This is a genomic window from Providencia sp. PROV188 (assembly GCF_027595165.1).
Lineage (GTDB): Bacteria > Pseudomonadota > Gammaproteobacteria > Enterobacterales > Enterobacteriaceae > Providencia > Providencia lanzhouensis.
This window is the reverse complement of sequence record NZ_CP097291.1, coordinates 3344947-3460289: the sequence shown is the minus strand read 5'-3', so window position 1 is coordinate 3460289 and position 115343 is coordinate 3344947. Positions and strand designations below refer to the sequence as shown.

Here is a 115343-nt window from a genome sequence, read left to right as displayed (position 1 = left end):
ATCGGCAGTACCCTGATACCAATCTTCGGCATCCTGTTTCTGTTGAGCAGGGAAAATTTCAATAAATTCATTGGTTTTCCCGTTTAGAAATGACCAACTGTGCTGAATATGTTGGATTAAGTGATGGGAATAGTATTGGGTCAGTATCCCGACGCGATAAATACCTGAATTAATGCAGTTAGATAAAGTGAAATCGATAATTCGAAATTTCCCGCCAAAGTGGAGTGAAGGTTTTGGCTGCTTCTGAGTCAGGGCTTTGAGACGAGAACCTTTACCACCTGCCAAAATAAGCGCAACTGTATTGCTCGGAAGTTCTTTGGATAATAGCTGCCTCGAAATGGGATTTGGGTAGGTGTAAAAAGGCATTTTTTCTGACATATCAATTCCTTAATGAGCATTTGGCGAAAAATGGTGGCGCTGCATGACCACGAAAGTTTTTGGAGGAATAGAACCAATTAAGTGGCAAGAAAAAGGTGGGACAGGGTGCCAATCCCCCTCGGGAAGCGTGAGCGAATGGGCTTGCTCAGTGAAATTAATCAGTAATAGCCATTGACCAGAAAGTAACACTTGGATGGGGCATGATTGATGCCACTGTTCAAGGGTTATGGAAGAGCCTTGGGCATTTAGCCACTCAACGGTTTTATGGGGGGGCAGTGAATGCCACCATTGCCCCGACGTCAGTGCAGGGATTTGTTGGCGCAAAGCGGTAAGTTGTGCCGTAAATTCCATAAGAGCACTATCCGCTTCCAGCCAGTTAAGCCAGCTTATCGGGTTATCTTGGCAATAAGCGTTATTATTTCCTTGTTGGCTATGCCCTAGCTCATCCCCTGCGCGCAGCATCGGTGTGCCTAATGAGAGTAAAAGTAAGCTTAGTAAATGGCGCTGACTCTGTTGGCGTTCCGATATTATTTTTTCAGGGGCGTTTAACCCTTCGAAACCATGATTATGGCTGTTGTTACCGTCGCTACCATCTTGGTTATTTTCACCGTTGGCATGGTTATGTTTGTGATTAAAACTGACCAAATCTCTCAGCGTAAAGCCATCGTGTGCGGTGATGTGGTTAATTGAAACAAAACAAGGGGAATGACTCGGTGAAAAGCGGGTTTGTGAAAAGTCATCCCGCGAACCGGCTAAGCGGCTTGCCAAGGTACCGATAGGAATATCACGATATAAAACAGCACGGCGGCAATCATTGCGAAATTGGTCATTCCATTCGGCAAAAGGCGGTGGAAATAGCCCTAATTGGTAACCGTTGTTGGCGAGATCCCAAGGCTCAGCGATCAGCTTTCGTTGCCCAAGAATCGAGTCTTGGGTGATAGCTTTAAGCAGTGGAGTCTGAGAATTAAATTTCGGCGTTCTTCCTAATATTGTGGCTAAATCAAAGCGAAAGCCATCAACATGGCATTCAATCGCCCAAAAATGCAGGCAGTCGAGCACCCATTGGCTTACTGCTGAGTGAGACAATTTCAGCGTATTGCCGCAGCCTGTCCAATCCGCATATTCGCCATTGTCGTTTAACCAATAATAGGTGGGGTTATCTAATCCCCGAAACGATAAGCAAGGTCCTGAGCAGTCTAATTCGGCAGTGTGGTTAAACACAATATCAAGGATAACCTCAATGCCGGCACGATGTAAGGCTTTGACCATATTGCGAAATTCACTCAACGGCGTAGAGCCTGCTTGCCCAGACCAATATTGAGGCTCAATCGCAAACGGTGCCAGCGTGTTATAGCCCCAATAATTAGTGAGATTTTTAGCCTGCAATCGCGGCTCATCCAGATGAAATTGCACAGGGAGCAACTCCAGTGCCGTCACGCCAAGTCGCGTTAAATGCTGGGTTATGCAAGGGTGTGCGATAGCAGCATAGCTTCCCCGTAAAGCGGGTGGAATTTCAGGATGTTGCTTGGTAAGTCCGCGAACATGAGCTTCATAAATCACGGTTTTTGACCATGGAGTATGAAGAGGGGTATCTCCTTGCCAGTCATAAGGTTCATGGCTGACGACCGAATAAGGATGCTGTTTACCAGTGAGTTCGCGGCTGTAAGGGTCAATCAGTAAGTGAGTTTCATCAAAATATAATCCTGCTTTTGGTTCCCATTTCCCTCTAGCTCGATAACCATAATGTAGACCCGCTTTTGCGCCCATTAAATAACCATGCCAAATATGGTTATCTCCCCGATAAAGCGGGTAACGAATTTCAGCACCGAGTGAGTCCAGCACGCACAGGTCAATGTGTTCGGCACGCTCGCTGTAAATAGCAAAATTGACGCCGTGTTCGTCCATGTGGCTACCAAGTGGGTGAGCATGACCTTGCCGAAAATTAAAATGTGTCATTCGGTCGCTCCCGTTTCAAATACAGGGTAGCCAAAGGGGGAAGCGTAATATTTAGGGAGTGATTTTTACCGTGAGCCGCTATTTGCTGGGTGGATATTGCGCTCTGATTACCCACATTACTGCCGCGATAATAGTGAGAATCGGTATTGATGATTTCTTGATAGCAGCCCGATTGGTGAACGCCAATGCGGTAGTTTTCGCGGGGAACAGGGGTGAAGTTGGATACCACTAGAATTTCATGGTTATGGGTATCTCGACGCACAAAGGCGAATACTGAGTTTTGGTGATCATCAACCACCAACCATTCAAAGCCTTGTGGGGAATAATCGAGTTGGTACAGCGGGGGCTGCTGCTGATAACAATGATTTAAATCGCGTACAAGGCGCTGTACACCCGTGTGCCAGCCATCATATTCAGGATTCAGTAAATGCCAATCTAGCTCTGTGTCGTGATCCCATTCTCGCCCTTGGGCGAATTCTCCCCCCATAAACAATAATTTTTTACCGGGATGTCCCCACATGAATCCATAGTAAGCCCGTAAATTGGCGAATTTTTGCCATGTATCGCCGGACATTTTACTCAGAAGTGACCCTTTGCCATGCACCACCTCATCATGAGAAAGGGGTAAAACGAAGTGCTCGCTGTGGGCGTAAAACATGCCGAAGGTCATTTGTTGGTGATGATATTGGCGGTAAATCGGGTCAAGGGACATATAGCGCAGAGTGTCGTGCATCCAGCCTAAATCCCATTTGAAATCAAAACCTAAACCGTGATTTTCAACAGAGCCTGTGACATTGGGAAAGGCGGTTGATTCTTCGGCTATCATTAACGCATGGGGACAATTCTGTTGAACAATTTGGTTGGTATAACGCAGAAAATCGAGGGCTTCTAGGTTCTCTTTGCCTCCCCATTTGTTGGGTACCCATTCCCCTTCTTCGCGGCTGTAATCGCGGTAAATCATTGAGCTGACCGCATCGACACGTAACCCATCGATACCAAAGCGTTCTAGCCAATATAGGGCATTACCTGCCAAAAAGTTTGCCACTTCATAGCGGCTGTAGTTATAAATCAAGGTATGCCAGTTTTGATGGATGCCTTCGCGCGGATCCGCATATTCATACAGTGCGGTACCATCAAATTGGATTAACCCATATTCATCATTAGGAAAATGGGCGGGTACCCAATCTAGGATCACTTTGAGGTGATACTGGTGGGCGGTTTGAATCAAGTAGAGAAAATCCTCAACGCCACCAAAACGGTAGGTTGGGGAATAGAGCCCAATAGGTTGGTAGCCCCAAGAACCATCAAACGGGTGTTCGCTGATAGGGAGCAATTCCAGATGGGTAAACCCCATTTCTGCCACATAAGGAATAAGCTGTTCAGCCAGTTGTCGGTAGCTGAGCCAGCCATTATTGTGTGGATGACGGCGCCAAGAGCCTAAATGCACTTCGTAGATTGAGATTGGCGCAGAAAGTGGCGAATTTGCGTTGGCAGAGGGGGGCGGAGTTTGGTTGTCTGGCAAGGCCGTTATCACTGATTCCACATGAGGAAATAGCACGCTTTTGAGTGCGTAAGGGTCAGCTTTGACCCGCATATAACCTCGGCTATCTTGTAATTCATATTTATACGCTTGCCCGATTTTTGCCTCAGGAATAAACCGCTCCCAAATGCCCACTTCATGGCGTAATGTCATTGGGTGAATGCGCCCATCCCATTGATTAAATTCACCGACGACAGAAACCTGTTGGGCATTGGGTGCCCATAAAGAAAAAGTCACCCCATCAACACCGTCGAAGTTGACGGGGTGGGCACCAAGACATTCGTAGGGACGTAGATGGGTGCCTTCTGCCAGTAGCCAACCATCTATGTCTCGAATGAGAGTGCCAAAGCCATCAGTGCGCTTTTTAATTGCTTGGGTTTCTGCGGAGGATATTTCAGCAGAACGACGCCCTGAAGTTATTTGAGAAATAACTTCGCGATTTTTATTTGGCAAATAAATAACCTCAAGAAAAGTGAAATGAGCAATTTAAACTTTACTTAAATTATTTAATTTGTATTTGATAGGCTTCACATATTTATCTTCAAAATCTATTAAATTCGTTATTTAACAATGTGTTAGTTTGTTTTTGAATAGTATTATTAAGTTATCAATTAATAATACTTAACGTAATTAAATGCGTAATGTAATCAATATCACCCGATTATTATTGATATCGAAATATCGGGTGATTATTTATCTTTAATTACGCTTATTTAGAGTGATTAATTGAGTTATTCACTTTTCTCTACTTCAAAAATTATTGATTGATAAGGATGTAGGGCAATTTGCTGCTTGTCGTTATGGATATTGTCGTCATGGGTATTTGCGATATTGCTTAAATGTATTTGGCGATAATGTTGGTTAATAGTTTGCGGTTTATCACTGAAATTACAGTAAATATCGATGGCGCGTGAACCTAATGTTCGCCGATAAGCAATAACAGGTTCAGGGGCGCTAATTTCTGAGAATTCGCCTTTAACCAAGATATCGCTAATTGGAGAATGGCGGCGCAGGGTAATCAATTGTTGGTAAAACGCGAAAAGTGAATCGGGTTGCTGCTGTTGGGTGGCGGCATTAACTTCTCGGTAGTTAGGATTAACTTTCAACCATGGCGTTCCTGTTGTAAATCCGCCATGGCGTTGGCTATTCCATTGAAATGGCGTTCGCGCATTGTCGCGGCTACGCTGGGTAAAATAGTTCATCATGGTGGTGTGAGAGTACCCGTGATTTTGACCCCATTGGTAGAGTTTAAAAAGATGCAAATCGTGATGTTCGTCGAGCGTCATTGGGCAGTTCGTCATGCCAATTTCTTGCCCTTGATAAATAAACGGCGTACCGCGCTGAGTCAATAAAAACATTGCCAACATTTTTTCGGCGACAGGGGAGATGGCGCCTTTCGGTAAGAATTTGTTCAGTGAGCGCGGTTGGTCATGATTTTCTAAATAAGGTGCGCTCCAACCCACTTGCTGGGTCGTGAGTTGGCTTTTTAGAAAAACAGGCTTCAAACGTTCGCCTGTGATTGGATCAATGGCGAACGGGGGCTGTTTGGTAATGTCGAGATCCGCAATACTGAAATCAAACACCATGGAAAATGTCCCATCTTCCCCGATATAGTCAGCAAGATCTTGCGGTGGAACATCGATTTCAGCCACCGTCATTGAGTTCGCAGGATGGAAGGTTTGGCTGGCGAGCTCTTTTAAAAATTCATGGATGCCTGGTTGGTTAACCACCCAAGGAACTAAAGACGCGGTGCCATCTTCCCGATCGGGAGGGAATTGGTAAGGCGAGAGGGCTTCAGGGGATTTTTTAATATTGCCGATAGCATCAATGCGGAATCCTGCAACGCCTTTGGCTATCCAACGATTGATCATTTGGATAATTTCTTGGCGTAATTGTGGGTTTTCCCAATTAAGATCCGGTTGCTCGGGTCCGAAAGAGTTGAAGTACCAGCGAGTGCTATCTGGAACCTGAGTCCACACCGGGCAATCAAAGTAGGTACGTAAATTGTTCGGTGGAGTGGGTTTATCCCATTCAATAAATTGGTAATAGTCAGCATAAGGGCTATTGGGATCAGCAAGGGCAGCTTCGAACCAAGGGTGCTGGTTTGAGCTGTGGTTAAGCACTAAGTCCAGTAGGATTTTAATACCACGCTGTGAAGCTTGGCTGATCAATATATCAAGATCGTCGTTGCTACCAAAAACTGGATCGACCCTGTCATAGTTGGCGATGTCATAGCCATTATCTTTCATCGGCGATTCAAAAATTGGACATAGCCAAATCACGTTTACACCCAAAGATTGAATGTAGTCTAGCTTGGCGGTAATACCAGCGAGATCGCCAATACCGTCGCCATTATGGTCATAGAAGCTTTTGGGGTAGATTTGGTATACCACCGCAGATTTCCACCAGGCTTGAGCCATCTATTTTCTCCTTAATCAAAATCAGATATCAGTAAGTTGCTTTAAATATAGGCAATGTGTGTTTTTGTGCGATGTATCATTATTTTGCGAAATGCAAATGCAAACTAATATCATTAGCGCTATGTTTCATGTAAGATAACCGCCATCTTCGGGTCATGAATGACGTGACTAACGATAATCACATTGAAAGGTGGAGGAATTTAGATGTTCGCAAAATCATTAGTTTCAGGGTTTGCCTTATTATCCGTTGTTGCGTTAGCGGGTTGTGATGACGCTAAGCAAACACAAACAGCAGCGCCAACGACCGAGCAGCCAGCAACAGAAAAAGCAGATGAAAAACAAACGATTGTCGTTGAACATGCTCAAGGCAAAACTGAAATTCCTAGCCATCCACAACGTGCGTTTGTGATGAACATGGAAACCTTAGACATCATCGATGCGCTGGGTATTCCGGTGATTGGTGTTCCACAAACTAACGCCCATTTTCCGCAGTTTTTAGAGAAATATAGCACCTCAGAATATGTTAATGGCGGGAGCTTATTTGAGCCGGCTTATGAAACTATTAGCAGTGCAAAACCGGATGTGATTTTAGGTGGTAGCCGTGCTCGCGATGCTTATGACAAATTAAGCGGTATCGCACCAACGATTTCTCTAGACATTGATAACAAACGTTTCATTGATAGCCTGATGGAGCGTACGGCGCTGTTAGGTTCTTTATTTGGTAAAGAAGAACAAGCGAATAAACTCGTTTCTGACTTCAAAAACAAAATTAATGATATTAAAGGCAAAACCCCTGATGCGGGCAAAGCGATGGTGATCTTAGTGAGCGGCGGTAAAATTTCTGCTTACGGTCCAGGTTCTCGTTTTGGCTTTATCTTCGATGTATTAGGTTTCGAACCTGCTTATGTCTTCACGGAAGATACTGGTCGTCACGGTAATATCGTAAACTCAGAGCTGTTATTAAAACTGAATCCAGACTGGTTATTTGTTATCGACCGTGATGGCGCGATTGGTGCGAAAGATGCACAACCTGCGGCAGACGTGTTAGACAATGCTTTGGTCAGAAAAACCTCTGCATGGGAAAAAGGCCAAGTGGCTTATTTAGATTCTTCAGCGGTTTATATCGCTGGTGGTATCCAAACTTATTCCCAATTAATGGATGATGTAAACAAAGCTTTAGAGAAGAAAAAAACGAATTAATCAATGAAAACGCTTTATCTCTCTTTTGGTATTCTCGCGTTATTGGTATTAGCGGTATTAAGCTTGTTTATTGGAGCGGGTGACGTGTCACCCGTTTCGCTTTTCACCGACCCCGAGATGCAAGATATCTTTTTCGTGAGCCGTATCCCTCGCACCGCCGCCCTGATCCTTGCAGGAAGCGCCATGAGCGTCGCGGGGCTGATTATGCAGCTACTCACCCAAAACCGTTTTATCGAACCTTCCCTTGCGGGTACCACGCAATCTGCCAGCCTTGGCTTACTGTTCGTGATGATCCTGTATCCAACGGCTTCTATCATGACCAAAATGGTGGTGGCGAGCGGATTTGCACTGCTAGGTACAGCGCTATTTATGCTGATTTTACGCCGGATCATTTTGAAGTCCGCTCTGATAGTGCCGTTAGTCGGTATCATGCTAGGGGCCGTAATCAGTGCGCTTACCATTTTTACCGCCTACTATTTCGACCTGCTTCAATCACTCGGTGCTTGGATGAGCGGCGATTTCTCTAGCATTTTACAAGGTCGCTATGAGCTACTTTGGCTGGTGGGCGGCTTAACACTGGCAGCCTGTTTAATTGCTGATAGCTTTACAGTGGCAGGGATGGGGCGTGAGTTTTCTGTTAACGTCGGCTTGAATTACCAGAAAGTGATGACCATAGGGTTATCTATCATCGCCTTAATCAGCGGTGTGGTGGTGGTCGTTGTCGGCGCACTGCCGTTCTTAGGATTGATTGTCCCGAATCTGATTAGCTTGATGATGGGGGACAATATTCGTAAAACTATCCCGTGGATCTGTTTAGCGGGCGGCGGCTTAGTGCTGCTGTGTGACATTATTGGTCGCTTAATTCGTTATCCGTTTGAAATTCCTGCGAGTGTCATTTTAGGTGTCGTAGGCGCGGTTATTTTCCTTTATCTCTTGTTAAAGCATCAGCGTTATGGAAAAAGTTAATTCATTAAGTTTGCCAGTGAAAAGAACGTTTACGCCAATCCAGCGCATCGGTTTGTTGGCTGCGCTGTCAGTGCTGTCTATAATTTTGTATATGACCATTAATTTGGGCAGTAATCTCGCGTACATTCTGCCTCATCGTGGTTATATCGTGCTGACGATGATCATTGTGGCATTTGGGTCTGGGGTATCGACGGTTCTGTTTCAAACTATCGCCAATAACAAAATTCTGACGCCATCCATTATGGGGTTAGAGGCATTGTTCATCCTGCTGCAAACTATCTTTGTGTTTTATACCGATAGTTTTCCCGTATCATGGTTGTTGAATATTGGTAAGTTTTTGCTGGAATCCTCCCTGCTGGTGATTTTCTCTGTATTGTTGTACCGCTGGCTGTTTATCTCCGTCAAAATGAATATCAACTTAGTGTTGATGGTGGGAATTATCCTCGGAACACTGTTTCGCAGTGTGGCGACTTTGCTGCAACGCTTGATGGATCCGAATGAGTTTTCCATTTTGCAAAGCCGGATGTTCGCGACTTTCACTAAAGGAACGCCGGAGCTGATTCTATTCACGTTGGTGATCACCGTGATTGTAGGCGTTTTGCTTTGGCGTATGCGCTACTGTTTCGACGTGCTAGCACTGGGACAAGCCAATGCGGTGAACTTAGGGATTAACTACCGTCAGCAAGTCACCGTAATCTTATTACTGATTTCTGTCCTAGTGGCAATTTCCACAGCGCTGGTGGGGCCGCTCACGTTCCTCGGCTTGATGGTAGCTAACTTGGCTTACTACATCGCAGGAAGCAGCCAGCATCGCTATTTATTGCCAGTTTCTTTCCTACTCGGTGTGATTGCATTAGTGGGCGGACAGTTGGTTCTTGAATATGGATTGAATAAAGCGGGTACCTTATCTGTGGTACTCGAGTTTGTCGGTGGAATATTCTTTATTTATATGGTGTTAAGAAGGTTTTAGTATGATTGAAATTCATCAGGTATCGAAAAGTTATCAAGATACTAAGGTCTTAGATAACGTTACAGCCAATATTAAAAATAGCGGTGTCACTTCAATCATCGGTCCAAATGGTGCAGGGAAATCAACGCTGTTGTCGATTATTGGCCGGCTATTATCGGCGGATCACGGTTATGTCAAAGTGAATAACTTGGATGTCTCGACTACACCAAGCGACCAGCTCGCAACCTGCTTATCGGTACTTCGCCAAGAAAACCAATTTGCTAGCCGTTTAACGGTGGAAGAGCTGGTTGGTTTCGGGCGCTATCCTTATACCAAAGGGCGCTTAACACTGGATGATAAACAGAAAATCGACGAGTCCTTGGCATTTTTGAACTTAACTGAGTTTCGCCATCGTTATCTTGATGAGCTTTCGGGCGGTCAGCGTCAGCGTGCGTATGTGGCGATGGTGTTATGCCAAGATACCGAATATGTGCTGTTGGATGAGCCACTGAATAACTTGGATATGAAGCACGCGGTGATCATGATGAAATTACTGCGCCGTGCGGCGGATGAGCTAGGCAAAACCATCATTCTGGTTATCCACGATATTAATTTTGCTTCTGTGTATTCAGACTATATTGTGGCGCTGCGAAATGGGCGTTTGTCTTATCATGGCGAGCCTCAAGAGATCATGAAATCCGAGATTTTAGAGGAAATTTTCGATACGCCGCTGGAAGTCAAAGAACTGGATGGACAACGGATCGCGCTGTATTACTGATTTTATCCGCTCCAATAGATGATATTGGAGCGGTGTGTTATTGCGGTGGGATAGTAATATCTTCGTCGCTGTCGAGCTCATCCAGTGGCTGAAGGATCTCAAGGCGTTTGATGCCATCAGCATTCACCACTAAACGCGCTAATTCATTGTAGGCTTTCTTATTCATGATGACGCGGCGGCATAGATAAATATGGTAAACCTTTTCACCGATAATTACGGGTTCATCATCATTAACCATCAACTCTTCATAGCTAATATCGAGATATTTCAAAAAGTCTGAAATATTAACCCGCGTAATATCCACAATAGACGATTGAGTCTGCATAAAGGCCGCAGAATTGCTGTGCAAGGTGACATCCTTGCGGTAATACAGAATATCTTCCACGCGCTGCACATTGACCAAATTCACCCAGTGGGATTTTTGGCGCATTTCATGAATATCAGGGGATAGGGTACTTTCTTTCAGAAAGCGGAATGACTCCTTACAAACCCCAACGGGCTCTTTTACTCCTTCCCGATAAATACGCAATTGACGATCAGGGATCCAGCGTTGAAATAACCGATATAGCTGTTCTCGCCCAATTTCTTTTAAGCGATCTTTAAAGATATAACCAATCACCATCGCTAAGAATAAATTAGCGCTGAGCGCACCGTATTTACCTTGCCACATAAAGGCAATAAATGTAGCGAAAACCATCGAAATTGCGGCTGCAATACCATAAATAGAGTGTAAAAGTAGCGGGAGACCTCGTTTGTGGCGGATCTCTAAGTAGAGGTAGCGGTTAATATATTTTTTCAGTAAATTGCGGCGGTAGGTGACCATTTCCGCGTCGTTTTCATCGTGTGGAAAGCTATCTGGTGCTAGCTTTTTCAAGTAACGCATTTCTTGATACCACAGATGGCGAATTTCATCGCGTAGAGGAAGTTGTTTGTCTTTTAATAAATCTTGTAAGTAAAACAAGGTGTAATGGGACATAAACTCATCGCAATAGGCGAAAGCGTTGGATTTAATGACCTTTTCAATTGGTGCTGCATAGGCGCTGAGTTCTCGATAGCGTTTGAGCCCATGCTCAATGTCTGCCAACACCCCCGTTATATACTCTTCAGTTTGCCGTTGTGAGTTTTGAGCGACCATCTTTAGGGTTAACCGCACGCTGCGCTTAAAGGTGAGTGCAAAGCGTTTTAGATGGTTTTCATATTCATCTAATGTTGGCGGTAATTCAGGATCTAACCGTTCCAACCAGCTTTTCAATTCATCGACTAACCCACCTACAGCGGGAATAGAAGAGAGCTGCACCGTAGGGGCTCGCAGCCGGATATAGTTTTTTAAGCTGCGCTGAAGATTTGAAGGGGTGTAGAGATCGGGGTTAACTTGCATCGATGCCGGAAGAAAAAAGAAGGTTTCAACTTGGTAGCGGATCTCTTTTGATTTTCGAGGGAAAAAGACTTGCTGTTTGATTTCAAACTGCTTTTTACCGTGGATTTTCAGAGATTCTTTAATCATGGTCTTCCTACCGGTGTTTCAGTGTATTCAAATATGGAGTGAATACGATGCAAGTATTTATCAAGGAAGAACAATAGTAATGTGGATGGCAATAAAAGAGAAGGGAGACAAAGAGAAGGAAAACAAAAACGGCCGCTAATGTTTACTTCCAAGCCAAAGCGGAAATAAATAGTCGGCCGTTTTAAGCATTCGTTGTCAGTTAAAAATTATTTTTTAGCTGCTGGGCGAACTGCGGTTACTTCAATTTCCACTCTCCAAGCTGGGTTAGCCAGTTTAGCGACTTGGAAGGTAGAACGAGCTGGCAGATTGGTCACTTTTTCAGTTTCATAGAACTTGTTGTAGCCAGCCATGAAGCCAGCGAAGTCCATAGTTCCTTTAGTTTCATCACCACCAACTAAGAAAACTTGCATTTTAACAACGTCATTCATAGTCAGACCCATTTCACCCAGAGTCGCTTGAATTTGTTTCAGAACGTTGATTGTTTGTACTTCAGTGTTACCGTAAGACTCTAAAACGCCTTCTGGAGCATCTTTAGAGATTTTAGAAGGAACTTTCCCGCTCAGGAAGATGAGGCTGTTGTTCGCGCTGATTTCTACTGATTCAGCGATTGGGAAACCTTTAACTGGAACACGTTTCACATCGTCTGCTGCGTTTGCAGTTGCTACACCTAAAACTAAAGGTAAGGAAAGCAGTAAAGTTTTGTAGCGCATAATAACTCCTTTATATATGAAAGTAGGAACCTATTAAGACCGTGAGGGGCTCGATAGGTTCCATCTAATTGTGTTTCGTTTTAATTAGTTAAAACGAGACAGTTTATAAGGCGTTGGATCGATAAATGTCTTCTCGTCCATTAACAATTCAGCAGTTAATCGACCCGCCGCCGGGCTTTCAGTCATACCCCAACCAGTCGCGGTATTGATAACCAGGCCTGGGTATTGTTCAACTTTAGAAATGATTGGAATCTCGTCATCAGTTGGAGAAACGGTGCCGCCCCAACGTTCAACAACTTTAGATTCTTTAAATACTGGGAATTCTTTTCTTAGACGCTCAAGAACGCCATCTAAGTGGTCGTTGTTTGGCGTGTTAGTTGCTGTACGGAACTCTTCGAATGGAGTCTTCTCGTCTAAGTTCCAAGAAGTTGCCATAGTGAATGAGTTGAACAGGTCTTTACCGATAGAGAATTCTAATGGTAATTCACCGCCGCCTAATACGTGCAGGAAGCGAGGTCCTAACAGGAAGCTGTCTTTCACGATAGAGCTGGTGAAGATACGTGGTGCAACCGCGTAAGTACCGTCTGCTTGTTCACGGAAGTGGATACCGTTTGGCAGGTGGACGTTACCTTTTGGTGCGCCTGGAACGCCAGTAATACGCTGTTGAGACAGGTAAACGTTCAGAGTAGGGACATCAACACCTAAGTTACCCATGAACAGACGTGACCAGATACCACCAGTCAGAACGACTTGAGAGGTTTTGATTGCACCTTTTTCAGTGACAACATCAGAAATTTTACCGCCTGCGGTTTCTAAGCCACGAACTGCGCAATTCAGGTAGATTGGAATACCAATTGATTTTGCGTAGTTAGCCATTGCTGGGGTAACAGTTTCCGGGTCAAGGCTACCAGAATCTTCTTCAAAACCACCAATTTTCCATGGAGATTGAGCACCAACCAGACGATTAGCCAGTTCTTGACCTTCGATCATACGGGTTCTCAGCGGGGTATCGAAACCTGGGTTTTCAGACGCAGATTTGATCCACGCTCTTGCAACTTCCAGATCTTCTTCGCTTGAAGGAACTTCAACACGACCTTGAACACGGTAGCTGGTATCAGCACCGATTTTTTCGTTCATGCCGAGCCATTGAATTTTTCCGTAGTGGTGTAATGGGAAAATAGCTGGGGAGGTTTTATAGCTGATGATCTGGCTGTATGCGCGACCAGATTGCTCGCCGCCAACAACGCCTTTTTCACAGATAACAACGTTTAAGCCGCGCTCTTTCAGGTTAATCGCAGTCATGATGCCTTGCAGACCAGCACCGATAACAACCGCATCAGCAGATGCTGGTAATTTACCTTCGGTACCCGCGACTGCAGGTACGCGTGATGGCGTAGATTCAAAACGACCTTCTCTGCGGATCATAGGGACAACAGCTGCGCCCCCAGCAATAACACCAGCAGCACCAACCCCTAATAATAGTTTTCTTCTCGAGATTTTCATCTATAACCTCAATAACAATCTTGTTTTTTATATAGTAAATAATTTCAAATTGAGATGATGATCTTATCATATATTTTGAAATTGTTAAGTATCGAAAGTATTTGTTAATAAAATTGAGTGAAAAGTTTGAGTGGGTTATTTGATCTGGTCAGTGTTGTTGGGGGTTTGTCGCAATTTGGATTATTTTATCAATAGCAGAAATAGACAATTTTAATTGTGAATGTCAGTAAAAGTGTACAGGTGTAAATATCTAAATTTCAGATAAGTTAAATATTTCAGTGCCCAAATTAAGGAAGTGCCAAATAATTAATATCAGTTGATTATGCTGAATTTAGATTAAGTTTGATTTCGTTTTTATCGTAAAAAATAAAAGTTAAGTTAAATTTTTTAGCTATTTTATAATCACCTGATGGATTTGCATACAATTAATTTACGTTTAGTTGCACCGTATATTTACTGATAGTGTTATAGATGATTCTTTTTTGTTCTATACGCATTTTTATTTATATCAGTATGAAAAATATGATTTTTTATTTTTACTGTGATTTTCTTGGCATAATAGGTTAATTATTTATTTGATAATTTTTTTTGCTTCCAATCCTTAATCTAAATAAATCCCACATCATTCTTGAGAGTATTCGGTTGTTAATTATCCATGTATAAATGTAATTATTAACACTACTAAGTGTAATGATTTTATTTATGCTGATTTTTTGCATTTTCATTTTTCATATAAAGAGCGAATGTATTTTTTTATTTTGATGATAATTTGCTCATATTAATTAGTTGGGAAAAATTTTATTTATTTTAGAATTTAACATTTGATTGGTTTTTAAGCTAAAAAATTTGGTTAATAAAATGTTAAAAAATAAATATTTAAAGTCTGGTTATTAGATAAATATATCTAAAATGAGAGGGATAATTGGTGAGGGGGATAGGTTATGCCTCCCTTTTAATGAACGTTAAGGGAGGCAATTATGGTTAGCAACTCAACGCATCTGCTACCGCTTTAAAGCGGACGAACTTATCCCGTAGCTGCTGATGAGCTATAAGGTTAGGTTGATACGCGGTGATTTTCGGTGTGCTTGATGCAATCGCGGTATCAAACCCTGAATAATATCCAGAGCCGACTGCGGCACACAGTGCGGCGGCTTGGCAGCCTGACTGCTGAACATCCACCACTTCAAGAGGCAAATTACTGGCATCACAGAACATTTGCATCCATAACGCCGAATTGGTTGGACCGCCAGTAAAGCGAATAGCCTGAGTGCAGTCATCAATGCCAACAATACGGTCTTGATGCAGCAAATGAGAAAACACAATTCCCTGATAAATGGCGTAGGCAATATCCCCTTCAGTATGATGGGAGCTTAACCCAAGTAGCCCGCCATGCAAGTTACTGTGGTAGTTAGAACCATATAACCAAGGGAAAAATAGAATATCGTTTTGCCGTGTGGCTCCTTCTGCAACGCAAGCATTGAGTACTTTGTAATCTTGCAAGCGTTGGTCGAAAAAGTGTCGTGTGAACCAAGCGAGGTTACTGGCTGAGGTTGGACTTCCTTCATGAACAAAATAGGTGCCTGGAATACAGTATTTTCCCCACACATAAGGGTAATCGGCAGGCATGATTTTATCAAAAACACGCGTGGAGATAGTCCAGGTTCCAGCGACGGCACTGAGCTTATCTTTCTGGCTGACACCTGATGACAGCGCGGCTCCCACCACATCGAAGAACCCACCAAATACTGGCGTTCCTTCTTTAAGACCACACTCTTTTGCGGCATGAGTCGTGACGCAGCCCGCTGACTGTGCGGAGTTAATCACGGGGGCGAGTTTGTCGTTAGCCTCTTCAATACCAAACAATTCACAGAGTTTAGGATCGTAACTGGAGGTTGTTGGGTTATAGAGTTGGCTGCCTGAAATATTGGTTTCTTCGCAAGTGAGCTGGTCAGTTAATCGATAACGAATATAGTCGTGAACCATTAAAACATAACGACCATCGCGATAGCTGTCTGGCTCATATTGTTTTAACCAATTTAGCAGGGCAACGGGGTGTGATGCCCAAAGTTGCTGCAAGCTTAGGGGATATGCTTGCTCTGCGGTGCCATTTTGGTGCCATTGATCGACAATCGCTTGTGCGCGGGAATCCGAAGAAACAATGCCGTTTCTGACGGGTTTTCCGTGTTTATCCAGTAAATATAGCCCTTTGCCGTGGGAGGAAAAGCTGACGCCTGCGATTTGTGATGCAGACAACTGGCTTTTGGCGATAGCTTCACGGATAACGCCGCAGGTGACTTGCCACAGGGTTTCCATATTACGCTCACTAAACCCAGCTTGTGGACTTTCAGTGGGAAAAGGGTGCTCAGCAACCACCAGTTCTTGCCCTTCAGGGCTGTAGATCCCAGCTTTGATCACGGTGCCTCCAAGGTCGACACCCATGAAAAATGTGCTCATTGTTAGCTCCTTAGTTTTCCCAGCCCGCTTGCTGCATTTTTTCTTCAATCCAATGGCGCGCTTTGATGATCTCAATCAGCGGTTCATCGGCTTTTTCCGTCCACATTTCAATTAAGAAGGTGCCACGATAATTGAGCTGCTTAAGCTGTTTGAACAGTGCCACAAAATCCACGCACCCTTCGCCGAATGGCACATCACGGAATTGACCTTTGCAACTGTCTGTTACGGCGTAGGTATCTTTCAGATGCAGAGCAACAATATTTTCAATGCCTTTGGTTAACTCGGCAGCCACATCACTACCCCAAGCGGTTAAGTTACCGACATCAGGATAGACTTGGAACCACGGTGAGCGAATTTTATCGGCAAGCGCTTGCCATTTCGTGATCGAATTCATAAATGGCGTATCCATGATTTCGACGGCGCACATCACCTGAGAAGCTGCGGCAATTTCAGCGACCCATTTCATGCCTTCTTCAAAGCGCGCAATGGTGCCTTCATCTTGCTCTTCGTAATACACATCGTAGCCAGCCAACTGAATGGTACGGATACCCAGATCTTGAGCCAATTTAATGGCTTTTGTCATTAATTCACGGGCTTTTTGACGGGTATCTGCATCATGGCTACCAAATGGAAAACGACGGTGACCCGATAGACACATCGTAGGGATGCGTACCTGGGTTTTTTGGATGGCAGCTACTAACTCTAAGCGTTGTTCCAAACTCCAATCTAGACGGGCTAAACGCTCGTCCGTTTCATCAACCGACATCTCGACAAAATCAAATCCTGCCGCTTTTGCGATAGCTAATTTTTCGCTCCAGCTACTGTGCTTTGGAAGGGCTTTTTCATAGATACCAATCGGATTTTTTCGTGAAATAGTCATCTTTATTCCCTGTAAGTTAATTTTGTACGGATGCTTTATTGAGGCGTTGATTGCGTGTCATTGCACGCTTAGCGCTCCATTTTTCTTTAAAGAATTTGAAGGCGAGAGCGAGGATCAACGTAATGCCCCAAACCGCGAGATTGAAGTGCAGGCTGACGCCCAACAGGCTAAGACCAGTTGCAATGACTTGCAGAACGAGCAATGCGCAGAAGACGCGGCTGACTTTACCGACGCCGCCAAATGGGTTTGTGCCTCCCAATACGATGGCTAAAATGGTCAGCAGTAAGTAAGAATCCCCGTATCCCATGCGGGCTGAGTTAAAGCGCGCCATCATGATCAGCCCTGCCAACACACACAGCAGGCTTGAAATGGTGTAAATCGCGATCATAACTCGGTCGGTACGCACGCCGCTAAACCACGTAGCATTGATGTTGCTGCCGCTCATATAGATATTTTTACCAAGGCGGGTGCGACCTAAAAACAGAGCCAAAATAATCGCGGTCACAATGAAAATAATCATGGCGATCGGCATACCGAAAACGGTGTCAGAGCCAATGGCGCGAACCACTGGCGGCATCCCACTGAGTGCGGCACCTTTGGTAAGGTAAACACCAATACCGCTGATAATAGTCATGGAACCAAGTGTGACCAAAATAGGATGAGCGCCAATATGGGAAATCATTAGCCCTGTTAAGCAGCCAATAATAACGGCGATAAAGGTGGCACCGATTAATGCAAAGACCAACCACATTAGCTGCGTGCCCGTTCCTGCATCAACAGGCAGGTAATTGATAAATACCCAAGCCATAAACAAGCCAGTCAAGTTAGCGGTGCTGATAATGGCGAGGTTTAACCCGCCACTCAACATCGGAACAAACATGGCGAAGGTCAGAAGACCCAGCTCTGGCAACTGAAAGGTAATACTTAAAAAGGTATTCTGGGTAAAAAAGTGCCCTGGCATGGCGATACTGAAAGCCGCAATAGCGACCAAAAAGATTGAAAGCAGTCCGATAACAGAGCCATCAATTTTAAAAAAATCTTGTTTTTTCATGGTGATATTCCTGTTAAACAAAGCCTACGTCCGTTTCTTTACGCTTTTTGTAGTGAGTAATGCAAATAGCGATAAGAATGACCATACCGATGACGATATTGACGAAGTAGTTAGACACCCCGATCAAGTTCAGACCGTTTTTCAAGATACCGATGAGGAAAACCCCCATAAGCGTACCGATAACGCTACCGCGACCGCCGGATAAACTCGCGCCACCTAATACCGCGGCTGCGAGAACATCAAGCTCGCCACCCACTAAGGCGCTAGGCACCACTTCACTCATGCGATAGGTTTGCAGCATGCCGCCGATAGCGGCCATCGCACCGAGATAACCGTAAGCAAACAGATAAATCACCCAGACGCGAATACCAATACGTGAAGCTGATTCTTGGCTGCCGCCTACCGCATACAGTTGGCGACCAATGTGGGTTTTGTTCATTAAGATCCACGTTAAAAACGCGATCCCTAACATCACGATCAATGGCAAACCAATTTGATAATATTCACCATCCACTTCAAAAGGCAGGATGGTGACAGGATCAACCCACCAATCCGGTAAGTCGTAGATACTGTGTCCGTTGGTTAGCCACATCAGCATGCCGAACAGCAAAGATTGCATACTAATAGTGATAATGATCGACACCACATTGAGGGAGTAAATCAAAATTGCGTTGATCAACCCAAAGGTGATCCCGATGACAATCGCAAGGGCGATACTGAGGGTTGGGCTTTCGAGTAATCCTTGCAGTAAGAAAGTGGCAATCACATATTGGACAACCGAGGCAACGGCGGCGAAAGAGATATCAATACCACCAGTGACGAGTACCACAAATAATCCCAGTGCAAAAATACCGGTGACCGCATAGCTTTCGCTTAAGTCGAGCAAGTTTTGAATAGTGAGAAATTGTGGGCTCATTAAGGTGAAAAACACCACCATGATGAGGATCACCCAGATTAGCCAGCCTTCAACAGACTGCGGACGAAGTTTTTGCCAATTAGCCATTGATGATTTCCTCCAATTGTTGCTCAGTCATGGAATCCGTCACAATTTCTTTGACGATAGATCCTTGCTTCATATGTAAAATGCGATCGCAGTTGTAGAAAGCTTCAGAGGCTTCATCGGTGATCAATAAAATGGCGATCCCAACACCAGAAAGTCGATGTATCAGCTTGTAAATGCTGTCTTTAGCACCGATATCGACCCCCACGGTAGGGGCATCAAGGATCAGCACTTTAGGGCGCGTCAGGATCCATTTGGCGAGCACCACTTTCTGCTGATTTCCCCCTGATAAGGTGGAGAGAGCATTGTTTGGGTCGGTCACTTTAATATCCAAATCCGCGATCCACTCTTGGACGATTTGCTGGCATTTTTGCTCATCAATCAGATGAAGAGGGGTTTTCAGGCGATCTAAAATCGAAATCACCATATTGTCGGCGATAGACTGCTGCAAAATTGCCCCCAGTGTCAGGCGGTCTTCAGACACGTAACCAATACCATGTTTGATAGCTTGGGCATTATTTTTGAAGATAATTGGCTTGTCTTCGACGATCATTTCGCCGCTGTCAGGGCGGGTTATCCCAAACAGAGAAAGGGCAAGCTCGGTACGACCAGAGCCTAATAATCCGCAAAGTCCCAGTACTTCACCGCGCTTTAATGACAGGGAAATATTCTGGTATTGCCCAGCACGGCTGAGGTTTTTCAGTTCTAAGACCGTGTGAGTTTCTTCTGCGTTATTGGGTGATTTGCGTTCATGAACAATATCAAGCCCTGTCATCAGCTCAGTGATTTTGCGCGTTGTCAGGTCTTCTGCTGGCCATGTTCCCATTTTTTGCCCATCACGAATAACGGTAATGCGGTCAGAAATTTCTTTTACTTCCTCTAACCGATGGCTGACAAAAACAACGGTGATACCTTTGTTTTTTAAGTAGTTCACGGTAGAAAGTAGCTGATTAACTTCGGTGCGAGTTAACGAGGCCGTTGGCTCATCCATGATCACTAAGCGTGCATCCGCAACCAGTGCGCGGCAAATGGCTACTTGCTGACGCTGGGCAATGGGGAGAAACTGCACTGGGGTATCAGGGTCAATGGTGAACTCAAGTTCTTTGAGAATTTGTAACGCTTTTTCCCTCACTTTCCCTTTTTGAAACCAACCAAAATAACCGTTTAAATTCAGTTCAAAGGCGATGTTTTCTGCCACGGTTAAGTTAGGAAATAAGGATAAGTCTTGGTAGATAACTTGAACGCCAAGCTCTCGCGCTTTGTCTGGGGTCAGGCGAGAGTATCGTTTGCCATCTATTTCAATTTCGCTACCTTCATCGGGAGCATAAACGCCGCTAATGGTTTTAATTAACGTACTTTTTCCGCAGCCATTGGTGCCCGCTAAACAATGAACTTCACCTTTGTTTAGCGTCAAGTCGATATTGCGTAATGCACGATGACCACCAAAGCTTTTGGAAAGATCCCGTAACGTAATCAGTGGGGAGTTTTTTTCGGCTGTCATAGTGGAGTCCTGGTGTTGACTGTGTCGTCAGATTCAGAGTGACAACAGACACCGCTATCAGACCTAAATAGGGTGCTGTTGTCACTTAAACTATGTGGAACAAAATAATACTGTTGTCGTATTTTTATTATGTAGCGCGAATTTACAGACCGACTTCAACCAGCTTTTTGGTGTTTTCAATATTCAGGTTAACTGGGTTGTCGCTGAGGATGGTGTTGCCACTCACTTTTATCTCACCCATATCACCGATGCTGACGCCAGTTTTGATCTCTTCGCCATTCATCATTGCCGTAGCGACTTGAACGAAAACTTGACCAGCCACTTTCGGGTTAGAGATATAGCCGCCGTCAATTGCGCCTTTTTCTAACAGTTTGATACCTTGACCCGGCGTGAATGTACCGAATACACAGGTTTCAGCGTTTTTACGGCGTTTGTCGATAGCGCGACCCGCACCGATAGGTCCTTGAGAACCAAATGACATGATACCTTTCAGATCTTTATGCTTAGACAGCAGGTCGTTTGCAGTACGCATAGAATCATCAACGGATTCTGCTACACCAAAGCGGTCATCGACCATTTGCATTTTTGGATAGTGTGCTTTTTGGTAAGCGATTGCCGCATCAGCCCATTCGTTGACTAAAGGTACCGTCAGGCTGCCCACGAACATGGCGTATTTACCTTCTTCACCCATACATGCTGCCATATCTTTCATATGGTTAGCGCCCATGCTTTGGGTATCCAGTAATTCGAAATCCCAATCCGCATTTTTTTGATCTGGGGATTCGTGAGTAATCACTTTGATGCCTGCTTCTTGGGCGCGCTTTAATACCGGCTCAAGGACTTTTGCATCGTTAGGAACGACGCCGATAACATCGACTTTCTTCGCGATTAAATCTTCAATTGCACGAACTTGTTCTGCAGGGTCAGCGGTGGTTGGACCCACTTGGAATGCATTAACGCCGAGTTTTTTACCTTCTTCAGTGATCCCTTGCTCCATGACGTTAAACCAAGGAATCCCCCCCACTTTCACCACAACACCCATGGTAAATGGCTTTTGTGCTTTCTGTGATTCAGCCATCGCCATGTTGGAAAACAGTGCGGCGCCCATTAAGCAAGGTAAAACTAATTTTTTCATATTCATCGTTATATTCCTCAGAGATGATGTGCATATACAGCCATGCTCATCAACATAGGGTTAATGTTTTGTTTAATCGGATAGATATAATTAATTTCTATTAATCGTTAATTTAATTAATAGGTTTCTTTGCTGCCTGGTGTAATTCGGTTATTTAAAATAAAAACAAATTGCTTAATTTACTCATTTAGTTACGCTGCGACTATCATCGATATAAATACTCTTTATTACACTGAATACTATTTATCACATTCAATAATGTTTAACTTCGGAAATACTTGTTTGAAGTTTTTATCATTAAGTTTATTGGTAATTAACACGTTAATATCATTTAAGGTACAAACTTGGCTAAAAGCATATTGGTCTAATTTATTATTATCCGCTAATAACACACAATTCTCAGAAACCTGAATCATAATATTTTTTAATTTGGCATTAACTTCACTGCCATCTCGAACGCCAGTTTCAATATTGAATCCTTGGCATGATAAAAATAACGTTTTAATTTGAAAGCTACGGATGATACTTTCAGAAATAGGACCATGAAAATCATCATGGCGTTCTGAATATTCTCCACCAATGCCAATGACGCGAACGCGATCTCGGCATGCTAATGCTTGAATGATTTTGACGGAGTTGGTGACCACCGTAATATCGATATCGGGTATTTGCCTAGCCAGAAACCAACATGTGCTGCTGTTATCCATCATGATGCAGTCACCCGGCTGAATAAACTTCAACGCTGCTTTGGCGATTTTCATTTTCGCATCTGGGTTTTCTTCCGTTCTCTTACGAAAGGATTCTGCACCATCGACCATTTGACTGAGTTTGACCGAAGAGGGCATTACATTCAGTACCGGGCTTTCATCTTGTTCAGTGGCAACCGCACCACCAAAACTACGAATTAAACGTTTTTCACGTTCTAGTACCGTTAAATCCCGGCGAATAGTTTCTTGAGATACGTGACAAAGTTGAGCTAAATCGCGCACTAACGCTGAGCCATGTTGAGAAACATGGGAGCAAATTAATCGGTGGCGTTCAGCTTGTAGCATCTCAAAACTCCTATTCAGCCCATGGCGTTTATTATTATCTATGACAAACACTCTTTCCGCGATAAACATTCTTTCCACGATAAACAGTGTGCCAGCGCTGAATTTTTTTTGTCGTGATTCGACTCATGTAATAACGGATAGAAACAAACAAAGCTATTTATAGAGTTATTGATCACATTTATATGAAACAAACATTTATATTTTCATTTTTATCGTTAATTAGATCACTAAATATGGCGGTATATAGACAGAAACTAGACGAAGCATTAATCAACTTTCACATATTCGGGCATTTTTATTAGGCGTATTTTTGTTTTAGTTAGACCGATTATGACCGAGTATGACTGATTTATGTTGTTTTGTTAATGATTTGTAAAGCGTCGGACTTTTTTATTCAGCTAAATCTGTTTACCTTAATAATAAGAACAACGTCTATTCATCGACAGTAAATAGAGAATAAAAGAGAACCTTGTCGTTGATATGACTCGCTATTTTCATATCGTATTCACGCCATCTTTTTACACCTAGGGAGGTAATCATGCTGGAAACATTAAAACAGCAAGTATTTGAGGCGAATCTTGAATTACCCAAACATAAGCTAGTGACGTTTACGTGGGGTAACGTAAGTGGAGTAGACCGCAAAGCCGGTTTGATGGTGATTAAGCCTTCCGGGGTGGATTATGAAACCATGAAAGCGGATGACATGGTGGTTGTTTCATTAACCACTGGTGAAGTCATCGAAGGAAAATATAAGCCTTCTTCTGACACTGATACCCATTTAGCGCTATATCAAGCTTTTCCCGAGATTGGTGGTATCGTTCATACCCATTCGCGCCATGCAACTATTTGGGCACAAGCTGGCCTACCACTAAGTGCATTAGGTACTACACATGCCGATTATTTTTATGGTGAAATACCTTGCACCCGTAAAATGACAGAAAGTGAGATAGCGGGTGAATATGAGAGAGAAACTGGGCATGTGATTATTGAAACATTTAAACAGCTCGGAATTTCTGCAAAGGATATTCCCGCGGTATTAGTCCATAGCCACGGTCCATTCGCTTGGGGCAAAGATGCTCATAATGCGGTACACAATGCAGTGGTATTGGAAGAGATTGCGTATATGAATTTATTTACGCGTCAATTGACACCTAAAATTGACGATATGCAGCAAGAATTACTGGATAAACATTATTTACGTAAACATGGAAAAAATGCGTATTACGGGCAAAAGTAGAGTTTATTTCTTTTTAAATACGTTATTTTAAGACTATTCATTTTATTGTTAATAAGTTGATAAATTTATTTTTCATTTAATTGAAAGGTTTTAACTCGCTCAGTGTCTATTGAATGCCATATACAATTATCCATAACAAATTACCTATAGCAAATTATCTATAACAACAGCCACGGACGTATTATCGTGGCTTTGCCATGCAAAAATATTTTTATCAGGGTATAGGGTTAAATTGTAAGTCGGTTTAAACTGGCGCGGTGTATTGGTGATACTGAGTGGAAAGGACATGTCTAATCGAGTACTTTTTCTATTTTTGACCTTTTTCGTTAATCTTTTTTCTGTTTCACATGCTGCGGATATAAAAAATAATAATTTAATTATCAGTGGTTCAAAAGCGATCAATCTTGATAATTGGGAGCTTGTGGATGTACCTCCCAAATTGATTCAGACAAAAGCGCCAGAAAACATCTTTGCTATTGTAGGCGGTCAAATGCGTGTTGTTGGAGAAATTAATCCAGACAATGGCTTTTACGCCTATAGTCCAAATGGTGACTATAATGCCCTACAGTTTGGTAATGATTTCGCCTATGTTAAAAGCACTCAGATATCCAAAAAGAAGCCTCGGAATATCCCTGAAGATGACCGTTTAAACGATCTTAAAAACCCAGTTTATGATTATTTGATTACAAGCCAAAAAACGCCGGTATTCAGTGCAACTGATGAAGATTCGCGGCAAATCGCCTCTTTATGGGAAAATCTTCGCTATCCCGTATTAGCTCGAATGATCAAAACGGATGAAGATGGGGACAAAACCTCATGGTTAACCATTCGCCTCGGGGATCGTCTGGGTTATGTTCGCTTAAATGATGTGGCGATTGATAAAGGCATTCCTATTTTTACTTATCACCATATTCTCGAGGACGGTGAAAATAAAAACTTTCGCCATACTTCGACGACAACCTCGGTTGATGCTTTTCGTGAGCAAATGAATTACCTCAAAGAGATGGGGTATCAAACATTATCGCTCGAAGATGTGGAAGGTTATTTAAATAAGAGTGCGAATTTACCCGGGCGTGCTGTGGTACTCACGTTTGATGACGGGCTTAAATCCGTTTATCGCTATGCATTGCCTATTTTAAGAGATAACCAGCAACAGGCGACGCTGTTTGTCATCTCTTCGCGTATCAAAACTCAGCCGCAAAAATGGGATCCGGATTCTCTGCAATTTATGAGTAAGCAAGAAATTAAAGAGAGCCAAGATGTTTTCAACATTCAATCCCATACGCACTTTTTACATCGCTTAGATAACCGTAATAACCCGATTATTTTTAGCCGTAAAGAGCACACGATCATGCTGGATTTTAAACGTTCAATGAAAGCATTGGCGAAATTCGAAAGAGATCAGCGCTATTTAGCTTACCCGTTCGGTGCCTATAACCAAACGGCGATTGATGCGGCAAAAGAAGCGGGCTTACATATTGCGGTGTCTACCATCCAAGGTAAGGTCAAGCTCGGTGATAACCCTTATGCACTAAAACGCCTGTATGCCTACAGCACTGACCCGATTAGCAAATTTGCTTTGATGGTAGGCAATAGCGAGCAGGATGTGGTGAATAAGAACGTTGTCGTTGATAAATAAGTTGAAAAGACCTTGGGTGCAGCACGTAAAAGGCCCAAGGTTTTATTCGTTTTGCGCTGAACATGTTGCCATTTCGGCTATTAACCATTGGCGGAAATATTGTGTTAATGGGTTGAGTTCAGCGTCTTTATGAATTAACCATGCCCATTTAGCGCCTGTTACGCGCTGCTCGGTGAGTGGAATTAATTGCCCTGAATTTAGAGCGTGTGCAGCGAGTAATTGACTGACTAATCCGATCCCCAATCCTTGGCTGACGGCATCTAATAACAGACTCGGATCTGAAAAGTTCACTCCTTTTTGTGATTGTCCAACTGATTCACCACCGCCAATAACCCAGTTACTCCAATCCATTTCTCGCTCGCCGTGTAGCGTTAAAGGCGATTTAGCACCGAGCAGGCTAGGGTGGCAAGCTGGGTAGAGACTATCCTGATATAACACTTCAAAAGTACATTCATTTTGTATGGCTAGGTCATCACGGATCGCGATATCAATCGTTTCCATTTCCATATTGGGTACGTCATAGGTGGTGAATAACCAGATATCAATGTCAGGGTGTCGTTGTTGAAACTGTCCAAGTCGAGGTAATAGCCAGTGACGAGCAAATGCAGGCGTTGTGTTCACAATAAGTTGGTTAGATTTTCGATACTGATCGAGCCTGCGTACCCCAATCGCTAATTGTTTCAATGTATCCTGAACACTAGTGTAAAAATCCTGCCCGGCATCTGTGAGCGTGACACTGCGTCCTTGTCGAATAAATAGTGGCTGCTCGAGTTGGCTTTCTAAACTACGAATTTGCTGACTAATTGCAGATTGTGTGACATGCAATTGCGCTGCGGCTTGATGGAAACTTCCCAATCGGGCGGCCGCTTCAAAACCGCGCAATGCATTTAATGGTGGCCAATATTTTAGCATTCTTGATAAGCTCATCTAATCAGTTGCGCGCTAATTATATCGTTAGTTTTATGGCTATCAAGGGCATTAAGATAGGTGTATTGAAAATCACTGAATAGTATTACTTATCATAATGAGTATTAAGGAACCCAGTATGCCGACTCGTCGTCAGTTTATCCGACAAACCTCAGTCATTAGTGCCATAGGCGTTGCAGCCTCTTTTGGCATATCACCAGTTGCAATAGGGAGTTCGCAGAGTGAAAAATGGGGAATGATGCCAGATGAAGGGGAATTACAGCAGTGTGCTTTCATTGCCTTCGGTGCCCAAAAAGCAATTTGGGGTGAATTCACTACAGATGTGCAAATAACATTAGGGAGTATCGCTAAAGCGATTGCTGAGTACCAGCCTGTGGTGGTTTTTTGTCGAGAAAATGAGCGTCAGTTAGCTGAGGAAATGTGTGGTAGCCAAAATACGCGTTTTATCACGACAGAGCTCGATGATATATGGATGCGTGATATCGGAGCCAATTTTGTGGTTAATCCAAAAGGGGGACTCAATGCCGTTGATTTTAATTTCAATGGTTGGGGCAATAAGCAGCAACATGATAACGATGCCCAATTGGCAAAGTTCCAAGCGCAGCATTTTGGTGTGATTACCCCATTTATCAGTCGCTTAACTGGAGAGGGTGGAGGGATTGAGGTTGATGGTCATGGTACAGGGATAATGACGGAAAGTAGTTGGATAAATGATAATCGAAACCCTAATTTAACCCGAGATCAGATAGAGGAAGAGCTAAAAAAAGCATTAGGATTACGTAAAATCATCTGGTTGCCAGGTATTAAAGGAAAAGACATTACGGATGCGCATGTCGATTTCTACGCTCGTTTTGTGAAGCCTGGGGTTATTTTGATAAATCTCGATAATGATTCGGACTCTTTTGACTATGAAGTCACGCGTAAGCACATGGACATTTTAGAAAATGCGACGGATGCTGACGGACGAAAACTGAAAATTTATACGGTGTCGCCACCTAGCACTCTGCGACAAACTCGCTTTAGCCGACATAACTCTGATTTCGCCGCAGGTTACATTAATTACTTTGTCATCAATGGTGCCGTTATTGCGCCTGAATTTGGGGACAAGCAGGCAGATCATGATGCGAAGCAGCTCCTTGAAATGCTATACCCAGGCCGAGACATTATCATGCTTAATATTGATGTCATTGCAGCGGGAGGGGGTGGGATACACTGTGTCACTCATCAATTACCCGTGCATAATGACCGAAGATAAAAAGCGCGAAACAAAAAATTGCCTACTTTAATGTGAGTAAAGTAGGCAATGATGTGGAAGATTTATCGTACTAGGTCATTATTTAACGCATTTCTTGCAGGTGTCATTCTGCACAATATCAAAGAAGTTATTACCTTTATCATCCACCAGAATAAAGGCAGGCAACCCTTCCACTTCCATTTTCCAGACCGCTTCCATACCTAACTCTGGGTATTCGAGGCAATTTAAGCTCTTCACGAATTCTTGAGCCAAAATAGCCGCGGAGCCGCCAATGCTACCAAGATAGAAACCGCCGTGTTTTTTACAGGCGTCAGTCACGGCTTGGGTACGGTTACCTTTTGCCAACATTAACATACTACCGCCATGGGATTGGAATAGGTCAACGTATGGGTCCATACGGTTACCCGTTGTTGGGCCTAAAGAACCCGACACCATATCTTCAGGTTTTTTCGCAGGACCTGCGTAATAGACCATATGATCTTTAAAGTATTGTGGTAAGTCTTCACCATTATCTAAGCGCTCTTTGAGTTTGGTATGGGCGATATCACGAGCGATGATCAGTGGACCACTGAGGGATACACGGGTCGATACAGGGTGTTTACTCAACTCGGCCAAAATATCTTTCATTGGGCGGTTGAGGTCGATATGAACTACGGTTCCTTCTGCCTGATGGCGCATCGATTCAGGGATATATTGTGCTGGGTTATGCTCCATTTTCTCCAGCCACAAGCCGTCTTTGGTGATTTTTGCTTTGATATTGCGGTCAGCAGAGCAAGAAATGGCTAAACCGATCGGGCAAGAAGCACCATGGCGAGGTAAGCGAATAACACGCACATCGTGGGCAAAGTATTTACCGCCAAATTGCGCACCAAAGCCGAGATGGCGTGACGCTTCTAATAACTCATTTTCTAGCTCAATATCACGGAACGCACGGCCATACTCATTACCCGTCGTTGGCAGGTTATCATAGTATTTTGCCGAAGCCAGTTTGGCTGTTTTCAGCGTGGTTTCTGCCGAAGTGCCGCCGATAACGAATGCGATATGATACGGTGGGCAAGCAGTTGTCCCTAAGTTTCTCATTTTCTCAACTAAGAAGTTTTTCAACTTAGCCGGGGTCAGTGTTGCTTTAGTTTCTTGATAAAGGGCAGATTTATTTGCAGAGCCGCCACCTTTGTTAACAAACAAGAAATGGTATTCATCACCCGTGGTGGCAAAAATATCAAATTGTGCGGGCAAGTTGGTGCCTGTATTGACTTCGTTGAACATATCCAGCGGGGCATTTTGCGAAAAACGCAGGTTTTCGTGTTGGAAAACGTTATAAATGCCTCGAGAGAGGTATTCTTCGTCATCACAGCCAGTCCAAACTTGTTGGCCTTTTTTCCCGACGACGGCAACGGTTCCCGTATCCTGACAGTTTGGCAGAACACCTTTCGCAGAAATCTCGGCGTTACGCAGTAATTGCAGGGCGACATACTTGTCGTTTTCACTGGCTTCTGGATCGTGCAAAATCGCGGCGACTTGTTTTTGGTGGGCAGGTCTTAAAAAGAACTGGGATTCGTAAATTGCATGTTCAGCAAGAAGGGTTAAAGCCTCTGGCTCAATTTTTAACATTTGCTTCCCAGCAAATTGTTCTACAGAAACATATTTATCAGAGACTTGGTAATATTCGGTTTTATCCTCAGATAGCGGATAAGGTTCTTGGTAAAAAAACTCTTTATTAGCCATTTTGCTCACTCACATATTAATTTTAGCGGAAAATATAAGAAATAAATTATTTATAGGCTTTTTGTTCTAAATGCCGCTTGTTTTGTCAGGCGGGATAATCGTTTATAGGGATAATAGTCTGAATGCAATTAGAATAATTACCCATTATATTCAAAGGGATGTAAAAGAAAATATGACTTTGGTTAAACTTTGCCAAGAAACTAATATTCAAATTCAAAGTATGAAGCTAATCACATAAATTAATTATGGGTATTGGGTTTAACTATTTGTTATTCATGTTATCGAGGGGCAGTTAATTTAGATTTTATGCATTCAATTTTTCCATAAATACTCTAATAGGTTAGCGGATTAATTGATCATTTATGGTTGGTTAGCATTCTAGAAATAATAAATAAAATACAGAGTGAAAATAAAAGGAAAGTGGACTTTTATTATTACTTGGGTAAGTTATCTTAATCGATAGTTTGGTTTGGTTTTTTATTTAACGTATTGAATTTAATATTCTTTTAATGTTTCTTTTATTTCTGGTTCTATAATGAAAAATGATAGATAAGCACAAAGCTATGAAAAATATGGCTATGTCACTTATTTTTATCATAAATCACTTTTATTTGTTTTAAATTCATAGTGAAAGGCAAACAAAGTGTTGAAAATGGCTTTCAATTTTCATTAACAGTGTTTATTATGCAGCCCTTATTGTTTTATTAAAAATGGCGCTACTGGTTTTGGGCTTTGCTGGGGTTCTCCTGGGGGCTTAACAGTCTTTAACGGTGGCGGTTCTATCTGCATTATTCCTAGGGATAGAGTGTATTATAAATGACTGAGACAACTTCTCTCACACCACTCGTCGAATTAAAATCTTTAAATAAAGGTTTTGATGGCAAACAAATTATTTCTGAGCTTGACCTCACGATCCGAAATGGGGAGTTTCTCACCATTTTAGGGCCTTCTGGTTGCGGTAAAACGACGGTTTTACGTCTGATTGCTGGATTAGAAGATGTGGATGACGGTCAAATTATTCTTGATGGTCAGGACATTACAGATATTCCTGCGGAACAACGTTTCGTGAATACTGTTTTCCAAAGCTATGCATTATTTCCACACATGACCGTATTTGAAAATGTGGCATTTGGTTTGCGCATGCAAAAAACACCCAAAGCGGACATTCAAAAACGAGTGGAGCAAGCCTTGCATATGGTGCAATTGGCGGATTTTGCAGAGCGTATGCCGAACCAGCTTTCAGGTGGTCAACAACAACGTGTGGCAATTGCGCGTGCGGTTGTCAATCGTCCCAAGGTTCTGTTATTGGATGAGTCTTTATCTGCGCTGGATTATAAGCTGCGTAAGCAGATGCAAAATGAGCTGAAAGCCTTACAGCGCAAGCTGGGGATTACGTTTATTTTTGTGACTCATGACCAAGAAGAAGCACTGGCCATGTCTGACCGTATCATTGTGATGCGTGAAGGGAAAATTGAGCAAGATGGTACGCCGCGTGAAATTTACGAAGAGCCGAAAAACCTGTTTGTTGCTCAATTTATCGGTGAAATCAATATTTTTGATGCAAAAGTATTGCATCGTATTGATGAACAACGTATTCGTGCTAACGTTGAAGGGCATGAATGTGATATTTTCACCGATTTACCGGTCACAGAAGGTCAGCATTTAAACGTCTTATTGCGCCCTGAAGATTTACGCGTTGAAGAAGTCAATGACGCCGATAATCACCCAGGGCTGATCGGTTACGTGCGAGAACGTAACTATAAAGGTATGACGTTAGACTCAGTGGTTGAGATGGAAGATGGCAAAATTATTATGGTCAGCGAGTTCTTTAACGAAGATGACCCTGATGTCGACCACTCCCTTAACCAAAAAGTTGCTGTGACTTGGGTTGAAAGCTGGGAGGTAGTTCTGGATGATCATTCGTAAGCATAAAATCTTGCAGAATGTGATTATCACGGGCGTCGTCGCTTGGCTGTTACTCTTCGTCTTTCTGCCAAACTTAATGATCATTGGCACCAGTTTCTTCACGCGCAGTGATACGAATCTGGTGGATCTGGTGTTTACTTGGGACAACTACATCCGTCTGTCAGACCCGATGTATGCCCAAGTGATGCTGCATTCGTTGAATATGGCGTTGATCGCCACTTTCTTCTGCCTTGTGATCGGCTACCCCTTTGCGTTTATTTTGGCGAAGCTGCCTAAGCGCATCCAACCGCTGATGCTATTTCTGCTGATTGTGCCATTTTGGACCAACTCATTGATCCGTATTTATGGCTTAAAAGTGTTTTTAAGTACCAAAGGGTATTTGAATGACTTTTTGCTGTGGATTGGCATTATCGATAAGCCGCTGAAATTGATGTATACCCCAGAAGCGGTGGTATTGGGCTTAATCTATATCTTATTGCCATTTATGGTGATGCCGCTCTATTCCAGTATTGAAAAGCTGGATAAATCCTACTTAGAAGCGGCGCGGGACTTGGGCGCCAATAAATGCCAAACTTTTGTGAAGATTATTATTCCACTGACCATGCCGGGAATTATTGCGGGCTGCTTATTAGTGTTGCTGCCAGCAATGGGGCTGTTCTATGTGGCGGATTTAATGGGTGGGGCGAAAAACCTGCTGATTGGTAACGTCATTAAGAGTCAGTTCTTGAATATTCGCGATTGGCCGTTTGGGGCTGCAACCAGTATTTTCCTCACGGTGATGATGGGGCTGCTGCTGTATGTGTACTACCGAGCTGCTAAGCTTTTGAATAAAAAGGCGTATGAAGAATGATAGGACGTATTTTGCGTGGTGGCTTTATGACCACCATCTACGCGTATCTTTATATTCCAATCATTATCTTGATTGTGAACTCATTCAATGAATCGCGTTTTGGTATTCAGTGGCAAGGTTTTTCGACCAAATGGTATGAGTTACTGAGCAATAATGACAGCCTGCTTGAAGCCGCAGGGCATTCATTGACCATGGCGGTACTTTCAGCGACGTTTGCGACCATTATCGGCACATTAACCGCTGTTGCTCTCTTTCGTTATCGTTTTAGAGGCAAGCCATTTGTCGGCGGAATGCTGTTTGTGGTGATGATGTCTCCCGATATTGTGATGGCAATTTCATTGCTCGTCCTGTTTATGATCCTTGGCGTCTCATTAGGTTTCTGGTCGCTGTTATTTTCACATATCACCTTCTGCCTGCCTTTTGTGGTGGTGACGGTATACGCGAGATTGAAAGATTTTGATGTGAAAATGTTGGAAGCGGCGCGGGATCTCGGGGCGGGGGAATTTACCATTTTACGGAAAATCATTCTGCCATTAGCGCTGCCTGCGATTGTCGCAGGGTGGCTGCTGAGCTTTACCTTATCAATGGATGATGTGGTGGTTTCTTCCTTTGTGACGGGACCAAGCTATGAAATCTTACCATTGAAAATCTACTCAATGGTAAAAGTAGGGGTCTCCCCAGAAGTGAATGCACTGGCAACGGTCTTGTTGCTGATGTCGCTGGTTTTGGTTTGTTTAAGCCAGTGGGTTATGCGCGATAAACACGGTAAAAATGCTGTCGCGAAGTCATCAAAACGTTAAGTTGTACTTGGTGGGTGTCATTTGGGCACCCCATCTTTCCATGCCATCAGGCGAGAGGGTAGGCTTTAACTGAGCCTATGAAGATAGATAAAAAGCACTTTGTTGAGGGAAAATCAGTGATGAAAAAATGGTCCTATCTGCTAGCCGCAGGTTTAATGGCTGCAAGCATTGGCACGGCAACTGCCGCTGACGATAACAAAAACGTACTGTATTTCTATAACTGGACAGAATATGTTCCCCCCGGTTTATTAGAGCAATTTACTAAAGAGACTGGGATCAAGGTGATTTACTCCACCTATGAATCCAATGAAAGCATGTACACTAAATTGAAAACCTATAAAGAAGGGGCTTACGATTTAGTGGTGCCATCGACTTATTTTATCGACAAAATGAGCAAAGAAGGCATGCTGCAAAAGATTGATAAGACAAAACTGCCTAACTTTAAAAACCTCGATCCAAACCTTATTCATAAAGAATTTGACCCAAATAACGATTATTCAGTGCCTTATATTTGGGGCGCAACAGGGATTGGAATTAATGGTGACGCGGTTGATCCTAAGTCCGTTACTTCATGGGCAGATTTTTGGAAGCCGGAATACAAAAACAGCTTACTGATGATGGATGATGCCCGCGAAGTGTTCCAAGTGGCGCTCACAAAGCTGGGTTATTCTGGCAATACTACAGATCCAAAGCAGATTGAAGAAGCTTATAACGAACTGCAAAAATTGCGTCCAAATATTCTGGCATTTAACTCAGACAACCCTGCCACTCCGTATATTGAAGGTGAGGTGGATGTCGGTATGTTGTGGAACGGCTCGGCATTTGTGGCAAGACAAGCGGGCTTACCGATTGAAGTTGTATGGCCAAAAGAGGGCGGTATTTTCTGGATGGACAGCTTAGCTATCCCTGCCAATGCGAAGAACGTGGAAGGGGCGCACAAGCTTATTGATTTCTTATTACGCCCTGAAATTGCGGCGCAAGTGGCGGAGTCTATCGGTTATCCGACACCAAACTTAGAAGCGAAAAAATTACTGCCTACGGAAATCGCCAATGACCCATCTCTCTACCCATCGGAAGAGGTATTGAAAAAAGGAGAATGGCAAAGCGATGTGGGGAATACTAATATTCTGTATGAAGAGTATTTCCAAAAGCTGAAAGCAGGGCGTTAATATCGATTCTGTTTGGAAATGGTCAGAGGCATCACCTTGGTGATGCCTTTTTTATATATAAAATCAGTGATTAACGCACACTATTATGGATAACAAATTTGGCAAAGTTATCTGCCCAAGGCTGCAAGAAATCCTTACTTTTTGGGGAAATAGTATCTTGCTCATCCACCATGCCGTCATACCATTTTAAATAACACTCAGGTTGATTCATCGTCGGCATATTAAGAAATGCAAGGCTATTGCGTAAATGTTGTTGGGCAATTGCGGTGCTAATATTACCAATCGAAACCCCTAATACTCCCGCAGGAATACCATCCCATGAGTTATCACCCCAAGGACGTGAACCTTGGTCAATCGCATTCTTTAATACACCTGGCATTGAGCGGTTATATTCCGGTGTTGCGAAGATAATACCGTCTGAGGCTTTGATTTGGCTCTTAAAATTAGCGACTACCGCGGGTACATTTTGATCGGCTTCTTGGTTATAGAGAGGTAAATCGGCAATGTTGATAAATTTAAAGGTGAAATTAGATGGGAATAATTTAGTGATGGCTTTAGCGACTTTTAGATTATAAGAGTCAGCACGTAAACTACCAACAACCACACCGATATTATACTGATTGGACATAATCAAAACCTCTTCTTATGTTGTGAAAATACAACGAGTTCGTATATTTTCTTTGGAATAGGAATTTCTTTAATAATTTAGCATAATAAAATTCATTAAAAATAAATTAAGTTAAATTTAATTTTATCCAATTGTAAATTGCAGGAAATTCATTGCGTTATTTGTTTATATTTTCAAATTAACTTTGTGATTTAGGGTGGCTAAAAAAGAATACTGTGACCTCAATTACACTATTCGTATTTAATTCCTCTCAATATTATCTTCATTGATACGAGTCAAAATAGAACATACCGACTGGTCGGTATTATTCATCCCCATGAACACACTCGCGCATCCAAGAAAAAAAGATCCAATCAAACGACAAGAAGAGTTGCTAAAGGCAGCTAGGATAATCGCTGGTCGAGAAGGTATTTCGGCACTTTCGCTGAATGCTGTCGCCAGAGAAGCGGGCGTGAGCAAAGGGGGATTAATGCACCATTTCCCCAGCAAACAAGAACTTATTCATGCATTGTTTATTCAGCTATTAGACATTATGGACGTGCGTATTGCCGCCATTATGGCGAATGATTCCGATCCTTATGGGCGATTTTCTCGCGCCTATTTGCACTACGTTGGCGAGCTTAAAGACTCCGATGAAAGTTTTCAGCTCGCACTTTTATCATTGGCTATGCCCACAGAGCCAGTGTTGCGTAAATGCTGGCGTGATTGGATGTTAGGGCATCTAGCCCAAGGTGATGCATTTGATAATGGCTATTTGGGGGCTTTAGTGCGCTATGCCGCCGATGGACTGTGGTTATCTGCGTTAACGGAAGGTCCTACATTATCGAGCCAAGAGCGTAATGCCATCATTCAGCGATTAACACAAATTTCGTTTGAAGAAATGGGTTAGTTTTCCAAGGGAAAATACGTCTAAACATACAATGAGGCGATAATGAAATATAAAATCAATGCCTTCATTATTTATGATGCTGTTGATGGCACTTTATCTTTAAAAAAAGATGAGGTGGATACTCAGTTGTCTATTACGGCTAATGCACTCTTATTCTATTTGATTCAAAAAAAAGGCGTAGTTTCCCGTGATGAAGTACTTAAGGCGGTTTGGGATGATAATGGTCTGGTTTCATCAAATAGTAATTTAAATCAATATCTCAGCCTGCTAAGGAAAACATTTCGACAATACGGTATTGAAAATATTATTGTCACCGTTGCACGTGGGCGTTTAGAGTTTAATTCTGAGATTTTATTGGAATTACTCGATGAAGAGACGCTCAATACCACTCGCTTATTAAACAGTTTAAGTGAAATACAAAAAGCCGAAGTGGTTCTAGCACCTTCTTTAGAGACTAAACCTACCGAATCTCCTTCTGAAAAATTACCGCATTCATTACCAAAACAGAAACGTGAAGTTTGCTGGTATCTAGCCAGTGCGGCTTTTTTATGTTGCTCCATTTTATTGGCAACGATGAGCTATTTCTCATCTCAGCCCTCCGCACCAATGATTTTGCCAACGTTAGAACATACCAGCTGCGATGTGTTATCTAATGAAAAAATGATTAACGCTTTCGTTGCTGATAATTACGTACAAAACTTTGATAAAGTTAGAAAAAATTTAAATTTGGCGTGTAATGATAAAGAGCGTTTTGTCTTCTTTTATGGGGATAAATTACAAAAAAATGGTTTAGGGCGCGTCTTTCTCGCCCATTGCGCTGCCAATGAATCCAACCCATTTAGTTATTGTGATAATTATTTTTATTATTCTTGGAAGCCACAATGAAAATATCGGGAAAGCTATTATGTCTCGTGAGTGCGCTGATCTTCGCGTGTGTTGTGATTTATACACAGTCAGTTGTATTGGCCAATAAAAATTCCGGTCAAATGGCGTGTTCAACCAAGGGGATTATGCGTTTTGAGAATATGAAAGATGAAAACGTTAACGGTAATATTCACTTTAATTTTGGGGCGAACGGCGAGGGCTCTATTGTTGTCGAGGGATATACGACCTCCAGCGCTGGATGGCTTTATTTACAACGATATGTCAAATTCAAATACACCAGCAAACGTATTTCGCCAACGGAACAGCACTATAATATTAGCCACTGGGAAGCCAGTGCTTCCTCGATTGATGAATCCCCTAATGTGATTTTTGATTATTTTATGCGGGAAATGTCAGATAGCCATGATGGCTTATTTATCAATGCCCAAAAAATCAATGATAAAGCGCTACTCTTGAGTTCAATTAATTCCCCTTTGTTTATCTGTACGCCTAAATAAGCGCGTGGGCTTGATTGATAGTCCATACAGCGTGGGGGCTTACCCACACATTCATTCCTATTGGTTTACTGGGCAACGTTAACTAACACGTTGATATGATTTTACTGTCTGGCAATCAGTGCTATCACGCGGTGTGCCTCGTAAAACACAGTATTCCCCTTTCTTCTTATATTCTGATCCTCCCATTTCTCATTAGCTTATGGCTCGGGCGTGAGGCAAACCACACTTATTATTGACCAAATTACCTTCTCGCATCAGCTCAATCACATCTTGTTAACCATTCCTCCAATAAACCTGTTATCCGCATTTATGGTTTTTTCTTCCACCAGATAGATACGTGAATTTTCCATTTTATTAGCATAGATGTGTGAATTTGCTGTCTGTTAATTATAAATTCTGGATTTTTATTCTAATTATCTTCACTTCATGGATTTATATTTTGTTTTATTTTTTGGGGATTATAGTGATTTTGAAGCCAAAAGCTGCGTTCAATTAATCACCACGCAGACTCAATTGGCATAAATGTTTACTCACAGTTAAGAGGCATCAACGTTCTGGAACATGGCTCTTAGGTGCTGCGGGTAGAGAAAAACGTAACGGCTTCCTTGGAGGAAACAACAATGGGTGATGCATTAGGACTTATTGAAACAAAAGGTTTGGTGGCTTGTATTGAAGCAGCTGATGCAATGTGCAAAGCCGCTAACGTCGAGCTAATCGGCTATGAAAACGTGGGTTCTGGTCTCGTGACTGCCATGGTGAAAGGTGATGTTGGCGCAGTAAAGGCGGCAGTAGATTCCGGTGTTGAATCTGCACAGCGTGTTGGTGAAGTGGTGACATCGTTAGTCATCGCCCGTCCACATAACGATATCAACAAAATCGTGATTAAACATAAAGCATAGCGTTTGCGGGGGAAATATGGGTGATGCATTAGGTCTTATTGAAACACAAGGACTCGTTGCTTGTATCGAAGCAGCTGATGCGATGTGTAAAGCCGCTAACGTGGTACTGATTGGCTATGAAAATGTGGGTTCTGGGTTAGTCACCGCCATGGTGAAAGGGGATGTTGGCGCAGTTAAAGCGGCAGTTGATTCTGGCGTTGAATCTGCATCTCGCATTGGCACCGTCGTGACCTCTCTGGTTATCGCTCGTCCACATAGCGACATCCAGAAAATTGTCTCTCAGTATAAAGTCGCAGAATAAATAGGAAATTTACTTATGAAAGAAGCTCTTGGCTTAATTGAAACCAAAGGTTTAGTGGCGTGTATCGAAGCTGCTGATGCAATGTGTAAAGCCGCTAACGTCGAGCTAATCGGCTATGAAAATGTCGGTTCTGGGCTCGTCACCGCCATGGTAAAAGGCGATGTGGGTGCCGTTAATGCTGCGGTTGAATCCGGTGTCGAAGCTGCGAAGCGTGTTGGCACCGTAGTGACTTCTCGTGTGATAGCAAGACCACACAATGATATCGGCAAAATTGCGCAGCAGCACAAAGCTTAATCATTAGAAGTATTAGATAAAACAACAAATTAGTAAGTTTAATCTTTTGACTCCGGTACGGGGGAAGACATGGTTGCATTAGATAAAGATCTGCAATCCAGACAACTGGCTAGAGAGCTGGTTAGAAATGCGAAACAAGCACAAAAAATCTTTGCGACTTTTTCGCAGGAGAAAATCGACAGTATTGTTAAACACATTGCGACAGAATCTGCTCGTCATGCAGAAGAGTTAGCAAAAATGGCGAATGAAGAGACGGGTTTTGGGAAGTGGCAAGACAAGGTCCTGAAAAATACGTTCGCTTCAGTTCGTGTGTATGAACATATTAAAGATCTGAAAACAGTTGGCATCATTAATGATGACAAAATCAATAAAGTTATGGATGTGGGTGTTCCGTTAGGGGTGATCACGGCACTGGTGCCTTCGACTAACCCAACCTCAACCATTATCTATAAAACATTGATTGCCTTGAAAGCCGGTAACGCAATCGTCTTCTCCCCCCACCCAAACGCGAAAGCATGTAGTTTTAGAACGCTTGATATCGTAAAAAAAGCGGCTCTTGAAGCGGGTGCGCCAGCAGGTATCGTCGATGGCGTGACGATGCTGACACTGGAAGCGACAAAAGAATTAATGCACAGCAAAGATGTTTCTCTCATTCTGGCAACGGGTGGGGAAGGCATGGTACGCGCCGCTTATGCATCTGGCACACCAACCATCAGTGGTGGCCCTGGTAACGGTCCTGCTTTCATTGAACGTAGCGCGGATATCAAAAAAGCAGTCAGTGACATTATTACCAGCAAAACGTTTGATAACGGTGTGATTTGCGCATCAGAGCAATCCATCATTGTTGAACGCTGTATTTACAACGATGTTCACCGCGAATTATTAGCCCAAGGCGCTTACTTCATGAATGAAGATGAAGCGAAACGTATGGCTTCCATGCTACTGAGAGCGAATGGCACGATTAACCCTGAAGTCGTAGGAAAAGACGCGATTACGTTGAGCCAACGTGCAGGCTTTAGTGTTCCTGCTAACACTCGAGTATTAATTGCATTACAAGACACTGTCTCACCGAAAAACCCGTATTCACGGGAAAAACTGTGCCCAATCTTAGGTATGTATGTTGAAGAGGATTGGCGCTCTGCGTGCCACCGCGTTGTTGATTTGCTGACTAACGAAGGCTTAGGACACACGCTGGTGATCCACACTCAAAATGAAGATGTTATTCGCCAGTTTTCTCTCGAAAAACCGGTTAACCGTATTTTGATTAATACGCCAGCTGCACTGGGTGGAATTGGTGCAACCACCAATATTACGCCAGCGCTGACATTAGGATGTGGAGCGATTGGAGGTGGTTCTAGTTCTGACAACGTCGGTCCGATGAACTTGCTCAATATCCGTAAAGTCGGTTATGGCGTGCGTTCCATTGATGATTTGAGACAACCCGCACCAGTGAGTGCTCCGGCTTACTCAACATCGCCAATTGCATCTACTGGGCATGGAAATCAAGCGTCTGTCAGCATTCTCGATGATGACCGTTTTCGTCAGGCTCAACCAGTAAAAGCTCAGAGTAATAGCGCTGCGGATAACCGATTTGCTAATGCAGTGAGTCATGCTGATGTTGTTGAAGCGGTTGCCACTCATGGGGATATCACGGAAGAGAATGTCGAGCAGATTATTAAGGCCGTTCTCGGACGCCTAAATAAGTAATTCATTGAGATAAGGCGGGTAAATCATGATTTTGGCAAAGGTAATAGGGCATGTTGTCGCAACGCAGAAATGCCAAGAGCTTAGTGGCAGTAATTTACTGATGATCACGGCGCTTGGCGATGATCTCAAACCGTTGAAGGACAAAACGTATGTTGCGGTGGACAGTGTAGGCGCAGGTATTAATGACCTTGTTCTGGCGGAAGAGTACTTCGCATTGAATAAAGACAAATACAAAGCTATGTCCGTGGTTGCCATTGTTGAAAAAGTGTATCGAGACGGTAGGGAGTAAATAACGCATGAACCAGTTTTTGATTAAACCAAGGGTGCAATTCGGTGCGAATGCTTTGGATTATTTATCTCAGGTTAACGCCCAGCACGCGTTTATCGTAACCGATAAAGCGATGGTGAAATTTGGGTTAGCCGACGAGGTGATTCATCGATTATCTCAACAGGGAATTTCATTTTCTCTGTATGACGATGTCGTGCCTGACCCGGAAATCTCGTCCATCGTAAAAGGCATGAAAATCATGGATAGCCAATATCCAGATTTAGTGATTGCACTGGGCGGTGGTTCGGTGATTGATGCGGCAAAAGCGGTTATTTACTCCCTATGGCATACCCGCCAAGACAGCCATAGAGCCAAACCTCATTTTGTGGCTATTCCGACAACCAGCGGAACAGGCTCTGAAGTCACGTCTTTTTCAGTGATCAAGTCTCACTCTGAGAAGTTGGTGTTGGTTGATGAATTTATGTTGCCCGATGTGGCGATTTTAGACCCTGTTTTAGTGAAGTCAGTCCCTGCCGCTATCACGGCAGATACGGGAATGGATGTGCTATGCCATGCCCTAGAAGCTTATGTTTCACGCAGTGCCTCTGATTTTTCAGATGCGCTTGCCGAGAAAGCTGTTCAGTTGGTGTTTGCTCACTTAATAGATTGCTATCGCGACGGCAGTAACTTAGTGGCTCGTGAAAAAATGCATAACGCATCGTGTATTGCAGGAATGGCATTTACCAACGCATCCCTTGGGATCACCCATAGCTTAGCGCACGCACTTGGCGGCGTGTTCCACATTCCACATGGTCGCGCGAATGCGCTATTGATGGCTCAAGTGGTGGCGTTTAACGCGGGCCTGGAAGGGTGCTGTGAAACCAACGCGGCGAAGCGTTATGCCGATTTAGCCAGAAAACTTAATTTACCGGCTTCAAATATACGTGAAGGCGTTGAGAGCTTAATTATGGCAATCAACGTATTGAAAGATGAAATGAATATGCCGAAAGGCATTCACGCTACAGGCGTCAATGAAACTGATTTTAATGCCCGTTTAGGGGAAATGGTTGGACAGGCGTTACGCGATAGTTGCACTCCGACTAATCCACGGGACGTAAATGAAAAGCAGCTAGAAGCACTGTACAGACAGTCTTTTTAATAGTTAACGCTTTTTATGTGATGAATAACGAACTAGAAAGAACATCAGGAGAGGCTAACATGGCCAAATATGCTTTGACCCCACGTGTAAAAACACTGGCTGAACGTTTAAGTGCTCGCAATTGCTCAATCATTACCGAACGTGCCAACATTCTTGAAACTGTCAGAAATCAATTAACAGGGGCGCCTCAAGCGATTAAACCCGCTCAGCGTTTTTATGAGTTTATTCGTAATTTCCCCGCTTTTATTGCACAAGATGAATTGATTATTGGTAGCCAATCTTCAACACCTCGCGGTGCAATCTTCCATACGGAAGATGAAGTACACAGCCAGAGTATTTATGAGTTTTTAGCGGGGGATAGCACAATCGCCGCACCGGATTATTTAGTCGTTCTGAATGTCGGGTTTGCAGAAATTAAAAATCAGCTAGAAAATCGCGTCAGAAATATTGGTAGTGCCGTTAGCCGTAATAGTATCGATGAGGCAAACAACTGCCGTGCGGCAATTTATGCCTGTGATGCTGCTATCCATTTTGCAAACGCCTTAGCAGTAAGAGCAGAAAATCTTGCGGCCACAGAAGCTAACCCATATCGTCGTGCTGAATTACAAGAAAGCGCGGAAGTATTACGCCAAGTTCCTGCAAAACCTGCACAAACCTTTAAAGAAGCTTGCCAAGCGTTCTACCTATTACAACTGATTTTGCATTTAGAAAATGGCAGCTATGCCGTGAACCCAATGGGCTTCGACAAAGCCGTTTATCCATTCTATCAGCGCGATATTGAGCAAGGTCGATTAACTCAACAACAGGCTTACGAGATTGTTGAAAGCTTATGGCTAAAACTGGCTGAGTTGTCAGAAGTGCGTGCAACGCGCGCCATTGATGGTTATCCAATGTTTGATGCACTTAAAGGTGGAGTCTACCTTAATGATCCGCAAGTCTGCATCAACGAACTTTCCGCGATGATGCTTTCTGCTCATGAAAATATCAGTGCAATTAATGCTGGGTTAAAAGTCCGTTTATATTGCGGTCAAGCAAGCACGCAGCCTCAATATTCTGCGGCTTCAGCCAGTTATGTGACACCAGCAGCTCAACAAGATAATGAAGTCAAAGTGATGGAAGGGTTAACGCCTCGCTTACAGCGTTTGCGTAACCGTTATTTAGAAGCGCGTCCAAGCGTGTCTATCTATCGCGCATTAGCCTTTACGGAAGTGGTGAAGAATAACCCTGGTTTACCGCCGATTTTATTACGTGCAAAAGCGTTCCGTCGTGCGTGTGAAACTGCGCCTATCTTGATTCAGCCTGAAGAGCTGATTGTCGGTCATCCATGTGGTAAAGCGCGAGCAGGTGCATTTTCACCTGATATTGCATGGCGCTGGGTGGTGGACGAGCTCGATACAATGAGCACCCGCCCACAAGATCCATTTGTGATCTCCGAAGAAGATAAAAAAGTGATTCGTGAAGAAATCGCGCCATTCTGGGAAGGTCGTTCTCTGGATGAAATTTGTGAAGCGCAATATCGTGAAGCCGGGGTTTGGGAATTCAGCGGCGAAACCTTTGTGAGTGACTTGTCTTATCACCAAATCAATGGCGGAGGCGATACTTGCCCTGGTTATGACGTATTGCTTTTCACTAAAGGCATGAATGGCATTAAAGCGGATGCTCAGGCAAAACTGGCTGAGTTAAGCATGCAAAATCCAGATGACATCGACCGCATCTATTTCTATAAAGCCTCAATTGAAACCTGTGAAGGTGTGGTGGCTTATGCTCATCGTATTGCTGAACATGCTCGTGAACTGGCTTCTAAAGAGACAGATCAGAAACGACGTGAAGAGTTACTGACAATTGCTCAAGTGAACGAAAATGTACCGGCGAACCCTCCAAAAACATTGCAAGAAGCGCTGCAAAGTATTTGGACTGTGGAGTCCTTGTTTGAAATTGAAGAAAACCAAACAGGATTATCATTAGGTCGTTTAGACCAATACTGTTTCCCAATGTATGAAAGCGATATTCAATCTGGTCGTTTAACTCAAGACCAAGCACTGGAAATGATGCAGGCGTTTATCATCAAATGTGCGGAATTAATGTGGATGTCCAGTGAGCTGGGCGCTAAATATTTCGCTGGATATCAGCCATTTATCAACTTAACTGTGGGTGGTCAAAAACGCTCGGGTGGTGATGCGTGTAACGATTTAACGTACTTAATTATGGATGCAGTCCGTTTCGTTAAAGTTTACCAGCCATCATTAGCATGCCGTATTCATAACCAATCTCCACAAAAATATATGGAAAAAATCGTGGATGTAGTGAAAGCCGGTATGGGCTTCCCTGCCTGTCACTTTGACGATTCCCATATCAAAATGATGCTGCGTAAAGGCTTTGATTTTGAAGATGCTCGCGACTATTGCTTAATGGGCTGCGTGGAACCACAAAAATCAGGTCGAATTTATCAGTGGACATCAACGGGTTACACCCAGTGGCCAATCGCCATTGAGTTTGTTCTGAACCGTGGTCGGATGGTGCTGTTTGATAGCCACCAAGGTTTAGATACCGGGGATCTGCGTAACCTGAAAACCTTCGAAGATTTCGATAATGCTGTGAAAGCGCAAATTGCCCATATTGTTCGCCTGTCGGCGATTGGTACGGTCATCAGTCAGCGTGTTCACCGTGATGTCGCGCCAAAACCATTGATGTCTTTGCTGGTGGAAGGTTGTATGGAGAAAGGAAAAGATGTTGCGGCGGGTGGTGCAATGATTAACCACGGTCCGGGGCTGATTTTCTCTGGTCTAGCAACTTACGTTGACTCAATGGCGGCTATTCGCAAAGTGGTTTATGAAGAGGGGCGCTATACCTTAGAGCAAGTGCGTGATGGTCTGCTTGCTAACTTTGAAGGTTATGAAGAGTTACGTCGTGATTGCCTGAATGCACCTAAGTTCGGTAATGATGACAACTATGTCGACCAATATGCATTGGATATTACTGAATGGACGGAACGCGAGTGCCGTAAGTACGACATGCTGTATTCCACATTGAGTCACGGCACATTATCCATTTCTAACAACACACCGATTGGCGAGCTAACCGCAGCGACTGCGAATGGTCGTTTAGCGTGGATGCCGTTGTCAGATGGGATCAGCCCAACTCAAGGGGCAGATAAACAAGGTCCAACGGCAATTATTAAATCCATCAGTAAGATGAACGTGGAAACGATGAACATCGGTATGGTGCATAACTTTAAGTTCTTAAAAGGCTTATTGGATACACCAGAAGGTCGCAATGGGTTAATCACGTTGTTAAGAACGGCATCTATTTTGGGTAACGGTCAAATGCAGTTCAGCTACGTTGATAACGAAATGCTGAAAAAAGCACAGCAAGAACCTGAGAAATATCGTGACTTAATCGTTCGTGTTGCTGGCTACAGTGCTTACTTCGTTGAGTTATGTAAAGAGGTTCAGGACGAAATCATCAGCCGTACCGTGATTGAGAAATTCTAAACCAAATCTGGGTGGGGATAGGCTGCTATTCCCACCGTACATAATAAAAACAATAAGTTTGAAACTGTTTTGGAGATGCAATGATGAACACAGCGGCAGAAATCAGAGGGCGGATATTTAATATCCAGAAATACTCAATTTATGACGGTGATGGCATTCGAACCCTGATCTTTCTTAAAGGATGCAATATTCGTTGCCCTTGGTGCGCTAACCCTGAAGGGCTAAGTAGCCAGTTCCAAGTGATGTTTTCCCACGATAAATGCGTTGGGTGTGGGAAATGTGTGGATGTTTGCCCTGCGGGGATCCATTACATGACCACCAATGAACAAGGGGAAGCAGTCCACCGCGTGAATCGTAGTATTGACTGCATCGGTTGCCGCAAATGTGAGGAAGTGTGCATTTCTGATGCGCTAGACATTATGGGAAAAGATGTCACGGTCTCTGAAATGATGGAGATCATCATGCAGGACTACGATTTTTATATTTCCTCTGGTGGTGGTGTCACGATTGGTGGCGGTGAAATGAGTTTACAGACAGATTTTGCCGTTGAGCTTTTGCGTGAATGCAAAAAAATGATGATCAATACGGCGATTGAAACACAAGGTACAACGTCATTAGCGAATTATGAAAAGTTAGCCGAAGTTGTCGACCTATTCCTGTTTGATGTTAAACATATCGATACCGTTGAGCACAAAAGCCTGTTTGGTATTGGTAATGAAAATGTGCGTCGTAACCTCGAAAGATTAATGGAACTAGGGGCAAATGTGGTGATGCGTATGCCTTTAGTTCGCGGATATAACGATTCTTTTGATGCAATAACAGGCGCAATTGAATACGCCATGGAATTGTCGAAACGCGGCAATTTAAGTCGAATTGATATTCTGCCTTATCACCAGCTTGGTCGCGGAAAATACGACAAACTCGACATGATTTATCCCATCAAGAAAGACCCAACCTACAGCGCGGAAGAGTTAGATCAATTAGAGGCTTTCTTTAAAAAATTCGATTTCGATATTCGACTGGTTCGTCACTAAGTAGGAGAAAAAAATGAAAAGTTTAGGCGTCATTGAGACTTACGGGCTGACATCAGCAATACAAGCTGCGGATGCTGCATGCAAAGCGGCGAGTGTCGAGATTGTTGGCTACCGTAAAATCGGTTCTGGCTTAGTTTCTGTTTGTTTTCAAGGGGAAATTAGTGCAGTAAGAACCGCCGTTGATCATGGTGCATCGGTTATCAGCCATCAAGACCTATTAAAAGGCACATTAGTCATTGCTCGCCCAGAAGAGCGAGTGATCACCCAGCTGTTATCCACTAAGAATAAAGCGAGCGAAGAAGAGAACAATGTTGAAAAACCGGCCGTTGAGGCGCCTGTGACGATGACTGTCGAGACTGCCGTTGTGGAGCCAAAAGCTGACGTGCGTAAAGGGAAAAAATCATGATAAACCAGCAGCTGATGGGAAAAATTCTGTCTCGCTTAGCTATGTCAAACCCAGCCTCAATGATTGATAGCCCCATTGCTATCCCTGTGGGTGTTTCGAACCGTCATGTCCATCTTTCGCAAGAAGATGTTACCGCGCTTTTTGGTGAAGGCTATCAACTGACGCCATTTAAAGATTTGAAGCAACCTGGCCAATTTGCGGCAAAAGAGTGTGTGATGGTGGTTGGACCTAAAGGGTCGATCAGTAAAGTACGAGTGTTAGGACCAACACGACCAACCACTCAACTGGAAGTCTCGAAAGCAGACTGTTTTGCATTAGGTATTAAAGCGCCAGTGCGTGAATCTGGAGATTTAAACCAATCGGGGAGTGCGCTGTTAATCGGTCCTGCTGGGCACGTTAATCTTTGTGAACAAGTCATTTGTGCTCAGCGCCATATCCACATGAATTTAATGGATGCAAGGTCGCTAAATGTCTCCAATGGACAGCGAGTATGTGTTCGCACTGAAGGGGAACGTAGCCTCGTATTTGATGAGGTGGTTGTTCGAGTGGATGCAAGGTTTTCCCTGGAATTTCATATTGATACAGATGAAGCAAATGCGGCAGGGTTACTCAACAGTGACAGCGTGTTTGTTGTCAGCTAAGGACTAAACGAGCGGTGGCAATATGAACGAAAAAATGATTGAGCAGATAGTATTACAGGTACTGCAACGGCTGAAACGGCGAGTATTGGTGTTATTGTCACCAAGCCAAGATTATCAACAGGCGGTTTATCAGCGTTTATTGCAGTTACCTTCAATGTCTTTTTCTTTCTATGCCACCAAGGAGATGCTAACGCAATCGACGATAAATCAATGGAAAGAAATTGGGCAATGTTTTGATATTTATACCTTTAATATGGAAAAACTCGCAGAGTTTCATGGGGTTTTTCTCCCTTTTATAGGAACTAAAGTACTGAATGAAGTTGTGAATGGCTTGGCAATTAGCGAAGAGAGCGAAATTATTATCCAAACACTTTCTCGAAATATTCCTATTATGGCATTGAAATATCATTGCTGCCCTGACAGTGATTTGAACCAAATATTAGGTTTGAATAAAAATGAACATTATAACCGCCTTATTAAAGAGAATATAAATAAGGCTATCTCATTAGGTATTCAATTCGATACATTTAATAATATTGAAAACAAAATGCTCATTAAAAATGATGAGATATCGAGTGAAAATAAAATAAACCAGAATCGCTATATTACTTTGAGAGAAGTAATGAATGACCCAAAGGAATATTCCCTAAATAAAAATAAATTAACAGATTCGGCAATGGATTATTTAAAGTCTCTAAAAAAATAAATTTTATTTCAATTTAATATTTTAAACATCTATCTATGTAGGAGTATTATCTATGTCTTCTAAAGCAAAATCATGGCTTTGGATGCTAGCGGTTATTATTTCTGAAACCTCAGCAACATCCACATTGAAAATGTTCGATAATAGTGAAGGAACAACTAAATCATTATTATTAGGTCTGATAGTGATTCTTTATGTTATCTGTTATTACTCTCTTTCTCGCGCAGTAAAATATATTCCAGTTGGGTTAGCATATGCGACTTGGTCAGGTACCGGTATTTTGATGGTGTCAACTTTAGGTATGTTGTTTTATGGGCAGCACCCAGATATGGCGGCAATGATTGGGATGGGGGTTATTGCCTCTGGGATCGTGATTATGAACCTGTTTTCTAAAATGGGCTCGGATGAGGCGGAACCGGCTGAAAATTCGGATGCGTCACTGTCTTCAACCAACAAAGTTGCTCATTAATAAGAAGAGAGAAATATTATGTTTACTGGATTTTTATGGTTGGCATTATCAATTGGTTCAGAAATCACGGGTACATCGATGATCAAAAAAACCAATAGCTTTAGCAAATTAGGCCCATCAATTTTAGTGATTGTGGCTTATTGCCTGTGCTATTTCGCGTTAACACGTGCAATGGGGTATATCCCTGTTGGGGTTGCGTATTCTTTATGGTGTGGGTTTGGTATTGTCGGTGTGACGTTAGTTTCGATGATTTTATATAAACAAAAACCAGACGTACCAGCCGTCTTCGCGATGGGATTAATTATCTCCGGCGGCATCATTATGAATACTTTTTCAAATATGTAACTTCACGTTTTATCTCTCTTGTACCCATTGATTATTGCCTGCCATTATCAGGTGATAATCAATGACTGTTTCACAACATAAAATGAATGTTTGACGCTAAGAGCCGCTATCTATCCTATGTTAATTTAAGCCACTACCATCGTTTAATTTAGGAATAAAGATATGCAAATTATTGAGTGGGACGACTTTACGAAAGTGGAAATGCGTGTTGGTACGATTATTCGTGCAGAAGTAAACAGTAAAGCAAAAAAGCCCGCTTATGTGATGGAAGTGGATTTAGGGGAATTGGGAGTTAAGTGTTCAAGCGCTCAAATTACCGTGCATTACACCCCTGAAAGTTTAATTGGTAAACAGGTTTTATGTGTGTGTAATTTTGAAGTTAAACGTATTGCTGGCATAAAATCTGAAGTGTTAATTACAGGTGCTCCTGATGAAACAGGTGCAATTGTATTAGCTGAATTTAATCTACCTGTGCCGAATGGTTCTCGCCTAGCTTAAGCCGTAAGGCGCAGACCATAGACAAACCCATCAGGTTTGGAAATGGCTCGTTTGGGTTGTAAAATTAACGAGGAAAATCAATTTATTGATTTTCGCCTAATAACACAAAGAGGGAAAAACCACGCTTTTATCCCTCTACCTAAGCTGTCAGGCTGCATTTTTTTGATTAAAACCGTATACTCCTACTGTATGCCACCCAGTAGGAGCTTGCCTTGTTATTACCTGAATTGCACTATCGCCAATATTCTCAAGAGGTTATTTCTCATCAACATGATGGGCAATGGCAGGTGGTATTTGCGTTATCAGGGGCGATGGAAATCAATATGCATCGTCAACACTGGCTGCTAAATGCAGGTCAGGGTGTCGTGATCCCGCCGAGTGTTAGCCATGCTTTTAGTGGACAAGATGGGAATCAAAATTATGTATTGGAAATGCCTGCAACGGCGCAATGGTCATTAAATGAAAAAATGACGCATTTCACGCTGACGCCAGCGGCGGCGGGGTTATTAAATTGGTTGCAACGCTTTCCGCAAGCACCGGAACAAAACTTTGCCGTTGCTCGCCTGTTATTAGCCCAGTTAAAACCAGAAAACCGTTGGGTTGATGAGCTAGTTCATTGGGTGGAGTTACGTCTGCATTTACCTATAAGCTGCGAAGACATTGCCTGCGCGTTTTATATGTCAGTCAGTACCTTACAACGTAAGGTGAAAGCTGAAATGGGGATCACCGTCATGCAATTTTTATTGCAAAAACGGATGGAAGCCGCGGGAAGTCTATTATTAACTCACCAAACCATTGAACATATTGCTACCTTGGTGGGGTATGATTCTCACTCTGCTTTTAGCCAAGCATTTCGTAAGTTTTACGGTAAAACTCCTCAGGAATATCGCCTACAATCCCTACCCAAACGTTAATTCTTCGCTATTTAGACTCTAAGTGTTCTGAAATTGTCACGGCGTATTCGCCATATAAAAAGTCGGTATTGATATTTGCTTGCTTGAGTTTTAGTTCGAGTAATGCCAATTGCTTGCTGATGGCAACATAATTGGGGTTATCAGCAGAGAGTTGCTGCAGCATATGGCATAAATTCAACGCTTCTTTTTTCTGTTGCAGTTCAGGCGGCAGATACCCAGAATTTTTAAGAATACGATAACTCGCCCTTAATTCTTCAGGAACTTGGCTGTCATCATCAAGCTGCAAAGGTTTCCCTTCACCATTGAGATTGGATAACTCCCCTTTATTTAAAGCGTCTTGAATATGACGCTCTGCCCAAAGATCAATGACAGACATTATGGCTCGCCCTGTAGTGAATAGGCTTCGATTATAGCGCTGATTAATCTAGATTAAAAACGTACATTAATCAGGCTAATTGGTATTTTACTTTGTTTTATCTAACTCAAATTTATTGTAACTGTAAAAATAGGTATTAATCGAATTAAATGGAATAAAACCGACGAAATTTGATATCTATTTGGTTAAAAATAATAAGAAATGGTTGGTTAATATTATTAAAATGTTAGCTTGACCACATTTTTGTATTTTTATGATATTTAATTTTTATGGTTTTAATTTTTAACATAAATAAAATTTAACAAAGTAAATATTCTATTTTTACTATCAGTACGTTTATTGTTGGTTAATGTATTCGATTTGTATCAAATTTGTTGGTTTGAATTTATATGCTTGTAATTAGGTGAAGAGAAAAACATTGTGTAATGTTCATTTCTCTTGTTTATAAGGAGAATTCATGGAACAAAAAAGGCAAGAGGGTAGCCGTTTTTTACGAACGGTTGAGTGGCTGGGAAATGCTCTGCCACATCCTGTTATTCTATTCATTATCTTAATTGGGATTTTATTAGTCTCTTCCGCTGTTGGTCAGTATTTTGGTATTAGTGTGCCGGATCCTCGCCCTGAAGGTGCGAAAGGTCGGGCTGAAGACGGGATCATTCATATTGTTAGCCTATTAGATGCGGAAGGCATCCGTAAAATTCTGTCTAATGTGGTCACCAATTTTACCGGGTTCGCGCCTCTTGGCACGGTATTAGTTGCTCTTTTAGGGGTTGGGATCGCGGAACGTGCCGGTTTATTATCTGCGGCAATGCGTCTGATTGTTATCAAAGCACCTCGTAAATTAACCACCGTTGCGATTGTTTTTGCTGGGATTATGTCTAATACCGCGGCAGAACTCGGGTATGTGGTACTGATTCCACTGGCTGCGATTATTTTCCATTCATTAGGTCGCCATCCATTAGCTGGGCTTGCTGCTGCATTTGCAGGGGTATCCGGTGGATATTCAGCGAACTTACTATTAGGTACAGTGGATCCGTTATTGTCAGGGATCACTCAGCAAGCAGCTCGAATTATTGACCCCACCTATATCGTCGGGGCAGAAGCAAACTGGTACTTTATGTTTGCCAGTACTTTCTTGATCACTATCTTGGGTTATTTCATCACAGAGAAAATCGTGGAGCCGCAGTTAGGCCCTTATCAGGGCGGTGGTGTCGATGAAGATGAAGATAAACTCCGTGCCTCAGCTGAAGTGACACCGCTTGAGAAAAAAGCGTTGTTCTGGGCATCGGTGACTTTCTGGGGATTAGCGGCAGTATTAGCCTTAATGGTGGTGCCTGAAAGTGGGATTTTACGTAACCAAGAAACTGGGTTAGTGAGTAATTCACCTTTCTTAAAAGCAATCGTGGTGTTTATCTTTATTTTCTTTGCGATTCCGGGAATTGTTTACGGCTATATTGCAAAAACCATGCGTAGCGACAAAGATGTGGTTGATGCGATGGCAAGCGCAATGAGCACTTTGGGTCTCTATTTAGTCATCATTTTCTTTGCGGCGCAGTTCGTTGCATTTTTTGGCTGGACCAACATTGGGCAAGTGATTGCGGTCAAAGGCGCTAATTTCTTAAATAGTATTGATTTACATGGTGGAATACTATTTGTTGGCTTTATTCTGATTTGTGCCTTTATTAACTTAATGATTGGCTCCGCGTCCGCACAATGGGCTGTGACAGCACCGATATTTGTACCAATGTTAATGTTGGCAGGCTATTCCCCTGAAACTATCCAAGCGGCTTATCGTATTGGTGATTCAGTGACCAATATTATTACGCCAATGATGAGCTATTTTGGCTTAATCATGGCCATTGTCGTCAAGTATAAGAAAGATGCAGGGATTGGTACTCTGGTTTCAATGATGCTGCCATACTCGATTATTTTCTTTATTGGTTGGTCTCTGTTCTTTATTATCTGGGTATTTATTTTGGGATTACCGGTAGGACCTGGATCACCAATTTATTTTACTCCTGGAAGTTAATCTAATAATTAATTTATAAGGGCAAATAGATTTTTATTTGCTCTTTATTGTTTTCGAATGTGAATCTTAAATTGGCTATAAAGTGATAATCATAAGATAGCTTATTTTATGGGCTATTATTAGTTTTTTGGATTTATGGTATTAAATATTTGTTGTTCTATTAATATTATCCTAAAGTTAATTTAGAAGGTCAGTTTACTTTTATGGCTATGTCAATAATAGACTTATTCTCAATTTTCTTTTTATTTGTTATTTTAAATGAATGTAAGGTGAATAATATGTATAGAATGACAATTTCTGCAAAATTATTTCTGGCATCTTTTTTTACTTTTTTATTTGTTTTTCCTATTTTTTGTTATTTAATCATTATTCAATAATCAGAAATTCATTATTCACATTAAATTGAGTGTTTATTTTCGATATACCGGGAAAATAAAACACGTCGATTGCCATGTAAGCGTCATTTGCTAGAGATATGGCAGTCATTAATCTGTCATGTGTTGGCGATATTTCTGTCATTTCTCGGTGATAAATTCTCTCTCGAACATAAACTGCGTGAATTCGCACATTTTAGTGTAAATCTCTGCGGATAAACTTCAGTCATAATAAAAGAGAGAATTGGCATGGCATCGATCAAACAGTCCGCTTTAGCAATGATGTTAGGCTTGGCTTTTAGCAGTCAAGGAGTGGCAGTCACCACAATCCCATTCTGGCATTCAATGGAAGGTCAGCTTGGTGAAGAAGTGAATGACCTTGTCACTCGCTTTAATGAAACTCACCCAGATTACAACGTGATTCCCACTTATAAAGGGAACTACGAGCAAAGCCTCGCTGCGGGGATTGCGGCATTTCGTTCTGGCAATGCACCTGCGATACTGCAGGTTTATGAAGTTGGTACTGCGACGATGATGTCATCCAAAGCCATCAAACCTGTCTACGAAGTTTTCCAAGAAGCTGGAATTGATTTTGATGAATCTCAGTTTGTGCCTACCGTTTCGGGTTATTACAGCGATGCGAAAACGGGGCATCTGCTATCCCAGCCTTTCAATAGCTCCACTCCGGTGCTTTATTACAATAAAGAAGCCTTCAAAAAAGCCGGTTTAAACCCAGATACCCCACCAAAAACATGGCAAGATCTTGCCCAATATACTGAAAAGCTACGTGAATCAGGAATGAAGTGCGGCTACGCCAGTGGTTGGCAGGGCTGGATACAAATTGAAAACTTCAGTGCATGGAACGGGTTGCCTGTCGCATCGAAGAATAATGGCTTTGACGGCACTGATGCAGTACTGGAGTTTAACACCCCAGATCACGTTAGGCATATCGAGCAGCTACAAGATATGAATAAAAAAGGCACCTTCAGCTATTTAGGGCGTAAAGACGAGCCAACTGAGAAATTCTATAACGGGGATTGTGCCATTATTACTGGTTCCTCCGGTTCTCTGGCGAATATTCGCAAGCATGCTAAGTTTGATTTTGGTGTTGGCATGATGCCTTACGATGCACAAATTCCAACGGCACCACAAAATGCCATCATTGGTGGTGCAAGCTTGTGGGTGATGGGCGGTAAAGATCCTGAAACCTATAAAGGTGTTGCGGAATTTATGAAATTCTTAGCTGAACCTGAAAATGCCGCAAAATGGCATCAAAATACAGGATATTTACCGATTACAACGGCAGCGTATGAGTTGACCCAAAAATCCGGCTTTTATGACAAAAATCCGGGGGCGGATATTGCGACTCGCCAAATGTTAAACAAAGCGCCGTTACCTTATACCAAAGGATTACGCTTAGGTAATATGCCACAAATTCGTACCATCGTGGACGAAGAGCTGGAATCCGTGTGGTCAGGTAAAAAGACACCGCAACAAGCCCTCGATGCCTCTGTTGAGCGTGGTAACCAATTACTGCGCCGTTTCGAAAAATCCACTCAGTAATGAGTTCTTTTGCCCCTCTTGATGGAATTAAGAGGGGCGCTGCATCACATCTGATTTATTGGGTTGCTTATGTCATCATCTCGTCCCGTATTTCGCTCCCGCTGGTTACCTTATGCGCTAGTATTACCACAGCTCATCATTACGGTGATTTTCTTTATTTTGCCAGCCGGACAAGCGCTTTGGTATTCATTACAAAGTATTGATCCTTTTGGATTATCCAGTGAGTTTGTGGGGTTAGAAAACTTCACTCAACTCTTTAGCGATAGCTACTATGTAGACTCTTTCTATACCACGATGATTTTTAGTGGCTGGGTAGCAGGAAGTGGGCTTGTCGTCTCGCTGTTTTTCGCGGCTTTGGTTGATTATGTGGTAAGAGGAAGCCGTTTTTACCAAACATTGATGCTACTACCCTACGCCGTTGCACCTGCTGTTGCGGCGGTTTTATGGATGTTTTTGTTTAGTCCCGGCAGAGGATTGATAACCTATGGTTTGGAATCCATTGGCTATGACTGGAACCATGCACAAAATAGCGGTCAGGCGATGTTTTTAGTTGTTTTAGCCTCAGTTTGGAAACAAATCAGTTATAACTTTTTGTTTTTCTTCGCTGCTTTGCAATCTATTCCACGCTCTTTGATGGAAGCGGCTGCTATCGACGGTGCGGGACCTATCCGCCGTTTCTTTAAAATATCCTTACCATTAATCACTCCGGTGAGTTTCTTTTTATTGGTGGTGAATTTGGTGTATGCCTTCTTTGATACTTTCCCTGTGATTGACGCGGCAACGGGCGGGGGGCCTGTACAAGCGACGACGACACTAATTTATAAGATTTACCGTGAAGGTTTTTCAGGGCTCGACCTCTCTTCATCCGCAGCTCAATCTGTGATTTTGATGGGCTTGGTGATCGTCCTAACGGTGATTCAATTCCGTTTTATCGAGCGTAAGGTACGTTACCAATGATAGAGAAAAATCGTGGACTGAGCGTATTCAGTCATTCCATGTTGGTAATTGGGATTTTAGTGATTTTATTCCCGCTGTATGTGGCCTTTGTTGCCGCGACACTCGATGATAAAGCGGTCTTCGATACCCCCATTACCCTAATACCTGGCTCTCATTTATGGGAGAACATTCTACATATTTGGAATAACGGTGTGGCAGCGAACAGCGCCCCATTTTGGTTGATGCTGGTAAATAGCACCGTTATGGCGCTGGTGATAGCGATTGGAAAAATTACGATTTCGATATTATCGGCATTTGCCATCGTTTGGTTCCGTTTTCCGTGCCGTAGCCTATTTTTTTGGATGATTTTCATCACATTAATGTTGCCTGTCGAAGTGCGAATTTTCCCCACAGTAGAGGTGATTTCTAACTTAAACATGGTGGATAGTTACGCCGGGCTAACTTTGCCGTTGATGGCTTCCGCGACGGCGACTTTTTTATTTCGCCAATTTTTTATGACGTTGCCGGATGAACTGATAGAGGCAGCGCGTATTGATGGTGCTTCACCAATGCGGTTTTTCATCGACATTGTGTTGCCGTTGTCCAAAACAAACTTAGCCGCGTTGTTTGTGATCACGTTTATTTATGGTTGGAACCAATATTTGTGGCCAATCTTGATCGTTGCAGATCCCAGCTTAGGAACAGCAGTTGCGGGGATCAAAGGCATGATCGCATCGGGTGAAGGTACGACTCAATGGAATCAAGTGATGGCGGCAATGTTGCTCACGCTGATTCCACCCGTTCTTGTGGTATTAGCTATGCAGAGGGCGTTTGTGCGTGGCTTGGTCGATAGTGAGAAATAAGCATGGCAGAATTAAAACTTCAAGCCGTCACTAAAAGTTGGGACGGAAAAAATCAAGTGATCAAGCCGCTGACAGTGGATGTGGCAGATGGCGAATTTATCGTGATGGTAGGGCCTTCTGGGTGTGGTAAATCCACGCTATTACGTATGGTGGCAGGGTTAGAGCAAGTGACGAGCGGGGATATTTGGATTGACCGAAAGCGAGTCACGCATCTAGAACCCAAAGAGCGTGGCATTGCGATGGTATTCCAAAATTACGCGCTTTATCCTCATATGAGCGTTGAAGAGAATATGGCATGGGGGCTAAAAATTCGTGGGCTAGGAAAAGAGATCATTCGCCAAAAAGTAGCGGATGCCGCACGGATTTTAGAGCTTGATGGATTATTAAAGCGTCAACCGAGAGAGCTTTCCGGTGGTCAACGTCAGCGCGTGGCAATGGGGCGTGCCATTGTGCGTGACCCCGCCGTATTCTTATTTGATGAACCGCTTTCTAACCTCGATGCAAAGTTGCGGGTACAGATGCGCCTTGAACTGCAACAGCTGCATCGTCGTTTAAAAACCACCAGCTTGTATGTGACACACGATCAGGTGGAAGCGATGACCTTGGCGCAGCGAGTGATGGTGATGAATAAAGGCGTTGCGGAACAGATTGGCTCCCCAGTTGAAGTGTACGAGCGTCCTGCCAGCCGTTTTGTGGCGAGTTTTATTGGCTCTCCTGCCATGAATTTGCTGGAAGGAAAACTGAGTGCGGATGGTTCTCGCTTTGAGCTCGACGGCGGAATGCAATTACCGTTGGGTAGAACGTATTTACAGTGGGTAGGGCATGCGCTAACGTTAGGTACCCGACCGGAACATTTACAGTTAGGCTCTGAATCGTCAGGGGGGATCCCGCTGGTCGTCGAGACCCTCGAAATGTTAGGCGCTGATAATTTAGTGCATGGTCAGTGGGCAGGGCAAAAAGTGATTGTGCGCCTTGGGCACGAGCATCGCCCTCAGATTGGCTCCACGTTATGGCTTCATCTTCCTGAAGCCCATCAGCATTTTTTTGATACTCAATATGGACACCGTTTATGAATCTTTGGTCTTATCCTAAAATTGTCGCCCATCGCGGTGGTGGTAAATTAGCCCCTGAAAATACGCTCGCAGCGATTGATGTTGGGGCGAAATATGGTCATACCATGATTGAGTTTGATGCCAAATTATCCCGTGATGGTCACATATTCCTTCTGCATGATGATACCCTTGAGCGCACGAGTAACGGGCATGGGGTTGCAGGGAATTTTGACTGGAGCCAGTTAGTCAATATTGATGCTGGAAGCTGGTATAGCCAAGAATTTGCTAACGAACATTTGCCGCTATTATCGCAAGTGGCTGAGCGTTGCCAACAACATCGCATGATGGCGAATATTGAAATTAAGCCAACCACCGGCTTGGAGAGAAAAACAGGAACCGTGGTGGCATTAGCGGCTCGACAATTATGGGAAGGACAAACTGCACCGTTACTCTCTTCATTTTCCATTGAGTCCCTTGAAGCTGCTCAAGCCGCAGCACCTGAATTGCCACGCGGTTTATTGCTGGAGGAGTGGCGAGAGGATTGGCGTGAACTGACAACTCGCTTAGGCTGTGTCTCTATCCATTTAGATCATCTCTTATTGGATAAAGCTCGGGTCGAGCTATTGAAGCAAGCGGGCTTATATATTCTGGTGTATACGGTGAATGACCCTGAACGCGCCAAATTATTATTAGCGTGGGGCGTTGATGCCATTTGTACTGATCGTATTGATTTAATCGGTCCAAATTTCCCCGCAGAATAAATTAAAAAATTTGTTTATTTTTAATGACACCTCAATAAGCAATACGCTGATTGAGGTGTTTTTTTATGGCTAAAACAAGTAAATAATTCGATTAAAAGCAAAGAGTTAGTGTGTCAAGTGATTCTCATTAATTAGGAATAACTTTTTCTCACTCTCCCGAAAATATTGGTTAGTATCTCGTCATCTTATGAACCAAGACGAGACCGAGATGGCGACCCAATCAATTGTAGCTCCTCATGATTCAACCTTTAAAGGCTTTATGAGCAAAGTGGATAATGCGCGGGACTTTTTTGAAGTCCATCTTCCTAATCGCATTAAGCACCTCTGCAATTTTGATACGTTGAAGTTAGCCAGTGCTTCATTTGTGGATAAAACATTGCGCTCTCGTTTCTCGGACATGCTCTATTCCGTTCAAACACTCAAGGGTAAAGGGTATTTTTACTTCTTGGTTGAGCATCAATCCTCTCCCGATAAGCTAATGGGCTGGCGGTTGATGCATTATGCATTCTGCGCGATGAATCAGCATTTGCAGCAAGGCCACCAAACTTTGCCGTTGGTGGTTCCCATCTTGTTTTATCATGGCAATCAATCCCCTTATCCTTATTCCCAATCATGGACGGATTGCTTTGAATGGTCTGATTTAGCGCATGATTTGTACTGTAATCCACTGCCATTAGTGGATGTCACGGTGGCAAGCGACGATGAACTTGTGAATCACCGAAAAGTCGCCGCGATGGAGCTAGTTCTCAAACATGCTTCTTTGAAAGATGACCTGATGGTTCTATCAAAGCGCTTAGCGCAGGTAATCAAGGAGAACGAAAACCACCGTGATGACGTTATTTTAATCATCAACTATCTGTTTAGTGTGATGGATACGCCGACATACAAGAAGATAGTCAAAACATTAATAGAAAAAACCGAAGGATATCAGGAGACTGTTATGACCATTGCCGATCGTTTACGAAATGAGGGGTTAAAAAAAGGATTAAAAAGAGGGCTAGTCAAAGGAAGAGAAGAAGCTCGACAAGAAGAGCAGGAGAAGGCCAAACAACGCACTTACACCCAAGTGTTGACCAGTTTAAGTCTAGGGTTAGATATTGATATTATTAGTAAAATTACAGGCTTATCCCACTCTGAAATTCAAGCGATGAGTTAATTAGCATACGCTGTATTTATCGAAAAACTGTATTGATAAAAAACTGTGAAGGGCGGAATCAACATAAAATTGATTCTGCCCTTTTTTAATTAATTGAATTAAAAGTTAATTTTTAATGTGGCATTCACACCGCTTGAACTGACATCACTGTTATATTGACCTTGGTAAGAGATTCCGAAAGTCGTGGATTTATTCAGTTGAGCATCAACCCCTAAGCCTACACCGAATAAGTTATCTAACTTGCCACCACGAATTTTGGCTTCGCCAGTGTCTGACAGGAACAACATCGCTTCTGGGCGAGTATCGCCAAATAAATGGCTCGCAGATACGTCACCTTTCAGTGTGAGATTCACATTACCCGCGCTGAATGGATAGCCACCACGTAAACCAACGGTACCAACTTGGATATCTTGGTTATCTGTTTTGGTGGTGAATTGCATATTGCCGACTTGCTCATGCAGATTATCGCTGGTGACATGCAGCCAGTTAAATCCAGCATAAGGCTCAACAGAATATCGGTCATTATTCAGCTGGGTATAAGCACCTTCCACGAAGAATTGCGTGATTTTTGCATCATAGCTGGTGGAGTTATAACCGGACTCTTGGCCTACCCACAGCGTGCGTTTTGCATCTCGGTCTTGGTTTGTATGCGTTACACCATAGTTAACCGTAGCTACATTCTTGATATTGGATACACCGTAGGCACCGACATGCAGATCATTGCTGTCAATTTTGCCGTACTCATGAGCTTTATATTTAGATGAACCCGCACCAAAGAACAGTCCCGCTTTGGTATGCTCAGCGACATCAATTTCTGCACCCACTAATGCTGCATAGAAATCGGTATCCATATTGCTGTAGCCATAGTCAAGGTTGCCCCATTGACCAACACCTGTCATCCAAATGCGTGCATTGCTATTTTCAAGGTTAGCATAGCGACCATGACCCACGCCGATAGCCTGATCTTTCACGGTACGAGTTAGACCCAATACGTTCACCACACTGGCATTATTCGCATTAAGGTACATATCACTACCGAGTGATTGATAAGTATTACGAAGGTCACGTTCGCTCATCGGTAGTGTTGCATCAAATAGCTGACCTTTAGCGTTACTTTCTAATGAATTAGCAATCGAACGACCATTTTCATTATTAGCAAATGAAGCAAATGAGGCATCCGCTTTTTTACTCAGAGTGCCCGTAATGGTGTTATCTTTTACAGAAACGTCTTTTTGGAATAACGCATAATCATCTGCGGCAGCATTATTGGCATTTGTCGCCAGCATTTTGGTTTTAGCGCGATTGTCAGCTAAATTATCTGCGTTAACCGTACCTTGGATTGATTTATCATTAAGATAAACATCTTTCAGTTGCCCAATGTTATCGGCAGCAACATCCAGTTTAGCGCCTTGATTTAAGGTCATATTACCGACATTCACATCATGACCTGCGGTGACTAAATAGGTACCTTTATCGTTGATGTTGATATTGGCTTTATGGCTTTCATTGGAGACTAACTGACCTTTTTGAGTAAATTTGTCGTTATAACGATTAAGCACGCTAATTGTGCCGCCGTTAACATTCACGTCTGCAGTACCAAAGGATTCAGTAAAACCGTACAGAGAACCTTGTTCGACGGTTGTACCGCCACGGTAGGTGTTATCCCCCGTCATCACCAATGTGCCTTCACCCGCTTTGACTAGAGCGCCATCATACAAACCTGCATCGATTTTGGCTTGAATGACCTCAGCGCGTTTTTGGTAATATTCCTGACGCCATTTTTTAGCATCTTCTTTATCGACAATATGAGAAGTCGGGTCTGGATTGCCATCATTGACCACAAAATCGGTACCAAGATTATAATCGCCACCGGCATCGATACCGTTGGCTTTATAATCGGCTAACCACGCCAAATCTTCGGTTTCACGCTGATCTAACGCCGCTTGGCTAATGTCATTTGTCCAGACATCAAGTGGGACAGCATCCAGTTGGTATTCGAATTTACCTAAGAATTGACCTGGGCCATACATACCTTTTTCGAGATCAGGAGTACCCCAACCATAGCGCTCATCAGGTACGCCATCCGCGGATGTCCAGCCTTTATAGAGGCTGCCATCTGGGTTATAACGGTTGGCAGTCGTGAACATCACATCACGAACTTGCAGGGCATTCATGGATTGATAACGAGACATTAAAACGCCCATGGCACCAGTGACGTGTGGTGCTGCCATTGATGTTCCGCTAAAGGTATCCCAACCCGGATTGCCGTCAGCATCTACGACGCTGGAGTAGATATAGCGGCTAGGGGCAACGACGGTCCACCATTTGGCATTTCCCGCTTCGTTAAACATACCTTCAATTTCATAGCCTGTTTTGTCTGCCGTCTGTTTTAACCCTGCAACCGCAATCCAATGTTTCTCTGCTTGTGGATTGAAATAAGGGTAAAGAGGGCGATAGTACGGGTTTTTAAAATCGCGGTTACCTGTGGTGAAGACTTGAACAACATTGGTGCCTTTCACGGCATCATAGGCGGCATCTACAAAGGATGGGTTATCCCCGTAGATTTTTTTGAAATAGAAATATTCGTACTCAGTTTGTTGGGTGGTATCAACGGGTAAATGTACCGTGGTGTTACCACCATCAGGACCGACCGTTTTCCCTGCATCAATAATTCTTGGGTTGGTACCCCAACTGTTATTGATCACTTGGGCACCAGCATCCACCATGGCTTTCCAGCCAGTATAGAAATATTGGTAATCTTGATAAGGACCATAGTTATTGCTGTCGGTGGCACCTGTGTTACCCACATACACATCGGAACCCCAGGCAACGCCGTGCATACCTTCGCCATCACGGTTAGCACCGACGGTACCTGTCACGTGGGTACCGTGAGTATCATTCACGCCTTTGATCCAATCTCCAGTCACATCGAAGGCTTGACCTTTTTCATAGTGACCGCCTAACTCTTGAGGATAACGCATCCCCGTGGAGCCGTATTCACCTTTGGCTTTGACCGCGTGGAAGCGAGAGCCACTTAGCTCTTGGTGAGATAACAATGCGCCTGAATCCATTACGCCGATTTTAGCGCCTTGCCCATGATATCCCAGCGCATAAGCACTGGAGGCATTCATGGCGGCTAAACCCCAGTCATTTTTATATTCTTGGCTTTCCCAACTATTTTTATCACCGAGTTGCCCTGTTTCAGAGTAAGCCAGCGTATAGCCGGAAAATAATAGCGCAGAAGTAATAATAGAAAGCTGAAAAATATTTTTATTTATTGCAGCTTTATTTTTATAACGAGAAGATGACGCAAATTTATGTGCTTTGTTCATTCTGATACCTTTGTTATCAATCAAAAAACATCATTAAGAATCAAAAACAGAATCGCAGAGATAATCTGTGTTTTATAAAAATAAATACTTGAGCGCTATCTCAAAATCTTTTTATTTATCGAAAAAGTAGATTTATTGACTAGCTAATCACATCAAATGCAGATGAATAGAACGTGAACAGAACAAATTAAATGATAGTTCTACGTGGGGAATTAAATTAATTTTTGCTTTTGAATACAGGAATTAAAATTTAGATAAATTTATTGAGAATAAATCAGTTGTGGTAACAAATTCACATTATTTATTAACAGTCATTCTTGCTAATTATTTTTTAAGTATTAATAACTAATTTAAAGTAATGAATTATTTTTCTATTATTTAGCAATATTCATATTTTTATAACCAAAAAAAGCCGCCATTGTTTTAAAATGGCGGCTTCAAATAACAGAATTAAGTTAAATTATTAAGCGAATAATTACTGATAAATCTGTTTAATTTCTTGGGCTGCGGCTAAACCACGTTTCGCTTCTTTTTCTGCGATTTCAACGGACAAACCAATATACGAACGTGGGTCTAGCATCGCTTTGATTTCATCATTGCTAAATGCTGCCGTAATGGTTTCGTTCTTGGTGAGGTTAGTGTAGAAATCCTCACCATCCGCTGCGGTTTTGATGGCTTCTTCATACAGCAATGAGTGTGCTTTATCTTTACCCAGCTTCTCAGCCATTTTCATCATCACGTATTCGGTATTATCTAACCCTTTATTTCTCAGAACGTTATGCAGCATTCTCTCTTCGTGAGGTACCAGAGTTCTCGAAAGCTCTTCGGTTCTTAATAAAATTTCAGTAGTCAGTTCCAGCGCTTCTTCGATAAGCCCATCGAATAACATATAAGAGCTGCTATCACCTTCATACGGTCTGACGGCAGAATACATCCCAACACTCGGTAACGAATACAGTTTTTGGGAGTTAGCAATAATCCCTTTCGCCAGTTTTGGGTTGATTTTGTGTGGCATGGTGCTGCTGCCCACTGTGCCTTTGGTGAAGCCTTCAGACACTTCCGCTATTTCTTCCAGCGTCGTGCTGTAAACTTCTTCCCCGATTTTATGACAGATATTCGCCATCAGCGCTAAGTTCGCCATGTACTCGAGTTTATGGGTGCTGAGGTTGCGAGATGGGACTTCCATCGCATGCATGCCCGTCAGCTCAGCAACGCGTTTTTGCACTTCTAAACCAATCCCCGGCATGGAGTTAAACGCACCCACAGCGCCACCCATCATGATGGTAAATACGCGCTTTTCACACTCTTTCATACGCTGGTAGCAGTCAATGAAATCGCTGATCCATACGGACACTTTGTAACCGTAAGTAATTGGAATAGCGTGGCGCCCATGGGTTCTGCCTGGCATCACCATATGCTTAGTTTTTTCAGCAAGACCCGACAGGTTTTCGATGATCTCACCTAACAGCAACATAAATTTATTATGTACCGTTTTCATCATGTACAGCTGCGAGCTTTGCTGAATATTTTGGGTGGTAATTCCGTAATGGATGTATTTACCACTCTCTTCAGAACACGCATTCACCAAGACTTTTAAGAAGGGAACGAAACCGTGCCCAATTTTTTGGTAAATGCGGCTCATCTCTTCAAAATCAATGTTCTCAATAACCGCTTTTTCTTTAATTTCATCGGCCGCTGATTGGGGAATGAACCCCGCTTCAGCCTGCGCTTGAGCTAACATGGATTCAAACATCAGCCAAGTATTGTATTTGGCTTCATCCGATAACAGGGCTTTTATACCGCGGTCATCGATGGTTTTACTCTTAGAATCATATAAGGCTCTCATCATATATCCTTTTATTTCTTCATGAACTCATCAACAGCGTTGCGAACAAATTCAACTTTCGGTCCATAAACTACGTGGACGTGGTTTGCCGATGGAAAGAAGAATGCGGTACATCCTGATTCCAACATTAAATCTTTATCAATTTTATTCACTTCTGCGACATCAATACGCATACGGGTAATACAGTTATCTACGTTACGAATGTTCTCTTTACCGCCTAAGGCTTCAACAAGGATCTCAGCGATTTCGCCATAACGTTTTTCTTTAATTAAGGTATTTTTCAGGTTGCTCGACTCTTCACGACCTGGGGTTTTGATATCAAATTTGATAATCGCCCAGTAGAAGATGAAGTAAGTCACTACCGCTAAACCGCCACCAATCAGGACTAAGAATATCCAGTTAGTGTGCTCGTACAGCAGACCGAAGATAGTGAAGTCAAACACGGTTCCACGGATATACCCGATAGCAACCCCAGCGAATGACAACAACACTGCACCAATACCGACGATGATGGCATAGATTAAGTACAGCAGCGGTGCGATAAACACGAAGGTAAATTCGAGCGGTTCGGTCACGTTACCGAGCATCGCGGTCAATACCATGGTCACCAACATCGATTTAACTTCAGCTCGGTTCTCTTTTTTCGATGTTTTATAGATAGCTAATGCAATCGCAGGGAACAGGAACAGCGTCACCAGCATTTGTTGCTGCGCCATAAAGCGCGTCAGGCTTGGCATCATTGCCCAGTATTCACTACTTGGACCTTGCTTAAATAACACTTCCGTTAAGGCTGGAACGACACCAACAAAGGTTTGTCCATCAATAACATAGGTACCACCGGCTTCGGTAAATCTAAACAGAACGTTCCAAACATGGTGTAACCCGAATGGAATAAACAGACGTTCACCCCCTGCGGTAAAGAATGGACCGACAGGACTTAGGAAGACGGCAGAAAGCTTCATCAAGCCTTGTACTAAGACTTCCCAGATAAACGGTAATGTTCCACCGACCATGATCATTAAACCGACCATGATGATCGCAACCGATTTTTTACCTGAGAAGAAGGCGAAGGCAGTCGGTAGCTCGAGGTTGTAGAATTTATCGGTGGCCCATGCACCAATTAACCCTGTAATAATTCCCCCAGCGGCACTGATATTTAAGGTTTGAATACCTAAAACTTTAATCTGTCCCACTTGACCCATAATCGCGGGATCCGCCAGTTTACCAGTGAGCACCAACCAAATATTCATGGTGATGATCAACGAAAGGTAACCCACAACGGAGGCGAAGACCGCGATCCCCTTATCACGCTGGCTCATGCCATAGGCAACCCCCATGGCGAACAGTAATGGGATGTTGTCGAAGATAACGCCCGCAATAGAACGGATGCTGACAAGTAATGCGTTAACGGTTTCATTGCCGAGGAAAGGGAATCGAGCAATCATGTAGGTTTGAACTAATGCACCACTGATCCCCAGTATCATACCAATTGGAGCCAGAACCCCGATTGGCAGGAGCAGTGTCCTACCAAAGCGCTGGATTGACTCACCGAATTTTCTTTTAGCCATATTTTTTCCTAATGACGAAGAATTATTGAAATTAACTGGAATACTAGCACTGGGTTTTTTAAATGAAATGATGTTACGGTTTTAAATATTATCTCAGGTCATAGATTAAGACCTAGGTCATTATTATTAAATAAAGCTTTTAAAATCATACTAATAATAATTTTGTCATCAATGTGTTGATGATTTTTTAAATAAATAATTATTTGAAGAATAACAAAAATAATTGAATGAAAAGTATTTAATTAACTTTAAGCTAAATAAATAAGGTGAGGGAGGCGTTTATTTACAGCAGATTTTCCAATTCATTAATTAACAAGTCCACCAGAATGAAAAATCCGGTTCTGGATTTTGAATCATCCCGTTTAGTGTCATAGCTATCCGCGAAGCAGAAAAGGGTGTTATTGGCGTAGGCAGTGAGTTCGTTTGTGTGAAAGGCAGTCATACTGATGATGTTGGCCTCTTTCAATTGCACGATTTTAGCGGTTTCAATGATTTTTTTAGTTCCGCCGGATAGCGAGATAAAAATCACCGTATCATTTTGGTTAACTAGGCGAGTAAACGAGTCGGAGAGATTGTAATCGTTGATAAAAAAGCAGTGTAATCCAAGAGAGAATAGCAAGTGTTCAAGATAATAACCGACGGCTTTACTGGTGCCACGTGCCACTAAAAAGATATTACGCGAGCCGCGTAATGTTTTCGCACAGTCGCGAATTTGCTCTTCATTAATCAACGTGAAGGTTTTATGGATATTATTTTCAAGCTGCTTTTTATACGATGCCGGGTTATTTTTTTCCGCTTTATTTTGCGAAAGGATATGGTTATTAATTTGAAATTTGAGTTCTTTAAACCCACTAAAGCCTAATTTCTGGGACAAATTAATAATGACAGTCTTAGAGACAAACGTTTTGGCGACTAATTCATTAATATTCAAGTAGGGAATATCGGCAATATTATCGGTAAGATATTTTAATACTTTTTTTTCACTGACGGTTAAGTTGTCATAATTCTTTAGAAAATCCAGCATATCTCACCTGATCAATAGAGTATCAAAAGCCCATTTTAGTCTGGGTTCGCGTGTTATTTATGATGATATCGACACTGTGTGAAGTGAGCAAAAGCTCAACAGCGTTGATTATACGTTAAAGCCGTATTTTATGCAGGTTTTCCGGGAGTTTTTTTGATGTGAATAACTTATAAGGTCGATAATAATACTTATCTATTTAAGCTAAGAATATAAAAGTGAAACGAACCTCAACCAGAGTCTAAAGGATTAAAAACGCCTTGTGATAAAGCACATCACAAGGCGATTTTGTTTATCCCAATTCCGGCTCAATCATTATTTGAGCTGCCAAAGCGTTCCTTCAGAAATAACCGCGCTACCATGAGAAGCAAATAACATTAGCTTGCGTTCATTAGGTTGGGGATAAATGCGGCTAGACATTGCGGCGTCACCATCGTTGACAAAGACTTCAACGGAGGAGCGGTCAATAAAAATACGCAATGAAAGTTTATCGTTTGTGGGTAATGGAATGCTGCGATAACCGTCCAGCTCATATTCTGGGTAGTGCCGCCAGAGCACTAAGCGTTGAGATTGGCTATCAATATACAGCTCTAATCCATCGCCTACCTTATTACCTAGCGCTATGCCATATCGTTCAGCATTACTTTGGTTTCTATCCCAAACAAGCTCTAACTCGATGGCGCTGGAATGTTCGAGTAGCACTTCTGTTTGACTAACCGAGTGAGGCTCAATGAGTTGGCTCTGTTGGCGCAGTGATTTGGCTTCAATCACTGGACGTTGGCATAAATGCCCATCTCGTACAAATAACTCGCGTGGTAGGGTTAAGCAGCCTGCCCAGCCTTCTTGTTTGGATGGCATAGCAGATTCCCACATATCCATCCAAGCCATAATGACACGTCGTCCATCAGCTGTCGTGAATGATTGTGGCGCGTAGAAATCGTGCCCATTATCCAGTTCAGTAAATTTTTGACTTTGTATAAAAGCGCTTCCTTCTTGCCAGTGACCTTGGATCACACCGGATTGGAAGCGATTACGATACTGATAACCTGTATTTTGTTGAATACCTTGCGGTGAAAACATCAAATAGTGGTGGTCGCCACACGGGAAGAAATCTGGGCATTCCCACATATAGCCACCATCAACATCAGCGTGAGCGAGGATTCGATCAAGTTGCCATTCGCGTAGTGAATTTCCCTTATAAAGCAACGTTTGCCCACAATTTGCCGCGTCTCGTGCACCTATCACCATCCACCAAGTGCCGTTTTCTTGCCAAATTTTAGGATCACGGAAATGCATAATGCCATCGGGAGGCGTTAGCACAATACCTTGTTTTTCAAAGTGAATACCGTCAGTACTGGTTGCTAAACATTGAACTTCACGGATAGCGCTATCGTCACCAGCTTCTTTTAGCCACACATGCCCCGTATAAATGAGTGAAAGGGTTCCATTATCATTTACGGCACAACCTGAAAAACAGCCATCACGATCATAGTCATCACCGGGTGCTAGGGCGATAGGCTCATGTTGCCAATGGATCATGTCGTGGCTGGTGGCGTGACCCCAATGCATTGGCCCCCAGTCAGCACTCATTGGATGATGTTGATAAAATGCGTGATATAACCCATCAAAGCAGATCAAGCCATTGGGATCATTCATCCAGCCAGCGGGTGGCGCAAGATGGAAGTCAGGGTAATAGGTATTTCCACGTTGAGCTTTAAGTTGCTCAAGAGCAAATTGTGCTTGCTGAAGTTTTTGTTTCATAGTTCCACCGTTTTTTTCGATGTTGTCATACGATTGACGGTTGATGCGTCCTCTGATTGCAGAAGGACACTTGAAATTATCGTCATCAAAATGACGATAGCGGCGAGGATCATATAGGTATCTGCAAAGCCTAATGTGTCATAACTGTAGCCTGCGAGCGGGGATAAGAATGAGGCGCAGAGCGACGCTACAAACTGGAAACCCACTAAGTAGATGGTTGCAGATAAACGTTTATCAAATACGGATGTAATGTATTTAAATAATGAAATTAATAGGATAGGGAGTTCAACCGCATGTAGCAGCTTCATAAATGAAATCGTGATTGCATCGTCAGCAAGCCCCGAACCTAAAATGCGCAGTGCCATGATGACACCACTCAAAAGCAGACCACGTTTGGCACCAATCCGATTGACGAGGAAAGGTGCTAAGAACATACCACCTGCCTCTAAAAAGACCTGAAGCGAGTTTAAGTAGCCAAACATCTCGTTGCCTTCGTTTTGGCTTGCAAACAACGAAGCAAAATAGACCGGAAATTGTTGGTCGTAGACGTTATAAACACTTACCCCGCAGACAAATATCACCAAAGACCAAAATGAGCGCATGCGTAATAATCCCAGCGCATCAGTGATAGTCAGCGACTGAGTTTTTCCGAACTCAAGTTCATTCATGGTATGAGGGCGAACGTTGCGTAAACGCCATAACAAAATGATGAACAGAAGTGCGCTGGCAGAACCCATGGCAAAATTTAAGTTGGGATCGATATTAAATAATAACCCAGCAAAAAAGGTGGCGCCCGCCCAGCCCAGTGAGCCCCACATACGGGCACGACCATATTCAAAACTTGCAATACGACTGACGCGTTCAGTATAGGATTCAAGAGCGCCAATACCGGCAAAGAAAGTCGCGCCAACATAAATGCCCAACGCGGCCGCTCCCGCAAAAATATTCCATTTTAATAAGGGGGTACAGACAAAAATAAACCAAGGTCCGCTGATTAATAGCAATCCCCCCAGAAACCATAATAGATTTTTGCGTAAGCCAAGCCTGTCTTGAATAAACCCGTAAAGAGGCTGAGCACAAAATGCGGTTAAGCTGATAACAGAAAAAATAATGCCCGTATCGGTGCCCTTTAAGCCAATTTTTTGGCTGAGCCACAGAGATACCAAGGAAAACACGGATGACCATGTCCAAAAGAAAGTAAATAACAAACCACTTAATGTGAGATAGGCATGCATGTTAGCGCGTGTTTTTTTGCCCATAGATATTCTCCTACTGTCAGAATGTCTATATTGTTAATGTTAACATTCACTTTATAAAAGACGGTATAGTGCATAAATATGATGTTAATCACCAATGTTAACATTAACATTGGCGGTATGTGAGGGATGTCACAGGTTTCTGATTCTCGCAATCATGTGGCGATTTATTGGTTGATATACTCCGACGAAAAGACGTTGGAACCAAAGACGTTGAAAACAAAGACGTTGAAAACAGAGTAAAGAGGGCAAAATGGTACTCTTAAAAGATGTCGCAAAGCTGGCGGGCGTTTCAATGATGACGGTCTCAAGAGCTATCAATAATCCTGAAAAGCTGAAAAAAGAGACACTAGAACGCATTCAAAAAGCCATTAATGAAACGGGTTATACGCCTGATCTTTCAGCTCGGATGATCCGCGGTACACGGTCAGGGCAAAAACCTCGAACGATCGGGGTATTGGCGCTAGATACGGCAACGTCCCCTTTTTCTGTCGATATTACGCTGTCTATTGAAGAAACCGCGCGTTCACACGGTTGGAATAGCTATGTGGTGAATATGCTAGAAGGTGATGATCCTGAAGCTATCGCGAGCTTACTTTTTTCTCATCGCCCGGATGGCATTATTTACACGGCAATGGGGCTTAGGCAGGTTGAAATTACCAAGCACATGATGAAGGTATCATTAGTACTCGCTAACTGTGAAAGCCTAAATGTACCAACGGCCAGCTATGTACCCGATGATGAAGATGGTCAATATAACGCGGTGAAAGCGCTATTAAATGCGGGATACCGCCAACCGCTATGTTTATATCTCCCAGCTAACCACCCGGCGACTCTCCGTCGAGCTCTTGGTGTTAAGCGCGCTTGTGAAGAACATGGAATCAATGCCGATGCGTTATCTCATCATTTTTTAAATACAGAAAATTATGCAGATATTCCTGAGATTGTACGCAAGCAGATCCACCATGGAAAAGCGGGTTTTGATTCAGTTATTTGTGGAAACGATCGGATCGCATTCATCGTTTATCAGATCTTGTTAGAAAGTGGATTGAAGATCCCAAAAGATGTCGCTGTTGTGGGCTACGACAATATGGTTGGGATCGGTGAATTATTTATTCCACCGCTTTCGACGGTACAACTTCCGCATTATGAGATTGGTAAGCGTAGCGCGCTACATATCATTAACGGGGAGACGCATCGAGAAACTGTCTATATTTCATCGCCTTGGTTACCAAGGGATTCAATTTAATCATACTGACTATTTTCAATATTGCTTGTGGAGTAATTTATGACCGATAAAGTGTGGGTTCTCGGTGATGCTGTTGTTGATTTGATCCCCGAAAGAGAAGGCTGCTTACTTCAGATGCCGGGTGGTGCGCCTGCGAATGTGGCGGCTGGGGTTGCTCGCCTTGATGGACGAAGTGGGTTTATTGGTCGTGTCGGGAATGATCCTTTTGGTCGCTTTATGTGCCGCACGCTAGATCAAGAGAGAGTGGACACTGACTATATGAAGTTGGACTCGCAACATCGTACATCAACGGTGGTGGTTGAACTGGATGAAGAGGGAGAACGGACTTTTACGTTTATGGTTCGTCCCGCAGCGGATCTTTTTTTAGAAATAGAGGATTTACCGGTATTTCAGGAAAATGAATGGCTACATGCGTGCTCTATCGCGCTGAGTGCCGAGCCGAGCCGTAGTACCACATTTTATGCTATGGAAAAAATTCGTCGTGCAGGTGGGCGCGTTAGTTTTGATCCTAATATCCGAACGGATCTTTGGCAGGATGAAAATCTATTGCGTGAATGTTTACATAAAGCGTTAACTTTCGCTTCGGTGGTGAAGTTATCCGAAGAAGAATTATTTTTCTTAAGCGGCAAAACCGATATTCAGCAAGGTATTGCACAACTTTCCACACAGTATTCTTTTGATTTGCTACTTGTGACTCTAGGTAAAAATGGGGTGATGGTGTGTTGGCAGGGAGATATTCTGCATTATTCAGCTAGACCCGTGGTGGTGGTTGATACGACAGGTGCGGGAGATGCCTTTGTCGCAGGTCTATTAGCAGGGTTGGCAGTTTATGGTCTGCCGCGCGATGAAAATACGCTGGGCATGATTATTGGACAAGCACAAATTTGTGGCGCATTAGCCACCACGGCGAAGGGTGCAATGACCGCATTGCCATATCGTCAAGATTTACTCAAAAGCCTGTAGTCACGATTTCGCGCAATTTTCTAGGGGGGTTGTGGTGAATGAAGAAAGTGGTTTTTGAGAAGTAAAGACTGAGGTGATTCGCTAGAAAGCAAAAACCCGCCACTAGGGCGGGTTCTTTAAATAGTGGTGCCCGGACTCGGAATCGAACCAAGGACACGGGGATTTTCAATCCCCTGCTCTACCGACTGAGCTATCCGGGCAACGGGGCGCATTAAACCGTATTAGGCTGTTCTCGTCAATGCATTTTTTATAAAAAAAACCATTTTCTGACTGAGTGTTTTCTTTTTCGACAAAAAACGCCTGTTTAACGTGCGAGTGTACGAATTTTAACTTAATGCGCCTTTTTTACGGCACAGAGCTATAGCCAAAATATCCTCAGAAAGCTGTTGAGCAATTTCCACATCACGGATATCGCGATTAACCAACAAGCGATTTAAACAGCCTTCTAAAACCAACTCCATCTGATTGGCGACGAGTTCTGCATCTTCAATATCTAGCTCATCGAGCAGCTGCTTAGTAAAGCTGAATGAGTTGGATTTTTGCAGGCGGCTTAATTGGTGGATAGGGTGTTCTGGGTCTGGGTAATAGTTGCAGGCAGAAATAAACAGACAGCCAGGGAAACGCCCTTCGCGGACTTTCTCTGCCAGTTGTTGATAACGAGCCATGAGTTTAAGTTGTGGGCTGAGTCGCTCATCTAATAAGGTTTGGCGCTGCCACACTTCAATTTGCTGCCCGTGATAGCGTAGAGAATCATAAACGAGGGCTTCATCATCAGGCCAAAATTGGCGTAAGGTCGTAAAATCGGATTCAATTTCAGTGAGTAAACTTTCTGTCGAGGCAGATAACCCCTGTTGCTCTAACTGGTTTAACGCATGGCTCAAAATAGTGTCGCGCTGGATACTCATCGTTATCTCCATCACAAGATTTGCTAATTTTTCCATCATAGCAATGTTCAAAGTTGATTTATAGGCGTTGATTTTGTCACAGGTATGAGGGTGATAGAGGGGAATTACGGGGAAGTCAAAGAGAGAAGAGGTAGAGAGGCATTACCCTCTCTATACCTAACAAGTTGTTTAGTAGAAATTAATTTCTAGTTAAACAACTTTTTCTCCATATCAATATCGATATGATAAAAATTAAAAATATTTTGCAGGAACTCATCAATATCGTGCTTTTTTAATTCTAAAGCATGCAAAATTCCCAAAAGATTTTGAATAGTAATCGCATTGACACCTCGCTCATAGCGAGAAATCTGTTGTTGGCTGATGCTTAAACGAGAAGCGAGCTCAGCGCCCGTGAGCCCAACGACTTTACGTCGTCGTTTAAGAAATGAACCAATGTAATTGGATACTTCATGGTTATCAAATTGTTGATTAGCTAGCATGATCCCTCCATGCGAGTTTTATTGAGATAATAGTATTCAAAGATAATTAAATATTATTATCTTTAATTGGCGAGAGTAATCTAAAATTGACTGGTTCAATTTAGGAGTATTTAACCGCTAAGTTAAATTAATTACCAATATTTATGACGGATTGATAGGCTATTTTCGATAGTTAATAGCTATTTCGATCACTCAGTTAGTGAGTGAAGGTATAAATAATTATGGATTTTATGTTTGATTATTTTAATTTAATCAGTCTAATAATCTAGTTTTCTGGGTTTTGATTGGTTTTTTATGGCGATAATTACTGACTTATTTTTTATAAAAATAACGCAAAAAATAATAATGAAGTATGAATTGGGTAATGGGCTGTTACACTTATATATATATTATTCATAAATATGTTTCGAGAGAAAGATTTATATTTACTTCGTCATAAAGATACAGATTTGTTTATTGATTATCGGTATTATTTTAAATAGTTTATAGAAATAAAAATAAATATGACATTGTGCAAATAAGGAATGCGGATTAATGAAAATTATCATTGCACCTGATTCTTTTAAAGAGAGTATGAGCGCCGAGCTTGCGGCTCAATCAGTCATAAAAGGCTTTCGACGTGTGTTTCCTGACGCGGTATATATTTCACTGCCAGTGGCTGATGGTGGAGAGGGAACCGTGGATGCGCTTATTGCGGCACTGCACGGTGAAAAAATATCGGTTACCGTGGCAGATCCATTGGGTCTCCCTGTCATGGCTTACTATGGGCTATTAGCTGAAAGTAAGACGGCGGTGATTGAAATGGCACAAGCCAGTGGGTTGATGCTAGTGCCTATTGCCAAGCGAAACCCGATGCTGACGAACAGCTATGGTACGGGAGAGTTGATCGCCAATGCGCTTGCTCAAGGGGTTGAGCGGATTATTCTAGGGATTGGCGGGAGCGCTACAGTGGATGGCGGCGTTGGTATGTTGCAGGCGCTGGGTGTGCGATTTTATGATGAAAATCATCAATTACTGGGAACCACGGGTAATATCCTTTCACAGATATCGCATATCGACATTCAGCAACTTGACCCGCGGTTATCTCAGTGCAAAATCGACATTGCTTGCGATGTGAGTAACCCATTGGTAGGAGAACACGGCTCAGCGGCGGTTTTTGGTCCACAAAAAGGGGCAACGCCAGAAATGGTGGCTGAGTTGGATAATGGATTAAACCAGTTTGCGGCGCTTCTTCAACAGTTAACGGGGACTGACTATCGTTATCTTGCCGGTGGCGGCGCGGCGGGGGGGATCGCCGTTGCAGCAGCTGCACTACTCGGCGGTGAGCTTAAATCTGGTATTGAGATTGTGATGGACGCTTTAGCGTTTGAGCAACACTTACAAGATGCTAACTTGGTGATCATCGGGGAAGGTAGTATGGATGGGCAGACCGCAGGAGGAAAAGCGCCCATCGGCATTGCGAGACTCGCGGCAAAACATCAGGTTCCGGTTATTGCATTAAGCGGTGTATTAGGGGATGGGGTAGAAGGATTGCACCAAGAGGGTGTAACGGCGGTATTTAGCATTCTGCCAAGATTGTCTTCCCTTAGTGAGGCGCTCAATCAGGGCGCTAAAAACCTAGAAAATACAGCATGCAATGTGGCTCGAGTATTAAATATGGGTCGCCACCTTTGAAATAAAAGCGAACCTATTTATTTGATGAAAAATAATCTGACTTATCCAATATTTATGTTATATGCACTTTTTCCGATACCATGATGGCGGGTTATTTGGTAAATGAAGGGTAATAAAGCAATAAACTACAAGAATAGGTAAAAAATGCTTAACCCCAACACGTTTGTGCCACTGAAAATTATTGCTTCTGGCATCGCACTACCCGCACATAAAGTATTGTCGATGGATTTGGATAAGCAGCTGAATAAACCGAACGGTTACGTTGAAAAACGTTCGGGGATCCGCTGGCGCTACCATGCATCAAATACCGATAGCCAAGCTGAATTAGCTGCTTCAGCAATTCACGATGCATTAACTCGCCACCATATTGACCCTGCTTCAGTGGATGCCTTGATTTGTGCATCGGCTATTCCTGTCCAAGCCCTACCTTGTAGCGCAGCTCATATTCTTGCAAGTTCAGCACTTCATTCGGGTATTGCCTGCTTTGATGTGAATGCGAGCTGTGTGAGTTACTTATCGGCGTTGCAAATTGCGGGTGGGCTACTCACTACCCATCAGTATCGCCGAATTGCAATTGTCTCTGCGGATATTGCCTCTCGGGGGATCGATTGGGAACATGAAGAATCCTCGCTTATTTTTGGGGATGGTGCGGCTTGTACTCTTGTTGAACGCGGTGATGGGAATAGCGGTATTTTGGCATTTCGTCTAGAAACCTATCCTGAAGGATTAGATCTCTGTGAAATTCGCGCGGGGGGCACTCGTCGTAATCCACGTTCAGGGATGGAGCCGAGCGATTTCTTATTCCACATGAAAGGCAAACCTCTATTCAAGATGGCATCCGCCATGGTTGAGGATTTTATGGAGAGAATACTGTCTCAAGCGGGAGTTAGCTTAGCGCAGATTGATACGGTGGTTCCCCATCAAGCGAGCCACTTATCCTTGGAACATATGCGTAAACGCCTGGGTGTTACCGCCGAGCAGTTAGTCGATATCTATGCCACACACGGCAACCAAGTCGCGGCATCAATTCCTTCCGCGCTGCATGAAGCCATTATTACCGACCGTTTTTATGGCAAATCCCACGTAATGCTGGTAGGAACCGCAGCCGGTTTAGCGTTATCCGCACTGGTTCTTATACCATGAAAATCTTAGTCACAGGTGCGACCAGCGGGCTTGGGCGCAATGCCACAGAAATCTTGCTACGTGATGGGCATCAGGTGGTGGCTTGCGGGCGTGATTTGGCTATTGGTCAGGAGTTAACGGATGCGGGGGCGGTATTTATTCCCGTAGAACTGGCAACATTAACACCGGAAACCGCGCGTGAATTGATGGCAGGGTGTCAGGTAATTTGGCACTGCGCCGCACTGTCGGCGCCATGGGGTGCGCGTGAAACATTCGAAGCCATTAATTGGCAAGCCACCAAAACCTTGGCGCAGACTGCGGCAGAGCAAGGTATCGAGCGGTTTGTGCATATCTCCACCCCTGCAATCTATTTTAATTTTACTCACCAGCACAATATTTTCGAATCAACGAATAACACGCAATTTGCTAATGATTATGCGCGAACGAAGTTCCTTGCCGAGCAAGAAATTGCCAAGATAGTACCGAATTATCCCTCAACCACCTTTGTGATTTTGCGTCCTCGAGGATTATTTGGGCCTCATGATCGGGTTTTATTGCCGCGTTTGATGGCGCAAGTCCGCGCCCGCCATGGCAAATTGGTGCTGCCGGCAGGGGGCAAAAATGCCTTCGATTTGACCTACGTTGAAAATGTGGTGGATGCCATGATGTTGGCAACCCAAAAACCGTTAAAAAATGGCTCGATATTTAATATTACTAACCAAGATCCTCAACCGTTAGCCACCACATTAAAAATGCTATTTAAGCAAACAGGCACTGAGTGCCAGATTAAATCAGCCCCTTATTCGCTATTATACGGTGTGGCGTTTTGTTTAGAAAAATTAGCGATTATGCAGCGAAAAGAGCCGTTATTAACCCGTTATAGCCTCGGCGCTGCTTATTTCACGATGATTTTAAACAATCAACGCGCTCAGCAGGAACTCGGTTACATCCCACGCTATTCCATGGCGGAGGGCATCGCACGCACCGCAAAATGGCTTAATGAAAACCAAGAGGGCAAACTATGATGAACATTCGGGTATTTGAAGTGGGATATTGCACCCATCCCGGTTGTGTTGCCCTCAAAGGTGCCAGTATGAAAGCGTGTAAATTCCCCGCGCGGGCATGGCTGATTGAGGGGCATGGCCAGCGCTGGCTGTTTGATACGGGGTATGCCGACCATTTTTATGATCATACCCGTGAAGGCATCATTCGGTTGTATCGAGCGGTTACGCCGGTTTATTTTGATACCAAAGATGCTCTCGTTTCTCAGCTCAAGGCGGATGGTATCACGCCTGCTGATATTACAGGCGTCATTATTTCCCATTTCCATGGCGACCATATTGCGGGGCTGCGGGATTTCCCTTCAGTACCGCTGATCTGTTCGGGGGAAGGGTGGAAAAAAACGCGTAACCTAACCGGATTTTCCGCATTACGTAAAGCTTTTGTGCGTGGGTTAATCCCTGAAGATTTCGAAGAAAGAGCACGGTTTTATGAAGGCTTTGAGCGTATTGAGCTGCCTGAAGCCTTAGCCGAATTAGGATTTGGCTACGCAATAAACCCAGAAAAAACCTTAATTGCGGTGCCATTACCGGGTCATGCCGCGGGGCATACTGGGTTATGCGTGGCAACGGATGATGGCTGGATTTTGCTGGCGGGAGATGCGGCATGGTCACCAACGAATTACCGAGAATTGCGCGGACCAATGGCGGTGGCGAATTTAATTATGGATGACCGCCAAGCCTATTACGACACGCTCAATAAATTGCATCAGATTGATAAACGCCAGATACCGATCCAACTGTGTCATGAGGGTGAGCTGTGAAACTGCTGAAAATTCTGTGGTATTACTGGCAGGCTCGCCGACTGCGTTTTACGGATAGCGCAGCGCTAGAGGCATATCAACAGCGAAAATTATCGGCATTTACGCAGCGTTTTTTACGGCGTAGTCCCTATTTTGCGGCATATTGTCAGCAAGCACTTACTCAGTGGCCTGTGATGAATAAAGCTTTGATGATGCAGCATTTTGACCGCATGAACACCCAAGGGCTGAAAGTGGATGAGCTGCTTGCCTGCGCGAAACAGAGCGAATCCTCCCGTGATTTTTCTCCAACAGTGGGGAAATTCAGTGTGGGGTTATCGTCTGGAACATCAGGAAAACGCGGGGTGTTTGTGGTCAGCCCTGACGAACAAGCTCGCTGGTCGGGAACCATGCTGGCTAAAATGTTGCCGGATGGGTTATTTGCCGGAGAGCGCGTTGCACTGTTTCTACGTGCAAACAATAACTTATATGAAAGCGTGAATAACCGCTGGCTCTCATTTCAGTTTTACGACCTGCTGGGGGATTTTGATGAGCATCTTGCTGAGCTTAATCAATGGCAGCCTACCATTATTGTTGCTCCTGCACAGGTGCTGGTAGAAATTGCAAAGCGCCAGCAGCGAAATGAGTGCTCACTAACCCCGAAAAGGGTGATATCAGTGGCGGAAGTGCTAAATGCGGATGATAAAGCCCTGCTAAAAACCGTTTTTGCAGATGTTGGCGAAGTGTACCAAGCGACGGAAGGTTTTCTTGGCTGCACCTGCCCTCATGGCACATTGCATCTGAATGAAGCTTTTTTGCATATTGAAAAACAGTGGATTGATGAACGCCGTTTTTTACCGATTATCACCGATTTTACGCGGCAAACTCAGCCCATAGTGCGTTATCAGCTGGATGATATTTTGGTCGTTAGAGAGACTCCATGTCCCTGTGGTGATGCTCAAATAGCCATTGAATGCATCGAAGGGCGTAGTGATGACCAAATAGTTTTAACCAATCAACAAGGTGAGCCAATAACCTTATTTGCGGACGCCTGTAACCGAGTGATGTGCAATACGTTACCGATAGAAACAGATTACCGACTTCATCAACAGGGGCAGTTATTCACCTTATCCGCGGATTGTGAAGACACGGCGCTGTTGGCATGTAAGCAAGCACTAACTGACTACTTCGAACTGCAAGGCGCAGTGACTGAGCATCTTCAGTGGCAACTCAACACCGCCTTGCCCGAGACGACAATGGCAATCAAACGTCGGCGGATCACGCGGGAGGTACCATGATAACGTCGATGTCAGTGTGGCAGCGCGTGGGGTATTTACTATTAGGTTGGGGATGTGTTGGGGTTATCTACTCTTTGACGGGGCATATTTATTCCTCTGCGCACGTTATTTCCCCCTCGATAATTGATGATGCCATCGGTTATTCGCCAAATGCAATATGGCTTTATCTCTCATTTTTCCTTTTTATTCCTTGCGGTTATCTGCTGAGTCACGCAGAAAAAGTGAAGCCGTTAATGTGGCAGATGATCCTCTGTGCGGTGCTATCTGGCACGGTGTATTTGATTTATCCAACCACGGCAGAATTCCCTCAAAATATAGGGAGTGGATTGACTCAGCAGGCACTTGCTAGGTTATTGCAGGTGGATACGTCGCAAAATATGCTGCCTTCGCTCCACGTGTCGTTAACATTAATTGCGTGGTGGGCTCTGTGTCGAAAAGGTCAATTTTTGAGAAACCTCTTGTGGCTATTGTGGGCGTTGATGATTATTTTTTCTGTCTTAATGCTGAAGCGGCACCTATTTATTGATGTGGTTGGCGGCGCGGTGTGTGCGTGGATAGCGATAACGGTTGTTCGCTTATGGGTGGCTTATCCGTCACGGAGAGTGCGATGAATGAACTGACATTTCCCATTATCTTTATGGTGGCGATTGTGATGGTGGAAGCGCTGATTATTGCTCGCCAAAAGCGCGTTTCATTCAGTTGGCAAGATGTGGTTTTTAACCTTAATTCCGGGCATATCATGCTGTGGCTGTTCCGTGGATTAGAACTATTTTGCTACGGTTTTGTGGTCACGCATTTTTCTTTTGGTCTTACCGATAGCTGGCCAACGTGGTTGGTGTGGTTGTTTACGTTAATTGCTTGGGATTTAGGATTTTATTGGCTACATCGTTTGCACCATCGTTACCGTCTTTTGTGGGCCGTGCATGTGGTGCACCATCAAGGGGAGCATTTTAATCTCTCACTAGGGGTACGTAATTCGTGGTATTCCTCACTCACTTCGATTCCTTTCTTTCTGTTATTGGCGTTGATGGGCGTGCCGCTCACTGTTTTTATGACGATATCTGTGCTTCATTATACGATTCAATTTTTTAACCATAGCGGGTTAATTCCCCGTTTTAAATGGCTGGAATCATGGATGGTGACGCCGCATCATCATCGGGTTCACCATATAAAAACGGGTGGGTACGCCAATCGTAATTTTGGCGGTAGCTTTATTATTTGGGACAAGCTGTTTGGGACGTTTTCTGAATCTCCTGAAACACCGCATCAATACGGTATCGGTGGTGAGGTAGCGACGGAAAACCCGCTGATTGACAGCAATCGTCCATTCTTGCGTATTTTGGGTGTGAAAAAAACGAATAAACCAACGCATTCCCCTCGTTATCACATCGGAAAAATGGGGCTTGTAGGCGGGACATTGCTGCTGTTCGCGTTGGTGATTGGCTATGTGTATCGCTATGGGTACGGTTTTAATGGCACGACCCTTGAGCAAGTCGGGTTATTTATTCTGTTAGCGGCAGGAACTGTCGCATTATCTGGCTTATCAAGCGGTTATGGCTGGGGAAAATGGAGCTGGTTTACGGTGGCTAGCATGATGCTGTTATTGATCATCATTGCAGGCTGGTTGACGCCATTCTGGCTGGTGGTGGGTACGCTATTATGGTTACACAGCGCTTGTGTACTAATGGGCGTAGGAATAACGCCTGTGGATAGACGTGATGTACAAGCCTAAGCCATTACCGCCCCTCGCTTTTCGCCAGCGGGATGACTTGGCTTTTCACCGTGCATTGCAGCAAGCGGCGAAGGGGTATCTGCAAGAAAAAGGCGATCACCGCTTTGCCGATGGCAGGGTTTATCTCAAAAGTTTTATGCTGATTTTGGTGTGCTTAGGCAGCTACGGGCTAATGCTCAGCTCCCAAGGTGGAATACTGTTTTTTGTGGGTTATCCGCTATTTATTTTCTTTGCCTTATTGTTAGCGATTAATATGGTGCACGATGCCTCCCATAACGCCGTTTTTCAGCGAGGAGCACTTAACCGGATTGTGAACTTTTGGGTGACAATTCCTTTAGGGTTAGATCCTGATTGTTGGCGTGTGCGGCACATTGTTTTTCACCATTCCCATACTAATGTTCGTGATTATGATCTGGATATTGAAGAGAATTTTTTACTGCGCCAAACTCCATACCAACGCTGGTATCCGTTTATGCGTTGGCAGCATTTGTATTGGCCGTTGATAGCGGCAATGACGTTTCCCGCGCTGATTTGGGGCTACGATTGGTTTGACCGTTTTCATTTCACCCGCGTCGCGCCAAAAATGCGCTATCAAGGTGCGAAAGGTATTGGGGTATTTTTTCTGAGTAAGAGCCTGCATCTTGCCTTGGCCATATTATTACCCTATTGGGTGTTATCCCCGTATGGCATCGGTATTGGCACATTGTTGGGTGTTTATCTGCTTAGCCAAATGTTCGCGTCATTTATTTTTGTGGTGCTGATTTTAGGTACTCATTGGGCGAAGGCCACCTTTTATACGGCACCGGATTCAGGGCGTATGGAGCAAGGGTTTTATACTCATACGTTTTCAACGACCTATGATTGGCAAACCACGCCGAAGTGCCTAACTTACTGGCTCGGCGGACTGAATTTGCATCTGACCCATCATTTATTCCCCAATTGGCACCACCGACATTACCCTGCGCTTGCTCGTATTATTCAGCAAACTGCCGCGCAATTTGGCATGGATTATCACTGTGTTGATGCCAAAACCTTGTGGCGTTATCAGCAGCGGTTTTTAAAGCGAATGGGAACTGGGGAAGGGGTTAGGTAAGCGATAGTCGCCTACCTAACTGTGGGTTAGTTTAGCTCAGATTGAACTTGCTGTAAGCTGCGAACCCACGGTTTATCCCGTTGAAATGCAGACGGTAAGCCTTGTATAGCGTGTCTTGCGATTCGAGGAGTTGGGTATTCGCCATACACTAAGACATACCATTGGCGGTTATTTCTTACCGTTTCATAGACCAAATAATTACGCAATTTATATCGACGAGCTTGTGCATCAAGCCCTTCAGGGCTGCTTGCGCTGCCTAATTGTAATGTGTAATGGCGAGGGGAAGCTGAGCGAATATCGCCACCTAAGTTAGTGCTCACTGAGGTGTGTTTCGCCACCGGAATCGTCACCTCTATCGGTTTGCTAGGCATATCGATTGGCACTGATTCTAGCTGTTCAGTTTCACCTTTGTGTTCTGACGGGGGCAATACAAGGGTAATGATCACTTCAGTCGGTTCGTCAGAAACGGTTTCATTTACCATTGACGCTGTTTGCTGCTGAATATGGGCTTTATGCGCAGCGGCGAGCATTAAGCGTTCACGGTGCTCGGCAATAGGTTGCCATATTTTAGTCAGTTCCTTTTGCAATAGGCGCAATGTGGCATAAATCCGATGCGGTCGGTGGTTGTTTAAAACTTCCAGTAGCACCTGATTTCCCTTGGCAGAGAGCTCGATAGCATTAACTTGCGGTTCAGCGTGAACGGGCTCGGTCATCGGTAGGCTGATTAAGTTGTACGAATATTGCTGGCAACGTTGTTCATCAACCGCTTCTGTGGTGACAGTGGTATCTTCCTGAATGTCATGCAATGCCTGTTGCGCTCTTTCACGCACTTCATTATTCGCGGCAATGGCTTTTTCCAGCCACCAAATTGCGCAGGCTGAGTTTTGAGGACCTCCTTCACCCGTGAAAAACAGAATCCCTAAATGGTATTGACCGAGGGGATAGCCCTGCAATGCGGATTGCTGAATATAGTAGCGCCCTTTGGCGAGATCTACAGGGACGCCATCTCCATTGATGGATTGCACACCAAGGTCGTGAATTTGCTCAAGGGATGTTGGCGATGTGACTGAAAGTGCAGGGCGGCACAATAGAAGCGAAATACCCATGAGCAATAAGGTGAAAACGCAGTGGCGGTGAGTGGCTATCATGGCATTCTCATCGTTGAATGATAAAGGCTTAGTGGTTTGTGGTGAAAACCACTAAGCGGTTAGGCAGGTTATTCCCAGTCAAGAGTGACGGTGGCGGTGGCAGAAGCGGCGCCAGATTTAAAACCTTCTCCAAGCGCACAGAGGCTAAAACGGTAAGGGACTTGATGTGGACCAACGGTGAGCTCACCTAAATCAACGATATGTGAGAGGGGCTTACCGTTTGTTAGAGTAAAATTTACACCGTTATTATCGCAAGGGGGATAAAGAGACTTAATGGAGGCTCGTATGGTCGCAGGTGCCACCTCTCCAGTGGTATCCATTGTCATTTTTAAGTCGTTTGTGTATCCTTGATGCGTTCCATTTAGTGTCAATTTAGCGGGAGCATGAGCACCATTATCTCCAGTGCAGTTGATCGTAAAATTCCCATCAACTACCCCTAAAACATCCTTACGATTTCCTCCTGGTGTACCGGATGTATTGCCTTTCCAATCCCAAATATTCACTTTGCCGAAATCAATTTTAGGTGGGGTGTTGATGGTGCATTGGATTGGCGGAGCATAGGTAAATTCAATACGATTAGAGAGGTGGACACGCATATCTCCCACTTCCAGATTAACATCTCCTGAATATGAATAAGTACCAGGTTTCACTGAATCACTGATATATAACGCAACCTGTAAATTTCTAGCCTGATATAAGTTATTTCCAGTAATGCGAATGGGGATACCTGTGGACTTTAGTCCTGCTTCATATTTATAAATTCCGCTATTTTTGAAAACGTTAACTGTGTTTTGGTTTTGTATACTGGATGCTTTCGGTTCTGCATTATATTGGTAATCAACTCTAACGTTATAACGGCTGGAGGCAGTGTAGGACATTCCTGAAAAAGTGAGTACTATACCAGGCTCAAGAACCACTCCGTGGTGGCCATCAACAACTCCCCAGTCGCTTCTGGAAACAGTAGATACTACTGTTCCATGAATAACACTCTCCGCACCTCCTTCATAGTAAGGTCTTTCTTCTTTAGTGATAGCTTCACCTGCCCATACTCTTTTCCCGGATTCCCTAAATACTGCTCCGCTAGGAAAACTCCAGTTATCAGCACTGTAACTAACAGCTGTGAATGCATTGTATATAATTAAACCTGCCGCGGCTGACCACACTTTTCCCCAGCGTTTTTGATTGTTCAATTTCATTATTTTTCTCCTGCTGGCGACTGTAACCAACGTGTTTTATTGGGTTTTTGATGTAAAGGCTCGATATTTTCCATTGGAGCAGGTACCTGCTGAGCCGTTTGGGATGTATTCGATATCACAGGCTGAGCTTGCGGTTGCCCACTGACACAGCGATAAGAGACTTGACGGATTGGCATATCGGCTGAAACGTCGACATGGCGTAAATCGAATTTCACCTGACATTGCTGTGCGGCTGTCTCTCCCCACTTCACCAACAATTCTCCTGTTTCTGGTAACCCCGTCAGGTACACCTGCCCGGCATCCCCGACAATGCTGCTCATGTTGTCAGCGCTGTTATCGGAGGTTAAGGTCGCAATCGCCCCAAAGGGCACATATTTGGCCCCCTGTTTTAAGGTCATGAGCACTTGGTAGCCGATACGGGTACGGAAACTGGCTTTCACCACTGCGCCTTTGGTGGGGTAAACGTTGGTATTGGATTGCGGTAAATCGACATTTTCAGGCAGCGTGCTTGGGTCTAAGCCAATGCTGTTTTTGTTATAGTCGGAAAGATAAGGCGCCACGGCATAGCCACGCCAATCCGTGACAGCAGAACCGCCATTAACACTGACGCCTTCGGCACCCGGTGCACTAATGAGTGCGACTGAATCCCCCATAGAGCGGCTTAAGGTTAGCCCTTCGGCGTGCAGTAATGCACCGCCGCTGGCGTTCATATTGATTGACTGAGAATTATTGCTATAGCTATAACCGGTACTGATACTGCCTTTATCGCCTTGGTAGCCCGCATTCAGGTTGGTGTTCGCAATTTGCCCTTTATTTCCCCAGCTTTGTGATGCGCCATAAGACAGCTTGCCATCCAGCATGTTGCCGCTCAGGCCGCTATTATTTTGCGTGCGTCCATTTTGGTCATGACTCATGGAGTAGGTGGCATAAATCGACTGCAAATCACGGTCTTGAGTAAATACACTGAACGGCACGCTTAAGTTGAAGGAGAGCTGGCGGTTTTCCGGCCAGTTATTACGGCTGTCTTTCACGCGGTCGATATTGTAGTTCACACCGTAACTGACCCCTTTAAAGCTGTTGCTGTAGCCCATGGATAAACCCGTTAAGGTTCGGCTGCTGCCCCAGTAATCATCGCGGTTAGCACGAAAATGCAGTGAGCCATACTGTTGCATCTGTTGGCTGAGCTGGGTTTGAAAGCTGCTGCGACGACGTTGCAACGTCCACGGGCTAAGACCCTCTTCAAGGCGATAACCTTGGCTGTTAAATTCGCTGAAATTATAGAAATGCTCGGTGGAGTAACGTAATGCGGTTAAATCCACCGACGTGCCGGTTGCCATTAAGCTTTTTGAATAACGGATACGGTAAGATTGCCCCGTTTTTCGCTCGCTAGAGCTGGTAACTGGGTTGGAATAAGTAAATTTAGCCGATGAGTGCGTGACGTCCGTGGAGACAGCACCGAAGTCACCTAAAGAGACTCCTGTTCCTAAACTCAGAGATTGATAATCTTTTGCCAGCAAGGCGCCGCCATACACCGTGACATCGTTATGCAGCCCATAAACAGCAGTACCGAGAATAAAGTCAGAACGACGTGAGCTGGTGGTCAAGTTGCCATTGTAACGACCGGAGGCCACTTCGTATTTCCAGCCACCGGGGCGCAACATCACGGGTAAAGATGAGTAGGGCACCACAAACTGGCGCTCAGAACCATCGGCTTCGGTAACGGTGACGTCATAATCTCCGGATAAGCCCGCTTGCTGGATATCATTGATATAAAAGGGCCCTGGAGCCACATAGGCTTCATACACGATATTGCCATTTTGGCGAATAGTGACACGGGCGTTGCTGTTGGCAACACCACTGATCGCCGGCGCATAGCCGCGTAATTGGCTTGGCAGCATTTGCTCGTTAGAGGTTAGCTGCACGCCCTTAAAGGGCACACCATCAAACACATCGCTGCCCGTGCTGCTTTCACCGACTAACAATGTCGAGCGTAATGCACGAATATCCCGTGATAGGGTGGTATTGGAAAAGTAGGTTTGGGTGTTGGTCGTGGCCGATTGGTTCTCGCTCCCGCTGTATTCGAAACGGGAATGGGTGAGGTTACTGCGCAGACGCCACGGCCCTGCATTGGCACCCAAGCGTGCGGACGCAAAGACGTTGGTATTTTGGTTTTTTTTGCCGTGATCATAGCGACTGGTGGTGCGACCTGCACTGACGTTATAGTTCGCCATGAGCGCCGGAATCCCATCGTCCCATAATGACGGATCGGCATTACGATTGACTTGAGATTGCATCGCCACTTGCGGCACGCTGATGTTTAATCGTAAGCGTGACAAATCTAATCGGGTTGTCGCTTGTGGGATCAGGGCGCCTAAATCTGAAATAAACTCGCCGTTAGGTAAGTCTTTCAGGACAGGAATTTGCGACACATTGACCCCAAATGTGTCGAGCTGCTCAGGGGTTAATTCCGGTGCGATTTCACCGTGGGTATTTTTGATAAAATTAAGCGTAAATTGCCCCACGTCCTGTTGGTTCACAAATACGGAAACGGTGTATTCCCCTTCAGCAACGCCACCGGCTTGTGAGAAGGCGGATAAATCCACGTCTGTGTTTTCACCTGCAACCCCTAAAAAACTGGGATCAAAGTAATCTTCGGCCTGTGTTGGAGCGACCGCCAATAGCAATACACACGCCAGCGGGTGATAACGGAAAAAAGGGATTTTTGGCTGATTTTCAGCAATTTTATGGGCTTTTTTCATGATCTTCCTTTATCTTGCGAATGCAAGAATCCCCCCGTTGCCAATGCGCATCGGGTGAATGTGTTTATCTGTCGGGTGTGGTTACATTGCTGAGAGTTGGCGTGTTCTCATTTTGTCGGTTCCGCCATCGTCTTCCATGAGCTGCCAATGAATGTCGCTTCCCATATGGCTGGCATCAAGGGGCCACTGCGCCTCCCCAAAGGGGGGGATCATGCGTGAGGAACTTAAATTCAGGGCGTTCTTCCCCACCGACAGTGACGCTAACGTGACATAAAAAGGCGTCGGGTTTTTCAGGGTTAGCGTGTTTTTTGTACGCTGAAATTGCAGCTGTTCGGCGATGTTGTCGAGATGATGTTCCGGTAATCCCGCGGGGCGATAAAACAGCTTCAGATTATTTTGTACGGCAAGGATCATTTGCGCGCCTTCCGCCGCCTCTTTTGATTGCGCGGGGATCGCCGTCAGTGACAACTGCGCAATCGACTCTTTATCTTGCGCGAGTAAATGATGTTTTTGAAGAATGCGCAATGTGAGTGTTTCACCCGGTTCGAAGCGCTGTAACGGCGGTAAAGCAATGAATGCCGTCAAATTTTCATCGGCGGCTTCGGTATTCTCGTTCGCCGTTTTGCTTGATGAATTCCCTTCCCACGGCAAGAGGCGCGCCTGCAATAAATACGGTATCGCCGTATTATTGGTGATAGTGTACGTCACCCCGTTTTTGGCATCATGGGGGTAGATAATACGGGTTGAATGCAGTGTCAGCCCATTAATTTGGTCTTGGATGTTATTTGCCAACACAGGTTGGGTAAAAAGTGCTACCCATAGGGCGACACCGCTAACCAAACGAGATAACACAGGCTTTGTCACATTCAATAACTTAATGTTGTTCATCGCGAATATCTCCTGATTGAACCTTCCCCTGATACGCGGGGCTCATATCCCCATAATCCGTAATCACTCTCCACTCTGCACGTGTAGCACCGCCTTTGACGGGGTAAATATGGGTGGAGAAGGGGGCAATCATAGGGTCCAGTTCTCGTACATCAATGGGGTGCTGATCCACACTCAATTGTGCCAAGGTTATGTAATACGGCGTTGGGTTACTGACTTCGAGCTGTTGACCTTGCTGGCGAAAAACCAGTTGGCTTGAGGCGGTTTCGACGCCCATGGGTAACCCTTTCGGGCGATAAAACAGTTTGATAACGTTGCGGATCCCCACCGAAACTTGCGCACTGGTCATCTCACCTTCGGGGGCATTCGCTTTTGTGGTGGAAGGGATCGCTAATAAGCTTAAATAAAACACGGATTCTCGGTCTGTCGGCAGCTCTGCGGTACCATTACGCACAATGAGCAGCGTATTTTGGCTCTCTTTTTCTAAGCGAGACATGGGTGGTGTCACAATAAACGGGGGCGCGGGTTTGTGGGCATTCCCCTCTGGCGTATTGAGGACGTCAGCTTTGATTAAGTAGACCTGCGGGCTGCTGTTTTTAATAGCAATTCTGGCATTTGGGTTTGCCGCATCGAACACGACACGCGTTTGAGCCAAGCGTAAACCGCCTTCAGTAGCGGAAGCCAAGGCTGAAAAAACACCCCATATCAATACAATAATAAGCGTGTGAGAGTAAGAAAAACGATTCGAAAACATACTGATTACCCAATTAGTCATATACGAAGCTAAACGTGACGGTTGCGATAAGTTCACCGTTTTGCAAATTGTCACTGGCCGTGCAGGTGCCGCAGGCAAGCACAGCAGTAAAATCAAGCGAGCTGTTTAATCTTGCGACATCGCTGGTTCCATCCGATGGCCATGTCTTGATGGTGATCACCTCATTGCCGGGTTTCGCAGTATTGTCATTGGCATTAAAAAGCGTATTTCCGGGGGTGGATAGCCTGACGCCATAGCCTTTTGCGGTGCTGGATGCATCGGCATACAGCGGTTCATTGTTATCTGCGGTGAACGTGTTCCCTTTGACCGCAATTCTGGGTGTTAAAAAATAGCCCTGGCACCCTGAGAGGGTTAACGTGAATCCGCTACGTTGCGGATTTTTCAGAATTTCATCGTAGGGCAGTGGTGCGCCATTGTTATACGTGACGGTATTTGGCACCGTCACATCGCAGCTACCACCATAAAAAAAGGCGGAAAAGGAGAGGGTGGTTGAGGCACTGCCTGCCTGTAATTCACTGGCTGGTAATAGCAACCCTACAATCACGCTAAAGAAAGACAGTTTTCGTATCATTGTTATTAGCAGCCTTCAAAATCAGTGATAGAAAAAATTAAATGTTAATGAGGCGGTTAACTCGCCGCCTTGTAAGTTATTGGCAGTACAGGTTCCACAACTGACGGTTGCCTTCAGTGGGATGGTTCCATTCAATGTGCTGGCAAAGGTTTTATTCCATTCTTTGGTGGTGAGAGCCGTGATTTTTTTATCCGTTGCCAGGTTGTCACTACCTTCGAAGTTAGTATTGCCAGCCGTCGACAATAAAATGCCATAGCCTGTACTGGTGCTGCCGGGACTCACAAACAGCGCTTCACCGGAGGCACTATCGGTGTCCCCTTCGAGGGTTATCGAGGGGGTTAACCCGTAACCTTTACAGCCAAGAATGGTGAGGTCAAAGGTTTCGCTGATATCACTGGTGGTGGTGATCTCTTCAGCAGGAATAAGATCCCCGTTACGAATCGAAACAGTTGAGGGCGCGGTAATTTGGCAGCCACCACCGACAATGCTGGCACTGATTTTAGTGGTGGCCGAGGTTGCCGCTATCGCGGATTGCCCCAGACTTGCCGCATACAATGCAGTGGGGATGAGCAGGGAATAGAGTGACTTTTGAGTCAGTGTCATGATGATTTCCTATTTTTAGGTCTTACTGAAAAATAAGGTTAAACGTCAATGAGGCTGAGAATTCACCAGGAATGGCTTCCCCATCCACGGGCCCCACTAAACCCACGAGAAAAGTCTCTTCAGTTTGGTGATGGTTCTCTTTGGTCAGTGGCGTTAAGGCAATCTGTTCACCGCGTTTAAAGGCTTTGCTTGTGTCATAAAAATCACTCAGGGAGAGCGGCGTGCCATCACTGAGGCGTAACATAAACCCTGTGCTATTTGGGGTTCCATCCAAGAAAATGGTGCTTTCGTTATAGGGGGTATTTCCCTGTAACGTAATCTTGGGGGTGAGATTTCCCGTTTTATCCACACAGATAAATTGCGCTTTCAAGGGCTTAATTTGATGTGTGGTTATCGCGCCTTGAAAATCGGATGTGCGCATCGGGGTAAATTGCAATGAGTTGGGAATGCGAATTTCGCACCCAACATCATCGGTAATGAGCGCTCTAATCTCGGTATTCTCCGCCTGTGCCATGTGCCATCCGTTAAGCAATATGACAAAAGAAGCAATAAGTAATTTATTGAATTTGCGCATGAAACTCGTCCTTTCCGCCATAGTCATTAATGGCTTTCCATTCAACCGAGCCTTGTCGTTGAACATGGGAATAGGTGATGCTGCTAAACGGCGCAATCATGTTATTTCCCTTTTTGGTACTCAGAGAAACGGGCTTATTGGCAATTTTTAAGCTGTCTAAGGTGATGTAGTACGGGGACGGATTGGACACTTGAACCCCATTATTTACACTCGAAAATTTCAGCGATTTCATGGCTTGTGGCTGGGTCATGCCTAACTGATTCGGGCGATAAAACAGCTTAATGATGTTTCCCGTCGACACTTGTACGGCACCATCAATATGATTTTGTGGGGCATTCAATCCTTTTTCGCTGGTCGGCATGGCGATGGTACGAAAATAAAAAACAGATTCTTTATCTTGCGGGAGCGCCACACTGTTTTTCATTATACGGACTTGATTGGTCGACCCTTTTTCTAAGCGGAATAAGGAGGGCGTCACCACAAAAGGGGTTTCTCCTTGATCGCCATAGGGGTCACGCAACATTTGTGTTTTGACCAGATAAGGCGTAAGTGATTTGCTTGAACTGGTAATCCCTACGCTTTTTCCGGTGGTGTTATCACTTTCTGAAAAGATAATTCGAGTGGTATCGATAGCGATCCCGGCTATCGATGAACCTGATAGCAATAGCAAGCCACCGCAGATCCCTTGCATTAGTCGGTTATTTCGCATTTGTCTATCCTCATAGTTTTCGTGGCAGAATATAGGTAAGACGGAGCCCGCCTTACCTCAATCGACTGAGTTAATTAAATCGAATTAGTCAACGATATAAGCCACTAAGATGGGTGCGCTGTAGGAATCTGCTTTCGGAGTGGTCGTGGTTGTTGCCATGCCAACTTTGAATGTGTATTGGGCTGCTGTTTCACCTGCGCCAATTTCAACTTTTGTACCACTACCGTTGGTGATGCGCTTGTTGGCTTCATCTTCAATCATAAAACCAACAGTTTGTGAGTCTGTCGCTACAAAGATGTCTTGTTGGTTGTTGCCGACAGAAGTGATCCCTTGAATGATTAAGTTACCTTCCTCACCCTCAGCACAACCCACTAAAGTCACTGGCATATCAACGGTTGTAGAGGACATTGCATTGACAGCGGCAAAGTCTGAATCTGCTTCACCCACAGACGTTTTTAAAACACCTACGTTTAAGACTGATTTACCGCCATTGATGGTGACATCACAGGTTGTGTTGGTCAGGATCCCTTGCAGAGTGACTTCTGCAGAAGGTGCTGCCATTGCGTTCAGGCTTAAAGCTGACAGGCTCATAAATAAAGCAGTAGAAAGTGCCGTTGTTTTAAATGACATAATTAGTATTCCTATTTGTCCAAAGTTAAATAATTAAATTGATTGTATATGCTCGTATTCCATGACTTATTTCGTTATAGATATATATACGTATGATGCCGATATTATCTATTTACCTAGGCTAAATTTAGGTTGAATCAGTTATAAACATTCAATTTAAAGTTTCGCTAATTTCCTTTATTCCATTCCTTAGATATAAAGGGGATACTCTCTTGTTCTAAAAAAGAGAATATTACCTTTATTCTTAGTGCTCGATTTATTATTCACTAACCTATAATAAATAAGCATGAAAAGTAGGGCGCCATATGAATAGAATGGCGCTCCATGGATTTATCAGAGTGTTAATTTTCTATATTTAATAGATTAATTTTTTCACATGTATTTAATGGCTAAGTATAAATAACTGTTTAGGTGGTTAGATTAAGTTCTCAGCTGTGCTGAAATAATTTAAATGTTTAATATATTTATCATTAATACGATAAATAGGACTTTTAAAAATATTTTTATTTATAAAATCATATTGTTATTGGTAAAGCTCCATTGGAGTAGGGGTATTGCTATAATAAAAATAAAAGTTATTCTTTATTGTTAAGATATAATGAATTAAACATGTAGGGAAAATATATGCCTACTTTATAAATGAGCTATTTAACAGTGAGATATCTTTACTGCCAACACTGCTTAGCTTAAATTTCATTATGGAAACTCGAATAACGGTTCTATCCAAAAAGTCCTGAATAGGCATTTTTAGTACATTTAAAACCTGTACTAGCATATCTATTGTAATGTTGCAGATACCTCGTTCATAACGAGAAACTTGCTGTTGAGAGATATTCAATAAATTTGCTAAATCTTTTCCACTGAGCGAACGACGCTTTCGTAATAAATAAATTTCATAACCCACTGCTTTTGTATAAATAGTTATACCCTTCTTGGGTGAAGGGCTATTACCGTCTGTTTCTTTCATTGTATGTATTCCTTCCAAACAGCATCACTTAATAAAAGTCGTATTTAGGTGAATACGAAGGATTGATGAAAACGTTGTGTGAGGAAATTATTTCACTCCGTTTTCTTCTAACTAATTTACGTGACGTTTTTTATAAAATCAAATAATGCAAATATAGTGAAATAGTCGAAAATTTTAAATTAAACACATAAGGTGAGTAATATAAAATAATAAAGCTAGCGTTAGGTGGTGATAAGGGGAGTAGACTCTTTGAGAGCATCTTTATTAAATAGTGATATAATCTTATTTAATTCGTTATCGGTATATAATAAAGAGTATAATTCTGGTTTTTACATTTATTAACAACTGGTCACTAAATTGTGACGCATCAATTCTTTCTTGCGCTCAAAATCATCTTTTTTTATCTATTAATTGTTATTTTTCATTATTTTATGTGATTTATTTTTAGCGTTTTATTCAATTTTAAATATGACAAATTGTTTCAGTTTGTTTAAATGAAAAGAATTGTTCTATTTTGAACAGGTATATTTACGTAGTTGTAAATACTTAAATTTAAGCGTGATTAGACCGTTTTTTCTGTAATGGAATACAGCCAGTTTAATTATTATCTATTTTAGATATTCTAAATGGGTGGGAGATTTAGTGCAGACATAAAAAAACCGTGACTAGAAAGCCACGGTTTCTCTGTTCCTAAGTCATTGCATTGATGACTACAGGATCATACCGCCGAACAGGAAGCCGAAGGTAACGGCCAGTGCCACAGCGATGGTACCCGGAATAAAGAATGGGTGGTTAAAGACGAATTTACCGATGCGAGTTGTACCGGTGTCATCCATTTGTACTGCCGCAACCAGAGTTGGGTAAGTAGGCAGGATGAACAGACCAGATACGGCTGAGAATGAAGCGATAGCGGTTAATGGGCTAACGTTCAGTGCCAGAGCCATCGGCATCAGTGCTTTCGCTGTTGCTGCTTGAGAGTACAGAAGCGCAGAACAGAAGAAGAAGATAACCGCTAACATCCATGAGTGTTCGTGGATTAAGTCACCCGCAGTTTCTTTGATCCAATCAATGTTGTGTTGTACGAAAGTATCACCTAACCATGCAACACCTAAGATACAGATACATGCGCTCATACCTGCTTTGAAGGTACTAGAGTTCAGGATTGCATCAGTGTTTACACGGCACAGTACAGTGATTAACGTAGCCACAGTCAGCATGATAATCAGGATAGCGTTAGTGGTGTTCATCAGTGGGGTTGCCACAATGCCTAAACTTGGGCTGTTGATGATTGCGTAGCAAACTACACCAACAACGCCGAGTAAGAACAGCAGAACTGACGCTTTAGCACCTGGTTTGATCTCTTTAACTTGGCTACCGCGCAGTTCAACTAAGCCTTCAGCTAAACGTTTTTGGTAGATTGGGTCATCAGACAGTTTAGAGTTAAATGTCCAAGAGATAATGAAAGACATCAGGATGATAGCTAAGAATGTTGCTGGTAATAAAATACCTAACAGCGTGATATAGCTAACGGTGTTACCAGCGCCAACCATTGCTGGGTTTTCCATGACAGATGCCATGTAAACAACCGCCGCAGAAATTGGAGATGCTGTGATACCAATCTGAGCTGCAACAACCGCCGTAGACAGTGGGCGACATGGTTTCACGCCTTGTTCTTTCGCCACTTCTGCGATAACTGGCAGAGTTGCTAATGAGATATTACCTGTACCTGCGAACAGAGTCAGGAAATAGGTCACGATAGGGGCAAGGATAGTGATGTATTTTGGATTGCGACGCAGTAGTTTTTCTGTTTGAGCAACCAAGTAATCCAAACCACCCGCAATTTGCATTGCAGAGATGGCGGCAATAACTGCCATGATGATAGAGATTACGTCAAAAGGAATGGTTCCCGGTTTCACGCCAATTGCAGCGAGCACCAGAACACCAAGGCCACCGGCAAAACCGATACCTATCCCTCCAAGACGGGCCCCTAAAAAAATGGCCAGCAGAACAATGACAAATTCTACGGCTAACATAGTGTTTACTCCTCGACAAAAATGAAAATTATGAAACTGTTATGTTAATTATTTGTGTGTGCATTCATGAAAAAAGGCACGCTATCCGGTGGAAAGTCGTGCCCTTATTCTTAAGAATTATTTATGCTAAACATAAATAATTAGTCGTCAAATCTTTTTGCTTTATATGCTGGATGTTTTAGGTTCTCAACAGAGAAGATATCATCCAGTTGCGCTTCGGTCAGCAGTCCGCGTTCTAGGACAACTTCACGTACGCTCTTACCTGTTTCTGCACAGATTTTACCCACGATATCACCGTTGTGGTGACCGATGAATGGGTTCAGGTAAGTTACGATACCGATAGAGTTGAATACAAACGCTTCGCAGATTTCTTTGTTAACAGTGATGCCGTTAACGCATTTTTCTACTAAGTTGCGGCATGCATTGCTCATCAGAGAAATGGATTCGAACATCGCTTGACCGATTGCTGGTTCCATTACGTTTAATTGTAATTGACCTGCTTCAGCAGCCATCGTTACACAGATGTCGTTACCCATAACTTTGAAGCATGCTTGGTTAACAACTTCAGGAATTACTGGGTTAACTTTTGCTGGCATGATAGAAGAACCTGCTTGTAATTCTGGCAGATTAATTTCTTTCAATCCTGCGCGAGGACCAGAGGAAAGTAAACGTAAGTCGTTACAGATTTTAGACAGTTTAACTGCTAAACGTTTCAGGCTAGCGTGAACAGTGATGTAAGCACCACAGTCAGAAGTTGCTTCGATTAGGTCTTCTGATGGTACGCATGCTAAACCTGTTACTTCTGCTAATTTTTTAACAGCCAGTTCTTGGTAACCAGGGGCTGTGTTCAGGCCAGTACCGATAGCAGTTGCACCTAAGTTAACTTCGAGCAGTAAATCGATGCTACGTTTCAGATTTTTTTCTTCTTCTTTAAGAAGAGTTGCGAAAGCATGGAATTCCTGACCAACAGTCATTGGTACTGCGTCTTGTAATTGAGTACGACCCATTTTCAGGATGTCTTTGTACTCTTCTGCTTTACTTTCAAAACCTTTTTTCAGGTAAGTAACAGAATCGATTAATTTCAGAACAGAGTTATAAACCGCGATACGGAAACCGGTAGGGTATGCATCGTTGGTAGATTGGCTTTTGTTCAGATGGTCATTTGGGTTTAAGAATTCATACTCACCTTTTTTATGACCCATCAGTTCAAGACCGATGTTTGCCAGAACTTCGTTGGTATTCATGTTCAGTGATGTGCCCGCACCACCTTGGAATACGTCAACTGGGAACTGATCCATGCATTTGCCTTCATTCAAAACAACGTCACATGCTTTGATGATGGTATCTGCGATATTACGAGGAATAGTGTGCAGTTCTTTGTTAGCTAGTGCGGCTGCTTTTTTTACCATTACCATGCCGCGAATAAATTCTGGGACATCGTTAATGGTGCGGTCGCTGATATAAAAGTTTTCAATCGCACGCAGAGTATGAACACCATAATAGGCATCGGCTGGAACTTCTTTTTTACCTAACAGGTCTTCTTCGATACGAGTATTGTTTGACATGAGAACCTTCTTAATTAGATTACAGTTACTGTCCGTTTATGCGCTTTTAAAAATATATCCTAAAACTAAACTTCTAGGTGATTACCACCTATTACTCCTTTATCAGTATTATGTTCTACTGACTTATGGGGTGATCATATGCCCTTTATCACCCCATACCTTGAACCTAGATCATTTTATGGATTGATTAGTGCAATAGAATTTATATTGTGTGATTTAAATCACAGATAAGCCTTGTTAATGATCTTAGTCCATGAGTTGAAAATCACGATCAGAGACCCAATTATTATGGCTATACTGATGAAAAAAGCGAATATGAATAGTAGTCTCTTAGAGATAGTTCACAAAGGTTTTCATTTAGCCCCGAAAAATGCAGTAGCTTATTGATATTAAGGAGTACTTGTGCGCTGGTTACCACTAATTCTGATATGTATTTTGGTGTATATAGAGTCGGTCATTTTTGTCCGAGTTGCGGCTGAAATTGGTGTATTGATGACATTAATTTTAGTGGTGCTCACATCCTGTTTGGGGGTTTCACTTGTGAAGAACCAAGGGATGAAAAATGTCATGCAAATACAACAAAAATTAATGAGTGGTGAAAGTCCTGCCGCTGAAATGATTAAAAGTGTGGCGTTAGTGTTAGCAGGATTTTTACTTATTGTTCCTGGATTCTTTACGGACTTTATTGGACTACTTTTATTACTACCACCAGTACAAAAATTATTTGTGATGCGTTTAATCCCGCACATCAAGTTTTACCAACCTGGAAATGGTTTTCAGGGTGGTGGCTATCAAAATGGCAATACTTTTGAAGGCGAGTACCAACGCAAGCAAGATGACCCTTCTTATACTATTGATCGCGAAAGAACTATTGATGGTGAAAGCCATCGTGTTCCTGACGATAAATCTTCAGATTCCAACCAAGATAACCCGCCTAAACCTTAATTCCCTTTGAACTGTAGGGAGATAAATAATAAAAAAATTTATCTCCCACCCCTTGAAGTCTTAGTTATTCATCCCAATCTCCTGAAACATGGTACTGGTGAAGATCACCTTGGTATCGACCTTTTACCCGTATGGACTTTATTTGTAGGAGAACTATTAATGAAAATTCGTCCATTGCATGACCGTGTTATCGTTAAACGTAAAGAAATCGAATCTAAATCTGCTGGTGGTATCGTGTTAACTGGCAGTGCTGCGGGCAAATCAACTCGTGGTGAAGTTATCGCTGTGGGCCAAGGCCGCATCCTCGAAAATGGCGACGTTAAAGCGCTGGATGTGAAAGTTGGCGATATCGTAATTTTTAACGACGGTTATGGCGTAAAAGCTGAAAAAATCGACAACGAAGAAGTGTTAATCATGTCCGAAAGCGACATCTTAGCAATCGTTGAATAAGAATTTTCACTTAAAACTTTCATCAAACGAAAAGAATTTAAAGGAAAGAGATAATGGCAGCTAAAGACGTTAGATTTGGTAATGACGCTCGTACAAAAATGCTTCGTGGTGTCAATGTTCTTGCTGATGCAGTTAAAGTAACTTTAGGTCCTAAAGGCCGTAACGTTGTTTTAGACAAATCTTTTGGATCACCAGTTATCACTAAAGATGGTGTTTCTGTTGCTCGTGAAATCGAATTAGAAGATAAATTCGAAAACATGGGTGCACAAATGGTGAAAGAAGTTGCTTCTAAAGCTAACGATGCAGCGGGTGACGGTACAACAACCGCTACCGTTTTAGCTCAAGCAATTATCACCGAAGGTCTGAAAGCAGTTGCTGCGGGTATGAACCCAATGGATCTGAAACGTGGTATCGATAAAGCAGTCGTTGCTGCTGTTGAAGAACTGAAAACTCTGTCAGTTCCATGTTCAGATACTAAATCAATCGCACAGGTTGGTACTATTTCTGCAAACTCCGACGAAACTGTTGGTAAATTAATTGCAGAAGCAATGGAGAAAGTCGGTAAAGAAGGCGTTATCACCGTTGAAGAAGGTACTGGTCTGGAAGACGAATTAGACGTGGTTGAAGGTATGCAGTTTGACCGCGGTTATTTATCTCCTTACTTCATCAACAAACCAGAAACTGGCGTTGTTGAACTGGAAAACCCATTCATCCTGTTAGTCGACAAAAAAGTGTCTAACATTCGTGAATTACTGCCAGTATTAGAAGGCGTTGCTAAAGCGAACAAACCACTGCTGATCATCGCTGAAGATGTTGAAGGTGAAGCACTGGCTACATTAGTCGTGAACACCATGCGTGGTATCGTGAAAGTCGCTGCGGTTAAAGCGCCTGGTTTCGGTGACCGCCGTAAAGCAATGCTGCAAGATATCGCTATCCTGACTAACGGTACTGTTATCTCTGAAGAGATCGGTATGGAGCTGGAAAAAGCAACGTTAGAAGATTTAGGTCAAGCTAAACGTATCGTTATCAACAAAGACACCACTATCATCATCGATGGTATCGGTGACGAAACTGCAATCGCAGGTCGTGTGACTCAAATCCGTCAACAAATCGAAGAGTCTTCTTCTGATTACGACCGTGAAAAACTGCAAGAACGCGTAGCGAAATTAGCTGGCGGTGTTGCGGTAATTAAAGTGGGTGCAGCAACTGAAGTTGAAATGAAAGAAAAACGCGCTCGCGTTGACGATGCTCTGCACGCAACTCGCGCAGCGGTTGAAGAAGGTGTTGTTGCTGGTGGTGGTACTGCGTTAGTTCGCGTCGCGGCTAAACTGGAAGCACTGAAAGGCGATAACGAAGAACAAAACGTAGGTATCCGTGTTGCTCTGCGTGCGATGGAAGCGCCAATGCGTCAAATCGTCACTAACGCAGGTGAAGAAGCTTCTGTTGTTGTTAACAATGTTAAAGCAGCAACTGGCAACGACGGTTACAACGCAGCAACAGATACTTATGGCGACATGATCGAAATGGGTATTCTGGATCCAACTAAAGTTACTCGTTCTGCTCTGCAATTCGCAGCATCAATCGCAGGTCTGATGATTACGACTGAAGCGATGATCACTGATATGCCAGCATCTGACGCTCCTGATTTAGGCGCAGCGGGTATGGGTGGCATGGGCGGAATGGGCGGCATGATGTAAGCCAGTAGGCAAACATTGTGCGCCAGTAGCCACTAACTAGTGGCTACCAGCCAAAATAAGACCGGCACCATGAATTATCGAGTGGTGCCGGTTTTTTTATAGGTAATCAAATTAATGCTTTCGTGCTTTGTATTTGTGAGGTTTATTACTTATTTTTGCGTTAAGGTAACTCATCGGGTTATATTTAACCCAAGGTAAAAAATAGTTTAAATAAGTAAAGAACATCACAAGCGTATTGATTGTTTTGTGATAAACTCTGAGCGATTGACAGTTTTTATCAAGCCTACTTGGATATCTAGTACGCTAATTTACTGTCATAAAACAGAATTTTGAGTGATTGGAGCTATAAAGGTTCAACAACCAGCTGCAAAAACACAATAAAAAATGAGGGAAAACATGCGAATTAAAGTCTTGCTTGGTGCTGCTGCATTACTAACTTTAGCAGGTTGTACATCAACCAATGATCTGACTGCGGCAGGCTCACAAGTTCGTTTTGTTGAAAATCAACCGGGAAGCGAATGTCAACTTCTTGGTCAAGTCACTGGAACTCAAAGCAACTGGTTGAGCGGCGTTAATAACGAATCTAGCTCCATGCGCGGCGCAGCAAATGATTTACGTAACAAAGCTGCAGCAATGGGTGGTAACGTGATTTTTGGTGCTTCAAGCCCAAGCGAAACTGTCCTATCTAGCTTTGTTCCTGTTGATAGCAAAATGGTTGGCCAAGTTTATAAGTGCCAATAATCATGTATCAATAAGACCCGCTTAATCAGTTAAGCGGGTTTTTTTATGCCTATTAGTTTTGATGTTTATTAACTCAGACTAGCTTTGGCGCAAGTTTAAATCGAGTAAGGTTTTGCTTGGCTCCCCGCCAATTTCTCTCGCTAACTTCGGTACTAAATACCCCGAGACCTGACTTAACAATTCACGAATTAATTGTCGAGCTTCAATATCACTCACTAAGAAGTGGGCAGCACCTTGGACCTTATCGAGCACATGCAAGTAATACGGTAAAATTCCTGCATCAAATAGGGCATTGCTCAGGTTTGCCAAAGCAGTGACATTGTCATTAACTTGGCGGAGCAATACGCTTTGGTTGAGCAGTGTGACGCCTGCACGTTTTAATTTCTGCATCGCTTTCGTAAATTCATCATCAATCTCGTTAGCATGGTTAACGTGAGTCACCATAATGACCTGCAAACGTGACTGAGATAAACGCTGGCAAAAGGTATCTGTAATTCTTTCTGGAATTACCACTGGCAAGCGAGAATGAATTCGCAAGCGAGTAATATGTGGAATTTCCTCAAGTTGGCTAATTAACCAGTCAAGTTCGTGGTCTTTTGCCATTAAAGGATCACCGCCAGAGAAGATGATTTCATTGAGTTCACGGTGGTTTTTTATATAATCCACAGCCATCAACCAGTTATTTTTATTTCCTTTGTTATCTTCATAAGGAAAATGCCGGCGAAAGCAGTATCGACAGTTCACTGCACAACCCCCTTTAACCAGCATTAATGCGCGGTTACGGTACTTGTGGAGTAAACTCGGGATCGCGTTATCCTGCTCTTCTAGTGGATCAGTAGAAAAACCTGGATGTATATCGAACTCTGCTTTTGCGGTTAATACCTGCAATAACAGAGGGTCTAGTGGATCACCTTTTTTCATTCGCGAAATAAAAGGACGCGGAACACGTAAAGGAAATAACTTACGTGCTTCATGACCTTCTCGCGATGGCTGATGGTCTTCTAAGTTTAGTAATTGCAGCAATTCATCCGGATTAGTGACTGCTTCGGCAAGTTGTTGTATCCAGACTTCTCTGGATGAGGTATTTTGAGTTATAATATCGACCATTTTTTGGCTATGCCATTTTTAGTTTATAAATAGAGGATCTCCATGGCTACTTATAGTACCAATGAATTCCGCTCAGGTCTTAAAATCATGTTAGATGGTGAGCCGTGTGCAATTCTTGAAAGTGAATTCGTTAAACCGGGTAAAGGTCAAGCGTTCGCACGCGTTCGTCTGCGTAAACTGATTTCTAACAAACTGTTGGAAAAAACTTTTAAATCTACTGATTCTGTTGAAGGCGCAGATGTCATGGATATGAACTTAACTTACCTGTACAACGACGGTGAGTTCTGGCACTTCATGAACAACGAAACTTTCGAACAGCTGGCAGCAGATGCGAAAGCTATCGGTGACAACGAAAAATGGCTGATCGACCAAGCTGATTGTATCTTAACGCTGTGGAACGGTCGTCCAATCGCGGTAACTCCGCCGAACTTCGTTGAATTAGAAGTTGTCGAAACAGATCCAGGTCTGAAAGGTGACACAGCAGGTACTGGTGGTAAGCCAGCAACGTTAAGCACTGGTGCAGTGGTTAAAGTTCCTCTGTTTGTTCAGATCGGCGAAGTGATCAAAGTTGACACTCGTTCAGGCGAATACGTTTCACGCGTGAAATAATCGTCGACAGATCAAGCCAGCCATTATAGTGAGTGGCGAAGTGAGATCAAGAAGAGCCGAATGCAGTTTCGTACTGTATTCGGCTTTTTTATTTGCGGTGCTCAATAAGAGCAATGATTAACAACATTTAAACCCGCCTTTACCCTTACCACCGTAGCGAGCATCCTGCCGTTCTTTGAAAAACTCTTCATAAGTCATCGGCGTTTGGTCTGGATGGGTACGCTGCATGTGAGCGACGTAGTTGTCGTAGTCGGGGACGCCGACCATCATTTTGGCGGCTTGGCCTAAGTAACGGGCCGCTTTCCCTAAGTTTCCAAACATAAATCCTCGTCATATTTTGCGCTGTAGCTGTGTTGTCTTCGTTAGTTAAACCCAAGTCACATACTTATGTATGCTCCTCGGGTTTATCAAACTCGTCGCCTTGCTACAACACAAACTATTTAGAGGATTGCATCGTAGCTAGCGATTTTGGAGAAAGAGAGTGAGTTTTGAAAAACATCTAAATCAAAAATCTAAAATACAAAACTGAAGTAAAAAGGTTAATAGATTCTCAATTCTCAATTCTCAGCTCTCAATCTCCGGTGTATTAATGATGGCGGGTGTTTGCCACAATCTCTTCGTAGTTGGCTGGCATTGGCTCATAAGGAACTTCGTTGGCGGTCGGTTCCTTAGATTTCAATGCTTTTAACGCGGTACGGATAGAGAACAGGGCGAGAACTACAACCACAATCATAAAGAAAATCGTTAAACCAGCATCTAAACGGTTATTGAAAACCAACTGAGTTAACTGAGATTCTGTATATTGCGGCGGCAAGTTGCCGCTATCTAACATCGCTTGGAACTTATTCGCGACTGCTAAGAAACCAACGCGGGCATCTTCACTGAAGGTTTTTTCCCAGCCTGCGGTCATTGTACAAACCAATAACCACGCTGTTGGTAATAGCGCGACCCATGCGTAGGCTTGTCGCTTCATTTTGAACAGAACGACCGCACATAACATCAGCGCCATACCTGCCAGCATCTGGTTAGCGATACCGAACAGCGGCCATAAGGTGTTAATACCACCGAGTGGGTCAACGACGCCTTGATGCAAGAAATAACCCCAAGCCAGCACACACAATGCAGTGGCTATCAGGTTAGCGGGTAGGGAATCCGTTCTTTTCAATGATGGTGAAACCACACCCAGTAAATCTTGCAGCATAAAGCGCGCCGCTCGGGTTCCGGCATCCACTGCCGTCAGGATAAACAGTGCTTCAAACAGAATAGCGAAGTGGTACCAGAATGCCACATTCATCAACCCGCCTAATGCGCCATGAAGAATATACGCCATACCGACTGCCAGTGTTGGAGCGCCCCCTGCACGGGAAATAATGCTGGTTTCACCGACTTCGTTGGCAATTTGCGTTAATTGTTCAGGGGTAATTTGGAAGCCCCAACCGCTGACAACTTGCGCCGCGGAAGCCACAACATCCGTCGTTCCTGCTGGCGCTAACATCGCCATTGGGCTGTTCATCGCGAAATAAACGCCTGGGTCAATCACACAAGCTGCGACTAACGCCATGATAGCCACGAATGACTCCATCAACATCCCGCCATAACCGATAAAACAAGCTTGGTTTTCATTGGCGAGCATTTTCGGCGTGGTACCGGAAGAGATTAAGGCGTGGAAGCCAGAAACGGCACCGCAAGCGATAGTAATAAATAAGAATGGGAATAAATCCCCAGCCCACACAGGACCAGTTCCATCAATATATTTAGTTAATGACGGCATTTGTAGATTGGGATTTAAAATCAAAATACCAATCGCCAGACCAATAATTGTCCCGATTTTCAAGAAAGTAGAGAGATAATCACGAGGGGCTAATAACAGCCAAACAGGTAAAACCGCAGCCACAAAGCCATAGCCGACCAGCATCCACGTTAACTGCACGCCAGTGTAGTCAAAGTAAGGCGCCCATGTTTCACTCTCTGCGACCCAGCCGCCTGAAATAATCGCAAAAACTAAGAAAATAAGACCAATAACTGAAACTTCACCAATACGACCTGGGCGAATATAACGGGTATAAATCCCCATGAAAATAGCCAGTGGGATGGTGAAGGCAACGGTATAAGTTCCCCATGGGCTGTGTGTTAACGCTTTCACGACAATCATCGCGAGCACAGCAAGGATGATCACCATGATCATAAAGCAAGCAATCAACGCAATAACGCCCGCAGTATTACCCATTTCCTCTTTAACGAGTTCACCCAAAGAGCGACCATCGCGGCGAGTGGAAACGAACAGTACCATAAAATCTTGTACAGCCCCTGCCAATACCACCCCTGCGAGCAACCACAGCATACCCGGTAAATACCCCATTTGTGCCGCAAGTACAGGACCGACTAATGGGCCTGCGCCAGCAATGGCGGCGAAGTGGTGACCAAATAACACTTTTTTGTCGGTTGGTACATAATCCAGACCATCGTTATGACGAATGGCTGGCGTCATACGTGTGGAGTCCACTTGCAGGACTTTTTTAGCAATAAACAGTCCATAGTAACGATATGCGATCAAATAAATACAGACCGCGGCGACCACGATCCACAGGGCGTTGATCTGTTCACCTCGATTTAATGCAATATAACCGAGCGAAAACGCGCCGAGCAGAGCGAGAACAATCCAAATCAATTGTTTACCCATAGCCTTTCCCCATCCATTTCGTTAACGAGCTTTATTAGTTATTTATGTAAGTAAAAACTCAAACAGATATAGCGAGAGTTGGGGGAAAGAAAAAGTAGCTAAATCGAGACACTTAATTGAAATTGTAGATAAATTCCAATATTGGAATTCGCATCACTAAAATTGAAGTTAATATTGGATTTTATCTTGTTTTGGTCTAGCGTTAATTCAATGATTGGTTTTATATTCTAATTAATATTTTAATTTTAGATTATAAATTCGCTTGGGTGTATGGGGTTTTTACTGAAAATAATCAAACAGACAAAAAAATACCGGAAGAAAATTTCCGGTATTTGAATGCGTTGGCGGTTACTTTCGAATCACCTGAATAATTTTTTTACCAAACAATGTCGTGATTAGCCCTAACATAATCAAAATTAATCCAGCAATTTGTATGCCGTTTATGTGCTCACCAAGGAATAAAGCACTGCTACTTAATCCAAAGACGGGTACCAATAAAGAGAATGGTGCGACGCGCCATGCCTCATAGCGTCCGAGCAGCACGCCCCACAACCCATAACCTACAAAAGTGGAAAGGTAGGCAAGATACAAAATCACACCGAGTACAGACCAATCAAACCCCGCTAAGCCTTGTACAATGGCATCTTCGCCTTCGAAAATCCAAGAGCTTAATAAGAAAGGTATAATTGGAATTAGGGCGCTCCAACTGACCAAGGAAAGGGCGCTGCATTTTTCTTCGCCTTGATGCTGCATAATGATGCGGTTGGTGATATTACCGAATGCCCAAGAAAGCCCCGCGACCAAAATAAAGATCAAGCCCAACAGTGGGATATCATCGATTCCGCCAGAGGTTGCGCCATTGGCTAAAATCCCGAGACCCGCTATGGCGATAAACATACCGATAAAGTGGGTTGGCTGTAGGGATTCTTTAAGGATCACGGCACCGAGCAAGATAGTGAAGAAAGCTTGTGACTGTAAAATCACCGAGGCAATGCCTGCTGGCATGCCCACACGCAAGGCGCAAAATAGAAACGCAAACTGTCCAAAGCTAATGGTTAGCCCATAAATCAGTAAGAGCTTCAGCGGAATTTTGGGACGCTTGAATAGGAAAATGGCAGGGAAGGCCACAAACACAAAACGTAAGGCACCGAGGAGTAGTGGGGGTAAGGCGGTTACGCCAAGTTTGATGATCACAAAATTGACGCCCCAAATAATCACGACACACAGGGCAAGTAATATATCTTTGATACGCATGGTGTTTTCTCGGTACAAAATTGGCGGAGGATCTCTACTTTACCTGTGCTTTTGGATTTGTGCGACGATATTGCATGTCAGGGCTCAAATTCAGCATGAATAGAATAAATATGGGTGTTAATTTAGTGTTAATTATTATTTTAAGTGACTTGAGTCTCTGAAATTGAACGTTTATAATACGGTTTCATTTCGCGTGTTCAGGACGACCTGAAATCATCACGTTTAAGTAATGGGGACGACCCCGAGAAGTTGACGGAGTACATCCACCATGGCTTGGATCATCTTATTATTCGCAGGTTTATTAGAAGTTGTTTGGGCAGTGGGTTTAAAGTATACCCATGGTTTTACGCGCCTAACCCCTAGCATTATCACTATCACCGCCATTATCGCCAGTATGGGCTTACTCGCTTATGCGATGCGTGACTTGCCTGCCGGAACCGCTTATGCGATTTGGACAGGCATTGGCGCAGTCGGTACCGCAATTTTCGGGATTATTTTCCTTGGAGAATCTGCCAATATGTTCCGCTTATTGAGCCTTGGCTTGATTGTGATGGGGCTAATTGGGTTAAAACTTTCCAGTTAAGTTTCTGAGAATAAGAACGGGTGAGCGAAGGCTTACCCGTTTCATTTTAAATTACCTATCTAATGTGGCGAGTCAGCCACCAGAAAATAAGCGCAAAAGCACTCACACCGACCCCTAATAGACAAACACCATTCCAGCCCGCATGGGCATAAATCCACGTTGAACTGACTGCACCGAGGCCACTCCCGACCGCATAAAACATCATATACAGTCCCACTAGGCGGCTATGGGCCTCAGGCTCTGAGCAATAAATCATACTTTGATTCGTCACATGTAACGATTGCCCGCCCACATCGAGCAAAATAATCCCAATGATCAACGCCCATAGTGAGCTATCCATAAACGCAATGGGTAACCAAGATAACGTTAATAATAGCAGAGCAATAAAACTGACTATTTGTCCGTATCCATAATCTGCTAAACGCCCAGTTCTTGAAGCAATCAACGCACCGACTACACCGACAAGACCAAGCGCACCAATCTGAGTGTGAGAAAAATAATGGGGTGCATCACTTAAAGGAATGACCAAGGCACTCCAGAAAATATTAAATGCGGCAAACATCAGTAATGCTAAGAAGCCTCGTACCTGTAAGACTTTTTGGCGTTTAAATAATGTTGCCATTGAGCGCAACAATGTTGAGTAATTCATGGCATTCTTTGGCGGATCAATCTGCGGTAGATATCGCCAAAGGGGGTAGGCAATAGCGAGCATCAGCAGTGCAGAAGAGAGATAAACACCACGCCAGCTGGTTAGGTCACTTATTGCACCAGAAAAGACTCTTGCAAGTAAAAGCCCAATAAACACACCACCTTGTGCGGTGCCAATTACGTGCCCTTGCTCATGAGTTCCCGCTGAGCTCGCTGCATAGGAAATCAATCCTTGTGTCATGGCGGTTCCTAGCATGCCAACTGCGAGCATTCCTATGAGAAGCATGGCGGGTGTTTTTGCTATAGCAACAATGAGCAAAGACAGAACAAGTGCGCTGAGCTGCCATCCCATCAAGTGGCGACGTTTCATTTTATCGCCCAGAGGGACTAACAATAACAGCGCGAGAATACTGCCAACTTGAGTAGCGGTGATAACGCCACCAATAGCAGCATCACTAATATGAAAGTCACGAGAAAGTGAATCTAGCAAGGGTTGCGCATAGTAAACATTAGCGACACTTAATCCACTGGCAACTGCGAAGAGATAAACTAACCCTTTCGGTAATGAATTTTGAAGGCTATTTTGCTCAATAGCCGAATGGGGTAATGAAAGGGAATTTTTCATTTTGCACACTCATCTAGTTTTAATTTGAAATTGGTTTTGATTTGAAACCAGTTGAATGCTAGGTCACTTGGTTTTAAAATGCAACTAGATTTTTGGGTATTAATTATTTGATATTAAATAGAGGGGGAGTCATGTCGTCGAATACAGTAATGGAAGGATCCCCGTGCCCTGTGGCTCGAAGCGTAAATTTAATTGGGGATCGCTGGTCGTTATTAATTGTGCGTGATGCTTTTGATGGCGTACGACGTTTCGGTGATTTTCAACGAAGTTTAGGGGTAGCGCGTAATATTCTGTCAGACAGATTACGTAAATTAGTCGATGCAAATATTCTCGAACTGAAGGATGCATCAGATGGCACTGCTTACCAAGAATATGTGTTAACCGAGGCGGGGGAAAGCCTTTTTCCTATCGTGGTTGCATTAAGACAATGGGGGGAAGTGAATCTATTTCGAGAGGGAGAACCACACTCTATTTTGATAGATAAACAGACTCAAAGCCCCATTCCGGCGATGTACCCGCTTTCACACGATGGAAAAACGTTATCGCCAAATGAGACTGAAGTGATCAAAATTAAGTCGTGAATCCCCACTGAGTCGTGGGGCACTCTACTGCAATTTATTGCGCCAAAAGACGTACAAAACGCCCATACAGCAATTCACCCAAATTGCTTTGGTTGTATTCATGGGTTGTGGCGAGGTTATCTACTGCCGCATGCATTGAATGATAGATCATCGTGGCGATAAGCTCTGGTGGTGCGGCATGCCAAGCTTGCTGCTGTTCACCAAGGGATAAAATCTGTTTAATTTGTTCAACGGCACGTTGTTCATGGCGGTTAGTGTGACCATGGTATTCGTCGTGAAAGAGCATGTCGTGCAGTGTCTGCTTTTCAACATAGTATTTAACGCTGTTTTCGCACCATGATTTTAACTGTGAAGACGCCGATTGATGCGGTGAAAGCGCATCTGCAATATGCCCTAAATACCAATCCATATAGCGGGTACGTAGGGCATCCATAATTTCGTTTTTTGATTGAAAATAATGATAAAACGTCCCTTTTGCCACATCCGCCACAGCCACAATTTCACTCACCGTCGTGGCAAGAAATCCTTTGGAAAGAAAGAGATTTTCCGCGGCATTCATCAGGTCGTTCAAACGTTCTTCTGCTGGCTTGGTTCTTGGTTTTTTCGGTGGCGTTAACATAAATAGGGCTCTTATCGCGTTATTTTCATTGAAGACTTAATAACATTTTACGTCCGAAATACCGGAATGTCCTTTCAATATATGTTGAGGGCGATAAAACAGTAAAAAGCAGCTAATCAGAGCGAGATAAAGTAGTGTACCAATCATCCAGACCCAGCCATCCCAAATACCGAGTGTTTGACCGAAAATAATGCTGAACATCAGTGGACCAATAACCCCCGTGGCATTAGTTAAGCTGACTAGCATTCCTTGCAGCTTACCTTGATTTTCTTGGCTAACTTGGGAAGACATTAACCCCTGTAATGCGGGAAGGGCGATGCTGCCGCCAGCCAGTAAAATTAATGTCGGGTAAATCATCCATCCTTGGGTGATAAATGCTAGCACCATAAATGCGCAGCCATCCGCAATAAAGCCCACAATGATGGTGACTTTTTCACTGAATCGTTTGGCGATGGTTCCTGCAATAAATGCCTGAAAAATGGCGTGCATCAAGCCCAGCCCAGCAAGAGATATACCAACTTCAACACTACTCCACTGGAAGCGGCTTTCGGTAAACAATACCCACGTCGTTGCAGGGATCTGCCCAATCAACTGTGCAGTGAAGAAGACTGTAAGTAGCAGCAAAATAGGCTTAGCAACCTGCATAAATGAGAGACTGTTTTGTGGCGCATCTACATGATTTTCGGATTCTACGTTTTTCTTTGGCTCTTTAAACAGGGTGAATACCATGATGAAGGTAAATGCATTTAAGATCGCTGCAATAATAAACGGCAAATGTGCAGAATAATTCCCCGCAAATCCACCAATTACAGGACCTGCGATTAAACCAATACCAAACGCGCCACCTAAGCGACCAAACCAAGTTGTACGCTCTTCAGGTTTTGTGGAATCGGCGATAACCGAAGCGGCCACGGCTCCCGTTGCCCCAGTGATCCCTGAAACTAAGCGCCCTAAATAGAGCATCCAAAGTGTGCTAGAAAGCGCGAGCAAGGTGTAGTCCATCGCGGCGCCGGCAAGGGAGAGTAGCAAAATCGGGCGGCGTCCCCATTTATCCGACCATTTTCCTAACAGTGGCGCAAAGAAGACCTGCATCACGGCATACAGCGCCAGCAATACACCGTAGTGGTTAGCGAGCTGCTCCAGCGTGACATATTCCCGTAACAGTGTGGGTAAGACAGGCATGATCAGCCCAATTCCCATCGCGTCGAGGGCGGTGATGACTAAAGCAATAACAGCGGTTTTGTTCATAATATATTTTCTCTATCATCGATAGAGTTGGAATATATCCCTATCAGTGATAGAGTGTCAACAGAAATGATGAGGAGAACTTAATGGCTCGATTAGACAGAGACACCATTATTAGCGCCGCCCTGGATTTGTTGAATGAAGTGGGAATGGAAGGGCTGACCACGCGTAAGCTCGCGCAAAAGTTGGGGGTTGAACAACCAACGTTATATTGGCATGTGAAAAATAAACGTGCGTTATTGGATGCGCTGGCGGTGGAAATGCTCGTTCGTCATCATGATCATGGATTACCGCGAGAAGGGGAAACATGGCAGCAGTTTCTACGCAATAACGCGCTGAGTTTTCGCCGAGCGCTATTAAGCCATCGAGATGGTGCCAAAGTACATCTAGGAACTCGCCCAACACAAAGCCAATACACCACGATTGAAACCCAATTACAGTTTATGTTGGACAATGGTTTTTCGCTAAAAGCAGGATTGTATGCTTTGAGTGCTGTAGGGCATTTTACGCTAGGGGCGGTGCTGGAACAGCAAGAGCATGTAGCCGCTCAGCGGGACGTCGAGCCTAGTACCGATGAAAATGTGCCACCACTATTGAAAGAAGCATTAGACATTATGGATGGTGATGAGGGGGAATCGGCATTTTTATACGGTTTAACCGCGCTGATTTCAGGGTTGGAAAGCCATAAGTAATGCAAAAAAATACCCCATCATGCAGTGCATTGACGGGGTACTTGCTATCAATTTACTTAGTTAATCAACAATTACAGTGTGAATACACCGATGATTGCGATAACGCTAATGATTGCTGAGCTGCCGTAGAACACCCATTTTGTAGCTGGAACATGCACTTTAAAATCGTGCAGGGTGTGGTGAATACGGTGCATACCGCACCATACAGGCAGAATAATCATCAGTAATAAGAAAATGCGTCCAATAAAGCTTTGGCTAAATGCCATGATGCGCTCATAGCTCAGCATTTCTGGTGCGACACCTAATGGGATTAAAATACCCAGTAAGAGAATGATTGCAGGGCCAATAACGGCGCTCCACATACCACCTGCACCAAATAATCCCCAGAAAATCGGCTCATCGGAACGTTTAGGCGTTAGATTCATCAGATTCTCCTTCGATTAAAATAATAATGCGATTGCTAAAATAGCCGCAGTCACGACTATAGTGAGTGCCCAGAAGCCTTTTACAATTGGCTCATCTGGCAGTTTCTTATCTTTAACAATGATAGCGACAGCTTTTGGCGCCAGTTTGAACCACGTTGTGGTATGCAGCAGCGTCGCAGCCAGTGTCACAATGTTAATGATCAGAATGATTGGGTTACTTAAGAACCCAACAAAGCCCGCCCATGATTCAGGTCCATTTTTCAGAGCAAATACGCCGTACAGGACTAAAATACTGAACCAAACCTGAAGCACGGAAGTACTTTCACGCATGATGTAAAAGCGGTAGAAACCCAGCTTTTGCCACCAGTCGCCTTTCATTTCCCTGACATAGGGTTTACGTTTAGTTGTCATGACTTCAATTCTCCTTATCGTGGCTTCAGCATGGCGATAACAAAGTCTTGCGCACTCGCAACTTTACCTTGTTGGATAGCCGCCGCCGGGTCGACATGCTTAGGACAGACTTCAGAGCAGTAACCTACAAACGTACAGCTCCATACACCGTTGTCACCATTTAATAATGGCATACGCTCTTTCGCGCCGTGGTCACGGTTATCGAGGTTGTAGCGCTCTGCTAAGGTGATTGCCGCAGGGCCTAAGAACTCAGGGTTCAGACCAAACTGTGGACACGCTGCATAGCACAGACCGCAGTTAATACAGCCAGAGAACTGATGATATTTCTCCATTTGAGCTGGAGTTTGCTTGTTCGGACCGTCAGAAGGTTTGCGATCATTACCAATAATGTAAGGTTTGATAGCTTCTAAACGCTCGATAAAGCTTGTCATATCAACAACAAGGTCACGCTCGATAGGGAAGTTACCCAGTGGCTCGACTTTAATTCCTTGCGGATAGTCACGCAGGAATGTTTTACAAGCCAGTTTAGGAACATTGTCCACCATCATGCCGCAAGAGCCGCAGATAGCCATACGGCAAGACCAACGGTAAGACAGGTCTGGCGCGAGGTTATCTTTGATGTAGCCCAAAGCATCTAACAAAGAGGTTTGCTCGTCATAAGGGACATCATAAGTCACTAAATGGGGTTCATTGTCCGTTTCTGGATTGAAACGCATGATCTCCATTTTTAAGTGTTTCATATCATCCATTAGCTTGCTCCTTATTCGCCTTATCTTGAGCTGCCCCTTCAGCACCATACACACGTTTCGCTGGTTGTGATTTAGTGATTTTCACATCAGAGTACTCAAGGCGTGGTGCACCTTCTGGGTTATAGAATGCCAGAGTATGTTTCAGGAAGTTGACGTCATCACGCTCAGTGCAACCTTCGTCAAGACGTTGGTGCGCACCGCGAGACTCTTTACGGTTAATCGCAGAGTGAGCCATACATTCCGCCACGTCTAAGCCAAAGCCTAATTCGATGGTGTACAGTAAGTCAGTGTTGAAGACGCTGCTATGGTCAGTGATTTCAACATGCTTGAAGCGCTCTTTCAGCTCTGCCAGTTTATCAACAGTTTTCTGCATTAATTCAGGTGTACGGTAGATACCGCAACCTTCTTCCATCGAAATACCCATTTCATCACGGATTTTCGACCAGCTTTCTTTACCTTTTTGGTTCAGAAGTTTTTGCAGGTCATTTTCGATGTCACGAGTACGTGCTTCGATAGCGCTTGCATTTGCAGGGGTAGCTTCAGCAGCATGACGTGCCGCTTCTTCACCCGCTAAGCGACCAAATACCACTAATTCTGCCAGTGAGTTAGAACCTAAACGGTTTGCGCCGTGTAAGCCAACAGATGAACATTCACCCACCGCGAACAGACCTTTAATACGAGTTTCGGTGCGTTGGTCAGTTTCAATACCACCCATGGTGTAGTGAGCTGTTGGACGAACAGGAATTGGTTCGTTTACAGGGTCAACACCCACGTAAGCTTTTGCCAGCTCACAGATAAATGGTAGACGTTCATGCAGTTTTTCAGCACCTAAGTGACGTAGATCCAGATACACAACATCACCACGGTGAGTACTGATGGTGCGACCTGCACGCCATTCGTGCCAGAATGCTTGTGAAACTTTGTCACGAGGACCCAGTTCCATATATTTGTTTTCTGGTTTGCCCAGTGGTGTTTCAGGGCCCATGCCGTAGTCTTGCAGATAGCGATAGCCATCTTTGTTGACCAAGATACCGCCTTCACCACGACAACCTTCAGTCATCAGGATACCGGAACCTGGCAGGCCTGTTGGGTGATATTGAACGAATTCCATATCACGTAATGGCACACCATGACGCAGTGCCATACCCATACCGTCACCGGTTACGATACCGCCGTTGGTGTTATAGCGGTAAACACGACCCGCACCACCTGTTGCCATAACAATAGCATTGGCACGAATTTGAACTTTCGTACCTTCCATCATGTTCAGAGCAACCAGACCACGCGCCTGACCTTCGTCCACAATGATGTCGAGAACAAAGTGCTCGTCGAAACGTTGGATTTGAGGATATTTTAATGAAGTTTGGAACAGGGTATGCAGCATGTGGAAGCCAGTCTTATCGGCTGCGAACCAAGTACGTTCAATTTTCATCCCACCGAAACGGCGAACGTTAACTGAACCATCTGGTTTACGGCTCCAAGGGCATCCCCATTGTTCCAGCTGGGTCATTTCTGTTGGGCAGTGTTCGACGAAATAATCGACGACATCTTGCTCACACAGCCAGTCACCACCAGAAACGGTATCATTAAAATGATAGTCATAGGAATCATGGGCTTGAGTAACTGCTGCTGATCCCCCCTCTGCGGCCACGGTGTGACTACGCATTGGGTAAACTTTTGAGACCAGAGCAATCTTGATATTGGGATTTGCTTCAGCAGCAGCAATTGCTGCACGTAAGCCTGCGCCCCCGGCCCCGATAATCGCTAAATCGGCATTGAAGGTTTGCACTGCGCTTCTCCATTGTTCAAGTGTAAAGTGTTAAATTAATAAATTCTTTTAAATACTTTTAGTGCTTAGCTATTTCAGTTTCGGTTTGCCTTTAGGCAAATCTGCAAAGAATCTTTTTTTAATCGTAAATATATAATAGCTAATAACGACTTATTATGTTGGGAATTATAACGAATAGTGGCGGGGATAAATTTGATATAGAAAGGTGTTTTGGGTGATATTACCCCTAAAGTGTGATCTGCGTCTTCTTTTTGTAAATTGTTTTTGGGTGTCAAGAAATTGCAGAGAAACCGAAAATAATAAAAAGGAATTTCAAATAATTATCATTAAATTTA

Annotated in this window: 103 protein-coding genes, 1 tRNA gene and 1 pseudogene (1 of these 105 running past the window's edge); 54 read left to right on the top strand and 51 right to left on the bottom strand. The window is 43.6% G+C overall.

Annotation, left to right across the window (positions count from 1 at the left end; all coding sequences use genetic code 11):
* The 4 genes and pseudogenes from glgC to M5X66_RS15830 form a co-directional block, all read right to left on the bottom strand.
* Nucleotides 1–378, bottom strand: the 5' end (the start) of a protein-coding gene (gene glgC, locus M5X66_RS15845; protein WP_154637223.1) for a glucose-1-phosphate adenylyltransferase. 933 nt of this gene lie to the left of the window's left edge; 378 of the gene's 1311 nt are visible here — the first part of the coding sequence; the start codon lies at nt 376–378; its stop codon lies off the left edge, out of view.
* A 9-nt stretch (nt 379–387) separates the two neighbouring features.
* Nucleotides 388–2334, bottom strand: coding sequence for a glycogen debranching protein GlgX (gene glgX, locus M5X66_RS15840; RefSeq protein WP_270103722.1), 1947 nt, complete (start codon nt 2332–2334; stop codon nt 388–390).
* Nucleotides 2321–4225 (bottom strand): annotated as a pseudogene (glgB, locus tag M5X66_RS15835) (1,4-alpha-glucan branching protein GlgB); the annotation flags it as partial. The pseudogene glgB and the gene glgX, both read right to left, overlap by 14 nt.
* A gap of 380 nt (nt 4226–4605) precedes the next feature.
* Nucleotides 4606–6294: an alpha-glucosidase gene (locus M5X66_RS15830; protein WP_270103721.1), complete on the bottom strand. Its 1689-nt coding sequence runs from the start codon at nt 6292–6294 to the stop codon at nt 4606–4608.
* A gap of 204 nt (nt 6295–6498) precedes the next feature.
* Here M5X66_RS15830 and M5X66_RS15825 point away from each other — a divergent pair, with 204 nt between their 5' ends.
* Genes M5X66_RS15825 through M5X66_RS15810 form a run of 4 tightly spaced genes read left to right on the top strand, consistent with a single transcriptional unit; the run spans nt 6499 to nt 10187 of the window.
* Entirely contained in the window at nt 6499–7494 is a 996-nt protein-coding gene (locus M5X66_RS15825) for a siderophore ABC transporter substrate-binding protein (RefSeq protein ID WP_270103720.1), read from the top strand.
* Nucleotides 7495–7497: 3 nt separating this feature from the next.
* Nucleotides 7498–8460, top strand: coding sequence for an ABC transporter permease (locus tag M5X66_RS15820; protein ID WP_036949213.1), 963 nt, complete (start codon nt 7498–7500; stop codon nt 8458–8460).
* Nucleotides 8447–9430 (top strand): iron chelate uptake ABC transporter family permease subunit, encoded by a 984-nt coding sequence (locus M5X66_RS15815; RefSeq protein WP_270103719.1) that lies wholly within the window; start codon nt 8447–8449, stop codon nt 9428–9430. The genes M5X66_RS15820 and M5X66_RS15815 overlap by 14 nt, the downstream gene beginning before the upstream one ends.
* 1 nt (nt 9431) lies before the next feature.
* Entirely contained in the window at nt 9432–10187 is a 756-nt protein-coding gene (locus M5X66_RS15810; RefSeq protein ID WP_036949215.1) for an iron ABC transporter ATP-binding protein, read from the top strand.
* Between the two features lie 37 nt (nt 10188–10224).
* On the opposite strand, the gene M5X66_RS15805 is transcribed toward M5X66_RS15810, so the two are convergent.
* The 10 genes from M5X66_RS15805 to M5X66_RS15760 all read right to left on the bottom strand — a co-directional run bounded on the left by M5X66_RS15805 (nt 10225) and on the right by M5X66_RS15760 (nt 22977).
* Complete coding sequence (locus M5X66_RS15805) at nt 10225–11691, bottom strand: hypothetical protein (RefSeq protein WP_036949216.1); 1467 nt, start codon at nt 11689–11691, stop codon at nt 10225–10227.
* 206 nt (nt 11692–11897) lie between these two features.
* Nucleotides 11898–12401 carry a RidA family protein gene (locus M5X66_RS15800; protein WP_036949217.1) on the bottom strand — a complete coding sequence of 168 codons (504 nt, stop codon included), beginning with the start codon at nt 12399–12401 and terminating at the stop codon, nt 11898–11900.
* Nucleotides 12402–12485: 84 nt separating this feature from the next.
* On the bottom strand, nt 12486–13904 hold the full coding sequence (locus M5X66_RS15795; protein WP_036949218.1) for an NAD(P)/FAD-dependent oxidoreductase: 1419 nt from the start codon (nt 13902–13904) through the stop codon (nt 12486–12488).
* A 981-nt stretch (nt 13905–14885) separates the two neighbouring features.
* Nucleotides 14886–16358: an FGGY-family carbohydrate kinase gene (locus M5X66_RS15790; protein ID WP_036949220.1), complete on the bottom strand. Its 1473-nt coding sequence runs from the start codon at nt 16356–16358 to the stop codon at nt 14886–14888.
* Nucleotides 16359–16368: 10 nt separating this feature from the next.
* On the bottom strand, nt 16369–17238 hold the full coding sequence (locus M5X66_RS15785; RefSeq protein WP_108479520.1) for an L-ribulose-5-phosphate 3-epimerase: 870 nt from the start codon (nt 17236–17238) through the stop codon (nt 16369–16371).
* Between the two features lie 16 nt (nt 17239–17254).
* Nucleotides 17255–18289, bottom strand: coding sequence for an ABC transporter permease (locus M5X66_RS15780; RefSeq protein ID WP_270103718.1), 1035 nt, complete (start codon nt 18287–18289; stop codon nt 17255–17257).
* A 13-nt stretch (nt 18290–18302) separates the two neighbouring features.
* Nucleotides 18303–19292, bottom strand: coding sequence for an ABC transporter permease (locus M5X66_RS15775; protein WP_036949223.1), 990 nt, complete (start codon nt 19290–19292; stop codon nt 18303–18305).
* Nucleotides 19285–20790, bottom strand: a complete 1506-nt coding sequence (locus M5X66_RS15770; protein ID WP_036949224.1) for a sugar ABC transporter ATP-binding protein — start codon at nt 20788–20790, stop codon at nt 19285–19287. Before M5X66_RS15770 ends, M5X66_RS15775 begins: the two co-directional genes overlap by 8 nt.
* A 142-nt stretch (nt 20791–20932) precedes the next feature.
* Nucleotides 20933–21925 (bottom strand): substrate-binding domain-containing protein, encoded by a 993-nt coding sequence (locus tag M5X66_RS15765; protein WP_036949290.1) that lies wholly within the window; start codon nt 21923–21925, stop codon nt 20933–20935.
* Between the two features lie 239 nt (nt 21926–22164).
* A complete protein-coding gene (locus M5X66_RS15760; protein ID WP_165906944.1) occupies nt 22165–22977 on the bottom strand; it encodes a DeoR/GlpR family DNA-binding transcription regulator in 813 nt (270 codons plus the stop codon).
* Between the two features lie 538 nt (nt 22978–23515).
* Between M5X66_RS15760 and araD the strand changes: the two genes are divergently transcribed.
* Together araD and M5X66_RS15750 are read left to right on the top strand one after the other, a co-directional pair.
* Nucleotides 23516–24214 carry an L-ribulose-5-phosphate 4-epimerase gene (gene araD, locus M5X66_RS15755; protein ID WP_270103717.1) on the top strand — a complete coding sequence of 233 codons (699 nt, stop codon included), beginning with the start codon at nt 23516–23518 and terminating at the stop codon, nt 24212–24214.
* Nucleotides 24215–24500: 286 nt separating this feature from the next.
* Nucleotides 24501–25853 carry a polysaccharide deacetylase family protein gene (locus tag M5X66_RS15750; RefSeq protein ID WP_270103716.1) on the top strand — a complete coding sequence of 451 codons (1353 nt, stop codon included), beginning with the start codon at nt 24501–24503 and terminating at the stop codon, nt 25851–25853.
* A gap of 42 nt (nt 25854–25895) precedes the next feature.
* On the opposite strand, the gene M5X66_RS15745 is transcribed toward M5X66_RS15750, so the two are convergent.
* A complete protein-coding gene (locus M5X66_RS15745) occupies nt 25896–26765 on the bottom strand; it encodes a LysR substrate-binding domain-containing protein (RefSeq protein WP_154633982.1) in 870 nt (289 codons plus the stop codon).
* 133 nt (nt 26766–26898) lie between these two features.
* On the opposite strand from M5X66_RS15745, the gene M5X66_RS15740 reads away from it, so the two are divergent.
* The gene (locus tag M5X66_RS15740) at nt 26899–28035 is read left to right on the top strand and encodes an agmatine deiminase family protein (RefSeq protein ID WP_270103715.1); all 1137 of its coding nucleotides are present in this window, start codon (nt 26899–26901) and stop codon (nt 28033–28035) included.
* 78 nt (nt 28036–28113) lie between these two features.
* On the opposite strand, the gene M5X66_RS15735 is transcribed toward M5X66_RS15740, so the two are convergent.
* Complete coding sequence (locus M5X66_RS15735; RefSeq protein ID WP_036949231.1) at nt 28114–29760, bottom strand: fumarate hydratase; 1647 nt, start codon at nt 29758–29760, stop codon at nt 28114–28116.
* Between the two features lie 816 nt (nt 29761–30576).
* Here M5X66_RS15735 and potA point away from each other — a divergent pair.
* The 4 genes from potA (at nt 30577) to potD (ending at nt 34505) form a co-directional block, all read left to right on the top strand.
* A complete protein-coding gene (gene potA, locus M5X66_RS15730; RefSeq protein WP_108479516.1) occupies nt 30577–31686 on the top strand; it encodes a spermidine/putrescine ABC transporter ATP-binding protein PotA in 1110 nt (369 codons plus the stop codon).
* On the top strand, nt 31673–32536 hold the full coding sequence (gene potB / locus M5X66_RS15725) for a spermidine/putrescine ABC transporter permease PotB (protein ID WP_036949234.1): 864 nt from the start codon (nt 31673–31675) through the stop codon (nt 32534–32536). Before potA ends, potB begins: the two co-directional genes overlap by 14 nt.
* Nucleotides 32533–33336 (top strand): spermidine/putrescine ABC transporter permease PotC, encoded by an 804-nt coding sequence (gene potC, locus M5X66_RS15720; protein WP_036949236.1) that lies wholly within the window; start codon nt 32533–32535, stop codon nt 33334–33336. The genes potB and potC overlap by 4 nt, the downstream gene beginning before the upstream one ends.
* A gap of 119 nt (nt 33337–33455) precedes the next feature.
* Nucleotides 33456–34505 carry a spermidine/putrescine ABC transporter substrate-binding protein PotD gene (potD, locus tag M5X66_RS15715; RefSeq protein ID WP_036949237.1) on the top strand — a complete coding sequence of 350 codons (1050 nt, stop codon included), beginning with the start codon at nt 33456–33458 and terminating at the stop codon, nt 34503–34505.
* A 70-nt stretch (nt 34506–34575) separates the two neighbouring features.
* Here potD and M5X66_RS15710 read toward each other — a convergent pair whose 3' ends face one another.
* Nucleotides 34576–35133: an NADPH-dependent FMN reductase gene (locus M5X66_RS15710; protein ID WP_036949238.1), complete on the bottom strand. Its 558-nt coding sequence runs from the start codon at nt 35131–35133 to the stop codon at nt 34576–34578.
* Nucleotides 35134–35449: 316 nt separating this feature from the next.
* Here M5X66_RS15710 and M5X66_RS15705 point away from each other — a divergent pair, with 316 nt between their 5' ends.
* The 18 genes from M5X66_RS15705 (at nt 35450) to M5X66_RS15620 (ending at nt 50533) form a co-directional block, all read left to right on the top strand.
* Nucleotides 35450–36022 (top strand): TetR/AcrR family transcriptional regulator, encoded by a 573-nt coding sequence (locus M5X66_RS15705; protein ID WP_036949239.1) that lies wholly within the window; start codon nt 35450–35452, stop codon nt 36020–36022.
* A 42-nt stretch (nt 36023–36064) separates the two neighbouring features.
* Nucleotides 36065–36907, top strand: coding sequence for a transcriptional regulator (locus M5X66_RS15700; RefSeq protein WP_036949241.1), 843 nt, complete (start codon nt 36065–36067; stop codon nt 36905–36907).
* Nucleotides 36904–37404, top strand: a complete 501-nt coding sequence (locus tag M5X66_RS15695) for a FidL-like protein (RefSeq protein ID WP_036949242.1) — start codon at nt 36904–36906, stop codon at nt 37402–37404. Before M5X66_RS15700 ends, M5X66_RS15695 begins: the two co-directional genes overlap by 4 nt.
* A 620-nt stretch (nt 37405–38024) precedes the next feature.
* Nucleotides 38025–38303 carry a BMC domain-containing protein gene (locus M5X66_RS15690; protein WP_004249182.1) on the top strand — a complete coding sequence of 93 codons (279 nt, stop codon included), beginning with the start codon at nt 38025–38027 and terminating at the stop codon, nt 38301–38303.
* A 16-nt stretch (nt 38304–38319) separates the two neighbouring features.
* The gene (locus M5X66_RS15685) at nt 38320–38604 is read left to right on the top strand and encodes a BMC domain-containing protein (RefSeq protein ID WP_006658500.1); all 285 of its coding nucleotides are present in this window, start codon (nt 38320–38322) and stop codon (nt 38602–38604) included.
* A 15-nt stretch (nt 38605–38619) separates the two neighbouring features.
* Nucleotides 38620–38898: a BMC domain-containing protein gene (locus M5X66_RS15680; protein WP_006658501.1), complete on the top strand. Its 279-nt coding sequence runs from the start codon at nt 38620–38622 to the stop codon at nt 38896–38898.
* Between the two features lie 69 nt (nt 38899–38967).
* Nucleotides 38968–40605: an acetaldehyde dehydrogenase (acetylating) gene (locus M5X66_RS15675; RefSeq protein WP_108479513.1), complete on the top strand. Its 1638-nt coding sequence runs from the start codon at nt 38968–38970 to the stop codon at nt 40603–40605.
* A 25-nt stretch (nt 40606–40630) separates the two neighbouring features.
* Nucleotides 40631–40894: a EutN/CcmL family microcompartment protein gene (locus tag M5X66_RS15670; RefSeq protein WP_036949246.1), complete on the top strand. Its 264-nt coding sequence runs from the start codon at nt 40631–40633 to the stop codon at nt 40892–40894.
* A gap of 7 nt (nt 40895–40901) precedes the next feature.
* Nucleotides 40902–42032, top strand: coding sequence for a 1-propanol dehydrogenase PduQ (locus M5X66_RS15665; RefSeq protein ID WP_036949247.1), 1131 nt, complete (start codon nt 40902–40904; stop codon nt 42030–42032).
* A 59-nt stretch (nt 42033–42091) separates the two neighbouring features.
* Nucleotides 42092–45523 carry a choline trimethylamine-lyase gene (gene cutC, locus M5X66_RS15660; protein WP_270103714.1) on the top strand — a complete coding sequence of 1144 codons (3432 nt, stop codon included), beginning with the start codon at nt 42092–42094 and terminating at the stop codon, nt 45521–45523.
* Nucleotides 45524–45606: 83 nt separating this feature from the next.
* Nucleotides 45607–46557, top strand: coding sequence for a choline TMA-lyase-activating enzyme (gene cutD / locus M5X66_RS15655; protein WP_036949291.1), 951 nt, complete (start codon nt 45607–45609; stop codon nt 46555–46557).
* A gap of 13 nt (nt 46558–46570) precedes the next feature.
* Complete coding sequence (locus M5X66_RS15650) at nt 46571–46963, top strand: BMC domain-containing protein (protein WP_108479511.1); 393 nt, start codon at nt 46571–46573, stop codon at nt 46961–46963.
* Nucleotides 46960–47604 (top strand): phosphate propanoyltransferase, encoded by a 645-nt coding sequence (locus M5X66_RS15645; RefSeq protein ID WP_270103713.1) that lies wholly within the window; start codon nt 46960–46962, stop codon nt 47602–47604. Before M5X66_RS15650 ends, M5X66_RS15645 begins: the two co-directional genes overlap by 4 nt.
* Before the next feature lie 22 nt (nt 47605–47626).
* Nucleotides 47627–48310: a hypothetical protein gene (locus M5X66_RS15640; RefSeq protein ID WP_154609753.1), complete on the top strand. Its 684-nt coding sequence runs from the start codon at nt 47627–47629 to the stop codon at nt 48308–48310.
* A gap of 52 nt (nt 48311–48362) precedes the next feature.
* Nucleotides 48363–48776: a DMT family transporter gene (locus M5X66_RS15635; RefSeq protein ID WP_036949253.1), complete on the top strand. Its 414-nt coding sequence runs from the start codon at nt 48363–48365 to the stop codon at nt 48774–48776.
* A gap of 18 nt (nt 48777–48794) precedes the next feature.
* Entirely contained in the window at nt 48795–49121 is a 327-nt protein-coding gene (locus M5X66_RS15630; RefSeq protein ID WP_036949254.1) for a DMT family transporter, read from the top strand.
* A 162-nt stretch (nt 49122–49283) separates the two neighbouring features.
* The gene (locus tag M5X66_RS15625; protein ID WP_036949256.1) at nt 49284–49619 is read left to right on the top strand and encodes a tRNA-binding protein; all 336 of its coding nucleotides are present in this window, start codon (nt 49284–49286) and stop codon (nt 49617–49619) included.
* A 212-nt stretch (nt 49620–49831) separates the two neighbouring features.
* Nucleotides 49832–50533 carry a helix-turn-helix transcriptional regulator gene (locus M5X66_RS15620; RefSeq protein WP_036949563.1) on the top strand — a complete coding sequence of 234 codons (702 nt, stop codon included), beginning with the start codon at nt 49832–49834 and terminating at the stop codon, nt 50531–50533.
* A gap of 7 nt (nt 50534–50540) precedes the next feature.
* Here M5X66_RS15620 and M5X66_RS15615 read toward each other — a convergent pair whose 3' ends face one another.
* Nucleotides 50541–50909 (bottom strand): DUF1992 domain-containing protein, encoded by a 369-nt coding sequence (locus M5X66_RS15615; RefSeq protein ID WP_154599956.1) that lies wholly within the window; start codon nt 50907–50909, stop codon nt 50541–50543.
* 457 nt (nt 50910–51366) lie between these two features.
* Between M5X66_RS15615 and M5X66_RS15610 the strand changes: the two genes are divergently transcribed.
* The 7 genes from M5X66_RS15610 (at nt 51367) to M5X66_RS15580 (ending at nt 59643) form a co-directional block, all read left to right on the top strand.
* Nucleotides 51367–52938 carry an AbgT family transporter gene (locus M5X66_RS15610; RefSeq protein ID WP_036949567.1) on the top strand — a complete coding sequence of 524 codons (1572 nt, stop codon included), beginning with the start codon at nt 51367–51369 and terminating at the stop codon, nt 52936–52938.
* A gap of 623 nt (nt 52939–53561) precedes the next feature.
* A complete protein-coding gene (gene ugpB / locus M5X66_RS15605) occupies nt 53562–54875 on the top strand; it encodes a sn-glycerol-3-phosphate ABC transporter substrate-binding protein UgpB (RefSeq protein WP_036949568.1) in 1314 nt (437 codons plus the stop codon).
* Nucleotides 54876–54944: 69 nt separating this feature from the next.
* Nucleotides 54945–55832: a sn-glycerol-3-phosphate ABC transporter permease UgpA gene (gene ugpA / locus M5X66_RS15600; RefSeq protein ID WP_036949569.1), complete on the top strand. Its 888-nt coding sequence runs from the start codon at nt 54945–54947 to the stop codon at nt 55830–55832.
* The gene (gene ugpE / locus M5X66_RS15595) at nt 55829–56674 is read left to right on the top strand and encodes a sn-glycerol-3-phosphate ABC transporter permease UgpE (protein WP_036949570.1); all 846 of its coding nucleotides are present in this window, start codon (nt 55829–55831) and stop codon (nt 56672–56674) included. Before ugpA ends, ugpE begins: the two co-directional genes overlap by 4 nt.
* Nucleotides 56675–56676: 2 nt before the next feature.
* Nucleotides 56677–57747: a sn-glycerol-3-phosphate import ATP-binding protein UgpC gene (locus M5X66_RS15590; RefSeq protein WP_108479506.1), complete on the top strand. Its 1071-nt coding sequence runs from the start codon at nt 56677–56679 to the stop codon at nt 57745–57747.
* The gene (gene ugpQ, locus M5X66_RS15585; protein WP_270103712.1) at nt 57744–58487 is read left to right on the top strand and encodes a glycerophosphodiester phosphodiesterase; all 744 of its coding nucleotides are present in this window, start codon (nt 57744–57746) and stop codon (nt 58485–58487) included. Before M5X66_RS15590 ends, ugpQ begins: the two co-directional genes overlap by 4 nt.
* Before the next feature lie 208 nt (nt 58488–58695).
* Nucleotides 58696–59643 (top strand): Rpn family recombination-promoting nuclease/putative transposase, encoded by a 948-nt coding sequence (locus M5X66_RS15580; protein WP_270103711.1) that lies wholly within the window; start codon nt 58696–58698, stop codon nt 59641–59643.
* Nucleotides 59644–59741: 98 nt separating this feature from the next.
* On the opposite strand, the gene pta is transcribed toward M5X66_RS15580, so the two are convergent.
* From pta to M5X66_RS15550, 6 genes are all read right to left on the bottom strand, one after another.
* Nucleotides 59742–62975 carry an autotransporter Pta gene (pta, locus tag M5X66_RS15575; protein WP_270103710.1) on the bottom strand — a complete coding sequence of 1078 codons (3234 nt, stop codon included), beginning with the start codon at nt 62973–62975 and terminating at the stop codon, nt 59742–59744.
* 475 nt (nt 62976–63450) lie between these two features.
* A complete protein-coding gene (locus M5X66_RS15570; RefSeq protein WP_036949581.1) occupies nt 63451–64821 on the bottom strand; it encodes a class-II fumarase/aspartase family protein in 1371 nt (456 codons plus the stop codon).
* 11 nt (nt 64822–64832) lie between these two features.
* Entirely contained in the window at nt 64833–66389 is a 1557-nt protein-coding gene (locus M5X66_RS15565; RefSeq protein ID WP_006658525.1) for a PTS transporter subunit EIIC, read from the bottom strand.
* Between the two features lie 283 nt (nt 66390–66672).
* Nucleotides 66673–67413 carry a MurR/RpiR family transcriptional regulator gene (locus M5X66_RS15560; RefSeq protein ID WP_036949583.1) on the bottom strand — a complete coding sequence of 247 codons (741 nt, stop codon included), beginning with the start codon at nt 67411–67413 and terminating at the stop codon, nt 66673–66675.
* Nucleotides 67414–67725: 312 nt separating this feature from the next.
* Complete coding sequence (locus tag M5X66_RS15555) at nt 67726–69171, bottom strand: glycoside hydrolase family 32 protein (protein ID WP_154599947.1); 1446 nt, start codon at nt 69169–69171, stop codon at nt 67726–67728.
* Nucleotides 69168–70430 carry an MFS transporter gene (locus tag M5X66_RS15550; protein WP_036949587.1) on the bottom strand — a complete coding sequence of 421 codons (1263 nt, stop codon included), beginning with the start codon at nt 70428–70430 and terminating at the stop codon, nt 69168–69170. Before M5X66_RS15550 ends, M5X66_RS15555 begins: the two co-directional genes overlap by 4 nt.
* 250 nt (nt 70431–70680) lie before the next feature.
* On the opposite strand from M5X66_RS15550, the gene M5X66_RS15545 reads away from it, so the two are divergent.
* Together M5X66_RS15545 and M5X66_RS15540 are read left to right on the top strand one after the other, a co-directional pair.
* A complete protein-coding gene (locus M5X66_RS15545; RefSeq protein WP_270103709.1) occupies nt 70681–71676 on the top strand; it encodes a LacI family DNA-binding transcriptional regulator in 996 nt (331 codons plus the stop codon).
* 39 nt (nt 71677–71715) lie between these two features.
* The gene (locus M5X66_RS15540) at nt 71716–72639 is read left to right on the top strand and encodes an aminoimidazole riboside kinase (RefSeq protein WP_270103708.1); all 924 of its coding nucleotides are present in this window, start codon (nt 71716–71718) and stop codon (nt 72637–72639) included.
* Between the two features lie 124 nt (nt 72640–72763).
* On the opposite strand, the gene M5X66_RS15535 is transcribed toward M5X66_RS15540, so the two are convergent.
* From M5X66_RS15535 to M5X66_RS15525, 3 genes are all read right to left on the bottom strand, one after another.
* A tRNA-Phe gene (locus M5X66_RS15535) sits at nt 72764–72839 on the bottom strand.
* A 126-nt stretch (nt 72840–72965) separates the two neighbouring features.
* Nucleotides 72966–73538 carry a division control transcriptional repressor DicD gene (dicD, locus tag M5X66_RS15530; RefSeq protein ID WP_413784995.1) on the bottom strand — a complete coding sequence of 191 codons (573 nt, stop codon included), beginning with the start codon at nt 73536–73538 and terminating at the stop codon, nt 72966–72968.
* Nucleotides 73539–73729: 191 nt separating this feature from the next.
* The gene (locus M5X66_RS15525) at nt 73730–74023 is read right to left on the bottom strand and encodes a helix-turn-helix domain-containing protein (protein ID WP_036949597.1); all 294 of its coding nucleotides are present in this window, start codon (nt 74021–74023) and stop codon (nt 73730–73732) included.
* Between the two features lie 534 nt (nt 74024–74557).
* Between M5X66_RS15525 and M5X66_RS15520 the strand changes: the two genes are divergently transcribed.
* The 8 genes from M5X66_RS15520 (at nt 74558) to M5X66_RS15485 (ending at nt 82740) form a co-directional block, all read left to right on the top strand.
* Nucleotides 74558–75697: a glycerate kinase family protein gene (locus M5X66_RS15520; protein ID WP_108479499.1), complete on the top strand. Its 1140-nt coding sequence runs from the start codon at nt 74558–74560 to the stop codon at nt 75695–75697.
* 144 nt (nt 75698–75841) lie between these two features.
* Nucleotides 75842–76840, top strand: coding sequence for a 3-oxoacyl-[acyl-carrier-protein] synthase III C-terminal domain-containing protein (locus tag M5X66_RS15515; protein WP_036949599.1), 999 nt, complete (start codon nt 75842–75844; stop codon nt 76838–76840).
* Complete coding sequence (locus M5X66_RS15510) at nt 76837–77844, top strand: NAD-dependent epimerase/dehydratase family protein (protein WP_036949607.1); 1008 nt, start codon at nt 76837–76839, stop codon at nt 77842–77844. The genes M5X66_RS15515 and M5X66_RS15510 overlap by 4 nt, the downstream gene beginning before the upstream one ends.
* Complete coding sequence (locus tag M5X66_RS15505) at nt 77841–78641, top strand: MBL fold metallo-hydrolase (RefSeq protein WP_036949609.1); 801 nt, start codon at nt 77841–77843, stop codon at nt 78639–78641. Before M5X66_RS15510 ends, M5X66_RS15505 begins: the two co-directional genes overlap by 4 nt.
* On the top strand, nt 78638–79915 hold the full coding sequence (locus M5X66_RS15500) for a F390 synthetase-related protein (RefSeq protein WP_270103707.1): 1278 nt from the start codon (nt 78638–78640) through the stop codon (nt 79913–79915). The genes M5X66_RS15505 and M5X66_RS15500 overlap by 4 nt, the downstream gene beginning before the upstream one ends.
* Entirely contained in the window at nt 79912–80526 is a 615-nt protein-coding gene (locus tag M5X66_RS15495) for a phosphatase PAP2 family protein (RefSeq protein ID WP_270103706.1), read from the top strand. Before M5X66_RS15500 ends, M5X66_RS15495 begins: the two co-directional genes overlap by 4 nt.
* Complete coding sequence (locus tag M5X66_RS15490; RefSeq protein WP_270103705.1) at nt 80523–81647, top strand: sterol desaturase family protein; 1125 nt, start codon at nt 80523–80525, stop codon at nt 81645–81647. Before M5X66_RS15495 ends, M5X66_RS15490 begins: the two co-directional genes overlap by 4 nt.
* Entirely contained in the window at nt 81634–82740 is a 1107-nt protein-coding gene (locus tag M5X66_RS15485; RefSeq protein WP_270103704.1) for a fatty acid desaturase family protein, read from the top strand. The genes M5X66_RS15490 and M5X66_RS15485 overlap by 14 nt, the downstream gene beginning before the upstream one ends.
* 26 nt (nt 82741–82766) lie before the next feature.
* Here M5X66_RS15485 and M5X66_RS15480 read toward each other — a convergent pair whose 3' ends face one another.
* The 13 genes from M5X66_RS15480 to aspA all read right to left on the bottom strand — a co-directional run bounded on the left by M5X66_RS15480 (nt 82767) and on the right by aspA (nt 97158).
* On the bottom strand, nt 82767–83888 hold the full coding sequence (locus M5X66_RS15480; protein ID WP_270103703.1) for an SPOR domain-containing protein: 1122 nt from the start codon (nt 83886–83888) through the stop codon (nt 82767–82769).
* Between the two features lie 68 nt (nt 83889–83956).
* The gene (locus M5X66_RS15475) at nt 83957–85084 is read right to left on the bottom strand and encodes a hypothetical protein (protein WP_270103702.1); all 1128 of its coding nucleotides are present in this window, start codon (nt 85082–85084) and stop codon (nt 83957–83959) included.
* On the bottom strand, nt 85084–87843 hold the full coding sequence (locus M5X66_RS15470; protein ID WP_270103701.1) for a fimbria/pilus outer membrane usher protein: 2760 nt from the start codon (nt 87841–87843) through the stop codon (nt 85084–85086). Before M5X66_RS15470 ends, M5X66_RS15475 begins: the two co-directional genes overlap by 1 nt.
* An 81-nt stretch (nt 87844–87924) precedes the next feature.
* The gene (locus M5X66_RS15465) at nt 87925–88731 is read right to left on the bottom strand and encodes a fimbrial biogenesis chaperone (RefSeq protein ID WP_036949865.1); all 807 of its coding nucleotides are present in this window, start codon (nt 88729–88731) and stop codon (nt 87925–87927) included.
* Entirely contained in the window at nt 88718–89485 is a 768-nt protein-coding gene (locus tag M5X66_RS15460; protein ID WP_270103700.1) for a fimbrial biogenesis chaperone, read from the bottom strand. The genes M5X66_RS15465 and M5X66_RS15460 overlap by 14 nt, the downstream gene beginning before the upstream one ends.
* 13 nt (nt 89486–89498) lie before the next feature.
* Nucleotides 89499–90077 carry a fimbrial protein gene (locus tag M5X66_RS18785; protein WP_270103699.1) on the bottom strand — a complete coding sequence of 193 codons (579 nt, stop codon included), beginning with the start codon at nt 90075–90077 and terminating at the stop codon, nt 89499–89501.
* Between the two features lie 21 nt (nt 90078–90098).
* On the bottom strand, nt 90099–90680 hold the full coding sequence (locus M5X66_RS18780; RefSeq protein WP_108479724.1) for a fimbrial protein: 582 nt from the start codon (nt 90678–90680) through the stop codon (nt 90099–90101).
* Between the two features lie 22 nt (nt 90681–90702).
* Nucleotides 90703–91194 (bottom strand): fimbrial protein, encoded by a 492-nt coding sequence (locus tag M5X66_RS15445; protein WP_230083141.1) that lies wholly within the window; start codon nt 91192–91194, stop codon nt 90703–90705.
* A gap of 43 nt (nt 91195–91237) precedes the next feature.
* Entirely contained in the window at nt 91238–91963 is a 726-nt protein-coding gene (locus tag M5X66_RS15440) for a fimbrial biogenesis chaperone (RefSeq protein ID WP_154609688.1), read from the bottom strand.
* An 84-nt stretch (nt 91964–92047) separates the two neighbouring features.
* Nucleotides 92048–92593 carry a fimbrial protein gene (locus M5X66_RS15435; RefSeq protein ID WP_036983844.1) on the bottom strand — a complete coding sequence of 182 codons (546 nt, stop codon included), beginning with the start codon at nt 92591–92593 and terminating at the stop codon, nt 92048–92050.
* 628 nt (nt 92594–93221) lie between these two features.
* Nucleotides 93222–93560 carry a helix-turn-helix domain-containing protein gene (locus tag M5X66_RS15430; RefSeq protein WP_036955937.1) on the bottom strand — a complete coding sequence of 113 codons (339 nt, stop codon included), beginning with the start codon at nt 93558–93560 and terminating at the stop codon, nt 93222–93224.
* Between the two features lie 710 nt (nt 93561–94270).
* The gene (locus tag M5X66_RS15425; protein ID WP_036955939.1) at nt 94271–95593 is read right to left on the bottom strand and encodes an anaerobic C4-dicarboxylate transporter; all 1323 of its coding nucleotides are present in this window, start codon (nt 95591–95593) and stop codon (nt 94271–94273) included.
* 140 nt (nt 95594–95733) lie between these two features.
* Entirely contained in the window at nt 95734–97158 is a 1425-nt protein-coding gene (gene aspA, locus M5X66_RS15420; protein ID WP_036955941.1) for an aspartate ammonia-lyase, read from the bottom strand.
* 402 nt (nt 97159–97560) lie between these two features.
* On the opposite strand from aspA, the gene M5X66_RS15415 reads away from it, so the two are divergent.
* The 4 genes from M5X66_RS15415 to M5X66_RS15400 all read left to right on the top strand — a co-directional run bounded on the left by M5X66_RS15415 (nt 97561) and on the right by M5X66_RS15400 (nt 100991).
* Nucleotides 97561–98103 (top strand): FxsA family protein, encoded by a 543-nt coding sequence (locus tag M5X66_RS15415; RefSeq protein WP_036955943.1) that lies wholly within the window; start codon nt 97561–97563, stop codon nt 98101–98103.
* Nucleotides 98104–98262: 159 nt separating this feature from the next.
* A complete protein-coding gene (locus M5X66_RS15410) occupies nt 98263–98553 on the top strand; it encodes a co-chaperone GroES (RefSeq protein WP_108478399.1) in 291 nt (96 codons plus the stop codon).
* Between the two features lie 53 nt (nt 98554–98606).
* Nucleotides 98607–100250, top strand: a complete 1644-nt coding sequence (gene groL / locus M5X66_RS15405) for a chaperonin GroEL (RefSeq protein ID WP_036955948.1) — start codon at nt 98607–98609, stop codon at nt 100248–100250.
* 396 nt (nt 100251–100646) lie between these two features.
* Nucleotides 100647–100991, top strand: a complete 345-nt coding sequence (locus tag M5X66_RS15400) for a DUF4156 domain-containing protein (protein WP_036955950.1) — start codon at nt 100647–100649, stop codon at nt 100989–100991.
* A 78-nt stretch (nt 100992–101069) separates the two neighbouring features.
* Here M5X66_RS15400 and epmB read toward each other — a convergent pair whose 3' ends face one another.
* Entirely contained in the window at nt 101070–102098 is a 1029-nt protein-coding gene (gene epmB, locus M5X66_RS15395; RefSeq protein WP_154609717.1) for an EF-P beta-lysylation protein EpmB, read from the bottom strand.
* A 42-nt stretch (nt 102099–102140) separates the two neighbouring features.
* Between epmB and efp the strand changes: the two genes are divergently transcribed.
* Nucleotides 102141–102707, top strand: a complete 567-nt coding sequence (gene efp, locus M5X66_RS15390; protein WP_006658996.1) for an elongation factor P — start codon at nt 102141–102143, stop codon at nt 102705–102707.
* A gap of 117 nt (nt 102708–102824) precedes the next feature.
* On the opposite strand, the gene M5X66_RS15385 is transcribed toward efp, so the two are convergent.
* The 3 genes from M5X66_RS15385 to M5X66_RS15375 all read right to left on the bottom strand — a co-directional run bounded on the left by M5X66_RS15385 (nt 102825) and on the right by M5X66_RS15375 (nt 106641).
* A complete protein-coding gene (locus tag M5X66_RS15385) occupies nt 102825–103028 on the bottom strand; it encodes a YbdD/YjiX family protein (RefSeq protein ID WP_006658997.1) in 204 nt (67 codons plus the stop codon).
* A 265-nt stretch (nt 103029–103293) separates the two neighbouring features.
* On the bottom strand, nt 103294–105387 hold the full coding sequence (gene cstA, locus M5X66_RS15380; protein WP_036955955.1) for a pyruvate/proton symporter CstA: 2094 nt from the start codon (nt 105385–105387) through the stop codon (nt 103294–103296).
* 348 nt (nt 105388–105735) lie between these two features.
* The gene (locus M5X66_RS15375; RefSeq protein ID WP_036955957.1) at nt 105736–106641 is read right to left on the bottom strand and encodes an EamA family transporter; all 906 of its coding nucleotides are present in this window, start codon (nt 106639–106641) and stop codon (nt 105736–105738) included.
* 268 nt (nt 106642–106909) lie between these two features.
* Between M5X66_RS15375 and sugE the strand changes: the two genes are divergently transcribed.
* Nucleotides 106910–107224, top strand: coding sequence for a quaternary ammonium compound efflux SMR transporter SugE (gene sugE, locus M5X66_RS15370; protein WP_036955959.1), 315 nt, complete (start codon nt 106910–106912; stop codon nt 107222–107224).
* 55 nt (nt 107225–107279) lie between these two features.
* Here the strand turns inward: sugE and M5X66_RS15365 are convergent, their stop codons facing one another.
* Complete coding sequence (locus M5X66_RS15365) at nt 107280–108497, bottom strand: MFS transporter (RefSeq protein ID WP_270103698.1); 1218 nt, start codon at nt 108495–108497, stop codon at nt 107280–107282.
* A gap of 131 nt (nt 108498–108628) precedes the next feature.
* Between M5X66_RS15365 and M5X66_RS15360 the strand changes: the two genes are divergently transcribed.
* Nucleotides 108629–109078, top strand: a complete 450-nt coding sequence (locus M5X66_RS15360; RefSeq protein ID WP_108478401.1) for a winged helix-turn-helix transcriptional regulator — start codon at nt 108629–108631, stop codon at nt 109076–109078.
* A 34-nt stretch (nt 109079–109112) separates the two neighbouring features.
* Here the strand turns inward: M5X66_RS15360 and M5X66_RS15355 are convergent, their stop codons facing one another.
* Entirely contained in the window at nt 109113–109697 is a 585-nt protein-coding gene (locus tag M5X66_RS15355; RefSeq protein WP_270103697.1) for a TetR/AcrR family transcriptional regulator, read from the bottom strand.
* A gap of 36 nt (nt 109698–109733) precedes the next feature.
* The gene (tet, locus tag M5X66_RS15350; protein ID WP_154637173.1) at nt 109734–110945 is read right to left on the bottom strand and encodes a Tet(A)/Tet(B)/Tet(C) family tetracycline efflux MFS transporter; all 1212 of its coding nucleotides are present in this window, start codon (nt 110943–110945) and stop codon (nt 109734–109736) included.
* An 83-nt stretch (nt 110946–111028) separates the two neighbouring features.
* Between tet and tetR the strand changes: the two genes are divergently transcribed.
* On the top strand, nt 111029–111634 hold the full coding sequence (tetR, locus tag M5X66_RS15345) for a tetracycline resistance transcriptional repressor TetR (protein WP_036955966.1): 606 nt from the start codon (nt 111029–111031) through the stop codon (nt 111632–111634).
* Nucleotides 111635–111705: 71 nt separating this feature from the next.
* On the opposite strand, the gene frdD is transcribed toward tetR, so the two are convergent.
* From frdD to frdA, 4 genes are read right to left on the bottom strand one after another with little or no spacing between them, the layout of a single operon-like run.
* Nucleotides 111706–112059, bottom strand: a complete 354-nt coding sequence (gene frdD, locus M5X66_RS15340; protein WP_006659009.1) for a fumarate reductase subunit FrdD — start codon at nt 112057–112059, stop codon at nt 111706–111708.
* A gap of 15 nt (nt 112060–112074) precedes the next feature.
* Nucleotides 112075–112470, bottom strand: coding sequence for a fumarate reductase subunit FrdC (gene frdC, locus M5X66_RS15335; RefSeq protein WP_006659010.1), 396 nt, complete (start codon nt 112468–112470; stop codon nt 112075–112077).
* Nucleotides 112471–112484: 14 nt separating this feature from the next.
* Nucleotides 112485–113219, bottom strand: a complete 735-nt coding sequence (locus tag M5X66_RS15330) for a succinate dehydrogenase/fumarate reductase iron-sulfur subunit (protein ID WP_036955969.1) — start codon at nt 113217–113219, stop codon at nt 112485–112487.
* Nucleotides 113212–115008, bottom strand: coding sequence for a fumarate reductase (quinol) flavoprotein subunit (gene frdA / locus M5X66_RS15325; protein WP_036955970.1), 1797 nt, complete (start codon nt 115006–115008; stop codon nt 113212–113214). Before frdA ends, M5X66_RS15330 begins: the two co-directional genes overlap by 8 nt.
* Nucleotides 115009–115343: the final 335 nt, after the last annotated feature.

Excerpts from the sequence above, each read along its gene's own strand:
- glgX (WP_270103722.1), bottom strand. The coding sequence starts at position 2,334 with ATGACACATTTTAATTTTCGGCAAGGTCATGCTCACCCACTTGGTAGC.
- M5X66_RS15830 (WP_270103721.1), bottom strand. The coding sequence starts at position 6,294 with ATGGCTCAAGCCTGGTGGAAATCTGCGGTGGTATACCAAATCTACCCC.
- M5X66_RS15825 (WP_270103720.1), top strand. The coding sequence starts at position 6,499 with ATGTTCGCAAAATCATTAGTTTCAGGGTTTGCCTTATTATCCGTTGTT.
- M5X66_RS15820 (WP_036949213.1), top strand. The coding sequence starts at position 7,498 with ATGAAAACGCTTTATCTCTCTTTTGGTATTCTCGCGTTATTGGTATTA.
- M5X66_RS15815 (WP_270103719.1), top strand. The coding sequence starts at position 8,447 with ATGGAAAAAGTTAATTCATTAAGTTTGCCAGTGAAAAGAACGTTTACG.
- M5X66_RS15810 (WP_036949215.1), top strand. The coding sequence starts at position 9,432 with ATGATTGAAATTCATCAGGTATCGAAAAGTTATCAAGATACTAAGGTC.
- M5X66_RS15805 (WP_036949216.1), bottom strand. The coding sequence starts at position 11,691 with ATGATTAAAGAATCTCTGAAAATCCACGGTAAAAAGCAGTTTGAAATC.
- M5X66_RS15800 (WP_036949217.1), bottom strand. The coding sequence starts at position 12,401 with ATGCGCTACAAAACTTTACTGCTTTCCTTACCTTTAGTTTTAGGTGTA.
- M5X66_RS15795 (WP_036949218.1), bottom strand. The coding sequence starts at position 13,904 with ATGAAAATCTCGAGAAGAAAACTATTATTAGGGGTTGGTGCTGCTGGT.
- M5X66_RS15790 (WP_036949220.1), bottom strand. The coding sequence starts at position 16,358 with ATGAGCACATTTTTCATGGGTGTCGACCTTGGAGGCACCGTGATCAAA.
- M5X66_RS15785 (WP_108479520.1), bottom strand. The coding sequence starts at position 17,238 with ATGACTATTTCACGAAAAAATCCGATTGGTATCTATGAAAAAGCCCTT.
- M5X66_RS15780 (WP_270103718.1), bottom strand. The coding sequence starts at position 18,289 with ATGAAAAAACAAGATTTTTTTAAAATTGATGGCTCTGTTATCGGACTG.
- M5X66_RS15775 (WP_036949223.1), bottom strand. The coding sequence starts at position 19,292 with ATGGCTAATTGGCAAAAACTTCGTCCGCAGTCTGTTGAAGGCTGGCTA.
- M5X66_RS15770 (WP_036949224.1), bottom strand. The coding sequence starts at position 20,790 with ATGACAGCCGAAAAAAACTCCCCACTGATTACGTTACGGGATCTTTCC.
- M5X66_RS15765 (WP_036949290.1), bottom strand. The coding sequence starts at position 21,925 with ATGAAAAAATTAGTTTTACCTTGCTTAATGGGCGCCGCACTGTTTTCC.
- M5X66_RS15760 (WP_165906944.1), bottom strand. The coding sequence starts at position 22,977 with ATGCTACAAGCTGAACGCCACCGATTAATTTGCTCCCATGTTTCTCAA.
- araD (WP_270103717.1), top strand. The coding sequence starts at position 23,516 with ATGCTGGAAACATTAAAACAGCAAGTATTTGAGGCGAATCTTGAATTA.
- M5X66_RS15750 (WP_270103716.1), top strand. The coding sequence starts at position 24,501 with ATGTCTAATCGAGTACTTTTTCTATTTTTGACCTTTTTCGTTAATCTT.
- M5X66_RS15745 (WP_154633982.1), bottom strand. The coding sequence starts at position 26,765 with ATGCTAAAATATTGGCCACCATTAAATGCATTGCGCGGTTTTGAAGCG.
- M5X66_RS15740 (WP_270103715.1), top strand. The coding sequence starts at position 26,899 with ATGCCGACTCGTCGTCAGTTTATCCGACAAACCTCAGTCATTAGTGCC.
- M5X66_RS15735 (WP_036949231.1), bottom strand. The coding sequence starts at position 29,760 with ATGGCTAATAAAGAGTTTTTTTACCAAGAACCTTATCCGCTATCTGAG.
- potA (WP_108479516.1), top strand. The coding sequence starts at position 30,577 with ATGACTGAGACAACTTCTCTCACACCACTCGTCGAATTAAAATCTTTA.
- potB (WP_036949234.1), top strand. The coding sequence starts at position 31,673 with ATGATCATTCGTAAGCATAAAATCTTGCAGAATGTGATTATCACGGGC.
- potC (WP_036949236.1), top strand. The coding sequence starts at position 32,533 with ATGATAGGACGTATTTTGCGTGGTGGCTTTATGACCACCATCTACGCG.
- potD (WP_036949237.1), top strand. The coding sequence starts at position 33,456 with ATGAAAAAATGGTCCTATCTGCTAGCCGCAGGTTTAATGGCTGCAAGC.
- M5X66_RS15710 (WP_036949238.1), bottom strand. The coding sequence starts at position 35,133 with ATGTCCAATCAGTATAATATCGGTGTGGTTGTTGGTAGTTTACGTGCT.
- M5X66_RS15705 (WP_036949239.1), top strand. The coding sequence starts at position 35,450 with ATGAACACACTCGCGCATCCAAGAAAAAAAGATCCAATCAAACGACAA.
- M5X66_RS15700 (WP_036949241.1), top strand. The coding sequence starts at position 36,065 with ATGAAATATAAAATCAATGCCTTCATTATTTATGATGCTGTTGATGGC.
- M5X66_RS15695 (WP_036949242.1), top strand. The coding sequence starts at position 36,904 with ATGAAAATATCGGGAAAGCTATTATGTCTCGTGAGTGCGCTGATCTTC.
- M5X66_RS15690 (WP_004249182.1), top strand. The coding sequence starts at position 38,025 with ATGGGTGATGCATTAGGACTTATTGAAACAAAAGGTTTGGTGGCTTGT.
- M5X66_RS15685 (WP_006658500.1), top strand. The coding sequence starts at position 38,320 with ATGGGTGATGCATTAGGTCTTATTGAAACACAAGGACTCGTTGCTTGT.
- M5X66_RS15680 (WP_006658501.1), top strand. The coding sequence starts at position 38,620 with ATGAAAGAAGCTCTTGGCTTAATTGAAACCAAAGGTTTAGTGGCGTGT.
- M5X66_RS15675 (WP_108479513.1), top strand. The coding sequence starts at position 38,968 with ATGGTTGCATTAGATAAAGATCTGCAATCCAGACAACTGGCTAGAGAG.
- M5X66_RS15670 (WP_036949246.1), top strand. The coding sequence starts at position 40,631 with ATGATTTTGGCAAAGGTAATAGGGCATGTTGTCGCAACGCAGAAATGC.
- M5X66_RS15665 (WP_036949247.1), top strand. The coding sequence starts at position 40,902 with ATGAACCAGTTTTTGATTAAACCAAGGGTGCAATTCGGTGCGAATGCT.
- cutC (WP_270103714.1), top strand. The coding sequence starts at position 42,092 with ATGGCCAAATATGCTTTGACCCCACGTGTAAAAACACTGGCTGAACGT.
- cutD (WP_036949291.1), top strand. The coding sequence starts at position 45,607 with ATGAACACAGCGGCAGAAATCAGAGGGCGGATATTTAATATCCAGAAA.
- M5X66_RS15650 (WP_108479511.1), top strand. The coding sequence starts at position 46,571 with ATGAAAAGTTTAGGCGTCATTGAGACTTACGGGCTGACATCAGCAATA.
- M5X66_RS15645 (WP_270103713.1), top strand. The coding sequence starts at position 46,960 with ATGATAAACCAGCAGCTGATGGGAAAAATTCTGTCTCGCTTAGCTATG.
- M5X66_RS15640 (WP_154609753.1), top strand. The coding sequence starts at position 47,627 with ATGAACGAAAAAATGATTGAGCAGATAGTATTACAGGTACTGCAACGG.
- M5X66_RS15635 (WP_036949253.1), top strand. The coding sequence starts at position 48,363 with ATGTCTTCTAAAGCAAAATCATGGCTTTGGATGCTAGCGGTTATTATT.
- M5X66_RS15630 (WP_036949254.1), top strand. The coding sequence starts at position 48,795 with ATGTTTACTGGATTTTTATGGTTGGCATTATCAATTGGTTCAGAAATC.
- M5X66_RS15625 (WP_036949256.1), top strand. The coding sequence starts at position 49,284 with ATGCAAATTATTGAGTGGGACGACTTTACGAAAGTGGAAATGCGTGTT.
- M5X66_RS15615 (WP_154599956.1), bottom strand. The coding sequence starts at position 50,909 with ATGTCTGTCATTGATCTTTGGGCAGAGCGTCATATTCAAGACGCTTTA.
- M5X66_RS15610 (WP_036949567.1), top strand. The coding sequence starts at position 51,367 with ATGGAACAAAAAAGGCAAGAGGGTAGCCGTTTTTTACGAACGGTTGAG.
- ugpB (WP_036949568.1), top strand. The coding sequence starts at position 53,562 with ATGGCATCGATCAAACAGTCCGCTTTAGCAATGATGTTAGGCTTGGCT.
- ugpA (WP_036949569.1), top strand. The coding sequence starts at position 54,945 with ATGTCATCATCTCGTCCCGTATTTCGCTCCCGCTGGTTACCTTATGCG.
- ugpE (WP_036949570.1), top strand. The coding sequence starts at position 55,829 with ATGATAGAGAAAAATCGTGGACTGAGCGTATTCAGTCATTCCATGTTG.
- M5X66_RS15590 (WP_108479506.1), top strand. The coding sequence starts at position 56,677 with ATGGCAGAATTAAAACTTCAAGCCGTCACTAAAAGTTGGGACGGAAAA.
- ugpQ (WP_270103712.1), top strand. The coding sequence starts at position 57,744 with ATGAATCTTTGGTCTTATCCTAAAATTGTCGCCCATCGCGGTGGTGGT.
- M5X66_RS15580 (WP_270103711.1), top strand. The coding sequence starts at position 58,696 with ATGGCGACCCAATCAATTGTAGCTCCTCATGATTCAACCTTTAAAGGC.
- pta (WP_270103710.1), bottom strand. The coding sequence starts at position 62,975 with ATGAACAAAGCACATAAATTTGCGTCATCTTCTCGTTATAAAAATAAA.
- M5X66_RS15570 (WP_036949581.1), bottom strand. The coding sequence starts at position 64,821 with ATGAGAGCCTTATATGATTCTAAGAGTAAAACCATCGATGACCGCGGT.
- M5X66_RS15565 (WP_006658525.1), bottom strand. The coding sequence starts at position 66,389 with ATGGCTAAAAGAAAATTCGGTGAGTCAATCCAGCGCTTTGGTAGGACA.
- M5X66_RS15560 (WP_036949583.1), bottom strand. The coding sequence starts at position 67,413 with ATGCTGGATTTTCTAAAGAATTATGACAACTTAACCGTCAGTGAAAAA.
- M5X66_RS15555 (WP_154599947.1), bottom strand. The coding sequence starts at position 69,171 with ATGAAACAAAAACTTCAGCAAGCACAATTTGCTCTTGAGCAACTTAAA.
- M5X66_RS15550 (WP_036949587.1), bottom strand. The coding sequence starts at position 70,430 with ATGGGCAAAAAAACACGCGCTAACATGCATGCCTATCTCACATTAAGT.
- M5X66_RS15545 (WP_270103709.1), top strand. The coding sequence starts at position 70,681 with ATGGTACTCTTAAAAGATGTCGCAAAGCTGGCGGGCGTTTCAATGATG.
- M5X66_RS15540 (WP_270103708.1), top strand. The coding sequence starts at position 71,716 with ATGACCGATAAAGTGTGGGTTCTCGGTGATGCTGTTGTTGATTTGATC.
- M5X66_RS15525 (WP_036949597.1), bottom strand. The coding sequence starts at position 74,023 with ATGCTAGCTAATCAACAATTTGATAACCATGAAGTATCCAATTACATT.
- M5X66_RS15520 (WP_108479499.1), top strand. The coding sequence starts at position 74,558 with ATGAAAATTATCATTGCACCTGATTCTTTTAAAGAGAGTATGAGCGCC.
- M5X66_RS15515 (WP_036949599.1), top strand. The coding sequence starts at position 75,842 with ATGCTTAACCCCAACACGTTTGTGCCACTGAAAATTATTGCTTCTGGC.
- M5X66_RS15510 (WP_036949607.1), top strand. The coding sequence starts at position 76,837 with ATGAAAATCTTAGTCACAGGTGCGACCAGCGGGCTTGGGCGCAATGCC.
- M5X66_RS15505 (WP_036949609.1), top strand. The coding sequence starts at position 77,841 with ATGATGAACATTCGGGTATTTGAAGTGGGATATTGCACCCATCCCGGT.
- M5X66_RS15495 (WP_270103706.1), top strand. The coding sequence starts at position 79,912 with ATGATAACGTCGATGTCAGTGTGGCAGCGCGTGGGGTATTTACTATTA.
- M5X66_RS15490 (WP_270103705.1), top strand. The coding sequence starts at position 80,523 with ATGAATGAACTGACATTTCCCATTATCTTTATGGTGGCGATTGTGATG.
- M5X66_RS15485 (WP_270103704.1), top strand. The coding sequence starts at position 81,634 with ATGTACAAGCCTAAGCCATTACCGCCCCTCGCTTTTCGCCAGCGGGAT.
- M5X66_RS15480 (WP_270103703.1), bottom strand. The coding sequence starts at position 83,888 with ATGATAGCCACTCACCGCCACTGCGTTTTCACCTTATTGCTCATGGGT.
- M5X66_RS15475 (WP_270103702.1), bottom strand. The coding sequence starts at position 85,084 with ATGAAATTGAACAATCAAAAACGCTGGGGAAAAGTGTGGTCAGCCGCG.
- M5X66_RS15470 (WP_270103701.1), bottom strand. The coding sequence starts at position 87,843 with ATGAAAAAAGCCCATAAAATTGCTGAAAATCAGCCAAAAATCCCTTTT.
- M5X66_RS15465 (WP_036949865.1), bottom strand. The coding sequence starts at position 88,731 with ATGAACAACATTAAGTTATTGAATGTGACAAAGCCTGTGTTATCTCGT.
- M5X66_RS15460 (WP_270103700.1), bottom strand. The coding sequence starts at position 89,485 with ATGTTTTCGAATCGTTTTTCTTACTCTCACACGCTTATTATTGTATTG.
- M5X66_RS18785 (WP_270103699.1), bottom strand. The coding sequence starts at position 90,077 with ATGATACGAAAACTGTCTTTCTTTAGCGTGATTGTAGGGTTGCTATTA.
- M5X66_RS18780 (WP_108479724.1), bottom strand. The coding sequence starts at position 90,680 with ATGACACTGACTCAAAAGTCACTCTATTCCCTGCTCATCCCCACTGCA.
- M5X66_RS15445 (WP_230083141.1), bottom strand. The coding sequence starts at position 91,194 with ATGGCACAGGCGGAGAATACCGAGATTAGAGCGCTCATTACCGATGAT.
- M5X66_RS15440 (WP_154609688.1), bottom strand. The coding sequence starts at position 91,963 with ATGCGAAATAACCGACTAATGCAAGGGATCTGCGGTGGCTTGCTATTG.
- M5X66_RS15435 (WP_036983844.1), bottom strand. The coding sequence starts at position 92,593 with ATGTCATTTAAAACAACGGCACTTTCTACTGCTTTATTTATGAGCCTG.
- M5X66_RS15430 (WP_036955937.1), bottom strand. The coding sequence starts at position 93,560 with ATGAAAGAAACAGACGGTAATAGCCCTTCACCCAAGAAGGGTATAACT.
- M5X66_RS15425 (WP_036955939.1), bottom strand. The coding sequence starts at position 95,593 with ATGTTAGCCGTAGAATTTGTCATTGTTCTGCTGGCCATTTTTTTAGGG.
- aspA (WP_036955941.1), bottom strand. The coding sequence starts at position 97,158 with ATGTCAAACAATACTCGTATCGAAGAAGACCTGTTAGGTAAAAAAGAA.
- M5X66_RS15410 (WP_108478399.1), top strand. The coding sequence starts at position 98,263 with ATGAAAATTCGTCCATTGCATGACCGTGTTATCGTTAAACGTAAAGAA.
- groL (WP_036955948.1), top strand. The coding sequence starts at position 98,607 with ATGGCAGCTAAAGACGTTAGATTTGGTAATGACGCTCGTACAAAAATG.
- M5X66_RS15400 (WP_036955950.1), top strand. The coding sequence starts at position 100,647 with ATGCGAATTAAAGTCTTGCTTGGTGCTGCTGCATTACTAACTTTAGCA.
- epmB (WP_154609717.1), bottom strand. The coding sequence starts at position 102,098 with ATGGTCGATATTATAACTCAAAATACCTCATCCAGAGAAGTCTGGATA.
- efp (WP_006658996.1), top strand. The coding sequence starts at position 102,141 with ATGGCTACTTATAGTACCAATGAATTCCGCTCAGGTCTTAAAATCATG.
- M5X66_RS15385 (WP_006658997.1), bottom strand. The coding sequence starts at position 103,028 with ATGTTTGGAAACTTAGGGAAAGCGGCCCGTTACTTAGGCCAAGCCGCC.
- cstA (WP_036955955.1), bottom strand. The coding sequence starts at position 105,387 with ATGGGTAAACAATTGATTTGGATTGTTCTCGCTCTGCTCGGCGCGTTT.
- M5X66_RS15375 (WP_036955957.1), bottom strand. The coding sequence starts at position 106,641 with ATGCGTATCAAAGATATATTACTTGCCCTGTGTGTCGTGATTATTTGG.
- sugE (WP_036955959.1), top strand. The coding sequence starts at position 106,910 with ATGGCTTGGATCATCTTATTATTCGCAGGTTTATTAGAAGTTGTTTGG.
- M5X66_RS15365 (WP_270103698.1), bottom strand. The coding sequence starts at position 108,497 with ATGAAAAATTCCCTTTCATTACCCCATTCGGCTATTGAGCAAAATAGC.
- M5X66_RS15360 (WP_108478401.1), top strand. The coding sequence starts at position 108,629 with ATGTCGTCGAATACAGTAATGGAAGGATCCCCGTGCCCTGTGGCTCGA.
- M5X66_RS15355 (WP_270103697.1), bottom strand. The coding sequence starts at position 109,697 with ATGTTAACGCCACCGAAAAAACCAAGAACCAAGCCAGCAGAAGAACGT.
- tet (WP_154637173.1), bottom strand. The coding sequence starts at position 110,945 with ATGAACAAAACCGCTGTTATTGCTTTAGTCATCACCGCCCTCGACGCG.
- tetR (WP_036955966.1), top strand. The coding sequence starts at position 111,029 with ATGGCTCGATTAGACAGAGACACCATTATTAGCGCCGCCCTGGATTTG.
- frdD (WP_006659009.1), bottom strand. The coding sequence starts at position 112,059 with ATGAATCTAACGCCTAAACGTTCCGATGAGCCGATTTTCTGGGGATTA.
- frdC (WP_006659010.1), bottom strand. The coding sequence starts at position 112,470 with ATGACAACTAAACGTAAACCCTATGTCAGGGAAATGAAAGGCGACTGG.
- M5X66_RS15330 (WP_036955969.1), bottom strand. The coding sequence starts at position 113,219 with ATGGATGATATGAAACACTTAAAAATGGAGATCATGCGTTTCAATCCA.